Annotated in this window: 90 protein-coding genes and 2 pseudogenes (1 of these 92 running past the window's edge); 44 read left to right on the top strand and 48 right to left on the bottom strand. The window is 72.5% G+C overall.

The window, feature by feature from the left end:
• The 3 genes in view from pdhA to WA762_RS07675 are tightly spaced (at most 19 nt apart) and all read left to right on the top strand, a layout consistent with a single transcriptional unit that may run on beyond the window.
• Positions 1 to 438, top strand: partial view of a pyruvate dehydrogenase (acetyl-transferring) E1 component subunit alpha gene (gene pdhA / locus WA762_RS07685; protein ID WP_335934152.1) — the 3' portion only. It extends 777 nt beyond the left edge of the window; 438 of the gene's 1,215 nt are visible here — the last part of the coding sequence; its start codon lies beyond the left edge, outside the window; its stop codon occupies positions 436 to 438.
• A gap of 2 nt (positions 439 to 440) precedes the next feature.
• Positions 441 to 1,421: an alpha-ketoacid dehydrogenase subunit beta gene (locus WA762_RS07680; protein WP_335934016.1), complete on the top strand. Its 981-nt coding sequence runs from the start codon at positions 441 to 443 to the stop codon at positions 1,419 to 1,421.
• A 19-nt stretch (positions 1,422 to 1,440) separates the two neighbouring features.
• Positions 1,441 to 2,964, top strand: coding sequence for a dihydrolipoamide acetyltransferase family protein (locus WA762_RS07675; RefSeq protein ID WP_335934014.1), 1,524 nt, complete (start codon positions 1,441 to 1,443; stop codon positions 2,962 to 2,964).
• Positions 2,965 to 3,030: 66 nt separating this feature from the next.
• Here WA762_RS07675 and WA762_RS07670 read toward each other — a convergent pair whose 3' ends face one another.
• Positions 3,031 to 3,603: an ATP-binding protein gene (locus WA762_RS07670; protein WP_335934012.1), complete on the bottom strand. Its 573-nt coding sequence runs from the start codon at positions 3,601 to 3,603 to the stop codon at positions 3,031 to 3,033.
• A 232-nt stretch (positions 3,604 to 3,835) separates the two neighbouring features.
• Here WA762_RS07670 and WA762_RS07665 point away from each other — a divergent pair, with 232 nt between their 5' ends.
• From WA762_RS07665 to WA762_RS07625, 9 genes are all read left to right on the top strand, one after another.
• The gene (locus tag WA762_RS07665) at positions 3,836 to 4,720 is read left to right on the top strand and encodes a helix-turn-helix domain-containing protein (protein ID WP_335934010.1); all 885 of its coding nucleotides are present in this window, start codon (positions 3,836 to 3,838) and stop codon (positions 4,718 to 4,720) included.
• 5 nt (positions 4,721 to 4,725) lie between these two features.
• On the top strand, positions 4,726 to 4,911 hold the full coding sequence (locus WA762_RS07660) for a DUF397 domain-containing protein (protein WP_335934008.1): 186 nt from the start codon (positions 4,726 to 4,728) through the stop codon (positions 4,909 to 4,911).
• Between the two features lie 170 nt (positions 4,912 to 5,081).
• Positions 5,082 to 5,600 carry a GNAT family N-acetyltransferase gene (locus WA762_RS07655; RefSeq protein WP_335934151.1) on the top strand — a complete coding sequence of 173 codons (519 nt, stop codon included), beginning with the start codon at positions 5,082 to 5,084 and terminating at the stop codon, positions 5,598 to 5,600.
• Between the two features lie 131 nt (positions 5,601 to 5,731).
• Positions 5,732 to 6,820, top strand: a complete 1,089-nt coding sequence (locus tag WA762_RS07650; protein WP_335934007.1) for a hypothetical protein — start codon at positions 5,732 to 5,734, stop codon at positions 6,818 to 6,820.
• Between the two features lie 208 nt (positions 6,821 to 7,028).
• Positions 7,029 to 7,244, top strand: a complete 216-nt coding sequence (locus tag WA762_RS07645; protein WP_335934005.1) for a hypothetical protein — start codon at positions 7,029 to 7,031, stop codon at positions 7,242 to 7,244.
• Positions 7,225 to 7,779: a DUF6879 family protein gene (locus WA762_RS07640; protein WP_335934004.1), complete on the top strand. Its 555-nt coding sequence runs from the start codon at positions 7,225 to 7,227 to the stop codon at positions 7,777 to 7,779. Before WA762_RS07645 ends, WA762_RS07640 begins: the two co-directional genes overlap by 20 nt.
• Positions 7,748 to 8,620, top strand: coding sequence for a helix-turn-helix domain-containing protein (locus WA762_RS07635; protein ID WP_335934003.1), 873 nt, complete (start codon positions 7,748 to 7,750; stop codon positions 8,618 to 8,620). The genes WA762_RS07640 and WA762_RS07635 overlap by 32 nt, the downstream gene beginning before the upstream one ends.
• 251 nt (positions 8,621 to 8,871) lie before the next feature.
• Positions 8,872 to 9,096, top strand: coding sequence for a DUF397 domain-containing protein (locus tag WA762_RS07630; RefSeq protein WP_335934002.1), 225 nt, complete (start codon positions 8,872 to 8,874; stop codon positions 9,094 to 9,096).
• Positions 9,097 to 9,186: 90 nt separating this feature from the next.
• Positions 9,187 to 9,654, top strand: a complete 468-nt coding sequence (locus tag WA762_RS07625) for a hypothetical protein (protein ID WP_335934001.1) — start codon at positions 9,187 to 9,189, stop codon at positions 9,652 to 9,654.
• 159 nt (positions 9,655 to 9,813) lie between these two features.
• On the opposite strand, the gene WA762_RS07620 is transcribed toward WA762_RS07625, so the two are convergent.
• Positions 9,814 to 10,713, bottom strand: a complete 900-nt coding sequence (locus tag WA762_RS07620; protein WP_335934000.1) for a D-alanyl-D-alanine carboxypeptidase family protein — start codon at positions 10,711 to 10,713, stop codon at positions 9,814 to 9,816.
• Between the two features lie 368 nt (positions 10,714 to 11,081).
• Between WA762_RS07620 and WA762_RS07615 the strand changes: the two genes are divergently transcribed.
• Complete coding sequence (locus tag WA762_RS07615) at positions 11,082 to 11,852, top strand: GntR family transcriptional regulator (protein WP_335933999.1); 771 nt, start codon at positions 11,082 to 11,084, stop codon at positions 11,850 to 11,852.
• On the top strand, positions 11,849 to 13,159 hold the full coding sequence (locus WA762_RS07610; RefSeq protein WP_335933998.1) for an MFS transporter: 1,311 nt from the start codon (positions 11,849 to 11,851) through the stop codon (positions 13,157 to 13,159). The genes WA762_RS07615 and WA762_RS07610 overlap by 4 nt, the downstream gene beginning before the upstream one ends.
• Before the next feature lie 303 nt (positions 13,160 to 13,462).
• Here WA762_RS07610 and WA762_RS07605 read toward each other — a convergent pair whose 3' ends face one another.
• On the bottom strand, positions 13,463 to 14,287 hold the full coding sequence (locus WA762_RS07605; RefSeq protein ID WP_335933997.1) for a maleylpyruvate isomerase family mycothiol-dependent enzyme: 825 nt from the start codon (positions 14,285 to 14,287) through the stop codon (positions 13,463 to 13,465).
• 170 nt (positions 14,288 to 14,457) lie between these two features.
• Here WA762_RS07605 and WA762_RS07600 point away from each other — a divergent pair, with 170 nt between their 5' ends.
• Positions 14,458 to 15,258: a carbon-nitrogen family hydrolase gene (locus tag WA762_RS07600; protein WP_335933996.1), complete on the top strand. Its 801-nt coding sequence runs from the start codon at positions 14,458 to 14,460 to the stop codon at positions 15,256 to 15,258.
• A 73-nt stretch (positions 15,259 to 15,331) separates the two neighbouring features.
• Here WA762_RS07600 and WA762_RS07595 read toward each other — a convergent pair whose 3' ends face one another.
• Positions 15,332 to 15,844: an LURP-one-related/scramblase family protein gene (locus tag WA762_RS07595; RefSeq protein WP_335933994.1), complete on the bottom strand. Its 513-nt coding sequence runs from the start codon at positions 15,842 to 15,844 to the stop codon at positions 15,332 to 15,334.
• 100 nt (positions 15,845 to 15,944) lie between these two features.
• Between WA762_RS07595 and WA762_RS07590 the strand changes: the two genes are divergently transcribed.
• Entirely contained in the window at positions 15,945 to 17,783 is a 1,839-nt protein-coding gene (locus WA762_RS07590) for an NHL domain-containing thioredoxin family protein (protein WP_335933992.1), read from the top strand.
• 209 nt (positions 17,784 to 17,992) lie between these two features.
• Here the strand turns inward: WA762_RS07590 and WA762_RS07585 are convergent, their stop codons facing one another.
• The 5 genes from WA762_RS07585 to WA762_RS07565 form a co-directional block, all read right to left on the bottom strand.
• The gene (locus tag WA762_RS07585; protein WP_335933991.1) at positions 17,993 to 18,748 is read right to left on the bottom strand and encodes a DUF4232 domain-containing protein; all 756 of its coding nucleotides are present in this window, start codon (positions 18,746 to 18,748) and stop codon (positions 17,993 to 17,995) included.
• A gap of 158 nt (positions 18,749 to 18,906) precedes the next feature.
• Positions 18,907 to 21,816: an AfsR/SARP family transcriptional regulator gene (locus tag WA762_RS07580; protein ID WP_335933989.1), complete on the bottom strand. Its 2,910-nt coding sequence runs from the start codon at positions 21,814 to 21,816 to the stop codon at positions 18,907 to 18,909.
• A 333-nt stretch (positions 21,817 to 22,149) separates the two neighbouring features.
• Complete coding sequence (locus tag WA762_RS07575) at positions 22,150 to 23,448, bottom strand: M18 family aminopeptidase (protein WP_335933987.1); 1,299 nt, start codon at positions 23,446 to 23,448, stop codon at positions 22,150 to 22,152.
• A 78-nt stretch (positions 23,449 to 23,526) separates the two neighbouring features.
• Positions 23,527 to 24,150, bottom strand: a complete 624-nt coding sequence (locus WA762_RS07570) for a Uma2 family endonuclease (protein ID WP_335933985.1) — start codon at positions 24,148 to 24,150, stop codon at positions 23,527 to 23,529.
• A gap of 191 nt (positions 24,151 to 24,341) precedes the next feature.
• Positions 24,342 to 26,168, bottom strand: a complete 1,827-nt coding sequence (locus tag WA762_RS07565; RefSeq protein ID WP_335933983.1) for an acyl-CoA dehydrogenase — start codon at positions 26,166 to 26,168, stop codon at positions 24,342 to 24,344.
• A 175-nt stretch (positions 26,169 to 26,343) separates the two neighbouring features.
• On the opposite strand from WA762_RS07565, the gene WA762_RS07560 reads away from it, so the two are divergent.
• From WA762_RS07560 to WA762_RS07550, 3 genes are all read left to right on the top strand, one after another.
• Positions 26,344 to 26,784 carry an SseB family protein gene (locus WA762_RS07560; protein ID WP_335933982.1) on the top strand — a complete coding sequence of 147 codons (441 nt, stop codon included), beginning with the start codon at positions 26,344 to 26,346 and terminating at the stop codon, positions 26,782 to 26,784.
• Positions 26,785 to 26,990: 206 nt separating this feature from the next.
• Positions 26,991 to 27,947 (top strand): pirin family protein, encoded by a 957-nt coding sequence (locus WA762_RS07555; protein ID WP_335933981.1) that lies wholly within the window; start codon positions 26,991 to 26,993, stop codon positions 27,945 to 27,947.
• A gap of 64 nt (positions 27,948 to 28,011) precedes the next feature.
• A complete protein-coding gene (locus WA762_RS07550; RefSeq protein ID WP_335933980.1) occupies positions 28,012 to 29,250 on the top strand; it encodes an AI-2E family transporter in 1,239 nt (412 codons plus the stop codon).
• On the opposite strand, the gene WA762_RS07545 is transcribed toward WA762_RS07550, so the two are convergent.
• A complete protein-coding gene (locus WA762_RS07545) occupies positions 29,247 to 31,433 on the bottom strand; it encodes a SpoIIE family protein phosphatase (RefSeq protein ID WP_335933979.1) in 2,187 nt (728 codons plus the stop codon). The two genes, WA762_RS07550 and WA762_RS07545, sit on opposite strands and share 4 nt — an antisense overlap.
• 270 nt (positions 31,434 to 31,703) lie before the next feature.
• Between WA762_RS07545 and aspS the strand changes: the two genes are divergently transcribed.
• Together aspS and WA762_RS07535 are read left to right on the top strand one after the other, a co-directional pair.
• Entirely contained in the window at positions 31,704 to 33,485 is a 1,782-nt protein-coding gene (gene aspS, locus WA762_RS07540; protein WP_335933978.1) for an aspartate--tRNA ligase, read from the top strand.
• Between the two features lie 339 nt (positions 33,486 to 33,824).
• Entirely contained in the window at positions 33,825 to 34,487 is a 663-nt protein-coding gene (locus tag WA762_RS07535) for an HAD family hydrolase (RefSeq protein WP_335933977.1), read from the top strand.
• Here the strand turns inward: WA762_RS07535 and WA762_RS07530 are convergent.
• Positions 34,468 to 35,709, bottom strand: coding sequence for a helix-turn-helix domain-containing protein (locus WA762_RS07530; RefSeq protein WP_335934149.1), 1,242 nt, complete (start codon positions 35,707 to 35,709; stop codon positions 34,468 to 34,470). The two genes, WA762_RS07535 and WA762_RS07530, sit on opposite strands and share 20 nt — an antisense overlap.
• A gap of 293 nt (positions 35,710 to 36,002) precedes the next feature.
• Here WA762_RS07530 and WA762_RS07525 point away from each other — a divergent pair, with 293 nt between their 5' ends.
• From WA762_RS07525 to WA762_RS07500, 6 genes are all read left to right on the top strand, one after another.
• Positions 36,003 to 36,152: a hypothetical protein gene (locus tag WA762_RS07525; protein WP_335933976.1), complete on the top strand. Its 150-nt coding sequence runs from the start codon at positions 36,003 to 36,005 to the stop codon at positions 36,150 to 36,152.
• Positions 36,149 to 36,349: a hypothetical protein gene (locus WA762_RS07520; RefSeq protein WP_335933975.1), complete on the top strand. Its 201-nt coding sequence runs from the start codon at positions 36,149 to 36,151 to the stop codon at positions 36,347 to 36,349. Before WA762_RS07525 ends, WA762_RS07520 begins: the two co-directional genes overlap by 4 nt.
• A 336-nt stretch (positions 36,350 to 36,685) precedes the next feature.
• Positions 36,686 to 36,865, top strand: coding sequence for a hypothetical protein (locus WA762_RS07515; protein ID WP_335933974.1), 180 nt, complete (start codon positions 36,686 to 36,688; stop codon positions 36,863 to 36,865).
• 954 nt (positions 36,866 to 37,819) lie between these two features.
• Positions 37,820 to 38,461 carry an HAD family hydrolase gene (locus WA762_RS07510; protein WP_335933973.1) on the top strand — a complete coding sequence of 214 codons (642 nt, stop codon included), beginning with the start codon at positions 37,820 to 37,822 and terminating at the stop codon, positions 38,459 to 38,461.
• Between the two features lie 60 nt (positions 38,462 to 38,521).
• Entirely contained in the window at positions 38,522 to 39,706 is a 1,185-nt protein-coding gene (locus WA762_RS07505; RefSeq protein ID WP_335933971.1) for a helix-turn-helix domain-containing protein, read from the top strand.
• Positions 39,707 to 41,109: 1,403 nt separating this feature from the next.
• Positions 41,110 to 41,955, top strand: coding sequence for a L,D-transpeptidase family protein (locus WA762_RS07500; RefSeq protein ID WP_335933969.1), 846 nt, complete (start codon positions 41,110 to 41,112; stop codon positions 41,953 to 41,955).
• 602 nt (positions 41,956 to 42,557) lie between these two features.
• On the opposite strand, the gene WA762_RS07495 is transcribed toward WA762_RS07500, so the two are convergent.
• Positions 42,558 to 42,683: a hypothetical protein gene (locus tag WA762_RS07495; RefSeq protein ID WP_335933967.1), complete on the bottom strand. Its 126-nt coding sequence runs from the start codon at positions 42,681 to 42,683 to the stop codon at positions 42,558 to 42,560.
• 155 nt (positions 42,684 to 42,838) lie between these two features.
• Positions 42,839 to 43,447 carry a helix-turn-helix domain-containing protein gene (locus WA762_RS07490; protein ID WP_335933965.1) on the bottom strand — a complete coding sequence of 203 codons (609 nt, stop codon included), beginning with the start codon at positions 43,445 to 43,447 and terminating at the stop codon, positions 42,839 to 42,841.
• Between the two features lie 144 nt (positions 43,448 to 43,591).
• Here WA762_RS07490 and WA762_RS07485 point away from each other — a divergent pair, with 144 nt between their 5' ends.
• Positions 43,592 to 44,581 (top strand): alpha/beta fold hydrolase, encoded by a 990-nt coding sequence (locus WA762_RS07485; RefSeq protein WP_335933964.1) that lies wholly within the window; start codon positions 43,592 to 43,594, stop codon positions 44,579 to 44,581.
• Between the two features lie 341 nt (positions 44,582 to 44,922).
• Here the strand turns inward: WA762_RS07485 and metG are convergent, their stop codons facing one another.
• Entirely contained in the window at positions 44,923 to 46,527 is a 1,605-nt protein-coding gene (gene metG / locus WA762_RS07480) for a methionine--tRNA ligase (RefSeq protein ID WP_335933963.1), read from the bottom strand.
• A 263-nt stretch (positions 46,528 to 46,790) separates the two neighbouring features.
• Here metG and WA762_RS07475 point away from each other — a divergent pair, with 263 nt between their 5' ends.
• Together WA762_RS07475 and WA762_RS07470 are read left to right on the top strand one after the other, a co-directional pair.
• Positions 46,791 to 47,444 carry a response regulator transcription factor gene (locus WA762_RS07475; protein WP_335934147.1) on the top strand — a complete coding sequence of 218 codons (654 nt, stop codon included), beginning with the start codon at positions 46,791 to 46,793 and terminating at the stop codon, positions 47,442 to 47,444.
• Positions 47,445 to 47,947: 503 nt separating this feature from the next.
• A complete protein-coding gene (locus WA762_RS07470) occupies positions 47,948 to 49,141 on the top strand; it encodes a sensor histidine kinase (RefSeq protein WP_335933962.1) in 1,194 nt (397 codons plus the stop codon).
• Here WA762_RS07470 and WA762_RS07465 read toward each other — a convergent pair.
• Positions 49,075 to 50,931, bottom strand: coding sequence for a VWA domain-containing protein (locus WA762_RS07465; protein WP_335933960.1), 1,857 nt, complete (start codon positions 50,929 to 50,931; stop codon positions 49,075 to 49,077). The genes WA762_RS07470 and WA762_RS07465 overlap by 67 nt on opposite strands.
• A gap of 504 nt (positions 50,932 to 51,435) precedes the next feature.
• On the opposite strand from WA762_RS07465, the gene WA762_RS07460 reads away from it, so the two are divergent.
• A complete protein-coding gene (locus WA762_RS07460) occupies positions 51,436 to 51,837 on the top strand; it encodes an RNA-binding S4 domain-containing protein (protein ID WP_335933958.1) in 402 nt (133 codons plus the stop codon).
• A gap of 93 nt (positions 51,838 to 51,930) precedes the next feature.
• On the opposite strand, the gene WA762_RS07455 is transcribed toward WA762_RS07460, so the two are convergent.
• The 3 genes from WA762_RS07455 to WA762_RS07445 all read right to left on the bottom strand — a co-directional run bounded on the left by WA762_RS07455 (position 51,931) and on the right by WA762_RS07445 (position 56,568).
• Complete coding sequence (locus WA762_RS07455; protein WP_335934145.1) at positions 51,931 to 53,958, bottom strand: FUSC family protein; 2,028 nt, start codon at positions 53,956 to 53,958, stop codon at positions 51,931 to 51,933.
• A gap of 399 nt (positions 53,959 to 54,357) precedes the next feature.
• Positions 54,358 to 55,386: an NADP-dependent oxidoreductase gene (locus tag WA762_RS07450; protein WP_335933956.1), complete on the bottom strand. Its 1,029-nt coding sequence runs from the start codon at positions 55,384 to 55,386 to the stop codon at positions 54,358 to 54,360.
• 207 nt (positions 55,387 to 55,593) lie between these two features.
• The gene (locus WA762_RS07445) at positions 55,594 to 56,568 is read right to left on the bottom strand and encodes a hypothetical protein (protein WP_335933955.1); all 975 of its coding nucleotides are present in this window, start codon (positions 56,566 to 56,568) and stop codon (positions 55,594 to 55,596) included.
• Positions 56,569 to 56,688: 120 nt separating this feature from the next.
• Between WA762_RS07445 and WA762_RS07440 the strand changes: the two genes are divergently transcribed.
• The gene (locus WA762_RS07440) at positions 56,689 to 57,288 is read left to right on the top strand and encodes a hypothetical protein (protein ID WP_335933954.1); all 600 of its coding nucleotides are present in this window, start codon (positions 56,689 to 56,691) and stop codon (positions 57,286 to 57,288) included.
• A gap of 203 nt (positions 57,289 to 57,491) precedes the next feature.
• Here WA762_RS07440 and WA762_RS07435 read toward each other — a convergent pair whose 3' ends face one another.
• The 3 genes from WA762_RS07435 to WA762_RS07425 all read right to left on the bottom strand — a co-directional run bounded on the left by WA762_RS07435 (position 57,492) and on the right by WA762_RS07425 (position 60,235).
• Positions 57,492 to 57,914: a universal stress protein gene (locus tag WA762_RS07435; protein WP_335933953.1), complete on the bottom strand. Its 423-nt coding sequence runs from the start codon at positions 57,912 to 57,914 to the stop codon at positions 57,492 to 57,494.
• Positions 57,915 to 58,376: 462 nt separating this feature from the next.
• A complete protein-coding gene (locus tag WA762_RS07430) occupies positions 58,377 to 59,066 on the bottom strand; it encodes an FMN reductase (protein ID WP_443080541.1) in 690 nt (229 codons plus the stop codon).
• Positions 59,067 to 59,071: 5 nt separating this feature from the next.
• Positions 59,072 to 60,235 carry an LLM class flavin-dependent oxidoreductase gene (locus WA762_RS07425; RefSeq protein ID WP_335933951.1) on the bottom strand — a complete coding sequence of 388 codons (1,164 nt, stop codon included), beginning with the start codon at positions 60,233 to 60,235 and terminating at the stop codon, positions 59,072 to 59,074.
• A 162-nt stretch (positions 60,236 to 60,397) separates the two neighbouring features.
• Between WA762_RS07425 and WA762_RS07420 the strand changes: the two genes are divergently transcribed.
• Positions 60,398 to 60,544, top strand: a complete 147-nt coding sequence (locus WA762_RS07420) for a DUF6126 family protein (protein WP_335933950.1) — start codon at positions 60,398 to 60,400, stop codon at positions 60,542 to 60,544.
• A 78-nt stretch (positions 60,545 to 60,622) separates the two neighbouring features.
• Positions 60,623 to 61,765, top strand: a complete 1,143-nt coding sequence (locus tag WA762_RS07415) for a Fic family protein (RefSeq protein ID WP_335933949.1) — start codon at positions 60,623 to 60,625, stop codon at positions 61,763 to 61,765.
• 198 nt (positions 61,766 to 61,963) lie between these two features.
• Here WA762_RS07415 and wrbA read toward each other — a convergent pair whose 3' ends face one another.
• Complete coding sequence (gene wrbA / locus WA762_RS07410; RefSeq protein ID WP_335933947.1) at positions 61,964 to 62,581, bottom strand: NAD(P)H:quinone oxidoreductase; 618 nt, start codon at positions 62,579 to 62,581, stop codon at positions 61,964 to 61,966.
• A 458-nt stretch (positions 62,582 to 63,039) separates the two neighbouring features.
• Here wrbA and trpS point away from each other — a divergent pair, with 458 nt between their 5' ends.
• Entirely contained in the window at positions 63,040 to 64,146 is a 1,107-nt protein-coding gene (trpS, locus tag WA762_RS07405; RefSeq protein WP_335933945.1) for a tryptophan--tRNA ligase, read from the top strand.
• Positions 64,147 to 64,357: 211 nt separating this feature from the next.
• Here the strand turns inward: trpS and WA762_RS07400 are convergent, their stop codons facing one another.
• From WA762_RS07400 to WA762_RS07380, 5 genes are all read right to left on the bottom strand, one after another.
• Positions 64,358 to 65,002 (bottom strand): 3'-5' exonuclease, encoded by a 645-nt coding sequence (locus WA762_RS07400; RefSeq protein ID WP_335933943.1) that lies wholly within the window; start codon positions 65,000 to 65,002, stop codon positions 64,358 to 64,360.
• Positions 65,003 to 65,441: 439 nt separating this feature from the next.
• Complete coding sequence (locus WA762_RS07395; protein ID WP_335933941.1) at positions 65,442 to 67,469, bottom strand: NAD-binding protein; 2,028 nt, start codon at positions 67,467 to 67,469, stop codon at positions 65,442 to 65,444.
• 100 nt (positions 67,470 to 67,569) lie between these two features.
• On the bottom strand, positions 67,570 to 72,798 hold the full coding sequence (locus WA762_RS07390) for a DNA repair ATPase (protein WP_335933940.1): 5,229 nt from the start codon (positions 72,796 to 72,798) through the stop codon (positions 67,570 to 67,572).
• Between the two features lie 510 nt (positions 72,799 to 73,308).
• Positions 73,309 to 75,471 (bottom strand): flotillin family protein, encoded by a 2,163-nt coding sequence (locus WA762_RS07385; protein WP_335933939.1) that lies wholly within the window; start codon positions 75,469 to 75,471, stop codon positions 73,309 to 73,311.
• A 356-nt stretch (positions 75,472 to 75,827) separates the two neighbouring features.
• A complete protein-coding gene (locus tag WA762_RS07380; protein WP_335933938.1) occupies positions 75,828 to 76,529 on the bottom strand; it encodes a hypothetical protein in 702 nt (233 codons plus the stop codon).
• Between the two features lie 312 nt (positions 76,530 to 76,841).
• On the opposite strand from WA762_RS07380, the gene WA762_RS07375 reads away from it, so the two are divergent.
• Positions 76,842 to 77,912, top strand: coding sequence for a PucR family transcriptional regulator (locus WA762_RS07375; RefSeq protein WP_335933937.1), 1,071 nt, complete (start codon positions 76,842 to 76,844; stop codon positions 77,910 to 77,912).
• 257 nt (positions 77,913 to 78,169) lie between these two features.
• On the opposite strand, the gene WA762_RS07370 is transcribed toward WA762_RS07375, so the two are convergent.
• From WA762_RS07370 to WA762_RS07350, 5 genes are all read right to left on the bottom strand, one after another.
• On the bottom strand, positions 78,170 to 78,625 hold the full coding sequence (locus WA762_RS07370; RefSeq protein ID WP_335933936.1) for a tellurite resistance TerB family protein: 456 nt from the start codon (positions 78,623 to 78,625) through the stop codon (positions 78,170 to 78,172).
• Between the two features lie 153 nt (positions 78,626 to 78,778).
• Positions 78,779 to 80,095: a cation:proton antiporter gene (locus WA762_RS07365; protein WP_335933934.1), complete on the bottom strand. Its 1,317-nt coding sequence runs from the start codon at positions 80,093 to 80,095 to the stop codon at positions 78,779 to 78,781.
• A gap of 2 nt (positions 80,096 to 80,097) precedes the next feature.
• On the bottom strand, positions 80,098 to 80,568 hold the full coding sequence (locus WA762_RS07360) for a cation:proton antiporter regulatory subunit (RefSeq protein WP_073789085.1): 471 nt from the start codon (positions 80,566 to 80,568) through the stop codon (positions 80,098 to 80,100).
• A gap of 347 nt (positions 80,569 to 80,915) precedes the next feature.
• Positions 80,916 to 82,388 carry a flotillin family protein gene (locus WA762_RS07355; RefSeq protein WP_335933932.1) on the bottom strand — a complete coding sequence of 491 codons (1,473 nt, stop codon included), beginning with the start codon at positions 82,386 to 82,388 and terminating at the stop codon, positions 80,916 to 80,918.
• 118 nt (positions 82,389 to 82,506) lie between these two features.
• Entirely contained in the window at positions 82,507 to 83,016 is a 510-nt protein-coding gene (locus WA762_RS07350) for an NfeD family protein (protein WP_335933930.1), read from the bottom strand.
• Positions 83,017 to 83,459: 443 nt separating this feature from the next.
• On the opposite strand from WA762_RS07350, the gene WA762_RS07345 reads away from it, so the two are divergent.
• Positions 83,460 to 83,732, top strand: a complete 273-nt coding sequence (locus tag WA762_RS07345; RefSeq protein WP_335933928.1) for a DUF1876 domain-containing protein — start codon at positions 83,460 to 83,462, stop codon at positions 83,730 to 83,732.
• 228 nt (positions 83,733 to 83,960) lie between these two features.
• Here the strand turns inward: WA762_RS07345 and WA762_RS07340 are convergent, their stop codons facing one another.
• Both WA762_RS07340 and WA762_RS07335 read right to left on the bottom strand, forming a co-directional pair.
• A complete protein-coding gene (locus WA762_RS07340; RefSeq protein WP_335933927.1) occupies positions 83,961 to 84,818 on the bottom strand; it encodes a GNAT family N-acetyltransferase in 858 nt (285 codons plus the stop codon).
• 302 nt (positions 84,819 to 85,120) lie between these two features.
• Positions 85,121 to 85,885, bottom strand: a complete 765-nt coding sequence (locus WA762_RS07335; protein WP_335933925.1) for an SDR family oxidoreductase — start codon at positions 85,883 to 85,885, stop codon at positions 85,121 to 85,123.
• Between the two features lie 829 nt (positions 85,886 to 86,714).
• On the opposite strand from WA762_RS07335, the gene WA762_RS07330 reads away from it, so the two are divergent.
• Both WA762_RS07330 and WA762_RS07325 read left to right on the top strand, forming a co-directional pair.
• Complete coding sequence (locus tag WA762_RS07330; protein WP_335933923.1) at positions 86,715 to 87,590, top strand: polyprenol monophosphomannose synthase; 876 nt, start codon at positions 86,715 to 86,717, stop codon at positions 87,588 to 87,590.
• Positions 87,591 to 87,728: 138 nt separating this feature from the next.
• Positions 87,729 to 89,384 (top strand): alpha/beta hydrolase, encoded by a 1,656-nt coding sequence (locus WA762_RS07325; RefSeq protein WP_335933921.1) that lies wholly within the window; start codon positions 87,729 to 87,731, stop codon positions 89,382 to 89,384.
• Between the two features lie 190 nt (positions 89,385 to 89,574).
• On the opposite strand, the pseudogene WA762_RS07320 reads toward WA762_RS07325, so the two are convergent.
• Both WA762_RS07320 and WA762_RS07315 read right to left on the bottom strand, forming a co-directional pair.
• Positions 89,575 to 90,204: pseudogene (locus WA762_RS07320) on the bottom strand (phosphoribosyltransferase); the annotation flags it as partial.
• A 247-nt stretch (positions 90,205 to 90,451) separates the two neighbouring features.
• Entirely contained in the window at positions 90,452 to 91,249 is a 798-nt protein-coding gene (locus WA762_RS07315; RefSeq protein ID WP_335933919.1) for a VOC family protein, read from the bottom strand.
• Between the two features lie 334 nt (positions 91,250 to 91,583).
• On the opposite strand from WA762_RS07315, the pseudogene WA762_RS07310 reads away from it, so the two are divergent.
• Positions 91,584 to 92,316 (top strand): annotated as a pseudogene (locus tag WA762_RS07310) (ion transporter); the annotation flags it as partial.
• A 490-nt stretch (positions 92,317 to 92,806) separates the two neighbouring features.
• Here WA762_RS07310 and WA762_RS07305 read toward each other — a convergent pair.
• From WA762_RS07305 to WA762_RS07250, 11 genes are all read right to left on the bottom strand, one after another.
• On the bottom strand, positions 92,807 to 93,508 hold the full coding sequence (locus WA762_RS07305; protein WP_335933915.1) for a response regulator transcription factor: 702 nt from the start codon (positions 93,506 to 93,508) through the stop codon (positions 92,807 to 92,809).
• Entirely contained in the window at positions 93,505 to 95,031 is a 1,527-nt protein-coding gene (locus WA762_RS07300) for a sensor histidine kinase (RefSeq protein WP_335933914.1), read from the bottom strand. Before WA762_RS07300 ends, WA762_RS07305 begins: the two co-directional genes overlap by 4 nt.
• 340 nt (positions 95,032 to 95,371) lie before the next feature.
• Positions 95,372 to 97,627, bottom strand: coding sequence for an MMPL family transporter (locus WA762_RS07295; protein WP_335933912.1), 2,256 nt, complete (start codon positions 97,625 to 97,627; stop codon positions 95,372 to 95,374).
• A 547-nt stretch (positions 97,628 to 98,174) separates the two neighbouring features.
• Positions 98,175 to 98,996: an enoyl-CoA hydratase/isomerase family protein gene (locus WA762_RS07285; protein WP_335933911.1), complete on the bottom strand. Its 822-nt coding sequence runs from the start codon at positions 98,994 to 98,996 to the stop codon at positions 98,175 to 98,177.
• On the bottom strand, positions 98,993 to 100,123 hold the full coding sequence (locus WA762_RS07280) for a cytochrome P450 (protein ID WP_335934141.1): 1,131 nt from the start codon (positions 100,121 to 100,123) through the stop codon (positions 98,993 to 98,995). The genes WA762_RS07285 and WA762_RS07280 overlap by 4 nt, the downstream gene beginning before the upstream one ends.
• 604 nt (positions 100,124 to 100,727) lie before the next feature.
• Positions 100,728 to 102,128 carry a cytochrome P450 family protein gene (locus WA762_RS07275; RefSeq protein WP_335933910.1) on the bottom strand — a complete coding sequence of 467 codons (1,401 nt, stop codon included), beginning with the start codon at positions 102,126 to 102,128 and terminating at the stop codon, positions 100,728 to 100,730.
• A gap of 170 nt (positions 102,129 to 102,298) precedes the next feature.
• Positions 102,299 to 102,889, bottom strand: a complete 591-nt coding sequence (locus WA762_RS07270; RefSeq protein ID WP_335933909.1) for a GTP-binding protein — start codon at positions 102,887 to 102,889, stop codon at positions 102,299 to 102,301.
• The gene (locus tag WA762_RS07265; protein ID WP_335933907.1) at positions 102,864 to 103,238 is read right to left on the bottom strand and encodes a DUF742 domain-containing protein; all 375 of its coding nucleotides are present in this window, start codon (positions 103,236 to 103,238) and stop codon (positions 102,864 to 102,866) included. Before WA762_RS07265 ends, WA762_RS07270 begins: the two co-directional genes overlap by 26 nt.
• Entirely contained in the window at positions 103,235 to 103,639 is a 405-nt protein-coding gene (locus tag WA762_RS07260; RefSeq protein WP_335933905.1) for a roadblock/LC7 domain-containing protein, read from the bottom strand. Before WA762_RS07260 ends, WA762_RS07265 begins: the two co-directional genes overlap by 4 nt.
• Positions 103,636 to 104,865 (bottom strand): ATP-binding protein, encoded by a 1,230-nt coding sequence (locus tag WA762_RS07255; RefSeq protein ID WP_335933903.1) that lies wholly within the window; start codon positions 104,863 to 104,865, stop codon positions 103,636 to 103,638. Before WA762_RS07255 ends, WA762_RS07260 begins: the two co-directional genes overlap by 4 nt.
• A gap of 470 nt (positions 104,866 to 105,335) precedes the next feature.
• Positions 105,336 to 105,650 (bottom strand): SCO0607 family lipoprotein, encoded by a 315-nt coding sequence (locus WA762_RS07250; RefSeq protein ID WP_335933902.1) that lies wholly within the window; start codon positions 105,648 to 105,650, stop codon positions 105,336 to 105,338.
• A gap of 653 nt (positions 105,651 to 106,303) precedes the next feature.
• On the opposite strand from WA762_RS07250, the gene WA762_RS07245 reads away from it, so the two are divergent.
• The 4 genes from WA762_RS07245 (at position 106,304) to WA762_RS07230 (ending at position 110,822) form a co-directional block, all read left to right on the top strand.
• On the top strand, positions 106,304 to 106,963 hold the full coding sequence (locus WA762_RS07245; protein ID WP_335933901.1) for a DUF4232 domain-containing protein: 660 nt from the start codon (positions 106,304 to 106,306) through the stop codon (positions 106,961 to 106,963).
• Positions 106,964 to 107,216: 253 nt separating this feature from the next.
• Complete coding sequence (vph, locus tag WA762_RS07240) at positions 107,217 to 108,077, top strand: viomycin phosphotransferase (RefSeq protein ID WP_335933900.1); 861 nt, start codon at positions 107,217 to 107,219, stop codon at positions 108,075 to 108,077.
• A 255-nt stretch (positions 108,078 to 108,332) separates the two neighbouring features.
• Positions 108,333 to 108,467: a hypothetical protein gene (locus tag WA762_RS07235; RefSeq protein ID WP_335933899.1), complete on the top strand. Its 135-nt coding sequence runs from the start codon at positions 108,333 to 108,335 to the stop codon at positions 108,465 to 108,467.
• Positions 108,468 to 108,509: 42 nt separating this feature from the next.
• Positions 108,510 to 110,822, top strand: a complete 2,313-nt coding sequence (locus tag WA762_RS07230; protein ID WP_443080540.1) for an APC family permease — start codon at positions 108,510 to 108,512, stop codon at positions 110,820 to 110,822.
• Between the two features lie 45 nt (positions 110,823 to 110,867).
• Here the strand turns inward: WA762_RS07230 and WA762_RS07225 are convergent, their stop codons facing one another.
• The gene (locus WA762_RS07225) at positions 110,868 to 115,265 is read right to left on the bottom strand and encodes a cation-translocating P-type ATPase (protein ID WP_335934137.1); all 4,398 of its coding nucleotides are present in this window, start codon (positions 115,263 to 115,265) and stop codon (positions 110,868 to 110,870) included.
• Between the last annotated feature and the right edge of the window lie 78 nt (positions 115,266 to 115,343).

Below are 115,343 nucleotides of genomic sequence, written 5' to 3'. Positions count from 1 at the left end.
GTCCGCGTCGACGGCAACGACGTGCTCGCCTGCCTGGCCGTCACCAGGGCGGCGCTGGAGCGGGCCCGCCGGGGCGAGGGCCCCATGCTCATCGAGGCGTTCACCTACCGCATGGGCGCGCACACCACCTCCGACGACCCGACGAAGTACCGGGCGGACGAGGAGCGCGCCGCGTGGGAGGCCAAGGACCCGATCCTGCGGCTGCGCAGGTATCTGGAGCAGGAGGGCGCCGCCGACGAGGCGTTCTTCACCGAGCTGGAGGCCGAGAGCGAGGCCCTCGGCAAGCGCGTGCGCGAGGCGGTGCGGTCGATGCCCGATCCTGACCCGATGGCCATGTTCGACCACGTCTACGCCGACGGGAACCCGCTCGTCGACGAGGAGCGTGCGCAGTTCGCCGCGTACCAGGCGTCGTTCGCCGACGTCGAGGAGGGCAAGTAGCCATGGCCGTGGAAAAGATGTCGATCGCGAAGGCGCTCAACGAGTCGCTGCGCAAGGCCCTCGAAACCGACCCCAAGGTCCTCATCATGGGTGAGGACGTCGGCAAGCTGGGCGGCGTCTTCCGGATCACCGACGGGCTCCAGAAGGACTTCGGTGAGGAGCGGGTGATCGACACCCCGCTCGCGGAGTCCGGCATCGTCGGCACCGCGATCGGTCTGGCCCTGCGCGGCTACCGGCCGATCGTGGAGATCCAGTTCGACGGCTTCGTCTTCCCGGCGTACGACCAGATCGTCACTCAGCTCGCCAAGATGCACGCCCGCGCGCTCGGCAAGGTCAAGATGCCGGTCGTCGTACGGATCCCGTACGGCGGCGGCATCGGCGCGGTCGAGCACCACAGTGAGTCCCCCGAGGCCCTGTTCGCGCACGTGGCGGGCCTGAAGGTGGTCTCGCCATCGAATGCGAGCGACGCGTACTGGATGATGCAGCAGGCGGTCCAGAGCGACGACCCGGTCATCTTCTTCGAGCCGAAGCGCCGCTACTGGGACAAGGGCGAGGTCGCCACCGACGCCATCCCCGGCCCGCTGCACCGCGCCGCCGTGGCGCGCACCGGCTCCGACCTCACGCTCGTCGCGTACGGGCCGATGGTGAAGGTCTGCCTGGCGGCGGCCGAGGCGGCCGAGGAGGAGGGCCGGTCGATCGAGGTCCTGGACCTGCGGTCGATGTCCCCGATCGACTTCGACGCCATCCAGACCTCGGTCGAGAAGACCGGCCGGCTCGTCGTGGTCCACGAGGCGCCGGTGTTCTACGGCTCCGGGGCCGAGATCGCCGCTCGCATCACGGAGCGCTGCTTCTACCACCTGGAGGCGCCGGTGCTGAGGGTCGGCGGCTACCACGCCCCGTACCCGCCGGCGCGGCTGGAGGACGAATACCTGCCGGGTCTCGACCGTGTGCTCGACGCCGTCGACCGCTCGCTGGCGTACTGAGGACTGGGGCGTGACAACGATGACGACCGACACTTCCAACGCCGCTCGCGTCCGCGAGTTCAAGATGCCCGACGTGGGCGAGGGTCTGACCGAGGCGGAGATCCTCAAGTGGTACGTCCAGCCCGGTGACGCCGTCACGGACGGGCAGGTCGTGTGCGAGGTCGAGACGGCGAAGGCGGCCGTGGAGCTGCCGATCCCGTTCGACGGCGTGGTGCACGAGCTGCGCTTCCCCGAGGGCACGACCGTCGACGTCGGCGAGGTGATCATCGCGGTGGACGTGGCCCCCGGCGGTGGGGCCCCGGCCGCCGCCCCGGAGCCGGCCGTGGCCCAGGAGCCCCCGGCGGCCCCCGCGGAGCCCGCGGCCCCCGCGACCGGCTCGGGACGCCAGCCGGTCCTGGTCGGGTACGGCGTGGCCGAGACCTCCACCAAGCGGCGCGCCCGCAAGGGCGACGCGGCGGCGGCCCGCGCGGCCGCGTCGGCCGCCGCGGCGGCGGTGCAGGGCGAGCTGAACGGCCACGGCCACGGTCCCGGCAACGGCTCCGGCTCCGCTCCCGGTTCCGGTTCCGTGACCACGGCGGCCCGGGAGAACCGGCCGCTCGCCAAGCCGCCGGTGCGCAAGCTGGCGAAGGACCTGGGCATCGACCTGACGACCGTCGTGCCGACCGGCGCGGGCGGGATCATCACCCGCGAGGACGTGCACGCGGCGGCCGCGCTCGTGGCGGCGCAGGCCCAACCGGCTCCGGCCGCCGCGCCGACGCCCGCCGAGCCGGCCCGGACCCCGGCCCAGGCCCCGGCTCCCGTGCTCGCCGAGGAGCCGTCCGCCGGCTCCGCCGTCCCGGGCGCCCGGGAGACCCGCATCCCGGTCAAGGGCGTACGCAAGGCCATCGCCCAGGCGATGGTCGGCAGCGCCTTCACCGCGCCGCACGTCACGGAGTTCGTGACCGTCGACGTGACGCGCACGATGAAGCTGGTCGCGGAGCTCAAGGCGGACAAGGACCTCGCCGGGGTCCGGGTCAACCCGCTGCTCATCATCGCCAAGGCGCTGCTGGTGGCGATCCGCCGCAACCCGGACATCAACGCCGCGTGGGACGAGGCGAACCAGGAGATCGTGCGCAAGCACTACGTCAACCTGGGCATCGCCGCCGCCACCCCGCGCGGCCTGATCGTGCCGAACATCAAGGACGCGCACGACAAGACCCTTCCCGAACTCGCGTCGGAACTGAGCGAGTTGGTGGCCACGGCGCGCGAGGGCAAGACGTCCCCGGCCGCCATGGCGGGCGGCACCGTGACGATCACCAACGTCGGCGTCTTCGGCGTCGACACGGGCACGCCGATCCTCAACCCCGGCGAGTCCGCGATCCTCGCGGTCGGCGCGATCAAGCTTCAGCCATGGGTCCACAAGGGGAAGGTGAAGCCCCGTCAGGTCACCACGCTGGCCCTGTCGTTCGACCACCGCCTGGTCGACGGCGAGCTGGGCTCCAAGGTCCTGGCGGACGTCGCCGCGATCCTGGAGCAGCCGAAGCGCCTGATCACCTGGGGCTGACGCCCTCCGGCCGCCTCGTCGAACCGCCGTCCGCCGTACGACGCCGGTTCGACGACACGGCCCGGCTCACTCACCGCCGGTGGGCCCGCGCGTTCCGACGCGCGGGCCCACCGGCGTCTCCACGCCCTTCGCCGGTACGGACCGGGCGGCCAGGGCGAGTTCGGCGAAGACGGTCTTGCCGACGGTACGGGGCTCGATGCCCCAGTCGTCCGCGATCCGGGAGACGATCACCAGCCCGCGCCCGGTCTCCGCGTCGGCGTCCCCGCGCACCCCGGGCAGCCGCTCGCCGCACGCGTCGCTGACCTCGATCCGCAGGGCCGCGGCCGTGAGGACCAGCCGGACCCGGAACAGCCGGTCGGGCAGGGTGCCGTGCAACAGCGCGTTGGTGGCCAACTCGCTGACCAGCAGGGCCGCGTCGCCGGCCAGTGCCGGATGCCCCCACTCCGCGACGAGCCGCGCGGCCCGCCGACGGCAGAAGGCGACGTTGTGGGCGTACGGCGTGTAGTCGAGCCGGTCCTCACGGAGCACGGGGCCGGGCGACGCGGGGGCGGACGACGCGGGGGCGGGGGATGCGGGGACGGACGACGCGGAGCCGGGGGATACGGGGGAGGGCGTCGGAACCTCTTGGGCTGCGGTCATGGGCGCGAGCTCCTCGGGTGGGGGCGGTGGCGATGCCGTGTCCGCGCGAAACGGGCAGGACGGTGCACTTCCGCCAAGGGGTACGCCGCTGGGTGAGCGGCTGGGCACTGAACGTAGCCACATGTGTGTCCCGCACTCAAGCTGTTCGGGGAATATCTTCCCCGAACGAGCGAACGCGCCTGCCTGTGCAGTGATTGCTGGCACACTGAGAGTGATCTACGGAAGGGCCGGCATGCAGAAGTCCGGTAGTGGTGCGCGCGGCAACCGAGCTTCGACCGTGCTCGGACGACGTCTCGGCGGCGAGCTGCAACGGCTGCGCCTGGCAGCGGGAATGACGCAGCACCAGGCAGCTCAGTACCTGAGCGCGACCGCGACCAAGGTCGTCAAGATGGAGAGCGGCTGGGTGCCGATGCGCGACCCGGACATTCGGGCGCTGTGCCAGCTGTACAGGGTCGACGACACCGTGAAGCTCGGCCGATTGCTGGCCCTCGCGGCTGCGGACCGGGGGCGACGCAAGGCCAGCGGTTGGTGGAATCAGTACCCGCAGCTTCAGTCCATGGTGGAGTATGTGGCGCTTGAGGACATCGCCACTGGCGTGCGTACCTGGCAACTCTCCATCGTGCCCGGCCTGCTTCAGACAGCCGACTACGCCCGTGCGCTCGCCGTGGGCAATGGCTCCTGGGACGATCCCGACGAGATCGAGCCCTTTGTGGAGTCCAGGATGGTCCGCCAGGCGCGCCTGACCGGGCGACGGCCACTGGAACTGTGGGCGGTGATGAGCGAAGGCGCGCTACGTCAGCTGGTTGGCGGCAGAGACGTCATGCGGGAGCAACTCGGGCATTTGCTGGACGTGTCCCGGCAGCCGAACGTGAAACTTCAGGTGGTGCCCAGCCTCGCAGGTGCCCACCCCGGTATGACCAGTGCCTTCACCATCGTCTCGTTTGCTGAGCCCGGCGCTCTCGATGTCGTGCACATGGACACCACCTCGACGACGCTCTGGCTGGAGAGCGATACTGATGCGGACCGTCACGGCAGATTGTTCGACCGCATCTCGCGGTTGGGGCTCGCGCAGCGCAACACGGTCGGACTGATCGAACGAATCCTCAAGGAGCTGTAGTCCGGGTGTCCGCATTCGAGTTCGTGAAGTCCACCTATAGCGGCGGCAACGCTGGACAAGAGTGCGTAGAGGTCGCCCGTAACGTCCCCGGCGTGGTCGCCGTCCGCGACTCCAAGGACCCCGCCGGCCCGGTCGTGCTCGTCGCGTCCGCCGCGTGGGACGCCTTTCGGGCGGGGCTCGTTCGGGCGTAGCGGAGCGCCGCGCGCGGTGCCAGGTTCTGCCCGGCAGGAGTCGGCGGCCTTCTCGTGACGGGCGGCGATCCCGCGCCACCGCTTTGAGCGGTCGGAGCGTCGTTGGCTGGTCGTGACGCCAGGGCCTGTGTTTGCATGCCGGAGTGAACACCAGGAGCATCGGGGCGGCCGTGGAGAGGCCGGGTCCCCGCGTCCGGCCGAGGACCGTTGGCGATGTCGAGAAATGCGTAAGGGTTCTCGCGGAAGTCCACCGATGTGATGGTTACCCGGTGAACTGGCCTGACCGGCCCGACGCATGGCTGTCGCAGGCTTCTCTGCTGGAGGCCTGGGTCGCTGAACTCGACGGCCGTCTCGTCGGCCATGTCGGTCTGTCCCGCAGCGGCGAAGGGGATCTGGCCCCCGGCGTGTGGGGCGAGCGGAGCGGGACGAGTGAGGACCTGACCGCGGTGGTCAGCCGGCTGTTCGTCGCCCCGTGGGCCAGGGGGCATGGGATCGGTGCGCTTCTGATCGGCCGGGCCGTGGAGGAAGCACGACGCCGCGGTCTGCAGCCCGTGCTCGACGTCGTGGCGTCCGATACCGCCGCCGCAGCCCTGTACGAGCGGTTGGGCTGGGAACTGATGGCCACGGTCGATCAACGGTGGAGCGCGTCTCAGGTGGTGACCGTCCACTGCTACGCGGCGACGCCGTGACCCGGCCGGGAGTTGACGCGAGGTGAAACCGAACGTGTCGAACGTGGTACGTTCTGTCACCCCGAACTCAATATGTGACCCCGGCAGCGCGCCAACGCTCCGGGGTCCGGCACAAGGAGAAAGCCCTCCTCATGCAGATTCATCGTAGCCGCCATGCGTGCGGTTTCACTGTTCTTCCCAACGCGCTGTTGCAGGACCGGCGGTTGTCGTACACCGCCCGTGGTCTGCTGGCCGACCTGCTGTCCCGCCCGGACGGATGGTCGGAGGACGGCCGGCGGATGGCCGACACCAGCCCGCAGGGCCGTATCGCGGTCGCGAAGGCGCTGCGGGAGCTGACCGCCTTCGGGTACTACCGGGTCCACAAGGTTCGCCGCCCGGACGGGACGTTCGTCAGCGAGGTCCACGTCTACGACACCCCGCAGGCCGCCCCGGGTCCGGGCGCGAAGTGCCAGGTCGTACCGGGTGCCGGTTGTCCGGGTCCCGGTGGGCCGACCGCCGGTGACCCGGGTGCCAACCCCGTAAAGGACCGAAGGGAAACACCCTCCCTCCCCGCCGGGCGCCGACGTGCGAGCGCGGTCGGCACGGCTGACGCCGCCACCTGTACGGACCGTACGGGCGAGGCCGCGAAGCCGCCAACGGGGTCGGAGACGTCACAGGCGTCCGGGGCGCCAAGGGCGCCCGGGCTTCCGGCGGCGTCGGAGACACCCGCGGGGCGGGACCTCGGCGGCGCCGTTCCGTCGGCGGACGGTGCCCAAGGAGCGGCGGCGGCCGTGCTGTTACGGGCGGTCGGCGCGGAACCGCGGCTGCGACTGGGCGTGGTCGAGGCGTTGGCGCTCGCGCCGCTGGTGTCCGCCTGGCTGGAGCGCGGCTACGGCGAACGCGATCTCGCCGGGGCCCTGTTGGGCGGGCTGCCCGCCCGTATCCACTCCGTCTCGGCGTTGCTGGGCGACCGCCTGACCCGCAAGCTGCCCCCGGCCCTCGAACCACCGCGTTCCGGGCGGTCCGGCCCGGCCGTGGCCCACTGGGCGGAGTGCGGCGAATGCGGCCGCCCGACCCCGCACGAGGGCGTCTGCCGCGCCTGCGCGGTCCCGGCCGACGCCCCCCGGCCCGACGACGGCACCGCCTTCCGCACCCGTACGGCGGCCAGAGGCCGCGCCCTGGTCCGCGCCGCGCTGCGAACGGCGGGCCGCGCGGAGCTGCCCGCCGCCGACGCGGCCTGAACGCGAGCGTCGTGCACGTGCGGGCCGAGCCGGGGCACTGCTTCTCGGGGACGCCGAGGAGGAGGCTCCTGCCGACGCTGCTCCGAGCACATGCGCCCGTGACCCGATTCCACCGTTCTATGCGACTACGTGACTGAGCGGCGGGCCGCCCTTGTGACAGGGGTACAACGGTCCGTAGCTTGCTCACCACAGACCGGAGGGAGTTTCGGTGGACGGACTGCGGATCATCGCCGGCGGACCATGCCGAAGCGGCGACGACAAGTGCGGGAACGGCGACTGCCCGACCGTGTACACGACACGGGAACCCGGCATGCTGGCCGTCCAGGGCTACGACGTTGCCTACCCGACGCCGGAGGGTGAATCGGTCGTGCTCATCTCGGAAGACATCCTGAAGGAGGCCGCCCGTGTCCGAGGATGGCTCTGACTCCGTACGACTGAATGATCCCGTGTACCTGGACGGGGAGGAGTGGCAGGCGTACTTCCGCGACTTCAGGCGTTCCGCGTTCCGGCTCGAAGTTCATCAGACGTACACGATGCCCGCTGAGACGGAGACGGTCGGTGCCTTCCTGGCCGGGGAGCCGATGCCGGAGGGGTTCAACGTGCCGTGGCACCGGACCATCCGGGAACACGCGGCAGCGGGGCGGTCGATGACCCGCGCCAAGATCGTGTGTCGGCCGCTGACACCGTACAGCCGCTATCTCTTCGAGTGGTGCATCCCCGGAAACGTCGAGGCCGGGGAGGACTACCGGATCGTGGACCTGACCGACCGGCCGAATCCCGGACTGCCTGAACAGGACTTCTGGCTGTTCGACGAGGAGACGGTCGTTCATCTCAACTACCGCTCCGACGGGACCCAGATCAATCGGGAGCTGATCAAGGACCCGGAAATCGGTAAATATCTCGCGTGGCGGGATCTCGCGCTAGAAAGTGCCTTGCCGTTCCGTGCCTATCGAACCTGAAAAGCAAGCGCGGGGCCGTAAAGAATTGGCGGAGGCCCTTCGGGGTCTCCGCCGAGCTGCCGGCCTCAGCGGTGAACGCCTGGCGCTTCGCTGCAACATGAGTCAGACGAAGATCAGTCGTATCGAAACCGGGAGGGCGCTGCCCATCGTTATTGATGTCGAACGTATCCTCGGCGCGCTGGCCGTGCCCGAAGAGCTTGCCGTCGAGCTTGTCGGCCTGGCGCGAAGGGCCAATGTCGACTACGCCTCCTGGCGGTCCTACGCGCGCGTGGGTCTCTACCGCAAGCAATCCGAATTGAGGGCACTCGAGACTTCGTCGCGGGTGATGCGGCATTTCTTGCCGGCTGTGCCCACGGGGCTGCTGCACGTGCGCGAGTACGCCGTCGAAACGCTGTCGCCCACGGTGACCGGCGATCCGAGCCGTGATGTCGCCCGAGCCGTCCAGGCCCGGATGGACCGTCAGGCCGTCTTGGACGACACGTCGCGTTCGTTCTGGTTCCTGATGACCGAGCAGGCCGTCGGGTGGCGGCGTGCCAGCACCGGGGCCATGGCTGCGCAGTGCGCGCATATGGCCGAGGTCAACAGGAAACCGAACGTGGAGATCGGGATAATCCGAAGCGACGTACAGGTTCCCGGCACGCCCATGAACATTTTTGTTATCTATGACGATCGTCTTGTGACGGTCGAGCTCTTCTCCGGGGAGGTCGTTTTGCGTGACCCCAGGGATATAAGCCAGCACCTCAATTTGTTCGATCTCTTCTGGTCTCACGCTCTGACCGGTGACGACGCTTCCGGCTATTTGGAAGAGGTCGCAGACGGATTTATGCGTCAACGTGACTAGCTCTCCACAAGTATCCATCGCGGGCGCGAGAATAAAGCTGTGGAGAACGAACGGAAAACCTCGGAACTGAAACCAGGGCCCGCGAAGTGGTTTGCCTGAGCGGCTTTCCACGCGTTCGCGCGGTGCCGGCGCCGCACCGAGCGCGGTGTGCTCCGGGCTGTTGAACTACGTCTTTCCTCCCATGAACTCCCGTCCGGCAGGGCGGCGGCGGTCAGCCATGGCCGCGATCAGTTGAGCAGGAAGGTGCAGTGATGGAGAACGGAACCGGCCTGTACGCGCTTGACATCAGCGGAGCCTCGTTCGTGAAGGCGTGCGGCGGGCCCTGTACCGAAGGGTGCGTGACCCTGGCCCGGATCGACGACGACTCCTGGGCCCTGGGAGACAGCAAGCGGCCGGACGCGCAGCCGCTGAGGTTCACCACGGCGGAACTGGACGCGGCCGGCATCGACCCGGCGCGGTTCGGCCTGTCCGCCTGACCGATCCCCTCCTCGGCCGGTCCCGGCCCACTCCTGCGACGGACCGGGACCGGCCGGCCCTTTTGCGAAGAGACCGAACAGGAACGGCTGGTGCACATTCACGGCTACATGTGGTCGGGCCCGAAGAACCGATTCGACCAAGAGGCGCTTCGCCGGCCTCCTTACCCGGAACCGCCACCGGCCGGGAGCAAGCCGGAACTGATCCAGCGCTATCGGGAAGTGGCAGCCGAGTTCCCGGTGTCCGATCTGCCGCCGCTGGAGACGGCGTACTGGCTTGTGAAGCCCCGTTCGCTGGTTCGCGGGACATGGAACGAGGCGGAGAAGGCGGCGGCCTGGCTGGGGGAACGGCTGGCCGAGTGTGCGGCCCGGTTCGCTTCCGAGAGGGACCGGGACATCACCCGCCAGGCCGTGCTGGTCGACTCGGCGGCTGAGCAGCTGGAGGCGGGGGCCGACGTGTCGCTCGGCTTCTATCTCGAACGTCCGTCGTATCTGCATCTGGCACTGGTGGCGTGCTCCCCGAACCGCGCGATGCCCGAACTGGATTGCCCCGTGCGGTAGAGAACTCGGCCGCCTACTCCCGCCACCCGCCGGACTGTCCCCGGCTCAGGCACCGCATACGCCACACCGCGCAGGCGCGCGTGGCCGGGGCCGTACGGCGGGAGGGGCCCCGCGTGGTGCGGGGCCCCTCCTCGTGCGTAGGCGTGGTGCCGGACCGGGCTACTTCTTGAAGCCGTAGTCCATGATCTTCTTCATGTCCGCGGTGCGGGTGGTCGCGCTCGTGGAGGACAGCACCGTGCCGATGATCGTCTTGCCGTTGCGGGTCGCGGCGAAGACCAGGCAGTACTTGGCCGTCGGGCCGGAGCCGGTCTTCACGCCGATCGCGCCGCTGTAGCTGCTGAGCATCGCGTTGGTGTTGGACCACGACATGTAGCGGTAGCCACCGGTCTTCGTGGTGACCTTCTGCTTCGTCGACTTGGTCTTCACGACCGTGCGGAACGTGGAGTTCTTCATCGCGCTGGAGGCGAGCTTCGTCAGGTCGCGCGGCGTCGAGTAGTTCGAGCCGTTGCCTATGCCGTCGAACGAGTCGAAGCGGGTGTTCTTCATGCCGAGCGCCTTGGCCGTGGAGTTCATCTTGCCGACGAACGACTTCACGCGGGCCGCACGGGTGGAACCGGAGCCGAACTTGTCGGCCAGCGCGTACGCGGCGTCGCAGCCGGACGGCAGCATCAGGCCGTACAACAGCTGGCGGACCGTGACCTTGTCGCCCACGATCAGACGGGCCGACGAGGCGTTCTTGGAGACGATGTAGTCGCTGTACGCCTTCTCGATCGTGACCTTGGCGTCCAGGTTGAGGTTCTTCTGGTCCAGGACGACCTTGGCGGTCATGATCTTGGTGGTGGAACCGGTGGAGCGGCGGGTGTCCGCGGCCTTGCCGTAGAGGGCCTTCCCGTTCCCGTTGTTCATCACGAAACCGCCCTTGGCGGTGATCGTGGGAGTGGGCGGCGCGGCGGCCTGGGCCGCGGAGGCGAACACGGTGCCCGCGATGACGGCACCCGCCGTGAGGCCCACGGTGGCGACGGCAGAAACGCGGTGTATGCCCTTAATGCCGATTTTCAACTTGAGTGCTCCCAAATGCCCCTGAAATGCGGCCACATGAAGGTGCCGCTCGGTGATGTGACTCCTGAGGGGCGGGAAAGGATGCGCTGATTTCCGGGATTCCCGGGTTCCTGGGGCAATTTCGGGGTCAAGGGAGTTTCAGGGGAGGGTCAAGGGGGTCGTCCGGGCGTCTGCGCGGAGATCGCGTGGAGTGTGCCGGCGTGGGTGTGGGGCCGATCCGGGCGGTATGCGCGGGGCGTCCGGAGCGTGCGTGGGGGTCGTGCGGGCGGCGCTCGGGGGTCGCTCGGGCGGCGTGCGGAGGGCGTGCGGGAGTGTCCGTGGATTGAATGATTTTCGTGATGTACGCATGTTGTATCTATCATGTGTGCATGCCTTCCCCTCTCCCTGTCGTGAAGATCTCTGCCGAGCCCGCAACCGAGTCCACCGTGAAGACCGCTGTGAAGGCGTCCGCGAAGCCGCCGGGGGAGGCGAGGAGGGCCGGGGAGGCGAAGTCGCCCGCCGTCAAGCAGCCGCCCGCCGCCGAGCGGGTCTACGCCCACGTCAAGGAAGCGGTCCTGGAGCGCCGGTACGAGGGCGGCACGCTGCTCACCGAAGGGCACCTGGCCGAGGCAGTCGGGGTCTCGCGCACCCCGGTGCGGGAGGCGCTGCTGCGGCTGGAGGTCGAGGGGCTGATCAAGCTGTACCCGAAGAAGGGCGCCCTCGTGCTCGCCGTCTCCGCGCAGGAGATCGCGGACGTGGTGGAGACCCGGCTGCTGGTCGAGGAGTTCGCGGCCCGCAAGGCCGTGCCGGCCTCGGCGCGGCTGATCGGGCGGCTCGAAGAACTGCTCGAAGAGCAGCGGCAGTTGGCCCGCGACGGGGACCTCGCCGCGGTGTCCGTCAAGGACCGCTGCTTCCACGCGGAGATCGTGCGCAACGCGGGCAACGACATCCTCTCCCGCCTCTACGACCAGCTGCGCGACCGGCAGTTGAGAATGGGGGTCGCCGTGATGGAGGCGCATCCGGACCGGATCGCGGCGAACATCACCGAGCACGGCGAGCTGCTGGACGCCATCAGGTCCGGTGACGCGGACGGCGCGGCGCAGGTCGTGCGACGCCACGTGGGCCGGGTCAAGGTGCTGGTCAGGGGTGAGGACCGGTGAGCTCAGCCGCCGCTCCCACCCTGTCCCTGCCCGGCGATCCACCCGGCGGCCGGCGTGCCGTGTGGGTCTGGGGCATCGGCGTCGCCGTCTACTTCGTCGCCATCATCTTCCGCACCAGCCTGGGCGTGGCCGGGCTCGACGCCGCCGACCGCTTCCACGTCAACGCGTCCGCGCTCTCCACGTTCTCCATCCTCCAGCTGCTCGTCTACGCGGGCATGCAGATACCCGTCGGCCTGATGATCGACCGGCTCGGCACCAAGAAGGTCCTCGCCCTCGGAGCCGTCCTGTTCACGCTGGGGCAGCTGGGCTTCGCGCTCTCGCCCTCGTACGGCATGGCGCTGGTGTCCAGGGCGCTGCTCGGCTGCGGCGACGCGATGACGTTCATCAGCGTGCTGCGGCTGGGCACCCGCTGGTTCCCGGCGCGGCGCGGCCCGTTGATCGGGCAGATCGCCGCGCTGTTCGGGATGGCGGGCAACCTCGTCTCGACGCTCTTCATCGCCAGGGCCCTGCACGGACTGGGCTGGACCACCACCTTCGTCGGCAGCGCCGGGGCCGGGGTCGTCGTCCTGGTCCTCCTGCTGCTGTTCCTGAAGGACCACCCCGAGGGCCACGAGCCGCCGCCCGCGACGCGCGCGGGCGCCGCCTTCGTGCGCGAGCAGATCGCCGCCGCCTGGCGGGAGCCCGGCACCCGGCTGGGCATGTGGGTCCACTTCACCACGCAGTTCCCGGCCATGGTGTTCCTGCTGCTGTGGGGGCTGCCGTTCCTGGTGGAGGCGCAGGGGCTGAGCCGGTCCGCCGCCGGCGAGCTGCTCACCCTGGTGGTGCTGTCCAACATGGTGTTCGGGCTGGTCTACGGGCAGATCGTCGCCCGGCACCACGCGGCCCGCGCTCCGCTGGCGCTGGGCACGGTCGCGGTGACCGCCCTGCTCTGGGCGTCGACGATCTTCTACCCCGCCGCGCACGCGCCGACCTGGCTGCTGATCGTCCTCTGCGTGGTGCTCGGCGCCTGCGGTCCCGCGTCGATGATCGGCTTCGACTTCGCCCGCCCCGCCAACCCGCCGGAGCGGCAGGGCACCGCCTCGGGCATCGTCAACATGGGCGGCTTCATCGCGTCGATGACCACCCTGTTCGCCGTCGGTGTGCTGCTGGACGCCACGGGCGACAACTACCGGATCGCGTTCGCCTCGGTCTTCGTGCTGGAGGCGCTCGGCGTGGTCCAGATCCTGCGGCTGCACTCCCGGGCCACGCACCGCGAGCGGGAGAACCATGTGATCAGCCGCGTGGAGGCCGTGCACGTGCCCGTGTGACGGCTCGGTCGCGCCGGTCGGCGGCGCGCCCGTCCTCGTACGACGGGCGCCGCCGACCGCGAGGGCGCGGCGGACCGGTGCGTGCCGGGGAGGGGCGGAGGGTGCCGCAGCGGCACCAGCCCCATGACGGCGCATCAGGGCGTCGGGACGCACGGCGTCACGACATCACGGCGTCACGGAGTCACGACATCACGGAGTCATGCCGTCACGGCGTCGCGGAGTCATGCCGTCACGGCGTCGCGTTCTCGCGCTTCGTACCGGCGACGGCGTCGTGACGTCACCGTGCCGTGGTGCCGCGACCGCTCACGGCGTCACGGCGAAGTTGCGCAGGATCGCGTCCGCCAGGTCCTCGTCGCCCTCGATCTTGATGCGGTCCGCGACCGCGCCCGCCCGCACCCGGCCGCAGGCGAGCCGGGAGTACGTCTCCCAGTCCATCGCCAGCGTCACGACCGGCCCCAGCGACGGCGAACCGTCCACCGTGCCGCGGCCCTCCGCGTCGACTCTGACCGTGCGCAGGAACTCCACCGGCCCGTGCACATCGATCACCATCGCGGAATTCCGGGGCGCCCCCGCCTTCTCGGCGACCACCTTCGGCAGTTCGTCGAGCAACGCGTCCCGGACGATGGTGGCCCCGGGGGAGTCCAGGTTGCCGGGCCGGCCCAGCGCCACCCGCAGATCCTGCTCATGCACCCAGACGTCGAACGCCCGCATCCGCAGGGCCACTTCGAGGGTCTGCTCGGCGCCGAGCGGGGCCCGGACCATGGTCTGCGGGTCACGGTTCTCGTTGCGCAGCTGACGGGCGCGCCGGATGATCGTGTACTCCAGCTCGGCGAGCATCTCCGGCGAGGTGTGGTGGCGCCGCACGTCGACCTGCATCTCCATGTAACGGGCCAGGTCGTTCTGCATGTGGTAGAGGTCGCGCGGCAGCGAGTGGATCGGGCGCGGATCGCCGAGCTGCTCGCACTCCACGCCGATGATGTGGGAGACGATGTCGCGCACGGACCAGGCAGGACATGGCGTACGGCCGTTCCACTCCCCTTCGACGAGCGGCTTCACCAGCTCGGCTATCGACTCGATGGAATGGGTCCAGGCGTCGGCGTAGTTCTGGAGGCTGGGATGGACGGTCACGGGACCCCTCGTGCGGTTCTGCGGTGCATGGGCTGGAGTGCTGGGCGCGGGCGACGGACTGCGTGGGAGGTTCGATCGCTAAGTTACGCTGCGAGCAGGCACCCCGGCAGTGCTTTCGTGTGACGATCGTAGGCCCGTGTTGAGGGCTCGAATGCCAGGACGGTGGTAGTGTGCGCGCCTCGCTCATCCAGATCGCAGTAGATCCGGACGAATCCGTCGATTCCCGCAGGCGGCGGGCGGCTTCGCTGGTCGCGGCCCAGCGCGGCGCGGATCTGGTGGTCCTCCCGGAGCTGTGGACGGTGGGGGCCTTCGCGTACCCCGCCTTCGCCCAGGAGGCCGAACCGCTCCAGGGACCGACCCACGCGATCATGGCGAAGGCCGCCGTCGACGCCGGGGCCTGGCTGCACGCGGGCTCCTTCGTCGAGCGCTCGCCCGACGGCACGCTCTACAACACCGCGCTGGTCTTCACGCCCGAGGGCGAACGGGCCGCCGTGTACCGCAAGATCCACCGCTTCGGCTTCGACCAGGGCGAGGCGGTCATGATGGGCGCGGGCGAGGAACTCGTCACGGTGCCCCTGCCGCAGACCACGCTGGGCCTCGCCACCTGTTACGACCTGCGCTTCCCGGAGCTGTTCCGGGGCCTGGTGGACGCGGGCGCCGAGACCCTGGTCGTCGCGGCGGGCTGGCCCGAGCGGCGCCGCGCGCACTGGACGCTGCTGTCCCGGGCCCGCGCCGTCGAGAACCAGGCCTACGTCCTCGCCGTCGCCACGGCCGGCACCCACGGCGGGGTCCAGCAGGCCGGGCACAGCATCGTCGTCGACCCCTGGGGCGAGACCCTCGCGGAGGCGGGCGCGGACGAGGAGGTGCTGAGCGTGGAGCTCGACCCCGGGAAGGTGGCGGTGACCCGCGAGCAGTTCCCCGCGCTCAAGGACCGCCGCCTGGGGCTGACCCCGCCCGTCGTCGGCGCGTAACCGCTGCCGCGCGGGGAGCCGGGCGCGCCCGGCGGGCGGCGCGCGGGGCGTGTTTCACGTGAAACCGCCCGGATCAGCCGATGTGCTCCTTCTTCCGCTCCTTCTCCTCCTTCTCCGCCAGCAGGATGACGCAGACCGACACGGCGATGAGCAGCGCCGTGTCCGCGTCCTCCCGCACGATGTCGATGCCGTAGGTGTCCCGGACGGTCAGCCACCGGCGCGAGATCTGTGCCAGCAGCTCCCCGTCGTAGTCGATGGCGAACTCCCGGTCCAGGATCTTGCCGCTGACGTCCAGCTCGGTGCCGTCGACCAGCGTGACCCGGTAGTGGTTGCGCAGCAGCGACAGCCGCTTGCGCTTGACCCGGGCGAGCTGTTCGCCGTCGCGCTCGATGAGCATCGTGTCGCGCAGGCTGAGCAGCTTCCGCCGGATCTCGACCAGGATGCGCCCCTGCGCGTCCTTCAGTTCGAAGGTGTCCCGCAGCCGCAGGGCCTTCCCGTCGACGAGGAAGACCTTGCGGCCGTCCGCGTCCTCGATCCAGTAGTCGTCACCGATGGCGAAGAGGCGTTCCCGTACCTGGAATCTCATGGAGGACAGGTTCCCGCACGACCACCGGGAATGCGTGGACCCTCCGGCGGTCGCGGGCCCTCCGGAATGCGTGCGGGCCCGGGTGAGGTTGACTGTCCACATGGCAACACGTGCGCGCGTCAGGGCCCCCGAGCTGATCGGCAAGGGCGGCTGGCTCAACACCGGGGACCGGCAGTACACCCTCACCGACCTGCGGGGACGCATCGTCGTCCTGGATTTCTGGACCTTCTGCTGTGTGAACTGTCTGCATGTCCTCGATGAGCTGCGCGAGCTGGAGGAGAAGCACCGCGACACCGTCGTGATCATCGGCGTCCACTCGCCGAAGTTCGTCCATGAGGCCGAGCACCAGGCGGTCGTCGACGCCGTCGAGCGGTACGAGGTCCAGCACCCGGTGCTCGACGATCCGGAGCTGGCGACCTGGAAGCAGTACGCCGTGCGGGCCTGGCCCACGTTGGTGGTCATCGACCCCGAGGGCTATGTCGTCGCCCAGCACGCGGGCGAGGGCCATGCGCACGCCATCGAGAAGCTGGTCGAGGAGCTGGAGGCCGAGCACGAGGCGAAGGGCACCCTGCGCCGGGGCGATGGGCCCTATGTCCCGCCGGAGCCGGTCGCCACGCATCTGCGGTTCCCCGGCAAGATCCTGGCCCTGGCCGACGGCGGCTACCTGGTGTCCGACACCACCCGGCACCGGCTGGTCGAGATCGAAGGCGACGGGGAGACGGTCCGTCGGCACATCGGGACGGGGGAGCGGGGATTCGTCGACGGCGGCCCCGGCGAGGCGCGGTTCTCCGAACCCCAGGGGTTCGCCGCGCTGCCGGACGGGCGGATCGCGGTCGCGGACACCGTGAACCACGCGATCCGGGCCCTCGACCCGGCCACCGGGGAGGTCACGACCCTCGCCGGCACCGGCCGCCAGTGGTGGCAGGGGGCGGCGACGAGCGGCCCGGCCCGCGAGGTCGACCTCTCCTCGCCGTGGGACGTCGCCTGGTTCGCGGACCGGCTGTGGATCGCCATGGCGGGCGTGCACCAGCTGTGGACGTACGACCCGGCGACGGACACCGTCCGGGTCGCGGCGGGCACCACCAACGAGGGGCTGGTCGACGGTCCGGCCGAGGAGGCGTGGTTCGCCCAGCCGTCCGGGCTCGCCGTCTCGGCCGACGGGGAGCGGCTGTGGGTCGCGGACTCGGAGACGTCCGCGCTGCGGTACGTCGAACGCGACGGCGACGGCGACGGCACCGGCTTCGCCGTGCGCACGGCGGTCGGCACTGGTCTCTTCGACTTCGGGCACCGCGACGGCGCGGCCGGGCAGGCGCTGTTCCAGCACCCGCTGGGCGTGACCGCGCTGCCCGACGGCTCGGTCGCCGTCTGCGACACGTACAACCACGCGCTGCGACGCTACGACCCCGCGAGCGACGAGGTCAGCACCCTGGCCACGGACCTGCGCGAGCCCAGCGACGCCGTGCCGGCCGACGGCGATCTCGTCGTCGTCGAGTCCGCGCGGCACCGGCTGACCCGGCTGCGGCTGCCCGAGGAGGCGCTGCGGGTGGCCGACCGGGCGCACCGCACCCAGCGCGCGGCGACCGAGATCGCCCCGGGCAGGCTCCGGCTCGACGTGGTCTTCCAGGCGCCGACCGGGCAGAAGCTGGACACCCGGTACGGTCCGTCGACCCGGCTGCTGGTCTCGTCGACCCCGCCCGAGCTGCTGGCGGAGGGCGCCGGCGCCGGCACCGACCTGTTCCGCGAGCTGGTGCTGGCCGACGGCGTCACCGAGGGCGTCCTGCATGTGTCCGCGATGGCGGCGTCCTGCGACGACGACCCGGCGAACGAGTATCCGGCGTGCCATGTCCACCAGCAGGACTGGGGCGTGCCCGTCCGCGTGACCGCGGAGGGAACGTCCAGGCTGCCGCTGGTACTGGCGGGGATGGACGACCAGACCTGACGGGCGCGCGGATCCCCGGACGGGGATCCCGCCACGCGCAGCCCCGACGCGGAGCCCTCGACGGGGAGCACCGGACGCGGACCCTCGGACGGGGCCTTGGACGCGGAGGGTCTCCGCGTCCCGCGGGGCTCGTCGTACGGCCTGGCTCCTGGCTCGGCGGGGCGGGAGGCGCCCGCCCGGCGGGGTAAAGAGGTGCCCGCCCGGCGGGGTCAGGAGGTGCCCGCCTGCTTCATGGAGCTCACCGCTTCGGCGACCGTGCCGCGGTACAGGCCCAGCTTCGGGTCGCGCACCTTGACATCGGGGCCGAGGTCGAAGTTCTGCGTCTCCGCGTTGGGCATGTGGTCGCCGTCGGCGAGCACGTTCATCTCGTTGATCCAGGTCAGGCCGTTCCCGCCGCTCGGGTTGAGGTCGATGACCGCGATGGCGGCCGTCTTGGGCTTGACCGGGTACGCGGGCGCGCCGCCCAGGCCGCCGGGAACGGCCGGCCTGATGTCGGCGCTGTGGTCCGAGGCATTCGCGGCGCCCAGGCTGACCTGCGGGAAGTAGCTCAGGCCGCAGGAGTTCGCGCCGGTGTTGTTGACCTCGATCACCTGCTGGGTGGCGGAGCCCTCGCGGGGGTACACGCGCACCGACAGGTCCCCGCTCTTGCACGGGTGCTTGTAGGCGTAGCTGTCGCTGGTGTCGCCGCCCGCCTTGGCGCCGCCGGTGGACGCGCCGCCCTTGGAGGTGCTCGTCTTCGTGGCTCCGGCGTTCTGCGCGGCCCCGCCGGTCTTGCCGGTGCTGGTGGTCGTCGTGTCGGTGGCGGCCTGGGTGGCGTCCGTCGAGGCGGCCGCCACGGCGTCGTTCGCCGGGCCGGCGGACTTCGTGCCGGTGTCGTCGCTGCCGCCGCAGGCGGTCAGGGCCAGGGCGAGCACGGCGGTGGAGGCGGCGGCGAGGACGGCGGAGCGGCTGCGGAAGGTACTCATGGATGATCCCCCGAGTGTGCGGGGAGGCGGACGCCCGGACCTGTGGCGACGCCCCCGGTTCTGCTGACGTCCATGAGTCTGGGGGCGGCCGCTCATGTCTCGCTGTCGTCCCACTGACGTGCCGCTGGCGTCCGCGTCCCCGGGTGCTGTCGTCGTTCTCAGGTGGTGTCGTCGGCGAGCCGCCTGACCGCCTGTTCGTAGCGGGCGCGGTACTCCGGGCGGGCCGTGACCCGCAGCAGCGCTTCGAGGGCCCGGACCGCGCCGTCGTCGTACCCGGCCTCCTCCGCCTCCCCGGCGGCCCGGTCGAGCAGCCGGATTCCGTCGTCCTCGTCGCCCAGCGCCAGCCGGGCCTCGCCGCTGACGGTCAGCAGCAGCACCCGGCGGGCCGCCTCCTCGTGCTCCGGGCCGAGGTCGAGCGCCGCGCGGGCCGACGCGAGGGCGTCCCGCGGCCGGTTCGCGGCGAGCTGCATCCGGGCGAGGTGCTGGAGGGCGAGCATCTCCGTGTGCGGGTCGGCCTCCTCGCGGGCCAGTCCGACGGCGTCGGCGCAGCCCTCCAGGGCCACGTCGAGCGCGCCCTGCTCGGCCTGGACCACCGCCAGGTTGATCAGCGCCGTCGCCTCGCCGAGCCGGTCGCCGGCCTCCCGGGCGAGCCCGGGCGACCGCTCCAGCAGGGCGACCGCCTCGGTGGTCCGGCCCTCCTCGGTCAGCACCCAGCCCAGCAGATTGAGCACCCGCGACTCGGCGTACGGGTCCTTCCCGGCGCGGGCCGAGTCCAGGGCCAGTTCCAGCAGCGGCGACCAGTTGTCCCGCACCCGCCACACCACCTGCGGCCACTGGAGCAGGATGATGCGCCAGGCCCGGTCGTGGAGCCCGGCCGCCCGGGCCGCGACGGTGGCCAGGGCCAGGTCCTCGCGTTCGGCGGCCAGCCAGCGCATGGCCGCCGCCCGGTCGGTGAAGTCGCGGACGGCCGCCGGGGCGCGGAAGCCGTCCGGCAGCACGAAGCAGGGTTCGCCGCCGGGTTCGGCGGTGTCGGCGGCGGCCAGCGCGGTGGCGATGTAGTGGTCGAGGACGCCGCGCAGCGCCTCCTCCCCGGACGCGGGGTCCAGCCCGCGGGCGTAGAGGCGTATCAGATCGTGCAGCACCCAGCGGCCGGGGGCCGTCTCGGTCACGAGGTGGGCGGTGGCGAGCCGCTCCAGCGCCGCCCCGGCGGCGACCGGGTCCGTGCCGGCGAGCGCGGCCGCCGTGTACGGGTCGAAGTGGCTGCCCGGGTGGTGGCCGAGCCGGGTGAACTGATGGACGGCGTCCGGCGGCAGCTGCTGCACGGTCAGCCGCAGCGCGGCCGGCACCCCGGTGTCGTCCACGTCGAGGTATCGCAACCGGCTGCGCTCGTCGGCCAGTTCGTCGGCCAGCCCGGCCAGCGTCCACCGCGGCCGGCCGGCCAGCCGGGCCGCGGTCACCCGCAGCGCGAGCGGGAGGCCGCCGCAGAGTTCGGCGAGCCGACGGGCGGCCACCGGTTCGGCGTGGACGCGTTCCTCGCCGAGCACCCCGGCCAGCAGGGCGGTGCCGTCCCGTGGTTCGAGGACGTCGACGGGCACGGGCCGGGCCGCGTCCGAGGCGATGAGGCCCTCCAGCCGGTTCCGGCTGGTGACCAGCGTGACGCAGTCGGCGCCGCCCGGCAGCAGCGGCCTGACGGCGGCGGAGTCGCGGGCGTTGTCGAGGACGACGAGCAGTCGGCGCCGGTCGGTCAGCGACCGGAACAGCGCGGCGGCGGCGGGCACCGACTCCGGGACGCGGCGCGGGGCCACGCCCAGCGCCAGCAGGAACTCGCGCAGCACCTCCATGGGCGCGGGCTCCCCCGTGTCGCTGAACCCGCGCAGATCGGCGAAGAGCCGTCCGTCCGGGAAGGCGGCGGCGTTGCGGTGCGCCCAGTGGAGGGCCAGCGCGGTCTTGCCCACCCCGGCCGGTCCGGTGACCAGGCAGACCGGCGCCTCGCCCGCCGCGGCCCGGCCGAGCGCGGCGAGCTCATCGGCCCGCCCCTGGAAGCCGCGGGGCGCGCGAGGCAGCAGATCGGCGGGGTGCGGCGCGTCGGCCGAGGGGGCGGCGACGGACACGAGCGGGGCCGCGGAGGCGACGGGGGCGGCGAGCGGGGCGGCGGTGGCGGGGAGGGGCCTGCCCTCCGTACCGGTGCCGGAACCAGCCCCGGCCCCCGCCCCGGTCCTCCCGGCCGCGCGGGCACCGCCCGTCGGCGGTTCCGATCCGTTCCGGGAGCCGTCGCCGGGAGCCGGCGCGGCGGCGCCGCCGGGCGCGTCGCCCGCGGGCTGCGGGGCGGGGCCGCCGCGCAGGATCAGCGCGTAGGCGTCGGCGAGTTCGTGCCCGGGGTCGATGCCCAGCTCCTCGGCGAGCAGCCGCCTGGTGCGGTGGAACCAGTCCAGCGCCTCCGACTGGCGGCCCGCCCGGTAGAGCGCGGTCATCAGCGCGGCGGCCAGCGACTCCCGCATCGGATGCGCGACCGCCTCCGCGCGCAGCACCGCCGCGGCGCGGTGGTGCTCGCCCAGTGCCGCGTAGGCGCGTGCCAGCTGCTCGACCGTCGCCAGCCGCGATTCCTCCAGCGAGTGCGCGGCGGCCTGGAGCGGCGGACTGGCGAACGCCCCGGTGAGCGCCGGCCCCTGCCACAGGGACAGGGCCTCCTTGAGCATCAGCACCGAGTCCGCCGGGTCGCGCTGCTCCCGTGCCAGCGTCAGGAGATCCTCGAACCGCTGCGCGTCCAACAGGGTCTCCGGCAGCCGCAGCAGATACGCGTCGCCGAGCGTGACCAGCTCCACCCCGTACGCCCCGGCGTCCGTCCCGATCAGGAGGGCGCGGAGCCGGGACACATGCCCCTGGATGACGCCGCGGGCGTGCGCCGGCGGTGTGTCGTCCCACAGCGAGTCCGTCAGCCGGGCGATGGAGACGGGGGTGTTGGCGGACAGCAGCAGCGCGGCGAGCAGACTGCGGCGCTTCGCGGGTCCGAGCGGCAGCGGTCCGGTGTGCGTCTCGACGGAGACGGTCCCGAGCAGCCGGAACTCCACGGGCGGCTCCCCTTCCGGGCAGGATGCGCCCCGGAGTGGGGGCATTGGCGATGTCCCAGAATATCGAGGGGTCCGGGGTGCCGGGAGCGGCGATTCCCGGCCGGCCGCGAGGCGGTCGGAGCCCATCGGCTGGACCGCCTCCGGACCGCTCCCCGGACCGCCTCCGGGTCGGCCCCGGACCGCTCCCCGGGCAGGCCCCGGACCGCTCCCCGGGCAGGCCCCGGACCGCTCCCCGGGCAGGCCCCGGACCGCTCCCCGGGCAGGCCCCGGACCGCTCCCCGGGCAGGCCCCGGACCGCCTCCGGGTGGCTCCCGGGCGACCGCCGGTCTTTGCTCAGCCCGCCAGGAACGCCGACAGCGCGTTGGCCAGCAGGTACGGGTCGTCCGCGCCGCACAGCTCGCGGGCGCTGTGCATCGACAGGATCGCGACGCCGATGTCCACGGTCTGGATGCCGTGCCGGGCGGCGGTGATCGGCCCGATGGTGGTGCCGCACGGCATCGAGTTGTTGGAGACGAACGTCTGCCACGGCACGTCCGCCTTCCGGCACGCCTCCGCGAACACGGCCCGGCCGCTGCCGTCGGTCGCGTACCGCATGTTGACGTTCACCTTGAGGATCGGGCCGCCGTTGACCACCGGGTGGTGGGTCGGGTCGTGGCGCTCGGCGTAGTTCGGGTGGACGGCGTGCCCGGTGTCGGAGGAGAGGCAGACCGTCCCGGCGAACGCCCGGGCGCGGTCCTCGTACGCGCCGCCGCGGGCGAACACCGAGCGCTCCAGGACCGTCCCCAGCAGCGGCCCCTCGGCGCCGGTGTCGGACTGGGAGCCGTTCTCCTCGTGGTCGAAGGCCGCCATCACCGGGATGTACGGGAGCTCGGCGTCCGGCTGCCCGGCGACGGCGGCGAGCGCGGCGGTCGCCGCGTGCACCGAGAGCAGGTTGTCCATCCGCGGGCCGGCCAGCAGCTCGCGGTCCCGGCCCAGGTAGGCGGGCGGCTCGACGGGGTGCACCATCAGGTCCCAGCCGGTGACGTCCTCGGCGTCGGCCCCGGCCTCCTCGGCGACGAACCGGATCAGCTCGCCCTCCTCGACGTCCCCGAGCCCCCAGACCGGCTGCATGTGCGTCTGCCGGTCGAGCTTCAGCCCGTCGGGGTTGACCGAGCGGTCCAGGTGCACGGCCAGCTGCGGCACGCGCAGCAGCGGCCGGTCGACGTTCACCAGCCGGTGGGTGCCGTCGCGCAGCGAGATCCGGCCGGCGAGCCCGAGGTCGCGGTCGAGCCAGGTGTTGAGGAGCGTCCCGCCGTAGATCTCCACGGCGACCTGGCGCCAGCCATGCGCCCCGGTGTCGGGCAGCGGCTTCACCCGCAGGTTCGGGGAGTCGGTGTGCGCCCCGACGATCCGGAACGGAGTGTGCGCCGCGGCGCCCTCCGGCACGTACCAGGCGACGATCGCGCCGCCGCGCAGCACGTACTTCCCCCCGGGGGCGCTGTCCCAGGCCGCGGTCTCCTCGACCTGCCGGAACCCGGCCTCCTCCAGCCGCGCGGCCGCGGTGGCCACCGCGTGGTACGGGGAGGGGGAGGCCATCAGGAAGGCCATCAGGTCGTCGGTGTGGCCGCGGTCGAAGCGGAGGGAGGAACTCATGTTCCTCACTTTAACGAGGCCGCACCGGAGGGCTTCCGCCGCGCCGGGCGGTCGGCGCGCGCCCTCCCGTCGTACGCTCTACAGCTCGTCGATGGCGGTCAGGTCGATGTCGATGTCGTACGGGGTGGAGAGCTTCAGCCGGTCGTGGTGGACGCCGGTGGAGACGTACCGCTTGCCGACGGGGTCCAGCTGATACGTCCAGACCACGGGCCGGTCGTCCTCGGCCATCTCGACGAGCCAGAAGTTCGGGATGCCCGCCCCCGCGTACTTGTGGGGCTTGGTGTCGCGGTCGCGGGCCTCGGAATCGGGCGAGACGACCTCGACGGCGAGCAGGACGTCGGCGGCCTGGTAACGGGTCTGACGCTGGTCCCCGTCCGCCTCGGCCGTCACCACGACGAGGTCGGGTTCCGGGACGTTGCGCTTGCCGAGTACGACGGCCATCTCGCGGCGAACACGCAGGTCCGTGGGAACGTGACCGCGCAGCCCCTGCTCCAGCAGATACATCGCCAGCGTGTGGAACTTCCGTTGCGGACTCACGAAGACCAGGCTCCCGTCGATCAGCTCTGTGTGCGGCGGGAGGCCGTGAAGCGTGAACAGGTCGTCCGCGGTGTAGCCGTCCTCGGGCGGGACCGGCCATGGGGAATCGTCGCGCCGCGATCGCGACGCGTCGGGCAGTGCCTCGGCGGTCATGGTTCCTCCCATGAACGGGATTCTCGGCCGTGCCCTCAGCGTACCCAGCCCATACGACGGCACCGCCACCCGAAAGCGCGTACGGGTGGCGGTGCCGGTTGACGGTCTCGGCAGGACTCCTCGGAACGTCCCCCTGGGAGAACGCCCGATGAGACGGCAACGCCCGATGAGACGGGAACGCCCGATGAGACGGGAACGCCCGACTAGAACGCGGCCTCGTCCAGCTCCATCAGCGAGTCGTCGACGGACTCCGCGACGGCCCGCTCGGTGGCGACGCCGGGCAGGACGTTCGCGGCGAAGAACTTCGCGGCGGCGATCTTGCCCTGGTAGAAGGCGACGTCCTTCGCGGACGCGGTCGGCAGCTTCTCGGCGGCGACGACCGCGCCCTTGAGCAGCAGGTAGCCGACGACGACATCGCCGGAGGCCATCAGCAGGCGGGTGGTGTTGAGGCCCACCTTGTAGATGTTCTTGACGTCCTCGCCGGTCGCGGTGAGGTCTGTGATCATCGTGCCGACGATCGCCTCCAGGTCCACGGCCGCCTTGGCGAGCGAGTTCAGCGCGCCGGACAGCTCCTCGACGCCCTGGGCGTCGGTGAGGAACTTCTTGATCTCCTCGGAGAGGGTGTTCAGCGAGGCGCCCTGGTCGCGGACGATCTTCCGGAAGAAGAAGTCCTGGCCCTGGATCGCCGTCGTGCCCTCGTACAGCGTGTCGATCTTGGAGTCACGGATGTACTGCTCGATCGGGTACTCCTGGAGGTACCCGGAGCCGCCGAACGTCTGGAGCGACTGCGCCAGCTGCTCGTACGACTTCTCGGAGCCGTAGCCCTTCACGATCGGGAGCAGCAGGTCGTTCAGGCCGTGCAGCGCCTTGGCGTCCTCGCCCGCGGCCTCCTTCTCCTGGATCGCGTCCTGGACGGAGGCGGTGTAGAGGACGAGGGAGCGCATGCCCTCCGCGTACGCCTTCTGGGTCATCAGCGAGCGGCGCACGTCGGGGTGGTGCGTGATGGTGACCTTGGGCGCGGTCTTGTCCGTGAATTGCGAGAGGTCGCTGCCCTGGACGCGCTCCTTGGCGTACTCCAGCGCGTTCAGGTAGCCCGTCGACAGGGTGGCGATGGCCTTCGTGCCGACCATCATGCGGGCGAACTCGATGATGCGGAACATCTGGCGGATGCCGTCGTGCTTGTCGCCGATCAGCCAGCCCTTGGCGGGGTGCCGGTCGCCGAACGTCATCTCGCAGGTGTTGGACGCCTTGAGGCCCATCTTGTGCTCGACGTTCGTCGCGTAGACGCCGTTGCGCTCGCCCAGCTCGCCGGTCTCCCAGTCGAAGTGGAACTTCGGGACGAGGAAGAGCGAGAGGCCCTTGGTGCCGGGGCCGGCGCCCTCGGGGCGGGCCAGCACGTAGTGGAGGATGTTCTCGGACATGTCGTGCTCGCCCGAGGTGATGAAGCGCTTCACGCCCTCGATGTGCCAGGAGCCGTCCTCCTGCTCGACGGCCTTGGTGCGGCCCGCGCCGACGTCCGAACCGGCGTCCGGCTCGGTCAGCACCATCGTCGAGCCCCACTGCTTCTCGACGGCGATCCGGGCGATCTCCTTCTGCGCCTCGTTGCCCTCCTCGAAGAGGACGCCGGCGAACGCCGGGCCCGAGGAGTACATCCAGACGGCCGGGTTCGAGCCCAGCAGCAGCTCCGCGTACGACCAGACCAGGGAGCGCGGCGCGGTGGTGCCGCCGATCTCCTCGGGCAGCCCCAGGCGCCAGTACTCGGAGTCCATGAACGCCTGGTACGACTTCTTGAAGGTGTCCGGGACCGGCGCGGTGTTGGTCTCCGGGTCGAAGACCGGCGGGTTGCGGTCGGCGTCCGCGAAGGATTCGGCCAGCTCGTTCTCCGCGAGTCGGGTGATCTCGTCGAGGATGCTCTTCGCCGTCTCGACGTCCATCTCGGCGAACGGGCCGGCGCCGTACGTCTTGTCGCGCCCGAGCACCTCGAAGAGGTTGAACTCGATGTCGCGGAGATTCGACTTGTAGTGCCCCATGGAAGGCTCCGTAATCACTAGCAGTGGCACGCTAACGCCCCCGGACGCGGGGGTGCGGGCCGGGCGGGCGACGAGCTGGCGGTGCGCATATCAGCGGACCTCTCCGATGATGCTACCCGTCAGTAATAAGACGCAACCCCTCAAGCGTGCGATGTGTCCGATTACTCTTTGCGGCATGTACGGCTACGAGCAGAATCCGGGCGCACAGCAGCAGATGGGCGGCGGCTACGGCGAGCAGCCGCTGTATCCCGAGCCCTCTCCGCCGTCCCTCCGGGACGCGGTGCGCGCCTTCACGACCGGTTCGCTCTCCGCCGAGGACTTCCAGCAGATCTTCGCGACGTCGAAGGTCTACTGCCCGCGCGGCGACAACCCGGGCTTCCTCGCGCTGCACAACACGCAGCAGCCGGTGATCCCGATGTTCACCACGCTGAAGGAGCTGCGGCGGTACGCGGGCAAGGAGTCCAAGTACTTCGTGATCACCGGCGCCGAGGTGATCGACCTGCTGCCGACCGGCTACGGCTTCGTCCTCGACATGGAGGGCGACCACCGCATGGTCTTCGACGCCAAGGCGGTGGAGCAGATGGTCGACTACGCGATGCGCCGCATGTACGGCTGAGGTCGGAGTGCACGGCTGAGGTCGGATGCGCGCTTCCGCGCTTCCGCGAGGAGCCCGTGCCGCGTTCGGACGCCCCCGGTGATCAACCGGTGGCGGTCGGGCGGGGCACGGGCTCCTCGCCGTTTGCGGGCCCGGGAATGCGGGGCGCCTTGCGAGATGTTCACCGTTCAACTAAATTGGAGGCAGACAAACCGGAGGTGGCTTCCATGCCCGCAGTGACCGTCGAAAACCCGCTGACCCTGCCCAAGGTCGCCGCGTCCGGTGACGCCGTGGCCCGTCCCGTGCTCGCCGTCACGACGGCGCCGAGCGGGTACGAGGGCGAAGGCTTCCCGGTTCGCCGCGCGTTCGCCGGGATCAACTACAAGTACCTCGACCCGTTCATCATGATGGACCAGATGGGCGAGGTGGAGTACGCGGCCGGGGAGCCGAAGGGCACCCCCTGGCACCCGCACCGGGGCTTCGAGACCGTCACGTACCTGATCGACGGCAGCTTCGTGCACCAGGACTCCAACGGCGGCGGCGGCACCATCCAGAGCGGCGACACCCAGTGGATGACCGCCGGTTCCGGCCTCCTGCACATCGAGGCGCCGCCGGAGTCCCTCGTGATGTCGGGCGGCCTCTTCCACGGCCTCCAGCTGTGGGTGAACCTGCCGAAGTCGCACAAGATGATGGACCCGCGCTACCAGGACATCCGCGGCGGCCAGGTCCAGCTCCTCGCCTCCCCGGACGGCGGCGCGCTGCTCCGCGTCATCGCCGGCGAGCTCGACGGGCACCAGGGCCCCGGCATCACCCACACCCCGATCACCATGATCCACGCCACCGTCCGCCCCGGCGCCGAGGTGACCCTCCCGTGGCGCGAGGACTTCAACGGACTCGCGTATGTGCTGGCGGGGCGCGGCAGCGCCGGCGCGGAGCGTCGCCCCGTCCACATGGGGCAGACCGCGGTCTTCGGCTCCGGCTCCTCGCTGACCGTCCGCGCGGACGAGAAGCAGGACGGCAACGCCCCGGACCTGGAGGTCGTGCTGCTCGGCGGCCGTCCGATCCGTGAGCCGATGGCGCACTACGGGCCGTTCGTGATGAACAGCCAGGCCGAACTGCGGCAGGCCTTCGAGGACTTCCAGGCCGGCCGGCTCGGCACGGTGCCCGCCGTCCACGGCATGTGACGTCCCGTCACCCGTATGGTCGCGCACGCGCGACACGGACGCCGCGCCGTGATCGGGTGGGAGGGTGCAGTCCCCAAAGCCCCTCCTGCCCGACGGCGCGCGGCGCACCGCCGCCTGGTGCGGCGTCCTGCTCCTTGTCGCCGGGGTCGCGGCGATCGCCGTCTGGCTGTGCGTCGCCTTCAAGACGGCGGTCACGCCCGTGCTGCTGGCCCTGCTCGGCACGGCCCTGCTCGGCCCGGTCCACCGGTGGCTCTCGACGCGCGGGGTCAACCGCTCGCTGGCCGCCGGACTCACCTGTGCCCTGCTCGTCGCGGTGGTCGGCGGCGCCGGGTACATCGTCGTCACCGCGCTCGTCGACAGCGGCGAGCAGATCGTCCGCTCGCTCAAGCGCGCCGGGCAGTGGGCCGTCGACCACCTCGGGATCAGCGAGACCACCAATGTGGACCATCTCGCCGCCAACGCCCAGAAGATCGTCGAGAAGTTCGGCGCGAGCGCCGCGGGCGGGCTCCTCTCCGGGATCAGCCTGATCGGCTCGCTGATCGCCACCGGCATCCTCGCCCTGCTGCTGACCTTCTTCTTCCTCCGCGACTCCGACCGGGCCGCGGGCCTCGCCCACTCGGCCGCCCCGCGCGGTACGGGGGAACTGGTCGAGGCCATGGGCCGACGGGCCTTCGAGGCCGTCGAGGGCTTCATGCGCGGCACCACGTTCATCGCGCTGATCGACGCGATCTGCATCACCGCCGGCCTGCTGATCCTGCGCGTCCCCGGCGCGGTGGGGCTGGGCGCGCTGGTCTTCGTCGGCGCGTACATCCCCTATCTGGGCGCGTTCATCTCCGGCACGGTCGCGATCCTGGTGGCGGTCGCCGACCGGGGGTTCGTGATCGGGCTGTGGGCGCTGGGGGTGGTGCTCGCCGTGCAGGTGCTGGAGGGGCACGTGCTGCAACCGGTGATCCAGAGCCGTACGGTCCAGATGCACCCGGCCACGATCATGATCGCGCTCACCGCGGGCGCCGGCGTGGCGGGCCTGCTGGGCATGCTGCTCGCGGTGCCGCTGTGCGCGGCGGCCTTCGGCGTCATCGGCGAACTGCGAAGGGGGCGTCCGGGGGAGCCGGGGGGTGCGGGGACTTCGGGGACACCGGGGACGCCAGGGGGCGCGGGGTCGGGTGGGGGCGGTGGGTCTGCTGGGGCTGGTGGGGCCAACGGGCCTGGTGGGTCCGGCGGCGCAGGCGGGGCTGCCAGGCCTGGTGGGTCCGGTGAGTCCGGCAGGTCCGGTGGGTTCAGCGGGTCCGGTGGGTCTGGTTAGGCCTGGTCGGATGGCTGGGGCTGGTGGGCCGTCCGGGGGCCGAGGTCCCGCGGGCGATCCGGACCGGTCGCCGTATCCGCGTCCGTATCGGCGCCCGAGCCCGGCCCCGATTCGTACAGCTCGAACCAGATCGCCTTTCCCACGCCCTGCGGGTCCACCCCCCACGCGTCCGCGAGCATCTCCATCAGCACCAGCCCCCGACCGCTGGAGGCCAGCTCGCCGGGGCGCCGCCGGTGCGGGAGTTCGTCGCTGCCGTCGGCGACCTCGACCCGGAGCAGGCGTCTGCCGGGCTCTCCCGTCGCCCGGACGACCAGCAGCGCGTCCCCGTCGGTGTGGACGAGGACGTTGGTCGCCATCTCGGAGGTCATCAGCACCGCCGCGTCGACCTGTTCCGGGTCCGCCCAGTCGTACAGCAGGTCCCGCAGCTGCTGCCGGGCCACCGAGATCTGCTCCGGTTCGGCCTGTGCGATCTGCAGGGTGGCCCGCCGCACCGCGGGCTCGCGCGGGATTCCCCCGTCGCGCCGGAGCAGCAGTACGGCGATGTCGTCCTCCCGGCGGTCCGCCAGCGGACCCGTCGTGTAGTGCGACGTCGGCCCGTGCACGGCCTGCACCAGGGCGTCGGCGAGCTTCTCCAGGTCGGCCGTCTGGTGTTCCAGCACCGGCCGCAGCCGCAGCCAGCCGGTCGCCATGTCGTGGCCGCCGGTCTCGATCAGCCCGTCCGTGCAGAGCATGATCGTCTCGCCGGCCTCCAGGGTGAGCCGGGTCGTCGGGTAGTCGGCGTCCGACTCGACGCCGAGCGGCAGCCCGCCCTCGGTCTGGCGGATCATCGCGCTCCCGTCGGCCGCCACCACCACGGGGTCGGGATGGCCGGCCCGGGCGATGTCGAGGGTTCCGCTCTCCGGGTCGGCCTCCGCGTACAGGCAGGTCGCGAAGCGCGGACCGGTCTCCTCGCCGTCCTCGTAGGCGTCGGTGAGCCCGGAGAGGAACCGGGACGCGCGGGCGAGCACCGCGTCCGGCCGGTGGCCCTCGGCGGCGTACGCGCGCAGGGCGATCCGCAGCTGCCCCATCAGCCCCGCGGCGCGCACGTCGTGGCCCTGGACGTCACCGATGACCAGGGCGATACGGCCGTTGGGCAGCGGGATCATGTCGTACCAGTCGCCGCCGACCTGGAGCCCGCCGCCGGTCGGCACATAGCGGGCGGCGACCGTCATCCCCGGGATCTCCGGCCCCAGGGACGGCATCATCGAACGCTGGAGGCCCAGCGACAGCTCCCGCTCGGTCTCCGCCACCCCGGCACGGGCCAGCGCCTGGGCGAGCATCCGCGCCACCGTCGTCAGCACCGACCGTTCCTCCGGGGAGAACGCCACCGGGTGGCGGAACGCCGCCAGCCAGGCGCCCATCGTCCGCCCCGCCACCGTCAGCGGCAGAAAGGCCCACGACCGGCGTCCGAAGACGTCGGCGAGCGGCCAGGTGTCCGGGAAGCGGCGGCGGTACTCCTCGGGGGACGGCAGATAGATCGCCCGCCCCGTCCGTATGACCTCGGCGGCCGGATAGTCCGCCTCCAGCGGCATGCCGATGAAGGGGCGCTCGTCGCCCGGCTTGTGCCCGTGGTGCCCGGTGATCGTCAGCCGGTCGCCCGCGATGCCGAAGACCGCCAGTCCGTCCGGCGAGAACCCCGGCATGGACAGGGAGGCGGCGACCCGCAACACCTCCTCGGTGGACCGGGCCTCGGCCAGCGCGCGGCCCGCGTCCAGCAGGAACGCCTCCCGGGAACGGCGCCAGTCCCCGGTGATGGGCGTATGGGCCCCGGCGGCGCCGGGCTGCGGCTCGACGACCTCCTGGAGGGTGCCGACCAGGACAAAAGAGGTGCCGTCCGGATTCTCGGACGGCAGTGGCTTGGAACGGCTGCGCACCGTGCGCAGCACCCGGCCCTGTGGATCCATGATCCGCAACCGGGCCTCGGCGAGGGTGCCCTCGGCCAGGGCGAGGTTCACCACCCCGTAGATCTCGTTCCAGTCGACCGGGTGGAAGTGGGAGCGCACCGCCGACTCGCGGAGGACGCCGGGCACGGCGGGCAGCCCGAGCAGCCGGGCCGCCTCCGCGTCGAGCGTCACGGTCCGGGCTGTGTCGTCCCAGCGCCACAGACCGGTCGCGGTCGCGGCCAGGACATCCTCGGTGCGCATTGTCCCACTTTAAGAAGATCTGCTCCGTGGACGCCACCGTGGACGGCCGCCGAGGGCTGTTCCGAGCGTCACTCCGCGGGGCGGGCGGGGCGCGGCGGGCCGGGCGCGGTCATCCGTTCGCGGTCGTCGGCCCCGTTCACGGCCCGCCGGGCGGCGTTCCGCCGCCCCCGCGTCGATCTTGAAATGTCAATGTCAATGATTCGACGCGGGCCGGGCGGTAGCCTTGGGTGGTTGAATCCACCCCGAACCGCGAAGACTGGATGAACGACGATGCATCGGTACAGGTCCCACACCTGCGGCGAGCTCCGCGCCTCTGACGTCGGCACCGACGTCCGGCTGAGCGGCTGGCTGCACAATCGCCGAGACCTGGGCGGCATCCTCTTCATCGATCTGCGCGACCACTACGGTCTGGTACAGCTCGTCGCCCGCCCCGGCACCCCCGCCAACGAGGCGCTGGCCAAGCTCACCAAGGAGACCGTCGTACGCGTCGACGGCAAGGTCTCCGCCCGCGGCGCCGAGAACGTCAACCCGGAGCTCCCGACCGGCGAGGTCGAGATCGAGGTCACCGAGGTCGAGGTGCTGGGCGCGGCCGGCCCGCTGCCGTTCACGATCAACACCGAGGACGGCGTCAACGAGGAGCGCCGCCTGGAGTACCGCTTCCTCGACCTGCGCCGCGAGCGGATGCACCGCAACATCATGCTGCGCTCGGCCGTCATCGCCGCGATCCGCGCCAAGATGGTGGCCCTCGGCTTCAACGAGATGGCGACCCCGATCCTCACCGCGACCTCCCCCGAGGGCGCGCGCGACTTCGTCGTCCCGTCCCGTCTGAACCCGGGCAAGTTCTACGCCCTGCCGCAGGCCCCGCAGCAGTTCAAGCAGCTGCTGATGATCTCCGGCTTCGACCGCTACTTCCAGATCGCGCCGTGCTTCCGCGACGAGGACGCCCGCGCCGACCGCTCGCCCGGCGAGTTCTACCAGCTCGACGTCGAGATGTCGTTCGTCGAGCAGGAGGACGTCTTCCAGCCGATCGAGAAGCTGATGACCGAGCTCTTCGAGGAGTTCGGCAACGGCCGCCACGTCACCTCGCCGTTCCCGCGCATCCCGTTCCGCGAGTCGATGCTGAAGTACGGCAACGACAAGCCGGACCTGCGCGCCAAGCTGGAACTGGTCGACATCTCCGACGTCTTCGCCGACTCGGAGTTCAAGGCGTTCGCCGGCAAGCACGTCCGTGCCCTGCCGGTCCCGGACACCGCGGGCCAGTCCCGGAAGTTCTTCGACGGCCTCGGCGACTACGCCGTCCAGCACGGCGCCAAGGGCCTGGCCTGGGTCCGCGTCGGCGAGGACGGCGCCCTCACCGGCCCGATCGCCAAGTTCCTCACCGAGAACGACGTCAAGACGCTCACCGAGCGTCTGTCCCTCGTCCCCGGCCACGCCGTCTTCTTCGGCGCGGGCGAGTTCGACGAGGTCTCCAAGATCATGTCCGTCGTCCGCGTCGAGGCCGCCAAGCGCGCCGGCCAGTTCGAGGAGGACGTCTTCCGGTTCTGCTGGATCGTCGACTTCCCGATGTACGAGAAGGACGAGGACACCGGCAAGATCGACTTCTCCCACAACCCCTTCTCGATGCCCCAGGGCGGCCTGAAGGACCTGGAGGAGAAGGACCCGCTCGACATCCTCGCCTGGCAGTACGACATCGTCTGCAACGGCATCGAGCTGTCCTCCGGCGCCATCCGGAACCACGAGCCCGAGGTCATGCTCAAGGCGTTCGAGATCGCCGGCTACGACCGCGAGACCGTCGAGCACGAGTTCGCGGGCATGCTCCGCGCCTTCCGCCTCGGCGCCCCGCCGCACGGCGGCATCGCCCCGGGCGTCGACCGCATCGTGATGCTCCTCGCGGACGAGCCGAACATCCGCGAGACCATCGCCTTCCCGCTCAACGGCAACGCCCAGGACCTGATGATGGGCGCCCCGACCGAGCTGGACGAGTCCCGCCTGCGCGAGCTGAACATCCAGCTCCGCAAGCCGGTCGCGGCGAAGGAGAAGGACAAGGACTGAGCAGGACCTGATGGGGGAGGGGAGGGACGCGGCCGCCGGGCCGTTTCCCTCCCCTCCCCTCCCCTTTTCTTTCTGCTTACGGAGATCGTCGATCCTCGCTTGTTTCGCCTTCGACGACGAGGACACCACGCTCGGTGTCTACGTCACCGAGGACCCGGCCGAGGTCCTTGTTTCACGCGTTGATCGCCTCCCGCACCGGGGCCCGGGCTTTCCCGGTCGACGTCGCCAACGCGTCCGCCGACCGCGCGGCCCGCATCGCGCGATCCGTCCCGAACAGTCGATCTCGTACGGAAAAGTGCCCACAGCCAGGGAGAGCGACGTCGGCATAGGATGCGGCGCATGATTCGCGCAGTCGTGTTCGACGTCGGTGAGTGCCTGGTCGACGAAACCCGCGAGTATGGGGCCTGGGCCGACTGGCTCGGTGTGCCGCGCCACACCTTCGTCTCGATGTTCGGTGCCGTCATCGCCCAGGGCCGGGACTACCGGGAGACGTTCCAGGAATTCCGTCCCGGCTTCGATCTCTACGAGGAGCGCGAGAAGCGCGCGCAGGCCGGGCAGCCCGAGACCTTCGACGAGAGCGATCTGTACCCGGACGTCCGCCCCGCCCTGGCCCGACTCCGGGCCGACGGACTGTGGCTCGGCATCGCGGGCAATCAGACGACCCGGGCGGGCCGCATCCTGCGGGAGCTGTTCACCGCAGACGTCGACCTGATCGGAACCTCGGACGACTGGGGGGCCAGCAAGCCGGATCCGTCCTTCTTCCACCGCGTGTCCGAGGTCGTTCCGTTCAGCAACGACCAGATCCTCTACGTCGGCGATCGCGTCGACAACGACCTGCGTCCGGCCAACGCCGCGGGCATGGAAACCGCTCTGGTCCACCGCGGCCCGTGGGCGACCATCCAATGGCGCACCGAGGACGCGGAGAAGCTCCCGACCTTCCGGATCGAGAGCCTCCTGGAACTGCCCGGCGTCATCGGTCAGTTCAACGCGCGAGCGCACTGACCGTCGTCGACCATCCGTACAGTCGCTCGTCCAAGTCCCTTACACACTGGTTGTCCTGGTGCGGTGCCAGGGCCCGGCGCACTTCACGGACCCGGTCCATGCCCATTGCGTACCAGGTGACCTCAAGCTGATCGAGCGCCTGGCACGCGTACGCGCACGCCGCTTCCGGGTTTCCTGCGGCCGCCTCTACTGCCGCGAGATCGCCGTAGATCACCGAGCGCTGCTTGTCCTCGGTACGGGGCAGGCCGTCGAGCGCGCCGAGGAGAGTGGTGCGCGCCTGTGGCAAGTGTCTCGCCTTCAGTTGGGTGTTCCCCTTGAACGCGGCAAGCCGGACCGGTGTGAACCAATCGAGCCAGACCGGACTCGCATGCTCGTTGCCTGCGGCCAGGATGTCTTCGGCGTGACCGATCAGATGCAGGGCGGTCCGGGTGTTGCCGCACCTGGTCTCGCACTCGGCCTCCACTGCGTCAAGCCACGCCAACAGATCGGCGGAGGCGGGGCCGCGACGGGCGTAGGTCCTGGCGGCCACCATCCGCTCCACCATCGTGTCCCGCTCACCCACCCACGCCGGGATGAAAGCGGAGTGCGCAAGGATCGCGCTGCCGAGCAGCGGATCGTCTGCCTGGCCGGCTGCCTGGAGCGCGAGCAGGAGCGTTTTCCCGGCCTGGTCCGGGTCACGGAGGTCGAAGAACTCAATCCGCCCGGCCAGGAGATAGGACTCGCTCAGTGCGGCGGCGATCGCACGGCGAGTCTGACCGGACGTCTCAGTGAGGAGCGTGCATCCCAGGGAGGCATGAGCAACGGCAGCCGGGTGGAGGGTGGCCGGGGCGACGGACCAGTACAGACGACGATGCGATCGGGTCACAGCTTCGAAGTCAGCCGCGACCGAGGCGGGCTGCAGGGCCGCTACGGCCTGTGCAGGCACTGCGGCCAGCCCGACCGCGGCGACGGACGCGCCCACCAGGGACCGTCGTACCCGATCGGGGCGGCCTCGGCCTGCTGGAGGAGTGAACCCTAGTGACTCCATGTCCTGGCCGAGCAGTTCGGTGAGAACCTGCTGGAGGTCCGGGTGCGGCCAGGGAGGAGTCTCGGACTCCCATCGCCGGACCTGGCGAACACCGACCCCCAGGGCAGTGGCCAGTTCTTGTTGAGAGCGGTATCCAGCAGCGTGGCGGGCTGCCTTGAGGCGTACGTTTCCTGCAGACACGGCGACCTCCTGAATGTTGGCCAGACCAGTGTCACAGTAGGCCCTTTCGCTTTCTTTTCATCACCCGCACGACGGAAAGAAAGCCCTCTTTGATGGCGCTCGAAGACCTGTGAAAGTCCTCGAATTGCTTATCGGTGAGGGCCAATGTTGAGGGCACTGTTCCAGCAAGCGTTCACGAGGAGAGCCGCGTCCGTGACCAAAACGAACATCCATGCAGGCATCTCGTACAAGGTGATGCGCCGGCCCGGCGGAGCCGCGCCGGCGGCCTGCGGTCGGGTACGGGCGACGGCGTCGCGGCAGGGTCCGGGATGTCGATGACGATCAAGGTGTACGAGGTGGACCGGTACGGCCGGACGCGTGTCGTCCGGCCGAAGGCTGAAGTCGTTCCGGCCGAGTCGGTGGAGCTGTCGACCGAGTTCCCGGCCTGCCGGTGCGACCGGTGCAAGGAGGCGGAGTGACTGCGCAACCCCGTCCACAACCCGTCCCGGTGATCGCGGACTCCGAAACCTCCTGGTGCCACTGGCACAGGGGCCCGTCCGGGACGGCGGCCCTGATCGAGATCGTCGAGCAGGGCTCGGGCCCCGGAGCCGCCCTGTACGCGTGCGCCCCGTGCCGCGAGCAGCGCCGCCTGGTCCCGTACGGCGAGCAGTCGTGACCGCGCCGAAGCCCGCCAGGGGTGGGCTCGCGCCCGCGTGCCGGATCGGGGAGCACGGGGAGTGCCCGGGGCCGGGCGTCACACGGCGGGCGGGGGCCCCGGAGTGGGAGGCGCCGATCGAGATCCGGCGGTGCGCCTGCCCCTGCCACCGCACCGAATGACTCAGCCTCCGACGAATCGACAGAACGGGAGGACCTATGCAGTGTCCCCGTTGCGGAAGGCAGATGAGCCAGAACGTCGGCGGCTGGTGGACGTGCTGGAGCTGCGGCAACACCATGCCCGGCCACGGGTGCGCGTACGGGGAGCCCGGTGAACTGCCCTCGATGTTCCGGGAACTTGAGCCCGGCACGAGGCGACGCATACCAGTGCACGCGGTGCTCGTACGAGATCAGCGCTGACGCCTGGCACGTCCATCAGGTCCTGATGGCCCGGCTCGACGCCGACGAGGCGGGGTTCTTCGACCAGTTGAGGCGGCGCACGGCGCGTCTGCGGGCGCTGGAACCGGCATGGCGCTGAGCCGCCCCAGTTGATTGCCGTGGCTCCCCTCGCTTGCGTCCTCTTGGGCCCCGCACGCGCGGGGACCACATCGCGACGGCCGGGGCGGCAGTAGTCATCGACGGACCACCCCCGCACGCGCGGGGACCACGGTACCGGCTGAAGGGCAAGCTCAGCGGGGACCGGACCACCCCCGCACGCGCGGGGACCACACTTCCTGACCTGCGGGTTTATCTGAGGGAAGAGCTGTTTTACTTACTTCTTCGGATCGCGACATTGGGGGCATATCGCCCACTCTCGTGTGGTGCGGAGACTGTGCCTTAGGCCGGTGGCCGCTGCGTGTCGGTGACGAAGTTACGGGAAGGCAAGGTTACTTGGCGGGGGTTCGCTCGTATGGCGCGGCGGATGGTGGAGGAGGGGGTGGCGGCGGACCGGTGCGCCGGGCGGAGGGGAAGGACTCGGAAGCGGGGTGCGTACCGCCGTACAGCCCTGGTGCGGATTCGCTTTCTCGTGACTCGGCGATAGCTGGGGTCGACAGGGGCGACCTGCGTCTGACCAAGGCCGCGGGCATGGAACCGCTCTGATCTACTGCGGCCCGTGGACGACCAGCCAGTGGCGTGCCGGGCGCGCGGAGAAGTTCCCGGGTTTCTGGATCGAGAGCCGCCCGGAACTGTCCGGCTTTGTCGGGAAGTTCAACGCGCAAGCGCACTGACCGCCGTCGCCCATCCATACACGCCGGTCGTCCAAGTCCCGCACACGCTGGTCGTGCTGGTGCTAGTTCGGGGCCAGGGCCCGGCGCACTTCGCGAACGCGGTCCATGCCGATTGCGTACCGGGTGACCTCAACCTGAAAGAGTGCCTGCGGACGCCGGAATCCCGCGTGACGCGGATCTGCCGGGCCGGCCACACGCCGTGGGGTCCCGCCGGAATGGTTTCCCAGGCCGGGCATCGGGCGGAACCTCGTAGGCTCGCCGGGGTGAAGACAATCGTGTTCGACATCGGTGAAACCCTCGTGCACGACGACCGCTACTGGGCGTCCTGGGCCGACTGGCTCTCGGTGCCCAGGCATACCCTGTCCGCCCTCGTCGGCGCGATCACCGCCCAGGGCCTCGACAACGCGGAAGCCCTCCGTCTCCTGCGCCCCGGCATCGACATCCCCGCCGAGTACGCGGCACGCGAGGCCGCAGGGCGCGGCGAACACCTCGACGAGAGCGACCTGTACGAGGACGTGCGTCCTGCGTTCGCCGCACTGCGGGAACTCGGCGTTCAGGTCGTCGTCGCGGGCAACCAGACGATTCGCGCCGGGGAGTTGCTCCGCGACCTGGATCTGCCGGCCGACTTCATCGCCACCTCCGGGGAGTGGGGCTGCGCCAAGCCGTCGGCGGACTTCTTCGCACGCGTCCTCGACGTCTCGCGCGCCGAGGCCCGGGACACCGTCTACGTCGGTGACCACCCCATGAACGACGTCTTCCCCGCTCACGCGGCGGGGCTTCGTACGGCACATCTTCGCCGCGGCCCCTGGGGGCACCTGTGGGCGGACGACGCTCAGGTACGGGCAACCGCGGACTGGGTGATCGATTCGCTCATGGACCTGCCTGCGATCGCCGACGGCTGGTGAGAGAGCAAGAAGTGCCCCGAAGTCGTAAACCGAGGGTGACGGTGCGGGTACGTTCGGGTCATGAACGCCGACTCCCCGCGCGAGATCGGTGAGCGGATCGCCGCGCATCGCCGCACACGTCGCCTCACCCAGACCGGACTCGCCGCCGCCTCCCACGTCTCCTACGCCACCGTCCGGTCCATCGAGCGGGGCGCACGACGACCGGGCGACGGGGTGCTCGAAGCGATCGCGGCGGCCCTTGAAGTGGACGCCACGCGACTGCGCACGGGATACGTCGGCACCGAGCGCCGTGTTCACCGAGCCCTGCCGGAGCTGTCGTCGCTGATCGCCGGCTACGACATTCCGCAGGGCTCTCCGGTCCGCGCCCCGGGCGAGCTGGCGGATGCGATCAGTACAGCGGTGAGCTGGAGGCTGGGCGCTCAGTACGGCCGGATCGCGGCATGTGTTCCCGGCCTTTTGGGTGACGCCATTCGGTACGCCCACACCGCACGTGGCCCCGAGCAGCGGAACGCCGCCCGGCTGCTGGCCATCGCCGCTCGGACGGCGGACGCGATCGCCTTCAAGTACGGCGAGCGCGACTTATCCGCCCGGTTGATCGACTTGATGCGCTGGGCCGCCGACCGTTCGCAGGATCCGCTGGTCCAGGCCGCCACGGCCTACGTACGGACCGAGGTCTTCTTTGCGGCTCGGGCCCACGTGGTCGGCCTCGCCGCACTGGAGCAGGCGATCCAGGCCGCCCCCGCGCCGACGTCCCGTTCGGAAGCCGCCGCCCGCGGCACCCTCCACATGCGGGCTGCCGTGATCGCCGGCCGCGACGGGAACGAGGACCGCGCCGGCACCCACTTGAAGCACGCGCGGCAACTCGGTGACCGAGTAGCGGTCGAGGGAATCTACTCGGGTACGGCGTTCGGCCCGGACTCGGTCCGGATCCACGAGGTCTCTGTCGCCGTCAGCCTCGGCCGCGACCACGTCGACCGCGCCCTGCGTGTAGCCGCGGAATGGAAGCCGCCCGCCGGTCTGTCGGCCGAGCGTCGTAGCGGCTTCTACATCGAGTTGGCCCGCGCGCAGGAATGGGCTGGACTTCCGGCGGATGCGTTCGAGAGTCTCAAGGCGGCGCGTGCGGCGGCTCCGCAGCATACCCGCGAGCACCCATGGGCACGTGAAGTCATCGGCAGCCTGCGACGGTTCCACCGCTCCGACGCGGAATCCCTCTCGCGCTTCGCCCACTGGATCGGCGTCGTCTGAAGGACTGCTACACGCCGTAGCAGTTGTGCCGTGCCTCGGACCCCAGGCTTTACCTGTCCGCATCACACAGGTATGAGGAGGGGTCATGAGTACACCTGTACTTGTGCCAGGGCGAGTGAGCATCGCTCGCCTTCATGGCGAAGCCCGCCGGCACTGCGGTGCCGTGACTCGGCGGCCGGTGCTCGCCGGGGAGGCCGTCCTGTCGGGTCCCGGGCGGATCTGGCCGATCGTCTCGTGCGGGTGCACGGATCGGCGGTCGGCATGTCGATGACGATCAAGGTGTACGAGGTGGACCGGTACGGGCGGACACGCGTTGTCCGGCCGAAGGCCGAGGTGATTCCGGCCGATTCGGTGGAAGTGACGGCGGAGTTCCCGGCGTGCCGGTGTGACCGGTGCAAGGGGGCGGAGTGACCGCGCAATCTCGGCCGGGACCGATCTCGGTGGCCGAAGACTCCGGATCAGGATGGTGTCACTGGCACAGGGGCCCCTCCGGGGCGTCGGTGCTGATCGAGATTGTCGAGCAGGGCTCGGGCCCCGGGGCCGCCCTGTACGCGTGCGACCGGTGCCGCGAGCAGCGCGGCCTGGTCCTGTACGACGAGCAGCCGTGATCGGGCCGAAGCCCGCCCGAGAGGGGATCGCGCCCGCGTGCCGGATCGGAAAGCGCGGGGAGTGTCCGGGACCGGGTGTCACGCGGCGGGCGGGGGCTCCGGAGTGGGATCTTTTCCTCGTGCATCGCACCCGCCTGGGGACCACCCCCGCACGCGCGGGGACCACACGGGCCGAGGAAGTCTTCAATGCTGACGCGGGGGACCACCCCCGCACGCGCGGGGACCACGTCAGGCCCTCGGCCTGCATCCACCCGCGGGCCGGACCACCCCCGCACGCGCGGGGACCACACTTCCTGACCTGCGGGTTTATCTGGGGGAAGAGCTGTTTTTACTTACTTCTTCAGATCGCGACATGGGGGGCATATCGCTCACTCTCGTGTAGTCCGGAGGCTGTTCCCCGGGCCGGTGGCCGCTGTGCGTCGGTGACGAAGTTACGGGAAGGCAAGGTTACTTGGCGGGGGTTCGCTCGTATGGCGCGGCGGATGGTGGAGGAGGGGGTGGCGGCGGACCGGTGTGCCGGGTGGGGGAGGGGTGGGGGCCCGGGAGCGGGGGTGCGTACCGCCGTATGGCCCTGGTGCGGATTCGCGGACTCGTGACTCGGCGTTAACTGGGGTCGAGAGGGGCGAGCGTGACGGCGAGTCGTTATGCCGTCTCCGCGTGCCCTCCGAACGATCCGAATGCTCCCGATGCTCCGAGCGCTCCAGGCGACCCGAGCGCTCCCGACGACCCGAGCGCCCTGAAGGCTCCAATGCCCCGAGCGCCCCGCAGCCGACCCCATCGCTGAGGAGAGAGTCCGTGTCCGTGTCCCGTACGTCGGCCGCCCGGCGTCGTCCCCCGTATGCCGTCCGGGCCAGCAGCTGTGTCGTCGCGGTCCTGCTGCTGGCCGCCTGCGGCGATTCGGCCGCCACAGGCACCGGTCCCGGCACCGGCACCGCATCCCGCGCCACGCCGGGGCCGACCTCGGCCAGGTCCTCCGCCGCACCGCAGGCGGACGGGCCGCCCGGGCGGGCCGCCGCGCCGGCGCCGCGGGCCCCGGGCGTTCAGCCGGCCCTGATCCCCGGGCTGGGGCTGCGGACCAGGGGGAGGATTCCGGCCGAGACCCGGCAGGCGCTCGTGGTCACCGGCGATGCCTACGACTCCAACCTGTCCACCGCCGTCCTCTACACCCGCGACGACCCAGCCCGCGGCTGGCGGGCGGTCACCTCCCGCTGGGCGGCCCACAACGGGCTGAACGGCTGGGCCGACAAGCACGCGGAGGGCGACCTCCGCACCCCGACCGGGGTCTACGGGCTGACGGCGGCGGGCGGCCTGTTCGAGCCGCCGGAGACGGTGTTCCCGTACGAACAGGACCCCGCCTACACGGTGAGCGGTGAGGGGTTCGACGGGGAACCACTCGAAGGTTCCTTCGATTACGTCGTCGCGATCGACTACAACCGGACCCCTGGCGTCTCGCCCCTGGACCAGGCGCGCCCGCTCGGTCAGGAACGCGGCGGCGGCATCTGGCTCCACGTGGACCACGGTGGCCCGACGCAGGGCTGTGTCTCGCTGTCCGTGGAGCACATGAAGGAACTGCTGAGGCTGCTGGACCCGCGGAAGAACCCGGTGGTGGTGATGGGGGACGCCGAGTGGCTGGAGCGGTGAATCACGCCCCGGCCGGGGCGGGTGTCCGTACGCTGGGCGCAGTCCGGTTTCCCGCAGGAGGCCGTGACGACCGTGGTTGAGGCGACCGTGGTCGAGGAGAGTGTGCTGACCCAGGAGGTCTTCGAGGACCTCGCCCGTCATGGCGTACGCGCCGAAGAAGCGCTGCAGCCGGAGTTCGCGAACGGGAAACCGCGGGTCAAGGCCGTGCCCGACGGGGATCACGGGCGGATCGTCGAGTGGCTGACGTGCCTGAGCAGGCAGGCTCACCCGGCGCGCCGGCTGTACGCCGAGCAGGGACCGCGATCGGGACGTACCGCAGGGGCAACGCGCGTCCGGACGGCTCACTCGCCCGCAGTGGTGCTTTCGTCGGTCAGGGGGAGTGGGCCGGTCCGGACGGCGTGCTCGTGGTCGTCGAGGTGACGTCCTACGACGAGGACACCGACCGCAGGGACCTGGTCGAGCAGCCGCGCGCGTACGCCGAGACCGGGATTTCCCGTCCATCTGCTGATCCGGGCGTGGGCAGCCGCGGTACAGGAAATCCCGGCGAGATTGATCACGTGCCGGGCAGGCCGGGCCCCGTATGGCTGGTCAGCACGACAAGCTCAGCGGAAGTCGTCGGCGCGGTCGACGGCCCACTGGGCATAGGCGTGTGCCGGAGCGCCGGTGATCTTTTCGGCGATGGCGGAGGTCACGGCCACGACGCCGTCGGCGGCGGCCCACTGACTCACGATCGCCTCGGCCGCGACCGGACGCATTGTTCTGGCGACTTCCGCGCGAGCCTGCTCATCGGAGATGTGTTCGATCCGGATATGACGGCCGATGGCCTCGCCGATGTGAAGCCGCAGCCACCGTCGCGGGGGCCCGGACGCCGTGTTCCTCCGTACTACCGGGCCCAGCGGTCGGGGGCTGGGGTGCGCGATCGCAGGCGCTCCCCCTGCGGCCCGAACATGATCAGGTATTCGGCCGGTCCGCCGGGTCCGGCGTTCGCGACTCCGTGGGCGGTGCGGGTGTCGAACTCGGCCACGTCCCCGGCGCCCAGCACGAGGTCCTGCTCGCCGAGCGCCAGCCACAGCCGCCCGTACAGGACGCACAACCATTCGTACCCGTCGTGGGAGACCTGCCGCGGCCGCGCCGGCGGCGCGTCGATGGCGGGCAGGACGTGCTTGTGGGCGTGCAGGCCCCCGACGTACCGGGTCAGCGGCAGCACCGCCTTGTCGTTGCCGGAACGCTGCGGCACCGGGGTGCGCGGTCCGGCCGCCGCGGCGGGCGCGGTGCCGGCCAGCTCGTCCAGGGAGACGTCGTACGCCTTCGCGAGCCGCAGCAGCACCTCCAGGGTCGGCTTGCGCCGGCCGGTCTCGATCCGCGACAGCGTGCTCAGCGAGACGCCGGTCGCGCGGCTGACGCCGGTGAGTGTGGCGCCGTGCTGCTCGCGCGCGGTCCGCAGCCGGGGGCCCATGGCCGCCAGCGTGTCGGCTATGCCGTCGTCCGTCACCGTCGCCCGCTCCCTCCGGCCGTGCCGCCTCCACCGCCCTGTTCCTGCCAGTTTGCCAGGATGGCAAGGGTGCTCGCGTCGCGCGGCCGCCGCGCCGCATGATCGGTGGGTAACCGCGGCCGCCCGTGAACCGAGGAGAAGCGAATGCACCAGCCCGCGCCGTCCGCCGACCTGCGCCACCGCACCATCGAGGCACCCGCCGGGCGCCTGCACCTGGTCGAGCAGGGCACCGGACCGCTGGTCCTGCTCGTCCACGGCTTCCCCGAGTCCTGGTACTCCTGGCGCCGCCAACTCCCGGCCCTCGCGGCGGCGGGGTACCGGGCCGTGGCGCTCGATGTACGCGGCTACGGCCGCTCCTCCAAGCCGGCCGCGACGGACGCCTACCGGATGCTCGACCTGGTGGAGGACAATGTCGCCCTGGTGCGCGCCCTGGGCGAGGAGAGGGCGGTGGTCGTCGGGCACGACTGGGGCTCCAACATCGCGACGGCCTCCGCCCTGCTCCACCCCGAGGTCTTCCGCGCCGTCGGACTGCTGAGCGTCCCCTACGCGCCGCCCGGCGGCCCCCGCCCCACCGACGTCTTCGCGCAGATGGGCGGCGACCAGGAGTTCTACGTCTCGTACTTCCAGGAGCCCGGCCGGGCCGAGGCAGAGATGGAGCCCGACCTCCGGGGCTGGCTCGCGGGCTTCTACGCGGCCATGTCCGCCGACACCATGCCCGCCCAGGGCGAGCCCGACCCGCACTTTGTGGCCCGCACCGGCGGCCGGCTGCGCGACCGCTTCCCCGCCGGCAAGCTGCCCGCCTGGCTGACCGAGGACGACCTCGACGTGTACGCCGGGGAGTTCGAGCGCACCGGCATGACCGGGGCCCTCAACCGCTACCGCAACATGGACCGCGACTGGGAGGACCTCGCCCAGTACGGCGGAGCCCCGATCAAGCAGCCGTCCCTGTTCATCGGCGGCGCCCTGGACGCTTCCACGACCTGGATGGCGGACGCGATCGACGCCTATCCGGCCACCCTCCCCGGCCTGGTCTCCTCCCACATCCTGGACGGCTGCGGGCACTGGATCCAGCAGGAGCGTCCCGAGGAGGTCAACCGCCTGCTGACCGCCTGGCTCGCCTCCCTCCAGGGCTGAATCGACGGGTGGGCCGGCCGGCAGCAGCACCCGGTTCTTCCGCAGCCACGTCACCGCGTGGCTGAACAGCGCCACCGGCCCCTCGGCGTGCGTCCACGCCCGCCCGTACAGGAAGCTGCGGAACTCCCGCGTCACTTCCGGTCGGTGAAGTCCCGGTACTCGAACCGCCTCAGGACCTCATCCGCGTGCTCGTACACCGTCGAGCGCCGCTCGGCCCACCGCTTCACGCACGAGGCATCCGCCGGCACGACCGGACCGTAGCCGGCGTGAGGGCCGGGACAGCCTGCGTCGAGCGAGCAGGTGTCCCGGCCCTCACACGGTCGTGCGGGAGAGGGGCGGCGTTACGCCGGGCGCTCCTCCAGGCGGGGGAAGAGCACCGCGCCCTTGGTGACCGTCGAGCCCGCCGGGAGGCGGCCCCAGTCGGCCGTGTCCTGGATGCGCTGGTCGGCCAGTGCGCCCAGGGACGCCTCGGCGCCCAGCGAGTCCCACAGCTTCTGCGAGGTCTCCGGCATCACGGCGTTCAGCAGGACCGCGACGCCGCGCAGCGACTCGGCGGCCGTGTACAGGATGGTCGCGAGACGGGCCCGGCCCTCGGGGCTGGCGTCCTTGGCGACCTTCCAGGGCTCCTGCTCCGTGATGTAGCCGTTGACCTGCTTCACGAAGTCGAAGATCGCCAGGATGCCGGCCTGGAAGTCCAGTTCCTCGCCGATCTTCTGGTCGGCCGTGGCGACGGCCTTCGCCAGCCCCTCCTGGACGGCCTTCTCGGCGTCGCCCGCGGCGGTGGCCTCCGGGAGCGCCCCGTCGAAGTACTTGCCGACCATGGCGGCGACGCGCGAGGCGAGGTTGCCGTAGTCGTTGGCGAGCTCGGAGGTGTAGCGGGCGGAGAAGTCCTCCCAGGAGAACGAGCCGTCGCTGCCGAACGCGATGGCGCGCAGGAAGTACCAGCGGTACGCGTCCACGCCGAAGTGCGAGGTCAGGTCCTGGGGCTTGATGCCGGTCAGGTTGGACTTCGACATCTTCTCGCCGCCGACCATCAGCCAGCCGTTGGCCGCGATCTTGCCGGGGAGCGGCAGGCCCTGCGCCATCAGCATCGCGGGCCAGATCACCGCGTGGAAGCGGAGGATGTCCTTGCCGACCAGGTGCACGTCGGCCGGGAACGTCCCGTCGAACTTCTCCTGGTTGGCGCCGTAGCCGACCGCCGTGGCGTAGTTCAGCAGCGCGTCGACCCACACGTAGATGACGTGCTTCTCGTCCCACGGGACCGGGACGCCCCAGTCGAAGGTGGACCGCGAGATGGAGAGGTCCTGGAGACCCTGCCGGACGAAGTTCACGACCTCGTTGCGGGCGGACTCGGGCTGCACGAAGCCGGGGTTGTTCGCGTAGAACTCCAGCAGCTTCGGGCCGTAGGCGCTGAGCTTGAAGAAGTAGTTCTCCTCCTTGAGGATCTCCACCGGCTTCTTGTGGATCGGGCACAGCTTGACGCCGTCCTCGTCCTCGATCAGGTCGCCGGGGAGCTTGTACTCCTCGCAGCCCACGCAGTACGGGCCCTCGTAGCCGCCCTTGTAAATCTCGCCCTTGTCGTACAGGTCCTGCACGAACTCCTGCACCCGGTCGGTGTGCCGCTTCTCCGTCGTCCGGATGAAGTCGTCGTTCGCGATGTTCAGGTGCTGCCAGAGGGGCTTCCACGCCTCCTCGACCAGCTTGTCGCACCACTCCTGCGGGGTGACGTCGTTCGCCTCGGCAGTGCGCATGATCTTCTGACCGTGCTCGTCCGTGCCGGTGAGGTACCACACCTTCTCGCCGCGCTGGCGGTGCCAGCGGGTGAGCACGTCGCCTGCGACGGTCGTGTAGGCGTGGCCCAGGTGAGGAGCGTCGTTGACGTAGTAGATGGGGGTCGAGACGTAGTACGCCGTCGCCCCCTGCTTCTCGGATCCAGTGGCCGCCATGGGCAAAATCCTAACGGCCCGCGGAAGATCGACTCACACCGATTACGGCTGGTCGCGGTCCGGCCGGGCCCGGTGACGGGGGCGGACACCGGACCGGCGCGTAGCCGGTGGCGGGGCGTGCGGGGCCGGGGCGCGGACGGCGGTGGGGGCGTGCGGGGGCGGCGCGGAGGGTGTGCGGAGACCTCTGCGAAACATGCCTTCCCCTAACAAAGACGCATCCTGGGAGGGAGTGGACACGCATGCACGAGGCAGAGGACATCACGATGCGGGTACTGGTCGCCGAGGACGAGGAGATCTTGGCGGAGCTGGTCGCCACCGGGCTGCGGCGGGCCGGGTTCGCCGTCGACACCGTGTACAGCGGTGATGCCGCCCTCGCCTACCTGGGGCTGCACGACTACGACGTCGTCGTCCTCGACCGCGATCTGCCACGGGTGCACGGCGACGACGTGGCCCGCAAGCTGGTCGCCAGCGGCTCCCGGACCAGGATCCTGATGCTCACCGCCGCCGGGTCCATGGAGGACCGGGTCGCCGGGCTCGATCTCGGGGCCGACGACTACCTGGGCAAGCCGTTCGAGTTCCCCGAGCTGGTGTCGCGGGTGCGCGCGCTGCGGCGGCGCAGCGCCCGCCCCGTGCCGCCGCAGCTGGAACGGCACGGGATCCGGCTCGACACCGTGCGGCGCACCGCCTTCCGGGAGGGCCGGGAACTCGACCTCTCGCCGAAGGAGTTCTCGGTGCTCCAGCTGCTGCTGGAGGCCGACGGGGCGACCGTGAGCGCGGAGGAGCTGCTGGAACGCGCCTGGGACGCCAACGCCGACCCGTTCACCGGCGCGGTCCGGGTCTGTATGAGCAAGCTGCGGGGGAAGCTCGGGGAACCGGCCGTGATCCGCACGGTCCAGGGCGTGGGGTACGCCCTGTGAGGAGCCGCCCTCCGCGTGTTCCGCGTGACGGCGCGCGCGTCCCCCGCGACGGAGGGCGCGTACCGCGTGACGCGGCGCGTGTGCCGCGAGCGCCCCGTCTTCCGCGCGCCGAGCGCGCGCCGCGTGAGCCGCATGGCCCGGACGGGCCGCATGAGCCGTGCGAGCCGCATGACCCGCGCGGGCCGTATGAGCCGTGCGCATCGCATGAGCCGTGCGAGCCGCATGGGCTGTGCGAGTCGCATGAGCCGTGCGAGCCGCATGGGCTGTGCGAGTCGCATGAGCCGTGTGCGCCCTGCGCCTCGGGTCGGCCGGACGCGTCTCGTACGGCGCGTGCGCCGCGTGCCTGGCGTGCGTGGCGGTCGGCGCGCACCTCGCGTGCGCCTCGCAAGCCCCGTGCGTCGCGCGCCTCGCGCATAGCGGGCGCGCCGTGCGCGCCGGGTGCGCGGCGCGTTCCGCGTCCTTCGCGTCTGCCACGCCTGTCCCGGCTGCCGTGCGTGGCGTGGATGCGGCATTCCACGATCCGCACCCGGATCGCGCTGGTGTACGGCGGGGTCTTCCTGGTGCTGGGCACGGCGCTGCTCGCCACCGTCAACCTGGCCTCGCGCGCGGGCACGGACTCCCAGGCCCGGGACATCGCCCGCACGGCCGCCGTCGTCCAGCCCGGTTACGCGGTCAACGGCCCCCTCGTCAGCCGGCGCACGCTCGGACCGCCCACCGTCTACGACCTCACCGACCACGTCAGCGACGCCGCCGGCCATCAACTGCTCATCTGGTCCGTCGCCTCGCTGCTGGTCATGACGGCGTGCGCGGTGGGAGTGGGGTGGTGGACCGCGGGGCGGGTCCTGCGCCCCGTCCACGCCATGACCGCGAAGGCGCGCCGGCTCTCCGAGCACACCCTCCACGAGCGCATGGCGGCCCATGGCCCCGACGACGAGCTGAAGGAACTCGGCGACACGCTCGACGCGTTGCTGGCCCGGTTGGAGAAGGCGTTCGACAGCCAGCGGCGGTTCATCGCCAACGCCTCGCACGAGCTGCGGACCCCGCTCGCCACCCAGCGGGCCGCGATCCAGGTCGGCCTGGACAACCCGTCGGCGGAGGATCTCGTACGGACCCGGCAGACGCTGTTGGACAACAACCGGCGCAGCGAGCGGCTGATCGAGGGCCTGCTGGTGCTGGCGCGCAGCGAGCGCGGGCTCGCGGCGGGCGAGCGGGAGGAGGTGGACTTCGCGCGGGTGGTGGTGGAGGAGGCGGCCCGGCACCCGGGGGTGAAGGCCGACGCCGGCGCGTGCGCGGTGCGGGGGAACCGGATGCTGCTCGCCCAGCTGGTGGGGAACCTGCTGGCCAACGCCGTCGCGTACAACGTGCCGGACGGGTCGGTGGAGGTGTCGGCGTTGACCGCCGGTGACAGCGTGCTGCTGGAGGTGCGCAACACCGGGCCGGTGGTGGAGGCGGAGGACATCCCGGGGCTGTTCGAACCGTTCCGGCGCGGTGAGGGCCGGGACCGGATGGGGCGGGGGTCGGGGCTGGGCCTGTCGATCGTGCGCTCCATCGCGGTCGCGCACGGCGGTACGGTCACGGCGGTGCCGGGGCCCGGGGGCGGGCTCGCCGTGACCGTACGCCTGCCGGCCGATCAGCCCTCGGTGGCCGCCTCGCGGGCCGAGATCCAGGCGGGCAGGGCGGCGAGGACCTCGCGGTAGAACGTCTTGTCCGGGACCTCGCGGGGGGCGGGGCCGGCGTGGAAGAAGCCGACGTTCGGGGCGTCCAGCTTCCGCAGGAAGTCGAAGCCCTTCGCGTCCTCGTCGCCGAACGCGACGAACTGGAAGAACAGCGGAAGCCGCGCCGCGTCGGCGAGCGCCTGCTTGGCGGCCTGCTTGGCGTCGGGCGGGCCGTCCGTCTGGAAGATCACCAGGGCGGGGCCGGTCGCGCCCGACTTCTCGTAGTGGGTGACGACCTCTTCGACGGCGCGGTGGTAGTGGGTGCGGCCGAGGCGGCCCAGGCCCGCGTTGAGCTCGTCGATCCGGCCCTCGTGGCCGGCCAGGTCGACCGTGCCGGTGCCGTCGATGTCGGTCGAGAAGAAGACGACGGGGACGGTGGCGGTCTCGTCCAGGTGCGCGGCGAGCGCCACGGTGCGGTCGCCCAGGTGCTGGGCGCTGCCGTCCTTGTAGAACGGCCGCATGGAGCCGGAGCGGTCGAGGACCAGGTAGACGGTGGCGCGCAGCCCGGTCAGCCCGTGCGCCTTCAGCCCGGCCTGGGCTGCCTTGTACGCGTCGACGAGGCCGGGGGCGCGGGTCTTGACCCGGGCGAGGGAGAGCGCCGGCTTGGGGGCAGGGGTGTTGGCGGTGGTGTTGGCGCTGGTGGTCGCGGAGGCGGGGGCGGGGGTGCTGGTGGTGGGAGCCGTCTCCGGTTCCGCGGGGGTCGGCTCGGGTTCCGGGGCCGGCTCGGGGGTCTCGGCCGCGGTGGTGGCGGTGGTCGCGGTTGCGGGTGTGGCTGTGGCGGGCTCGGGGGTTGAGGCGTCGGTCGGGTCCGGGGCCGTCTGCGGTTCGGGGGTCGTCTCCGGTCGCGGGGCCGGCTCGGGCTGCGATTCGGTGCGGGAGACAGGTTCCGGTTCCGGGTCCGGTTCGGCGGCGGAGACGGGTTCCGCTTCGGGAGCCGGGGCCTGCGCGGGGGCCGGTTCCGGGGCGGATTCCGAAGTGGATTCCGGGGCGGAATCCGGGGTGGGCGACGCGGTCTCGGGGGCCAGGGTGGTCGCGCCCTGCGCGGCGGCGGGCTGCTCGGTCTCTGCGGCGGCCTCGGCCTGCGTGGCCTGCTCGGACTGCGTGGCCTGCTTGGTCTCTGCGGCGGCTTCGGTCTGCTCGGCCTGTTCTGCCTGCTTCGCCTGTTCGGTCTCCTCTACGGCCTTCGGCTCGGGGAGTTCCGTCTCCGCGGTCTGCGGGTCCGCCTCGGTCTTCGGTTCGTCCGACGTGGGCTCCGCGGTCTGCGGCTCGGCCGCTTCGGCCACGGCCTCCGCCTTCGGTTCCGGCTCCGGCTCTGTCTGGCGTTCCGGCCTCGGTTCCGCTTCCGTCTTCGGCGCGGCCTCCGACTCGACCTGCGACTCGACCTGCGACTCGGCCTTCGGCTCCGGCTTCGGGGCCGATCCCTGTGACGGGACGGTGGGGATGGACGGCCTGTCGAAGGCGGCCGCCACCAGGTCCGAGGCCAGTCCGCTGCTGTCGCTGTCGCTGTCGCTGTCGTCGTTGCCGTTGCTGTTGTCGCTGGCGTCGGCGGCGGCGGACGGGGGAGAGGCGGGGGCGGGGATCGAAGCCTTGGGGGCCGGGTCGGTTCCGGCCGCCGGGGCCTTCTCCGCGGTCGGCTCGTCCGCCGGAGCCGCGACCTGCTCCGACTCCGCGGGCGCGGTGCGCTCGGTCTGGGAAGGGACCGTGGCCGTCGGTGCGTCCTGCTCCGCGCGGTCACGGCCGAACACCTTGCGCAGCAAGCTCCGAATGCCCATGGGCGAGGCCTTTCGCGTGAGTTGGGTGCGATGAATGTCCGACCTGTGGGAATTGATCCCTGGCCAGGGCGGATACGTAAGGTTAGCGGCCGGAACGGGCCCTTCGTCGGCACGGCCCGCCCGTGTGAAATGCGGTCCCGCGCTGGGTCCGCGGCCGGTCCCTGGCCGAATCCTCGCAGTATCCCCGGCACGTTCTGTGCGCATGGCGCGCGGGCCGGATGTACGTCGTTCACGTTTCTTCACGCGCGCGGGAATTGACGTCACGGCGTGAACCGGAGTGAACCGGAGTGAAGGGGAGAGGTCATCTGACGGATCGTCAAAAAGGTCGCCGTCTGTTATTCATCCACCCGCAATTGCCCGAGAAGGGAACGTCACCGGAAAACCATCTCGTCGAACGCTCTGCGCGACGCCCTTCGCATGGGTCCCGGTGTTCCGGCGACGCGGCCCGCCCGGGCCTCTTCGTCCGGCCTGCCCCGGCGGCCGGGCCGGACTACAGTCGGACGCATGGTTTCCGGTGAGTCGCCGCAGGCGGAGGGCAGCGTCCGGGTCGACGTCTGGATCTGGTCGGTCCGGTTGACGAAGACGCGTTCGCAGGCCGCTGCCGCCTGTCGCGCGGGTCATGTGAAGGTCGGCGGCGAGCGTGCCAAGCCCGCCCAGGCGGTGCGCGTCGGTGACGAGGTACGGCTCCGGCACGCGGGCCGGGACCGGATCGTGGTCGTGTCGAAGGTCGTGAAGAAGCGGGTCGGCGCGCCGGTGGCGGCCGAGTGTTTCGTCGACAACAGCCCGCCTCCGCCGCCGCGCGAGGTGGCGATCCAGGTTCCGGTACGGGATCGGGGCGCGGGGCGGCCGACGAAGCGGGACCGGCGGGAGATGGAACGACTGCGCGGTGACGGCCCCGCGCGGTGACGGGACTCACGAGGCGACGACCTCACGAGGCGACGACCTCATGAGGTGACGGCGGCCTCGCACGGCGACCGGCGGGCTCGCGCGGTGACCGCCTCACGGCTGAGGCGATGCGATCGCCCGGGCCGCCGCCACCTCCCGGCGCAGCGGGGCCAGTACCCCCTTCTCGTCGCCCGGCAGTTCGGCACGCACCTCGACCAGGACCTCGCTCGCCCGGATGCCGTCGGCCAGCTCCAGCAACTGCCGACGGATCTCCGCCACTTCCTCCGGCGACGGCTCCGGCGCGCCGTGATCGACCCGTACGCGGGCCGCCGTCGTGGCGTCCACGATGCGTTCGACCGCGACCACCAGCGGCCACCAGGCCGCGGCCCGGGCCCCGACGGGCGGCGGTTCCGTCAGCGCCCGCTGGAACTCGGACCGGACGACCGACAGGTCGCGGTAGATGCGGCGCCGGGCCCGCACCCGCTCGGCCCGGTCGCCCGAGCCCGCGCCCCCGTCCCCGCCCGGCCCGCCGTTCCCGTCCCCGCTCGGCCCGGCGTCCTCCCCGTGCGTGCCTGACCCGTACGCGCCCGCCCCGTACGCGCCGTTCCCGTCCCCGCCTGGCCCGTACGTGCCCCGTTCGAACGCGCACCCCACGTACTCCGCGATGTCCGCGACGGCGTCCGCGAGCCGGTGGCCGACCCGGACGTGCCAGCTCTCCGGCCACAGCAGATACCCCGCGACCAGCACGATGGCGCAGCCGATCAGGCTGTCCAGGAAGCGCGGCCAGACCAGATGGAACCCCTGGTGGTTCAGCAGGTCGGACAGGAGCAGGATGACCGGAGTGATGGCCGCGGTCTGGAAGGCGTACCCCTTGGCGGTGAACGCCGGGATCAGGGCCGCGAGCAGCACCATCACCGGCACGTCCCACCAGCCGATCGGCACCGCGGCGAGCACCGGCGCGGCGATCACGAGGCCCGCCGCGGTGCCCACCGAACGCAGCACGGCCCGCGAGAACACCGAACCGAAGTCCGGCTTGAGGACGAACGTGACGGTCAGCGCCACCCAATAGGAACGCGGTACCGGGATCAGCGAGGTGAGCGCCTGCGCCAGGCCGATGCAGAGCGCCAGCCGCAGTCCGTACCGCCACGAGGCCCCGGAGAACAGCACGGCGCGCGTCGTCCGCCGCACGCGCACCCCGAGCGCGGCGGGCCGCCCGAGCCGGTCGTCGACGTTGTACGGGTCCGGGTCGGCCTTGTGCACGACGGTCGCGGCGTGCCGCAGCGCGCCGTCCACGGCCCGGGCCGCGGTCGAGTCCGGGGCGGGCAGGTCCAGGCGGGGGTCGCCGGTGCGGCTCTCCTCGACGGCGGCGGCCAGCTCGCGTACCGCCGCGGGGACCGCCTCGGGCAGCGGGCGCCCGCGCACATGGACCGCGGGCGCGGCCTCGACGAGCGGGATGACGACGTTGAGCTGGGCGAGCAGCCGCACCGCAGCGTTGCTGCGGCCGTGGTAGCGGGCCCGGCGGGCCAGGATCAGGTCGTACGAGGTGTTGAGGGACTGGGTGACGGCCTGCCGTCGTTGCTCGTACGCGTCCGTCCCGGCGGCGGCGAGCAGATCGGCCACCGCGAGATACGTCCCGGCGACCGCGACCCGTTCCGGCAGCTTCCCCCGCAGCGGCCAGGCCAGCAGGGTCATCGCGAGGACGAACAGACCGCCGACCGTGAGCAGCAGCGGGGCCACCCACCAGGGCCGGGGCATCGGGAGCCCGGCGCCGACCACCGCGTTGAGCAGGAGGAGCAGCCCGGACACGGAGGCGACCGCACCGATCGTCGACATCATCCCGGAGACCAGGCCGACCACCGTCAGCACGGCGACCGCGGCCCAGCCGTTCCCGTACACCAGCGTGCCCAGCATCACGCCGAGCGCGCCGAAGAGCTGCGGCACGGCGATGTTGAGGACGCGCATGCGGTACGCGTCGGCGGTGTCCCCGATGACGCCGGAGAGCGCGCCCATGGAGACGAGCGCGCCGTACGCGGGCCGGTCGAGCGCGAAGCCGACGGCGAGCGGGGCGGCCAGGGCGATGGCCGCGCGGACGGCCGCGGCCCAGGGCACGGGGGCGGACGGCTGGGGGCGGAGTCCGCTCAGCAGCCAGGGAGGCGGGGCCGCGCGTCCGCGTCCGCTTCCGGTGTCGGTCTCGGTGTCGTTCACAGTCGTGGTCCCGGCGTCGGTGCCGGTGCCGGTGTCGGCGTCGGAGCCGGACTCCGTCCGGGTCAAGGCGTCCCCCTGGGGCGTGCGTGTCGTGCGTTCGGTTCTGATGGCCCTCGGCGTCGCCGGCCGGTCGGACCGTCGCGGCGGAGCGGGCCTTGCCCGCCTCGCTCGGTGTGCGGCGGGCGGACGGACGTTCCCAGTCTGATCGTGCCGGATGCCGCCCGCACACGACCGTGCCCCTCCCGGCCGTCGTCAGGGCGTCCCGTCACCAGGGCACCCGTCACCAGGGCACCTTCGTCATCAGGACGCTCACGTCATTGAGGGCATCCCCGTCATTCAGAGCACGATGACGGTCTTGCCGCGTGCGCCGCCCGTCCGGTTCCGGTCGAGCGCCTGCGGGGCCTTCTCCAGCGGGAACTCGACGTCGATGGGGACCCGCAGCACGCCTTCGGCGGCGCCCGCCGCCAGTACGTCGAGCAGGACCGGGGTGGGTTCGAGCCGGAAGTCGACGCCGGTCACGCCAGTGGGCAGCGCGGCCTTCGCGGCGACGCCGCGCGTGGTGAGGGCGATGCCGCCGGCGCGCACCGGCGCGGCATGGGCGGCGAAGCCCTCCGACGTGCTGGAGGCCAGATCGACGAGCGCGTCGACGCCGTCCGGGCACACCTCCCGTACCGCCGCCGCCAGAGGGCGGTCCTGGGTGTCGATGGTGACGGCGGCGCCCAGCGACGCCATCCGCGCGTGCTCGGCGCCGCGCACCGCCGCGATCACGCGGATGTCCCGGGCTGCCGCGAGCTGGGCGAGACAGCTGCCGACGCCGCCCGCCGCCCCGACGACCAGCAGGCTCTCGTGGCCGCGGAGCGCCACGGCCTCCAGGATCTGCGCGGCGGCCATCCCGGCGGACGGCAGCGCCGCCGCGACCTTGAGGGACAGGCCGGGCGGGACGAGCGTGACGGCGGAGTCCTGCGGCACGGTCAGGTAGTCGCAGTAGGCGCCGGTGGTGGTGTTGCCCTTGGTGGCGGTGGCGGTGGCGGTGGCGGTGGCGGTGGCGGTGGCGGTGGCGGTGGCGGTGGCCGCGTGGGGGGCCGCGGCGGGGCCGGGGAGGCGGCCGAAGACCTGGTCGCCGACCCGGAAACGGTTCGGGCCGGGGCCGATCTTCTCCACCCGCCCGGCGAAGTCCACGCCGACCACCAGGGGGAAGACATGGGCCGCGGGCGCGTCGGGGAGGCCCCGCACGGTCTGCCAGTCACAGGGGTTGAGGGCGGCGTACTCGACCCTGACCCGGATCTCGCCGGTCCCCGGTTCCGGCTTGGGTATCTCGACCAGTTCGGGTTCGGCCCGCAACGCGCTGACGGCTATGGCTCGCATCTGGATGACCTCTCCGTCGTCTCCGGTTCCGTCGTCCTCGATTCCGTCATTCCCGATGATTCCGTCATTCCCGATTCCGCCGCCCCCGTCCGGCAGGCGTCGTCCCTCGTTCGGTGGTCGGCGTCCCCCGTCCGGCAGTCCTGGCACCACTGTTCCTCGGGCCGCCCATCGCCGCATGTCGAGCCGCCACCGCCCCGGCAGGGCCCGTCACGGCGTGGGGCGTTCGCGAGCGGCACGGCGTCGGGCCAGCTCCGCGCACAGGGCCACCGCCAGTCCCGCAGCCAGCACGGCCCACGCCGTGGTGCGCAGCGAGTCCGTGAGCGCGTCGTACACCGCCGCCGCGCCGCCGGTCTCGTCGGCCGGCACCTCGGCCAGCACCCGGTTCCGGGCGATCGCGACCACCGCGCGCAGCACCAGCGCCCCCAGCGCGAAACCGCATCCGACCACCGTCGTGGCCGTGAGCGTCGCCGCCGCGCCGCGCCCGCTCCCCGGGCGTCCGCTCCCCGGCCCGGCGCGTCCGCTCCCCGGCCCGGCGCGTCCGCTCCCCGGCCCGGCGCGTCCGCTTTCCGGCCCGGCGCGCGTTCTCGCCGCGAGCCCGGCGCCGGCCACGGTCAGGGCGGCGAACACCACCGTGGCCACGGCGGGCCGGATGCTTCCGGCGCGCAGCAGGCGGAAGGTGTGGCGCAACTGGTCGGCCCGGTCGGCGGAGATGAGCGTGATGTCGGTGTGCTGGACCGGGATCCGGTCGGCGAACGGCACCCCGTTCGCCTCCAGGTTCCTTTTGACCTGCGCGGTCACGGGCGCCAGGTCGATGACGACGGCCTCGCCGGTCTCGCCGTTCAGGGCGGCGGTGACGGCCTGGTGGGCGGTGCGGTTGGCGGCGGTCCAGGCGGCCCGGAAGGCGTCGGTGGTGGTGAAGGACAGCACCGCCTGGTGCAGGAAGTCCCGCAGAGTGCCCTGGAGCGGTCCGGCGTCGACCTGCTCCATCGTCGCGTCGGTGATCCGGTCGGCGACCGTGTCGCGTATCTCCCGGTCGGAGGCGAGCGGGGCGACGGCGGCGACGTACCGGTCCGTGTCGTCGATCTCCAGGGCCACCCAGGCGCACAACGCGCTCAGCGGGACCAGCACGGCGAGCACCGCCGGCACCACCGCCGACAGCGCCATCGAGAGATACGTCCGCACTCCTCCAGGAAATCGCGTGCGGCGGCGCCGTGCCCAGGGCCGTGGGCCATCCGAGTTGCCGGGCCGGGCGGCGGGGTGTGCGCTGGAGGGAAACGGGGCGACGGAAGGGAGCACTCCGCCATGGCCACTCACGCAGCGATGCCGGCCCGCGGACGGACGCGGCGCCGGGCAGGGGCCCGCCGGCCCAGCACGCTCGCCTGGGCCATACCCGCCGTGCTGGGCGCGGCGTACGGCCTGTACGCGTCGTTCATCCTCCGCAACCACGGCGCGAGCGGCGGCCGACAGTTCTGGTACGGCCTGATCACCGCCGTGGTGCTCGGGGCGCTCTGCTACGTGCTGGGCCGCACCCAGCACGCCATGCTGCCCCTGGTCCGGGCGGTGGCCTACGGGGCGCTGACCGCCGCGGCGATCGGGCTGCTGGTGGGGCTCACCGGGTCGAGCGTGCTGCGGTCCTCGGCGCTGGGACTCTCGGTCGGCCTCGGCATGTTCGTCACGGCGTTCTACCTCTTCTACACGCACGAGCAGATCCACCCGCGCGGGCGGGACTCCGCCTCCGCGAGGGAGACGAACCACCTCCCGCTGGAGCGGGGCCGCCCGGACGAGCGGGGTTACGCGGGCGAGCGAGGATACGCGGGCGAGCGGGGCTACCCGGATGAGCTGGGTCACCCGGATGAGCAGGGGCATTCGGGCGGGAGCACTTTCCCGCGCGGGAGGCCATGACGTGTACGGGAGGCCATGAACCGCACGGGAGGCCCCGCCCCCGCGCCTCCCGGCACGCCGACGGGCCCGCACGAACACGTGCGGGCCCGTCGGCGTCCGGATCCTGCCCGTCAGCGTCCGGGTCCGGATGCCGCCCGTCGGGGTCCTGATCCTGCCGCCCCGTCGGCATCCGGATCCGCGACCGGTGGCCCGGCTCCGGTGCGTCAGTCGCGTACGACCGTCACCGGGCACGGGGCGTGCTGCGTGACGTGCAGGCTGACCGAGCCGAGCAGGGTCGCCTTGAAACCGCTGTAGCCGCGCGCCCCCACGACCAGCAGATTCGCGCCCTTGGCCCGTTCCAGGAGGGACTGGGCCGGGTTGCCGATCACCACGACCTTGGAGATCTTGGCCGCGCCCTCGGCGCCCAGGGCCTCCTCCAGCGCCTCGGTGAGCGACACGGTCGCCAGGGCCTGCGGGTCGAAGTCCTCCGGCATGCCCGGCATCATGGACGCCCAACTGGTCGCCGGGTACTCCCAGCTGTTGACGGCCTCCACGGTGTCACCGGTCAGCTCGGCCTGGCGTACGGCCCAGTGCAGCGCCTTGATCGACGACTCGGAGCCGTCAACGCCCACCACGATCCTGCCCATCTCTGCCTCCAGCTCGGTTCGGCTCAGTGCGCAGAGGCGGCATGCGGAGAAACCGCGTACGCCGGGCACGGGTCGAAGCCCCGTATGCCTGGTATGGGCTGCTTCGCATGACGCATCTTTCGCGCCAATCTAATCAAACAGGACAGATGTGCAGGTGGCGCGGGCCTGTCGGTCCCTCCGGTCCGGCCGTTCGGCCCGAACCGTCCGGACCGAGGGGGCCGAACGTCCCGGGCCGGTCGTCCCGGCCGGCCTTTCCGCCCCGGCCGGTCTGCCCGGCCTTTCCGCCCCGACCGGCTGCACGGCCAGTCCGCCCCGGCCGGTCTGCCCGACCGGTCCGCCCCGGCCCGTCAGCTCGATCCGTCTGCCCGGCCGGTCCGCCCGGCCCGTCAGTTCGATCCGTCTGCCCGGCCGCCGGCCCCCCGGCCCGTCTTCCTGGGCGACCGGCCCGGCCCGGCCGGCGGATCAGTCCAGCCGCAGGTCGGCGAGCTGCTGCTCGAACGGCACGACCTCGTCGTCGAGTCCGCGCGTCCTCGGGGCCCCGGAGGCCGCCCGGCCGCCTGTGATCAGGGCCGCGAGCTCGCCGCCCGCCCGCCGGATTCGGGAGGGCAGGCCCTCGGTGTACTCGTCGGCGGACGAGCCCCAGTCCTCCGACGCCGCGTACACGGAGGTCGGGGCGACGGTGGCCCGCAGATAGGCGAAGAGCGGACGCATCGCGTGCTCCAGGACCAGGGAGTGGCGGGCGGTGCCGCCCGTCGCCCCGATCACGACCGGCTTGCCGGTGAGCGCGGTGTTGTCGATCAGGTCGAAGAACGACTTGAACAGACCGCTGTACGAGGCGGTGAAGACGGGCGACACGGCGATCAGGCCGTCGGCCTCCGCCACCTCCTTGATCGCCTTCTCCAGGGCGGCCGGCGGGAAGCCGGTCACCAGGTGGTTGGCGATGTCGACGGCCAGATCGCGCAGTTCGATCACCCGGACCTCGACGGAGCGGTCCTGCTCGGTCAGCAGGCGTTCGCGGGCGGCGCCGGCCAGCCGTTCGGCCAGCAGCCGGGTCGAGGAGGGGCTGCTCAGCCCCGCCGACACCGCGACGATCCGCAGCGGCTCGGTGAGGGGCAGGGAGGACGCGCTGGGCGCGGCGGGCGTGGTGGACACGGTGATCAGACCCCCTTCGCGGCGGTGACGGCGGCGGCGGTGGCGCCGATGGTGTCGGTGTCGGTGTCGGTGTCGGTGTCGGTGCCGGCCGCGACGCCGCGGGCGGCGGCGACGGCCGGGTGCAGGGGCGCGGCGTCGGGGACCCCGGCCGGGCGCAGGGCGGCGAACTCCTTGCGCAGCACCGGGACGACCTCCTCGCCGAGGATGTCGAGCTGCTCCAGGACCGTCTTCAGCGGCAGTCCCGCGTGGTCCATCAGGAACAGCTGGCGCTGGTAGTCGCCGACGGCGTCCCGGAACGTCAGGGTTCGCTCGATGACCTGCTGCGGGGAGCCGACGGTCAGCGGGGTCTCCCGGGTGAAGTCCTCCAGGGACGGCCCGTGCCCGTAGACCGGCGCGTTGTCGAAGTACGGGCGGAACTCCCGTACAGCGTCCTGCGAGTTCTTCCGCATGAACACCTGGCCGCCGAGGCCGACGATGGCCTGCTCGGGGCTGCCGTGGCCGTAGTGCGCGTACCGCCGGCGGTAGAGGCTCACCATCTTCTTGGTGTGCTCCATGGGCCAGAAGATGTTGTTGTGGAAGAAGCCGTCGCCGTAGTAGGCGGCCTGCTCGGCGATCTCCGGGGAGCGGATCGAGCCGTGCCAGACGAACGGCGGGACGCCGTCCAGCGGGCGCGGGGTCGCGGTGAACGACTGCAGCGGCGTACGGAACTTGCCCTCCCAGTCGACGACGTCCTCGCGCCACAGCTTGTGCAGCAGGGCGTAGTTCTCGATGGCGAGCGGGATGCCCTGGCGGATGTCCTTGCCGAACCAGGGGTAGACCGGGCCGGTGTTGCCGCGCCCCATCATCAGGTCGACGCGGCCGTCCGCGAGGTGCTGGAGCGTCGCGTAGTCCTCGGCGATCTTCACCGGGTCGTTGGTGGTGATCAGCGTGGTGGACGTGGACAGGATGAGGCGGTCGGTGCGGGCGGCGATGAAGCCGAGCGTGGTCGTCGGCGAGGACGGGACGAACGGCGGGTTGTGGTGCTCGCCGGTCGCGAACACGTCCAGGCCGACCTCCTCCGCCTTCTGCGCGATGGCGAGGGTCGCCTTGATCCGCTCGTTCTCGGTCGGTGTCCTGCCGGTCGTGGGGTCCGTGGTGACGTCCCCGACGGTGAAGATCCCGAACTCCATGGCCCGCCTCCAGGTTGTTGAACGTTGAACTATATGAACACACCCTACAACGGGGCGGCCCTCCTGGCTATTCCGCACCCCGGAGAGGTCCCGGGGGCGGCGCGTACCCTGGACGGAATGGGCGGGTCGCACGCGGCCCGCCTCCCGGACGGAGGCGGAGCAGTGGGTGAGAGCAGCCGGAGCGGTGACAGCGAGCGCTGGAAAGAGCGCGGCGTCGCGCTGCGCGTCTTCGTGTACGTCTTCGCCACGCATCTCTTCGCCGGCTTCGTCTGGATCCTCTTCTATGTGGGCGAGCACGCCAAGAAGTGACCGGCGACCGCCATGGCTGCGGTTGTGCCGTGGTGGTCGGCTTCAGGTGGAATGATAGAAGCTTGGTATCATTGCGTCATGCTGTATGCGATGCCCCGCCTGGAATCAACCGACCTCCGGATCCTGGAGCAGGTCGATCGGATGCGCGGGGACCTGCGGTACGCCGTGCAGCAGGTCCCGATGAAATGGACGCTCGACCTGCGCAGGGCGCTGACGGCCAGCGCCATCGCGGCGTCCAACACCATCGAGGGCTACCGTGTCGCCGCCGAGGACGTCGCCGACCTGCTGGACGGTGAGAGGGATGCCATCGAGGCCAGTGACGAGAACAAGGCGGAGACGCTGGCCTACCAGCAGGCCATGACCTACGTCCAGTCCCTCCATGATGTCGACGACTTCCGGTACAGCAAGGAACTTCTCAACGCTCTCCACTGGATGCTCCAGGGCCATCACCATCCGCGCAAGATCGCCGGCCGGTGGCGCAGGACCGCTATCCGCATCACGGCCCCGGGGGATGAACTCGCCACCGACTACGAGGGGCCGGACCAGGATCTGCTACCCGGTCTCATGGGTGAGCTGGTGGACTGGCTCAACGGCGGTGACCTCGGCAGTCATGTCCTGATCCGTGCCGCGATGGCGCATCTGAATCTGGTGAAGATCCACCCCTGGTCCGACGGCAACGGACGCATGTCCCGGTCGCTGCAGACGCTTGTGATCGCCCGGGGCGGAGTTCTCGCGCCCGAGTTCTCGTCGATCGAGGAATGGCTGGGCATGCCGGGCAACACCTGGGACTACTACAAGGTCCTGCGTGAGGTCGGCGGCCCCGTGTGGTCGCCGGAGCGGGACACCCTGCCCTGGATCAGGTTCAACCTGCTCGCTTATCACCAGCAGGCCCAGCGGGTACGGCATCGAGTCGACCGGTCCAACGACTGCTGGCGGCAGCTCCTGGAGGCGGCCGACGCGCACGGGATCACCGAGCGGCAGGTGACGGCTCTCCATGAGGTGGCGATGGCGGGGCGGGTGCGCCGGTCCCGTTACGAGAAGGCCGAGGGGATCAACACGCAGCAGGCGACTCGCGACATGCAGGCGCTGACCAAGGCCCAGTTGCTCACCGCCGTGGGCCGGACGAAGGGCCGCCACTACGTCGCGGGTCCCCGTTTTCCCGAGCGGGTGCTGGCCACCGCCCGGCGGCATCACGTCATCAGCAACCCGTACAACGCGTAGACCTCGGTCGCGGCGCCGTGGCACGGCGCCTGCGGCGAGACGCGCGGCACCGGTCCCGACGCCGCTCCGCATGCGTGATGTCTCTGATGTCGCCTTCCGCAGGGGGCTTTGCTCTGCCGCGCACGCGCGGACGCGCCCGCCGCCGTGGATACGGGCGACGGGCGTGTCGGTGGTGGATGCGCCGGATTGCGCGCGGGCTCAGGCGTCGAGGCCGGCCTTGAGCGCGGAAGCGATCTTGACGACGCGCTCGGCCTGGTGGCGGGCGGCGTTGCGGGTCTGGTCGGCGATCGGGTTGTTGCCCTGGGCGTCGACGTGCGAGGTGCCGTACGGGTTGCCGTCGACGAACTTCACCGGGTCGGTGTAGCCGGGGGAGACGATCAGGCCGCCGAAGTGGTGGATGGAGTTGTACAGGGCGAGCAGCGTCGACTCCTGGCCGCCGTGGGTGGTGGCCGTCGTGACGAAGCCGCTGTACACCTTGTCGGCCAGCGCGCCCCGGGCCCACAGGCCGCCCAGGGTGTCCAGGAACTGCTTGAGCTGCGAGGAGACATTGCCGAAGCGGGTCGGGGTGCCGAAGATCACGGCGTCCGCCCACTCCACGTCGTCCGGCGTGGCGACGGGGATGCCCGCGCTGGCGGCGGCGTGCGCGGCCCATGCCTCGTTGGAAGCGATGGCCGCCTCCGGAGCCAGCTCGGCGGCCTTGAGCAGGCGTACCTCGGCGCCGGCCTTGGCGCCCGCCTCCGCGATCTCCTTGGCGATCTCGGCGCTGAAGCCGGTGGACGAGTAGTAGATGACGGCAAGCTTCACTGCGGTAGACATGGGCGTATCTCCGTTCAGTTCAGTACGTACGGAACAAGTCGGGCGAATGCCCGCACCTGCGCGATTCATCATTCAACCATTTGGTTCATGATTCAACAAACGTCCTGGTCGGCGCGGAGGCCAGCTCCGTCCGGCGGGTCTGAGCGCCCCGCGCGCCCGGACCGCCGTGGCCGCGCCGCGGGCCGTACCGCCGGCCGCGCCGCGGGCCGTACCGCCGGCCGCGCCGCGGGCCGTACCGCCGGGCCTGTCGGCGCGTTACCATCTGCCCATGACCTCCGTGCCGTGCCGTAACTGGTGGCGCTCCTCCTAGGAGCGGCCGCCTCACACGCACGGAACCAGGGCCGTTCACATCGGACGGCCCTTCTCTCTGCCTCGTACGGGCGCGGAAGCCGGTGAATCCGGCGGGCCGTCCTCCACCCCCGGCCGGTACCGGCCGTATCCACGAGGAGAGAACCCGCATGAACGCAGCCACCGCGACCGCCGACACGACCCCCGACGACGGCGGGGCCGCTGCCGCCGGAGTCGTCGCCGACGCCCCCGCTCTGCGACGCTCCGCGGAGCTGGAGGAGCTGATCCGGCAGGCCCCCGAGCGGTTCCGGGTGATGACCGGGGACCGGCCCACCGGTCCGCTGCACCTGGGGCACTACTTCGGGACCCTCCACAACCGGGTCCGGCTCCAGGAGCTCGGGGTGGACGTCTTCGTGATCATCGCGGACTACCAGGTGCTCACCGACCGGGACGTCGCCGACCGGCTCGCCGAGCACATGGAGGCGATGGTCCTGGACTATCTGGCCATCGGCGTCGACCCCGAGCGTTCGACGATCTTCAACCACAGCGCCGTGCCCGCGCTCAACCAGCTGATGCTGCCCTTCCTCAGCCTGGTCTCCGTGGCCGAGCTGAACCGCAACCCCACGGTCAAGGACGAGATCGCGCACTCCCGGCAGTCGACGGTGAGCGGGCTGATGTTCACATATCCGGTGCACCAGGCCGCCGACATCCTGTTCTGCAAGGGCGACCTGGTGCCGGTCGGGCGGGACCAGCTGCCGCATCTCGAAGTGACCCGGACCGTCGCCCGCCGCTTCAACGAGCGGTACGGGCAGGTCTTCCCGGAGCCGGACGCGCTGCTCTCCGCCGCACCGCTGCTGCTGGGCACCGACGGCACCAAGATGAGCAAGAGCCGGGGCAACTCCATCGCGCTGGGCGCCACCGCCGACGAGACGGCGCGGCTGGTCAAGGGTGCGAAGACGGACGGCGAACGGCACATCACGTACGAGCCGGAGGCCCGGCCCGGGGTGTCCTCGCTCGTCCTGCTGGCCGCCCTGTGCCTGGGCCGCGACCCGCACGACGTGGCGGCGGAGATCGGCGGCGGGGGCGCCGCCGCGCTGAAGCGGACGGTGACCGAGGCGGTCAACGACCGGATGGCGCCGATCCGGGCCCGCCGGGCCGAGTACGCCCGGGACATGGGCTATGTGCGGTCCGTGCTGCGGGCCGGGAACGCGCGCGCCAACGAGATCGCCGGGGCCACGCTGGACGAGGTGCGGGGCGCGATGGGCGGGGTGCTGTAGCGGCGGCCCGATGCACTGATGTCCTGGTGCCTTGGCGCTGCCCAGGTGCCTTGGTGCTGCCCTGGTGCTCAGGTGCCCAGGTGTCTTGGTGCTGCCCTGGTGCTCAGGTGCCCTGATGTCTTGGTGTTGCGATGCCCTGCTGCCGCGATGCCCCGGCGTTCCGGCCGCGCGGCGGCGGGGCATCGCGGCGGCCGGGTGCGCCGGGCGGGCCTCAGCCGGGTACGTGGCCCGGGGCGCCCGGCCAGGCGTCGCCCGGGTCCTCGGGCCAGGCGCCCCGGGCCGCCGTGTCCAGGATCAGGGCCGCGATGTTCCAGGCGTCGTCGGCGCCGCTGTGATGACGGCCCTCCAGCGGAAGGCCGGCGATCCGCAGGGCCTGGGCCATGCCGGGGCGCTTGCGCAGGCCGTGGGCGGCGGTGAAGGGGATCTTGGCGTTGGTGTGGCGGTGGCCGAACGGGTAGCGGACGCCGGTGGCCCGGCACTGGCGGGTGAACTGGTTGCGGTCGTAATCGCCCCAGCTCGCCCAGGGGCGGATCCCCGCCGCGTGCTCCGACGCCAGCAGACGGCACGCCTCGGCGAAGGAGACGCCGGTGTCCACCTCGGCCGGGGTCAGTCCGGTGAGCTCGGTGCAGAACGCGCTGACGGCCGACCGGGCCGGGCGGACCAGGATCCGGTGCCGGGCGACCCTGCCCCGGGCTCTCGATCCCGTTCGAGCAGGGGAGACCCCATCGGCCGCGCGCAGATCGACGACGGTCAGCCCGATCTCGATGATCTCGCTGACCGCGCCGGGCGGCGGCTGCCCGTCCCAGCACGTCGCCTCGATGTCGACCACGTTCAGGAGGTCCGGTTCCGCGCGCATGGGGGCAGGCTAACAAGGCGTGTTCCGAGCGCCGGGCTCAAGAGCACCCCGACGATCAACGGGCCCTGCCTCGTCAGTGGTACAGGTCCGCGAGGGTGTACTGAGACAGCCTCCCGGCGCCCATGACGCGATATCCGCGGCCGCCGTTGTCGAGCGTCGAGGTCACGCCGTGGAGTGAGGCTTCCGGATGCTGCGGCAGCGGGTTCGGCATCCGGCTGCCCGCCATCCGACGTCGCCTGCCGCAGGGGGATTCGAATCAGCGGACAATCCACTCTCCTCACCGACCGACAGGGTGCATCTCGCGTGCCTGCTCCGCAGGTTGGCCATCGCATGCTCTCAAAGAGCGCAGGCGCCCGCACCGAGTGCCGATCTCGGGCGGCGGTGCGCGCCGGGCAGGCGCTACCGTGCTACGGCGCCACCGCGCCACCGCGCCACCGCGCTACGGCCGTGGCGTCGACGGACGGCGGCGGCGCAGCAGTTCGGCCAGGCCGCGGCGGGTCGCGGCGATCACCACGCGGTCCTCCGGCCGCAGTACGTACCCGGGGTGCAGGTCCCACACCAGCCCCGACGGGCCGGCCGGGCCGCCGGGGACGGGGGAGGTCAGGTCCGGGCGGCGGTCCCCGGGCGGGGTGGCGTCCAGGGCCAGCACCCGCCACGCGCCCGCCTGGAACGCCTGCTCCACCGTGCGGCCCTCCAACTGCGCATGCCCCGCCACCTCGACCGCCGCGAACAGCATCACCTTGCGCTCCACCGGTATGGCGCCCAGGATCTGACGACCCATCATGGCGACCGCGAAGGACGGGGCGGCGAGATGGGAGACGGACCGGGAACGCGTCACGGCCTGGGGGTGGGCGGTGCGCAGGGTGCGGTAGACGGCGGTCGCGAACTCGTCGTCGAACAGGCGCAGCGCCACCCGCAGGTCCGGCTTCACCGAGCGGGCGTAGAGGGCCGCCTCCAGATTGGTGGTGTCGACGCTGGTCAGGGCGAGCAGTGCGCGGGAGCGGTCGATCTTCGCCGCCTCCAGCACACCTTCCTGGGTGACGTCCCCGATCACCACCGGCACATGCAGCCGCCGGGCCACCGGGATGCCGCGCGCGTCCGGGTCGTCCTCCACGCACACCACCGGGATGCCCAGCTCGCGCAGCCTGACCAGCACCCGCGTGCCGATCTTGCCCAGGCCCAGCAGCACCACATGGCCCGACAGGCCCCGGGGCGGGCGGCGCAGCGAGGACGCCGCGCGCAGCGAGCCGAACGCCTCCAGGACGGCCGCCACGAGCAGCGGCAGGAGCATCAGCCCGGCGACGCCGGAGAGGAGTTGGATGATCTGGCGGGCCCTCGGGTCCTCGGTCGCGGGGTCGCCCATGGCGAACAGGTCCAGCAGTGTCAGATACGCGGCGTGCAGCGGGGTGTCGTCGGTGGTGAGCGTCAGCGCGACGGCCAGGGCGATCACGGACAGGCCGACGCCCAGCGCGGACCAGCGCAGCCGCCGCGAGAAGATGTGGCTGAGCGGTGCGGCCCTGCCGCCCATCCGGGGCGGCGGGGAGGCCGGGTCGGCCCGGCTCACCGCCTCCAGGACGACCGTGCCCCGGCCGGTCGCGGCGGCCACCTGCCGGGCGTCCGGGAGGAGTTGGGGTCCCTCGTCGCCGCTGCTGTCGGAGCCCTCCGCGCCCGCCGGGTCATGGGTGGTGGAGGAGAGCAGGGCGAGCGTGCACAGGCCCGGGTCGGCGGCCCGGCCGTCCTCGGGCGGGGTGCGCTCGGCGGCGCGCAGCAGCAGGCCCTCCGCCTGGATCACCTTGCTGGAGCCGGTGAGCGCGGTGGCGGCGAGGGCGGGCGCGGCGGTGTCGGCGTCGGACAGCACCGTGGTCGAGGCGTCCAGCGCGGCCGGGTCGAGGCCGGGGGCGGCGACGGCGGCCGCCTGGTCCAGCAGCGTCTCCAGATGCTGGCCCAGTTTGCGGTTGTAGAGCCGGATCACCAGCCGCAGCCGGGGGTTGAGGCGGCGGGCGGTCAGCGCGGCGCGGATGTTGCGTTCGTCGTCCTCGTAGACCAGAGCCAGTGCGGCGGCCGATTCGACGCCGGCCTCCTCGAACGCCTCGTAGGAGGGCTCGGCCGCTTCCATGATGCGGACGGCCTCGACCCCGGCGTTGGTGTCGGAGCCGTCCAGGGTGATCACGCCGGAGCCGTCGCTGTCCGCGGACGGGCCGCCGTTGCCGAGACCGCCCGGATTGCGGTTCATCGCCGCCGACATCCGGCCGAACAGCGTGGCGGCCCGCCCCCGCCCGGTCAGCGGCAGATCGGCGTGGCTCGCGTCGCGCCCCGGCGGGAGGAGCAGGCTGACCCGCTCCCCGTACACGTACCGCAGCTCCACCGCGAGCCGGCGGGCGAGCGCGTCGTCGCCGCAGACGACCATGTGGCCGCCGGAGGTGGTCCGTCGGGTCTGATGGGGAAGTGTCGGCACGTGCCCCAGCATGCCCTGCTCACCTCCGTTGTCTCGACCGGTTCGGCGCGTTCGGCGATCTCATGCGTGCGGGGGTGTCCGGTCGGGGCTCACCGGTCCTCGGGTCGTGTGCTCACCGGTCCTCGGGCCGTGCGGGGCGGGGCGCCGGGCGGGGCGCGGCGTGCCGGGCCGTCGGGTTGGCGAGGGCGTGGCGCGGGTCGGCGGCCCGGACGATCGCGGACTCCACCGCCGCGATCCGGTCCGCGAGCAGCCCCAGGGCGGCGACGGCCCGCCCCAGGGGGTCGTCGTCCGGGGCGCCCAGGGCCCGCGCGCGGACGTAGGAGGCGGTGATGTCGGCCCAGCGCGCGGCCTGTTCGGCGGTGAGCCGGCCGCGCAGCTCGGCGAGCTTCAGCAGGTTGGCCTCGGCGCCGGTGGTCAGCGTCTGCGCCTCCCCGGCGTAGTGGTCGTCGACGACGGCCGACAGTTCGGCCTCGTTCATCACCGGCACGATCCGCTCGGCGATCTTGTTCATGTTGCGGTACGAGCCCTGGAGCCGGAACGGCGGTTCGGTGCGGGACTCGTCGGTCTGCGCGGCGGAGGCGATGTACGCGGCGTTCACCGCCAGCACCGTGTCCCGGGCGGTCAGCAGATGGCGCAGCACCGCCGTGATCCGCTCCACCTCGGCGGGCGCGCAGGGGTGTTCGAGCCGGTCCGGGCGGGCCGTCCCGTCCCCGGACGCGAGCCGCACGAACAGCGCCAGGTCCTCGCGGGAGCGCCCGGCGAGCGGGGCCAGCACCGGGTTGGCGGTCAGCGCGTTCTCCACGAAGCTCAGCGCGAAGACGTCCTCGCGCCCGGTCAGCACCTCGCCGAGGTTCCACACGTCGGCCCGGTTGGCGAGCATGTCGGGGATCTGGAACCGGGCCCCCGACTCGGTGTACGGGTTGCCCGCCATGCACACCGCGAACCGCTTGCCCCGCAGGTCGTAGGTGCGCGGTTCGCCGTCCCGCACGCCCTCGACGCGGCGGGTGGCGTCGCAGAGCGGGATGAACTTCTGGAGCAGCTCGGGCGAGGTGTGCTGGATGTCGTCCAGGTACAGCAGGGTGTTGTTGCCCGCCTCCAGCGCGAAGTTGATCTTCTCGACCTCCTGGCGGGCGGTCGCGGTGGGCGCCTGGGCCGGGTCGAGGGAGGTCACGTCGTGGCCCAGGTTCGGGCCGCTGACCTTGACGAGGACCAGGCCGAGCCGGTCGGCCACGTACTCCATGAGCGTCGTCTTGCCGTAGCCGGGCGGCGACACCAGGAGGAGCAGGCCCTGCGAGTCGGTGCGCCGGCCGGCGTCCGCGGTGCCGAGCTGCTTGGCGAGGCTGCCGCCGATCAGCGGGAGGTAGACCTCGTCGAGGAGCCGGTTGCGGACGAACGCCGGCATGACGCGCGGCCGGTGGTCGTCCAGCCGCAGCCGGGCGCGTTCGGCGGCCACCAGGCTGCCGCGCAGACGCTGGTAGGCGCGGAAGCCGGGGACGTCGACGGCGCGGAACTCGGCGGTGCGGGCGAGCAGTTCGTCCAGCCGTACGGTCATCCGGCCCCGCTCGACGCGGGGATGGGCGCCGAGCAGGCCGTCCACGGTGGCGGTGAGCGGCGCCGCGAGGTCGTACCGGTCGAGGACCGGCGGCGGGCACAGCTCCACGGCGACCGCCTCCGCCAGGTCCCCCGGCTCGATCACGGTGCCGCTCGCCGCCGCGTACGAGGTGAGCCAGCCCTCGACCAGCTGGCGGCGGGCCGGCAGGTCGTCGTGGAGCGCGGCCAGGTCCTCGTCGTACGCCGAGGAGCCGGTGGCGTGGCGGAACTTGTCCAGGAAGGCGCGGACGGCGGCGCCGGTGACGAAACCGGCGGGGCCGCCGGTCAGCTCCTCGAAGAGATACGCGGCGACGGCACGGGGATCGGGGGCCTCGGGGGCCGGGCCGTCGCCCCCGGCGGGGCGGCCGGCCTCCCCGCCGGTCCCGGAATCCTCGCCCCGGCCGGCGTCCCGTGCGGAACGGGAATCGCCCCGGCCGGCGTCCCGTGCGGGGCGGGACTGGTCGCGGATGACGCCCGCCCACTCCTCCTGGAGCGCGGCCACGGCGGGCGCGAGCCCGAACGTCTCGCGGGCGCGGGCCAGCGAGACCGCCCGCCGGGTCCAGGAGGCGCGCCGGGCCTCGTCCGTCCCGTACGCCCAGAACAGCTGGGCCGCCGCCCGCACCTCGGGCGGGAAGCGCAACAGCCCCGCCGCGGGGAGGAGTTCGAGCAGGGCGGCGAGGATTGCGGTCGCGTCCTCGTCGTGCACCCCGCGCTGATGCCCCTCGTCGTACGCGTCCGCCGCCGACTTCCTTACCAGCGAGGCGAGTTCGGCGCGGTCCAGCGCGGCGAGGGCGTCCGCGCCGTGCTCGTCGAGGAGTCGGGCGGCCAGGTGCTCGGCGCGGTACACGCGCGGCGACTCGGAGGGCAGCGTCCGGTCCCAGTACGGGCGGGTCGCCGCGAACCCCGGGTCGGTGACCGGGGCCCGGTAGTCGGTGCCGGTCAGCGCGAACGCCAGCCCGTCCCCGTGCGGGACCAGCGTCAGGTCGAACGGCTGGGTGTTCACCGCGAACCGGTGCCGGCCCAGCCGGATCGCCGTCCCGCCGTCCGCGTACAGCTCGCCGCGGTCGCGCAGCGCCCGGCCCGCCTCCTGCCGGGCCGCCAGCAGGCGTCCCTCCAGCTCCTCGGCGCGCACCGGGTCGCCGAGGTCCCGCAGCTCGTCCGCGGTGCGGCGGATCTTCGCGACCATCGGGTCGGACGCGAAGTAGGTGTGCACCGCGTCCGGGTCGGGCAGCGCCGACACCCGCCGCGACACCGTCTCCAGGACCCGGGCCGCCGACTGGGCCAGCCGCTCCGCCCGGCGCGCCCGGGCGTCCTGCAGCGCCTGCTTGCGGGCCGAGAACGCCTCGTACACCTCCGAGCGGCGCTCGGCCAGCTGGGCGAGGAAGTCGTCGAACTCCGCGAACCGGGATTCCAGGTTCTCCAGCTGGAGCAGCAGCCTGGAGAGCTGGTCGTCGCAGGCGTCCGGGGTGCCGGCGGCGGCCAGGGCGCCGGTGACGGCCTGCCCCAGCAGCGCGAACTCGGCAGCGAACTCCGCGCGGCCCTCCTGGTCAAGGAGCTCCCGGCGGCGCGCGTCGAGGGTGGCGCGGGCCCGGTTGACCCCGCCGAGGACCTCCGCGATCCGCTCCAGGATGGAGGTGCGGACCGTGGCGTCGCCGATCTCCAGGCCCGCGACGACGTCCGTGACGGTGCCGAGCCCGTCCGTCATCGCCGTCAGCCGGTCGCCGAGCGCGGCGGCGTCCGCGACGGTGGCCAGCGCGGACGCCTCGGCGGTCAGCCGGTCGACGTCGGCGTGGTAGTCGTCGAAGGCGTCGTCCCGGCCCAGGAACGCGACGGCGCGCCGGCCGGCCGCCTCGATGTCGTCGGCGGTGGCGGCGGTCAGCTCCGCGATCCGCCCGGCGTCCGCGTACCGCATCTCCGACAGCGTCGCCAAGTGGCCGTGCGCCTGCCGCAGTTCGGTCAGCCGGCCGACCCACTCGGCGGCCGACTCCGGCGCCTCGCCGCGCACCCGGCGGACGAGCGCGGTGAGCCGGTCGGCGGTCTCGGCCAGGGCGTCGGCGGCCTGCCGGGTCAGCTCCCGTACCGTCTCGAACTCCCCGACGACCTGCTGCGCGGTCTCCCGCAGCTCCGCCAACGGGGCGGCGAGGTCGCCGAGTTCGGGGTCGGACAGCCAGTGGTAGCGGTCGCCCGCGCGGGTGCAGTCCGCGACCAGGCGCGCGTACACGGCGGTGGTGGGGGTGGTCTCGGCGGCGCTGTGCGCGAGCGCCAGCAGGTCGGAGACGCCGCGCACCAGGTCGGCGTTGCCGATCCGGGCCAGCGGGCCCGTCCCGGCGGGGCGGGAGGCGGCGTACGTCTCGGAGACGAACGGGGTCCGCCAGACCTGCACCGGGTGCACCCGGGCCGGTTCGTCACCGCCGTCCGCCTTCAGCAGCACCAGGGTGCCGTCGTCGAGCAGGGCGTGGCCGCGCCCCTGGAGCGGGGTGGCGACCTCCTGCCGGATCAGGTTGTACGGCAGGAGCAGGGCGCGCCCGTCGACGGGGGAGCGGAAGACGTGGAGCACGTCCTCGCCGTTGGGCGAGCGGACCGCGCCCTCGAACACCGGCTCGGCGAGCGGCTCGGCGATGTCGAAGGTCCTCGCGCCGCCGGTGGTGAGGTAGTAGCCGCCGGGGAAGATGATCCCCTGGTCCTCCGGGAGCCGGTGGCAGGCGGGCCCGATGCCGTCCAGGCGCGTCACGGCGCCCAGCAGCGTGTTGAAGACCAGGTACCGCCACTCCTCCTCCTTGTACGGGCGGACCCGGAGCAGGACCAGCGAGCCGACGGCGGCGTGCTCGACGTCGGCGTCCGCGAGGGACTGGAGGGGCTCGGTGACCGGCTCCTGGTAGATGCCCTCGGGGGTGTCGGTGTCGTCGACGGTCTTGACGGTGAGGGAGCCGCCCAGGGTGTCGACGAAGAGGACGGCCCCGTTCCCGCCGCCGTCCCCGCCGATCGCGATGTGCGGGTGCCGGCCCGGGACGTGGGACTCGCGGCCGGCCGCGGTCCAGGTGAAGTCGTGGGACGGCGGGAAGACGTGGTCGCGGTCGCCGCGCGCGTCCAGGAACGCGCCGGGCGCGCCGTCCGGGCCGATCGCCCAGCGCAGCACCCGGACGCCGTCGGCGTTCTCGCCGGTGCGGAAGACGGCGAGCAGCCTGCCGTCCACCCGGCGCAGCCGCAGCAGCCGGGCGTCGCGGTAGTAGCGGTGCAGGGCGGTGAACTCGCGGACGAAGTCCGCGTCGCCGAGCAGCCCGCCCCCGTGCGGCTCGTCGGCCCCGTCCGGCTCCGGCTCCGCGAACTCCGGGCCGTGCAGGGCCAGTACGTCCTCGACCCCGGCCGGGTCCGGGGCCCCGGGGCCGCGCTCGAAGCCGAACAGCAGCCGCCCGCCGACGGCCACCAGATCGCGGGCGACGGACGCGTGCCGGGTGCGGACCCGCTCGGTGCCGGTGAGCCGGAGCTCGGTCGACCCGAACTCCTCGGTGCGGCGCGCGTTGAGCGCCTCGGCGCGGCGGGCGAGTTCGGCGGCCCGGTCGTGGAGCCGGCGGCGCAGCACGTCGTACGTGCCGGAGTCGTACGCGTCGCCGTCGGGCGCGTCCTCGCCGCGGGCCGGACCGCCGGGGCGCGCGCCGCTGTCGGGCGTGCCGGTGTCGTGGGTCGTCCCGACGTACGTCTCCGCGTCCGCGGGGCCGCCGGCGGGCGGTGCGGTCGTGGTGTCGGTGTCCATGCGTACGGCTCCCTACGAGATGTGTGCTGCGGGGCGGGACGGCGACGGGGCTGCCCGGTGGTGCGGTGGTGCGGGGCTGCGGGGCGGGCCGGCCCGTCCGGCCGTGCGGGACCCGGGTGGTGCGGGCTCCCGGTGGTCCGGCGCCTCCCGGTGGTGCGGTGCCCTCCTGGAGACGCGAGTCCTCCCGGAGGAGCCGCGCCCCCGGGAGCGCGGGGCCTTCCGGTGGTGCGTGGGCCCGGTTCGGCGGTGTGCGGGCCCGTCCGGTGACGGGGGACGGTGAGTGACGTCACCGGACGGGCCCCGGGATGCCCGGGGCGGGGCCCTGCCGCCGCGGCCCCGGGCGGGTCCTGGGCCGTGTCGTCGAGCGCGCCGCCGCCGGGCGACGCCCGGCACGCGGTCCGGCCCCCGGCCGGACGACGGCGATGTGACGGCCCGGCCTCGGCCTCGCGCCCGGTCCGGGCCGGTCCGGTGCGCGCGGCACCCGGTCCCGGCCCGGCCCGGACGGGAGGGTCAGCCGACCGGCGACCCGTTCTGCGCGGCGGGCACGCCCGCCCCGGCGGCCGGAGCCGTCGCCCCGCCGTCCGCCGCGCCGCCGACCGCCGCGCCCGTCAGCGCCGAGACCGGCAGGTCGGCCAGGCCCGACTCCCGGGCGGCGGTCAGCAGCCGGCCCACCTGCTCCGGCGCGATCCCGGCGCCCGGGGCCCGCATCAGCCGGGTCAGCAGCGCCGACACCGTCAGGTTCCGCACATCGGCCGTGGACACCGAGCCCAGCATCCGGGTCAGGTCGTCCGTGAACGACGAGCTGCCGTCCAGCCACGGTCCGGCCAGGGCCTTCGCGGTGTCCGAGCTCTCGACGAACCCGTCCAGGCTCCTGCCCATCGAGACGGCCGAGACCAGCCGGTCGAAGAAGACCGACTCCCCGCCGACGATGTCGATGTCGGCGTTCTCCAGGCCAGTGGCCAGCACCGTCGCCTGCGCCTCCGCGACCTGCCGCTGCACGTCCAGCCCGGCCAGCCGGATCTCCTTCTCGGCGGCCAGCCGCAGCCGGTACTCCTCGTGTCCGCGGGAGGCGTCGTCCAGCGCCGCCATCGCCGCAGCCTTCTCGGTGAGCCCGGCCGCCTCGGCCTTCAGCTTCTCGCCGATCATCGCCGCGTCGGCCGTCGCCTGGGCCTGCGTGCCCTCCGCCTCGGCGAGGGCCTTGAGCCTGGCCCCCTCCGCCTCGGCCCTGAGCCGCGCGGACGTGGCCTCGGCCTCCGCGAGACCGGTCTTCTCGATGACCTCGGCCGCCGCGTCCCGCACCTGGACCTCCGCGAGCCCGGGCGCGGCGGACTCCGCCTGGACGCCTTCGGCCAGCCGCAGCTTGGCCTGCGCGTCCAGGTCCGCGGTCTTCAGCCGGGCCTCGGCGAGGGTCAGCTGCTCGGCGGCCCGGTGGGCGGCCGCCGCCTCGGCCGCCTCGGCGGCCTTGATGTCCTTGACCAGGTTCTCCTGCGCCTCGGCCTCGGCGGCGATGATGACCGCCCGGCGGGTGCGCTCCGACTCCTCGACGGCCCGCAGTGTCTTGATCGACTCCTCCTGCTCCGCGACGGTCCGGTCCACGGCGATCCGCTCCCGGATCACGTCCGCGACCTCGCGGCGCTCGGCCTCGACCTCCTTCGTCGCGGCGATCCGGTCGAGCTCCGTCTGCCGCTCGCGCGCGATGACCTCCAGCAGCCGGTCCTTCTCGATGCGCTCGTTCTCCACGGCGATGACCCGCTCGCGGTTCTTCTGCGCGACGGCGACCTCCCGGGCCTGGTTCTCGCGCTGGATGCCGAGCTGCTCCTCGGTGCGGATGAACGCGCCCTGGGCGTTCAGCCGTTCCTCCTCCTGCACCTTGGCGGTCGCCGACTCCTCGCGCGCCCGCAGCGTCTCGACCTCGCGGCGCTGCTTGATCTCCGCCTCGGCCTGCCGGCGTTCCAGCTCCAGGATGGTCTCTCGGGCGTCGACGTTCTGCCGGGTGATCTCCTTCTCCTCGGTGCGCTGGAACTCGTTGGTGCGCACGTGCTCGATCGCCGTCAGCTCGGTGATCTTGCGGATGCCCTGCGCGTCGAGGATGTTGGCGCCGTCGAGCTGCGCCATCGGCGTCTGCTCCAGGAAGTCGATCGCGGCGTCGTCGAGGTGGTAGCCGTTCAGATCGGTGCCGATGACCCGGATGATCCGGTCCCGGAACTCCTCGCGCTTGGTGTACAGGTCGACGAAGTCCAGCTGCTTGCCGACCGTCTTGAGCGCCTCGGCGAACTTCGCGCCGAAGAACTCCTGGATCGCCGCCTTGTCGCTGGCCCGTTCCGTGCCGATGGACTGGGCGACCTTGATGACGTCCTCGACGGTCTTGTTGACCCGCACGAAGAAGTTGATGTGGATGTCGGCGCGGATGTTGTCCTTGCAGATCAGGCCCTCGCGCCCGGTGCGGCGGATCTCGATGGTCTTCACCGAGATGTCCATGTACTCGGCCTTGTGCAGCACCGGCAGGACGACGGCCCCGGTGAAGGTCACATCGACCTTCTTGGTCTTGGAGATGATCAGCGCCTTGCCCTGCTCCACCTTGCGGAAGAGCCTGCTGATGACGAGCAGCAGGGCGACGGCGATGAGCAGGACGACGGCGACGAGCACGCCGAAGCCCAGGGTGATGGCATCCATGGCAGTCCTTGACGGCTGGTGCGGAAGGCGGAGATGTGGTGATGGAGGGGCCGGGCGGCTCGTCCGGCCGAAGGGGCGGTCCCGGCGGTGGATCCGGGCGGTCCGGGCGGGCTCCGGGACCGGGGCTGTCCGGGCGGGTCCCCGTGGGTCCCCGGCGGTCCGGGCGCGGCACATTCCGGCACGGCCGTGTCCGGTACGACCAGGTCCGTTGCGACTGTGCCCGCTGCGACCGTCTCCGGTACGACCCTGTCCGGTACGACCGGATCAGGCGCGGCCGGGTCGGGCGGCGGACCGGCCGGGTGCGTCCCGTCCGGTGCGGCGGTTTCCGGTGCGCCCCGTTCCCGGGCGGCGCCCGGTCAGCCGGAGTGGCGGGGGACGCTCCGCGCCCCGGACCGTAAGGCCGCGCGCCGGGCGTCACGGCGTACCGGTGGACCCGGCGGCGCCGGTGGGCCCGGGTCCAGCGCCCTGTCGTACGGCGAGACCCAGAAGAACTCGCCCTCGTCGTCGTACGCGTACAGCAGCCCCGCGCTGCCCGCGACGAGCAGCGGCGCGTCCGGCGGGCGCAACAGCCTGACCTGGACGATCGCCGTGGAACCGTCGTCCGACACGACCTCGGCCTGGCCGAAGTCGGAACTCACCGAGCCGGTGCGGATCGTGCAGACCCGGCCGATGAAGTCCTGCCGCGACGGCGGCGGCAGCTCCGGGAGGCGGCGGCGCAGCAGCCGTACCAGTGTCCGGGTGGCGGTCCAGGCGATCAGCAGCGCCCCCGCGAGCACCGCGCAGGCGAGCACCGCCCGGAGCGTGCCGGTGGCGCCGCCGCGATGCAGCAGGACGGTACCGGTCAGGCTGGTGAACCAGCCGATGACGACCAACGCCGACACCGAGACGGTGACCGGCACCCCGCCGATCCCGGCCAGACCGGTGTCGAGGTCCCCGTCGAAGGAATGGTGGTCGGCGGCTCCGGCCAGCACCAGCAGCCAGAAGAAGACGACCACGACCAGTGCCGCACCGAACAGAACCGCCGGGAAGGCGGTCGCCGCGCTCAGGAATTCCTCCATCGGTCCACCCCTGTCTGTTCTCGCGGGAGTTCGGTGAGTTCGGTGAGGGCGCCGGGCGGCCCCGGTGCCGCGGCCCGCGCAGAGCGGTGCCGCGACAGCCGGGTCTTCCCCCGTGGATCCCCCGTTTTCCCCCGGTTTTCCCCCGGTTTTCCCCCGTTGTGCTGAACCGATCGTGTCATCCGGGCCGGTGGAAAAGCACTGCCGGGATCCGGCAATCTTTATGCGTTGTTGATGCCGGGCACCGGCAGCGTCCGGAGCGGCGCGGGACGGGCGCCGGGATCGCTGTCGGAGCATGGAGCAAGAGGAGTACGCGTGGCCGCGCCGGAGATTCCCGACGAATACCTGGGTGACTACGCCCGCATCCTGGCCGAGGTCGCCGAGACCGGCCGCCGGCTGACCCGCGACGAGCTGGACACCCGCCGGGAGATGGGTCGCCGGGCCGCCGAGGACGGCTTCCAGATACGCGCCCTGGTCGGCCTCCACCTGGCGGCGACCCGCGCCGAATGGCCGTGCGGCCCCTCGGCCGACGCCACGACGACCGAGTCCGTGCTGGCCGCCGTCGAGCACGCGGTGGACGCCTTCGCCGACGGGTTCGAGCGGTCCCAGCGGCTCGCCGTGCGGCGCGAGGAGGCGGCGCGCCGGGAGTTCATCGACGACCTGCTGTACGGGCGCAGCGACCTGGGCCGGCTCGCGGAGCGGGCCACCCGGTTCGGGCTGCGGCTCTCCCGGGCCCACGCGGTCGCGGTGGCCACCGGCCCGGAGGCGTACACGGAGACCGATTCCGTGCCGCGCACGGTCGAGGCGGCGATGCTCGCCCGGTTCGGCGGCCGGAAGATCCTGATCACGACGAAGGACGGGCGGCTGGTCTGCGTCGCCCCGGCCGGTCAGCCCGACGTGCTGCGGTACTTCGCCAAGCAGTCGCACGCGGCGACGGACGGCGGGCGGGTCGCGGTGGGCCGCCCGCATCCCGGCCCCGGGGGCGTGGTCCATTCCTACGACGAGGCGCTCGACGCGCTCGACCTCGCGGAGCGGATGGATCTGGACGACCCGGTGCTGTACGCGTCCGATCTGCTGGTCTATCCGGTGCTGACCCGGGACCGGCAGGCCATGGCCGATCTGGTGCGCAGTCAGCTCGGCCCGCTCCAGCGGGCGCGCGGCGGGGCCGAGCCCCTGCTCAACACGCTCATCGCCTATTTCGACGCGGGCTGTGTGGCCGCCGAGACGGCCCGCCGGCTGTCGCTGAGCGTGCGGGCGCTGACCTACCGGCTGGAGCGGATACACCAGCTGACGGGGGCCGATCCGGCCGACCCGATGCATCGCTACACCCTGCAGACGGCGGTGATCGGCGCGCGGCTGCTGGACTGGCCGGCCAAGGAGCTGTGACGGCGGGCGCGGGTGGGGGCGTGGGTGGCGGGAAGAGGGTGGCCGGGGGTGCGCATCGGGGGAGTTGGACACCCCCGGCCTGCCGGACGCGGACCGGTGGTCAGCCGGTCCGCGGTCGCTCCGGCGGTATGCGGGCGGACCGGGAAAGCGGCCCGCCGGCGAAAGGGCCCGGGAAGAGCCGGGAAGCGGCCCGCCGGGCGTAGGGACCGGGAGGAGCCGGGGAGCCGCCGGGCCCGCCGGAACCGGTCCTCCGGGGCCTACAGGTCGAACTCGTGCGGCGGGAGGTCGAGCGCGAAGCACGCCTCCCGGACGACGGCCCGCTCCTTCTCGTCGAAGTGGCCGTCGGCGCCGCCGATGACGATGCCGATCTGGATGACCGCACGCGCCTCGGCCGGCTTCTTCTTCGCCTTGCCGATCTCCTGGAGCACGCTGACCTTGCCGAAGTCGAAGTCGGCGGTGAGCTTGTTCACGTAGTCGTTGAAGCGGCGCTGGAGGTCGTCCACCGGGAAGTTCTGGAGGACGTCGTTGGAGGCGATCAGTGAGGCGACACGCTGGCGCTCGGACGGGTCGACGGAACCGTCGGCGGCGGCGACGAGGGCGCACATCGCCATGCTCGCGTCGCGGAAGGCCCCGCTCTTCAGCTCGTTCTTCTTAGCTTCCAGCTGCGACTGCATCGACGAAGCGGATTCCTTGATCCGATCCCACAGTGCCATGTCGTCTCCATACGGTTGCGTTGCGTTGTGTTGCCGGAACCAGAGCCAAACTCTACAGACGTGTAGAAGTTAGCAGGAGAGAGCTCTCCGCGGTCCCTGAACAGCTATGGGGTACAACGAACGGCCGCCCGGAGAAGTGCCCCTGAGAAGCGCTCACGAGAAATGCTCACGAGAGGTGCTCGCGGCGGCCGTGCTCGCGGTGTCGGCCGTGCTCGCGGCGGGCCCGTCACCGGTGGCTTCGGCGCCGGCGGGCGCGGCGGCGGGTGTGGCGTCCGTGGCGATCGCGGCGCCTGCGGTGTCCGTGGCGCGGGAGCGGCCGCGGCGGCTGAGGACCTTGGCCGCGATCGGCTGGGTCCAGCGCGCGGTGAGCGGACCGGCGATCACGAGGATGAGGACGTACGCGGTGGCGATGGGCCCGATCCGGGGTTCGGTCGCCACGGCCAGTCCGGCGATGACGATGGAGAACTCGCCGCGGGCGACGAGCGTTCCGCCGGCCCGCCAGCGGCCCTTGGAGCCGATTCCCGCCCGGCGGGCCGCGTACCAGCCGGTGGCGATCTTGGTGAAGATGGTGACCACGGCGAGCAGCGCGGCCGGGAGCAGCACCGGCGGAATCGCGGCCGGGTCGGTGGAGAGGCCGAAGAACACGAAGAAGACGGCGGCGAACAGGTCCCGCAGCGGGGTGAGCAGCTTGCGCGCGCCCTCGGCGACCTCGCCGGAGAGCGCGATTCCGACCAGGAACGCGCCGACGGCCGCCGACACCTGCAATTCCTGGGCCACCCCGGCCACCAGGACCGTCAGCCCGAGCACGACCAGCAGCAGCATCTCGGGGTTGTCCGAGGACACGGCCCGGCTGATCAGCCGTCCGTGACGCAGGGCCAGGTAGAGCACGAACCCGACGGTGCCGAGCGCGATGAGCAGGGCGATGCTGCCCCCGGCGAGACCGACGCCGGCGAGCATCGCGGTCAGCAGCGGCAGGTACACGGCCATCGACAGGTCCTCGATGACCAGCACGCCGAGGATGACGGGCGTCTCACGGTTGCCGAGCCGTCCCAGGTCGGTGAGCACTTTGGCGATCACCCCGGACGACGAGATCCAGGTGACCCCGGCGAGCGCGACGGCCCCCACCGGGCCCCAGCCCAGCATCAGGCCGGCCACCGCCCCCGGGGTCGCGTTGAGGACGAAGTCCACGGCCCCGGAGGGGTATTGGGTCTTGAGACTGGTCACCAGCTCCGAGGCGCTGTACTCCAGGCCCAGCAGCAGGAGCAGCAGGATGACGCCGATCTCCGCGCCGACGGCGGTGAACTCCTCGCTGGCGTCGAGGGGCAGCAGCCCCCCGTGCCCGAACGCGAGCCCCGCCAGCAGATAGAGGGGGATCGGCGAGAGTCCTATTCGCCCGGCGAACCGCCCGATGATGCCCAGCCCCAGAATGACGGAGCCGAGCTCCACCAGCAATGCGGTCGTGTCGTGCACTGTCAGCCCTCCGCAATGATCTCGGAGAGCGCGTCGACGCCCTCCCTTGTTCCGACGACGACGAGCGTGTCCCCGATGGCCAGCCGGAAGTCCGGCCCGGGCGACGGATGCGCACTGTGCGTCCGCAGCACCGCGACGATCGAGGCCCCCGTACGGGTGCGGGCCCGGGTGTCCCCGAGCAGCCGCCCGCCGTAGGGGGAACGCGTTCCGAGCGGGATGTGCTCGGTGACCAGGTCGATGCCCTCGGTGCGCACCGCGTCGATGGGCGCCGCGTCGATGAGGTGCGCGAGACCGGTGGCCTCCTGCGGTGTCAGCGGTACCGAGAGGCGGCACGAATCAGGATCGTCCTGGTCGTAGAAGCCGATGAACCGGCGCCCGTCGTGGTGCACGACGACGGAGATGTGCTGACCCGACTCGGTCGTGTAGTCGTACTGGACGCCGACACCGGGCAGCGTGGTGCGGTGGGTTCCCATGGCTTCCTCCTGGGGATGTATCGATTTGTCGCCACACTTGGTGATCTCTTTAGTCGCGCATTACCTTATCCGGAGGGTTCTGCCGCCTCCGACGCGTCGGTGCGCGGCCCGGGCGGTGCGCGACGCGGCCGGCCGGCCGCGGTGGTCGCGGGGTGCGGTGGTCATGGGATGCGGCGATTGCGGGGCGCGGCCCCTGACATGTGTGTGCCCCGGCATGCGCGTGCGCTGACGTGTGTGCGCTGACATGTGTGTGCCCGGACACGCGTGTGCCCGACACGTGCGCGCCCCGACACGCGTGTGCCCGGCCGGGGGGATGCCGGCCGGGCACAGACGCGTGGTGGGACCGGTCAGTCGGTGATCTCTATCTTCCCGTCGGCGGGGGCGGCCGGGGCCCCGTCCGCCGGCCGGCCGGACGCGTCGGCCGAGCCGGTCGTGGTCGAAGCGACGTTCTTCGTACCGCCGTTGAGGTTCTTCAGCAGCGCGGCCAGGTCGACTCCCGTGGTGGAGCTGAGGAGTTCCATGCCCTGGGCGACGTTGTCGGTGACCGTGCGGGACAGCCGGCTCGCGCCGTCCGTGGAGATCACGGTCATCTTGTCGACGGCGCTCAGCGGCTCGGACGCCTTGGCGACGACCTGCGGCAGCACCTCGACCAGCATCTGGAGCACGGCCGCGTCGCCGTACCGGGCGAAGGCGTCGGCCTTCTTCTGCATGGCCTCGGCCTCAGCGGCGCCCCTGGCGGCGATGGCGGCGGCCTCCGCCTCACCCTCGATGCGCACGGCGTCGGCCAGGGCCGAGCGGTGCAGCTTCTCGCCCTGACCGGTCAGCCGGGCGCGTTCGGCGTCCGCCTCGGCCTCCTTGACCTGGGCGATCCGGCGGGCCTCGGCCTCCTGCTCCGCCTGGTAGCGGGCGGCGTCGGCGGGCTTGCGGACCTTGGTGTCGAGCTCGCGGTCGGTCAGCGCGGCCTGGCGCTCGGCGACCTTCTCCTGCTCCGTGAGGACTTCCTGCTGGCGGGCCGCCTCGGCGAGCGGGCCCGCCGCGTTGGCCTTGGCCGCGGCGGCTTCCGTCTCGGCCTTGATCTCCGCCTGCTTCAGGTAGAACGTCCGCTCGGCGACGGCGATCTCCTCGGCGGCCTTCAGCCGGGCCTGCTCCGAGGCGCGCTTGGCGTTCGCCTCGGCGATGTCCGCCTCCTGCTTGGCGCGGGCGGCCTCGGGGCGGCCGAGGTCTTCGAGGTAGGAGCCCTCGGTGGTGATGTCCTGGATCTGGAAGGCGTCCAGGATCAGGCCCTGACCGGAGAGGCTGGCCTCGGCCTCCTCCGCGACCTGGCCGGCGAACGCGGCGCGGTCCCGGATGATGTCCTCGACCGACATCCGGCCGACGATGGCGCGCAGCGCGCCGGAGAGCACCTCCTGGGTGAAGCCGACGATGCCGTCCTGCTGCTGGAGGAAGCGCTGGGCCGCCGCCCGGATGGCCTCCTCGCTGCCGCCGACCTTGACGATCGCGACGCCGTCCAGGTTGGACTTCACCCCGCGCAGGGTGACGGCCCCGCGCACGGCCACCGGAATGTGCCGGCTGGAGAGGTCCAGGGTGAACCTCTGCTGGACGAACGGGACGACGAAGACGCCACCGCCGACGACGACCTTCTGGCCGCTGTTGTCGATGCTGGTACGGCCCGTCACCGGGTCGGTCGACTTCTTGCCCCGGCGCCCGGTGATGATGAACGCCTCGCTGGGCCCCGCGACCTTGTAGCGGGTGATCACGACGAGTGCGAGCAGCACCAGGAGGACGACGACTCCGACGACTGCGGTCACGACTGGGCTCATAGGGTTGACCCCCTGCCTCCCTGCCCTCCCCGGGAGGACGGCGGTTTCGTTGCGGGTGTTGTTGCGTGGCGTCCCGGCGCGGGTGTTGTCACACGGCGTTCCGGCCCGGCCGGGGCGCTCAGTGTTCGACGGGACGGACCGAGACCGAGGTGGTGGAGAGCGTGGCCTCCACCCAGACCTCCGTGCCGCGTTCGACCGGTACCGGGCTCTTGGCGGACAGCTTCACCGGCTGGCCCCCCAGGCGCAGCAGGACCTCGCCGTAACCGTCGGCCGGGATGGCCGTGACCACCGAGCCCGACGTGCCGACCAGATCGTCCCCGCGCGGAGTGTCGCTGGTCTGGTCGCGCATCAGCGCCCGGCTGAACTTCCAGGTGAGCCATGCCGCGACGAGCCCGGCCAGCACCCCGCCCACGGCCGCGACGACCGTGCCGCCGCCGGTGGTGCCGAGCACGATCGCACCACCGAAACCGAACATCGAGACGAACCCCGCGATGACGGGGAGAGACAGCAGACCGTCGAAGAGACCGTCCAGCACACCGCCGAAGAGACCTTCGAGAACGCCGTCGAAGATCAGCGACAGGGCGAGCAGGACGATTCCCGCGATGCCGAGACCGAGAAACAAGGTCACACGATCACCTTCCTCGATCCTCGAAATCCCCCGAACATGTTTCCCCCGAACATCTCCGTCGAACTGGCTGGATGATCCCATACGGGACCGCCGGCGCACACTGCCGGAACCCGGCAGACTTCGGGGGGTCCTCCATGCCGGATCATTGCCGGGCGGCGCGACCGGAAGATCGCGCGGTGCGCCGGGGACGGTGCCGCGCGGCCGCCTCCGGGGTCCCCAGGTTCGTCCACAGCCTGTGGACGAACATGCGGACGAGTGGGAGCGGCGGTTCGGGGATGGACGGGCGGCGGCTGGCGGCATACGGGCGGCGGGCAGGCGGCTGGCAGGACTCACGGGCCGGGCTCACGGGCCGGGGTGCGCGCAGGCGTCCTGCCCGTTCACGGGGGGTGCGCCGTGGTGCAGGGACGGCGGAACGGGCGCACGCTGGTACTGAGGTGATCGAGATGATGCATACAGCCGTCGGGTGGCATGTGGATCTGGAATTCGAGGAGGACCACCACCGCACCCGCGCAGCCGCCTTGGTGAGACTGCCGGACGGGACCGAGGTACGGGCCCATGGATATGCGAGCCGTCACCCTTCCGACAAGGAACAGCCGAGGGTCGGCGAAGAGATCGCGGGAGCCAGAGCGCTCAACGAACTGGCGATGAAGATGCTGACGAAGGCGCACGACGAGATCGACGAGGCATCCGGCCGGACCTCGCACCCGCTGACCTGAGCCGGCAGACCTGAGCCGCCTGGCCCGAGTCGGCGGAACCGAGTCCGCCGACTCGGTTCCGATCCGGGCGGCCTCGGCGTGTGCAGGGGTGGCCTGTGCCGGGCGGCGCGGCGGTCCGCCCCGGTCGGCCGGTTCCGGTCTGCCTGGACCGGCGGGTCCGAGCGGGGTCCGAGCCGGGGCGGGCCGGAGGCCCTGGGCCGGAGGTCCGGGTGCGGGCCGCCGGCCGGGTCAGCCCAGTTCCAGGCTGGTGATGCCGTAGAGGCCGGTGTGGTCGATCTCCGGGGCCGGGCCGGTGTACATCCGGGCGCTCTCGAAGGACGGGGCGAGACCCAGTCGTTCCGCGAGCCGGACGGCCGCCGGATTGACGTCCGGCACGTCGACCGCGATCGGTGCGTCCGGAACGGTGGCCGCCAGCGCGCCGACCAGGGCGCCGGCCACCTCCGGCGACTCCGCGTACACGGGGCCGATCCGGTACGACGTGCGGCAGGGGCGCAGCACGGCGAGGCCCCGCAGCTCCCCGTCGCGGACGGCGGCGAGCGGGGTGTGGGCCGGCCCGGCGATCCACGACGCGAGGAAGCTGTCGCGCGCGGCGGGGAAGAACCGGCGGTCGTAGGCGGCCAGCCGGTCGAAGGGGATGCCGCGCGCGTCGACGAGGGCGGTGCCGGCCGGTACGTCCGGGATGCCTGGGCCATCGGCCGGCCGGCCCTCGTAACGCATGTTCGTCCAGACCGAACGGAATCCGGACTTGCGGTAGTTGGCCTGCTGGGCGACCACGCCGTCCAGGCCGACGTTGCGCCCCGCCAGCCGGGCCATGCCGGCCTGCCAGGTGCGCAGCCCGTAGCCCCGGCCACGCAGTTCGGGGCGGGTGAGATAGAAGCCGAGGAACGCGAAGTCCGGGCCGTAGCGGACCACGGAGACACAGGAGATCGGTTCGCCGTCGAGCCGGCCGATCAGGAAGCCGCGCGGATCGGCGGCGAAGAACGCGTGACGGTCGGCCAGTCCCGGGTTCCAGCTCTCCTCGTGGGCCCAATCGGCCAGCATCGCGAGGTCGTCGGCGCTTGCGGTGGTGATCTCGAAGTTCGGCACGGGGCACCTGTACCCCGGGCGCGATCGGTTCAACGGTGCTTTTTCCGTCATCACCCGATCTGTCATGGTCATCCGGCACCGGCCGTTCCTGGTCGTTCGGCACCGGTCGTTCCGGGCAGGCTGTTCCTGGTCGTTTGGTACCGGTCGTTCCGGGCAGGCCGTTCCGGGCAGGCCGTTCCTGGTCGTTTGGTACCGGTCGTTCCGTGCAGGCCGTTCCGGGCTGTTCGGCGCCGGCCGGTCGACGTGGGGGCGGCGGACGGCCGGCGGCCTCCGGTGCTCGGCGGCCCGCCCGCGATCCGCCCTCAGCGTCCGCCCGAGACCCGCAGTACCGCCCCGGTCACGTACGAGGCGTCGGCCGACAGCAGCCAGGCGATGGCGGACGCGATCTCCGGCGCCCCGCCCGGCCGGCCGAGCGGGATCGACGTGGCGGCGGCGTGCGCGCGGCCGGGGTCGCCCGCCTCGGCGTGCATCTCGGTGTCGATCATTCCGGGAGCGACGGAGTTGACCCGGATGCCGTCCGGCCCCAGTTCCTTGGACAGCCCGACCGTCACGGCGTCGACCGCCGCCTTGGTGGCGGCGTAGTGGACGAAGTCCCCGGGGCTGCCGAGGGTGGCGGCGGCCGATGAGACGTTGACGATCGCGCCCGCCCGGCCGCCGGCCATGTCCTTCGCGGCCCGGCGGCAGCACAGCAGGACGCCGAGGAGGTTCACGTCCAGCACCCGGCGCAGGGTCTCGGCGGAGGTTTCGACGAGCCGTCCCAACGGGCCCGTCACCCCGGCGTTGTTGACCAGCCCGGTGACCGGGCCGAGTTGCGTGGACGCGATGTCGAAGAGCTGCTCCACGTCGGCCTCCACGGCCGTGTCCACCCGCACCGTGAGGCAGCGTGCCCCGGCGGCCCGGACCTCGGTGGCGGTCCGCTCGGCGGCCTCGGCGTCGTGCACGTAGCCCAGGACGAGGTCATGGCCCTCGGACGCCAGCCGGACACAGGTCGCGGCGCCGATGCCACGGCTGCCTCCCGTGACGATGGTGACGGGGCGGGACGGCGGAGCGGTGTCGTCGACGGTCACGGGGGAACCTCTCGCTCTCGGGGGGGGGCCGGTCGCGGCGGGGCCGCGCGGGGCCGGGCGGCGGGGCGGGGGGACACAGGGCCGGGCGGTGGGGCGGGCACCCGGTCGCGCCGCGTTCCCGTAACCGGATTCTACGGAGCCGGGACCCGACCGAGGGCGGCCGAACGCCGCCGCCCGGGTTGGGCCCGCCCGCCGTTGGAGTGGAGTCGGGCGCGGCCGTCGGCGTGGTACGCGTCGGCGGCGCGCGAGGGCGGCTAGCGTCGGCGGCTGACGGACCGCTGTCGGTGTGCCACGGGTTGAATCGCCCGATGCCGGTGTCGGCTCCTCCTCGACGGCGTTCCCCTGTCATCGCCTCGCATCGCGGTGGCAGGGGACGCCGGCACTGTTCTCCCACTCCGCCCCCCTCCGGGTCCCTCCATTCACCCTGCGGGGCACCTCCACCCGGTACGAATGCCGGGGCGCTTTCCCCGGTGGGCGAGGAATCGCGGATGTTAGGCTCGCGCGGTCCCGCGCGGGCAATTCCGGAGACCGCCCGACATACGACCGGAGGGAATTCGGGCGACGCCTGGGGAGAAAACGGGGAGAGCCCGTGGAGAAAGGGGCGGCGAAATATGCCCTGGGCGGGTCACGGGGCCCGCCGGAAACGTCTCATGTGATCACGCGGTCACAGAACGCGGATTCGCGGTCGCGGGAACGGCGGCCGCAGGTGCGCGGAAACGGGAGAACACGGCGCCGCGTGCGCGGCGCCGACGGCGCGGAAGACACGGAACCGAAGACACGGAACCGAAGACAGAACTACGGAAACACCGGGGAACGAGGAGACGAGGAGATGGGGCACGAGGAGAGGCCCGGGGCGGAGAACGCACCGGAGAACCCGCCCGAGAAGGCGTCGGAGAAGCCGCAGGAGGAGGGGGCGCCGGTGGATCCGACGGCGGACACGGCGGACGCGGCGGACGCGGTGGGGGAGTCGCGGGAGGACGTGCCGAAGATCGTGGTCGTGGTGCCCACCTACAACGAGCGGGCGAACCTGCCCGTCCTCGTCGATCTCCTGACCGGCCTGGGCCTGCCCGGGCTGCGCGTCCTCGTGGTGGACGACAACTCGCCGGACGGCACGGGAGCGGTCGCGGACGAGTTGGCGTCCCGTACCGCCGGTGTGGTCGGGGTGCTGCACCGCAAGGAGAAGGACGGACTGGGCCGCGCCTATGTGGCGGGGATGACGCGCGCGCTCGACGAGGGGGCGGACGTGGTGGTCCAGATGGACGCCGATCTGTCCCATCCCGTCTCACGGCTTCCCGTCATGATCGAGGCGCTGTTCGCCCAGGACGCCGCCGTGGTGATCGGGTCCCGCTATGTGGCCGGTGGTTCGCTCGCCACCGAGTGGCCCTGGCACCGCAAGGCGCTCTCCGCCTGGGCGAATTTCTACGTCAACGCCATCCTGCGGCTGCGGGTCAAGGACGCCACCGCGGGTTACAAGGCATGGCGCGCGTCGACGCTGAAGACCATCGACGTGTCCTCGGTGCGCAGCAACGGCTATTCCTTCCAGGTGGAGATGAACTACCGCACGGTCCGCCGCCATTTGCGGATCGTCGAGGTTCCGATCCGGTTCGAGGAACGGGTCGAGGGCGAATCGAAACTCGGCCTCGGGGTGCAGATCGAGTCGGCCCTCGCACCATGGAAGCTGCTCTTCGGCAGGTACGGACGCTGAATCCGGCCGCGGCGGCCGGGGGAAAGCCCCACCCGCCTTCTCCGGGCTGCCGGATGGGCCGGCCGGACCGGTCCCGGCAAGGCTTGCCCCATGACGAATCACCGCGAGCCGAATCACCGCGAGACGAACTGTGATGAGATGAATCACCGCGAGACGAACTGTCGTGAGACGAATCATCACGAGACGAACTGCCGTGACGCGAACCGCCGCGAGACGGACGACCGCGAGACGACCCATCGCGAGGCGGATCAAGGCGTCACGGCGTACGGAGCGACGCGCGCTCGCCGTCGCCGCCGACGCAGCCTCGCCTTAACCGCCCTGTCCGCCACCGTCGCCGCCACCGCCCTGACCGGGGCCGCGACCCCGCCCGCGCGCGCCGGCAGCGCCTCGCCCGCCCTCCGCTGGCGGCCCTGCGCCGAGGACGGCGGCCCCGCCGCGCAGGAGTGCGCCGAGCTTCCCGTGCCGCTCGACTACCGGGCGCCGGACGGCCCGCGGATCGGTCTCGCGGTGACCCGGGTGCGCAGCGACCGGCCGTCGGCCCGGCGCGGGACGCTGCTGCTGATCGCCGGCGGCCCCGGCTCGTCCGGGGTGCGGTGGGTGACGCAGAAGGCGGAGCGACTGCTGCGGGAGACGGGGGGCCGGTACGACATCGTGGGCCTCGACCCGCGCGGCGTCGGCGGCAGTCCCGCGGCAAGCTGTCAACTTCGCCCGGAGGACCGGGAGATGGTCAACATGAGGTCCTGGCCCGCCGCCGACGGCTCGATCGGCGCGAACGCGGCGCGGTCGCGGCGGATCGCCGAGGCGTGCGCCCGTAACGGCGGAGCGCTGCTGCGAAGCCTCACGACGGCCAACGAGGCGCGGGACATCGAACTCTTCCGGCAGGCGCTGGGCGAGGAGAAACTGTCCGCCTGGGGCGTCTCGTACGGAACCTACGTGGGAGCCGTGTACGCCCAGAAGTACCCGCACCGCACGGACCGTTGGGTGCTGGACAGCAGTGCCGACCCCGATCCCTCCCGGGTCGAGCGGGGCTGGCTGGCGAACATGGCGGTGGGCGCGGAGGACAGGTTCCCCGACTTCGCGCGGTGGGCTGCGGACCCGGCCAGGGAGGCGGAGGGGCTGCGTCTGGCCGAACGGGCCGAGGACGTACGCCCGTTGGTGCTCTCGCTGGCCGAGCGGCTGGACCGGGACCCGAAGGAGTCCACCACGCCGGGCGTTCCGCTGACCGGCAACCGGCTGCGGCAGGTGCTCCAGAGCGCCCTGTACCGCGACGCGGCCTTTCCCCGACTGGCCGCGCTCCTCCGGGCGGCCGGGGACGAGGACGCGAAGCCGGAGCTGCCCGAGGAGATCGCGCAGCCGCTGCCGGACCGGGACGCGGCCGTCACGATCGCCGTGATCTGCAACGACGTCCGCTGGCCGGGGCAGCTCCCGGAATACCGGCGCGCCGTCGCCGCGGACCGCGCCCGGCACCCGCTGACCGCCGGTATGCCGGCGAACGTCACACCGTGCGCCTTCTGGAAGGAAGCGGCGGGCGCGCCCGTGGAACCGCCGACCCGGATCACGGACCGGGGCCCGTCCAACATCCTGATGATCCAGAACGTGCGCGACCCGTCGACCCCGTACTCCGGCGCGCTGAAGATGCGCGAGGCACTCGGCGACCGGGCCCGCATGGTCGCGGTGGACCACGGAGGGCACGGCGTCTACCTGGGCAACGGCAACGCCTGCGGCGACATCGCGGTCACCGCGTTCCTGACGACGGGGGCACGGCCCGAGCGGGACGCGTACTGCCCGGACTGACCGGGGGACGCGGGGCGCGTGCCGCCCGGGCCGATCGAGGGGGCGCGTGCCGCCCCGGGACGGCGGCCCGGACCGACCGACGGACGTGTGCGGCCCGGGGCCGGGCGGCCCGGTGCGGGCCCAGTCGCTGCCCCCGGTACGTGTGTCCGGTCCCGGCTCAGTCGCTGCCCGGGGTCGGGTGCCCGGCCTCGGCGGCCCGGGCCAGCAGGGCCATGACCTCCTCGTCGGAGGTCTGCGAGAAGTCCTGGTACCACTCCCCGACGGCGCTGAACAGGGGCGGCGAGGACAGGCACACCACCTCGTCCGCGCACGCCCGCAGCCGGGCCAGCGCGTCCGGCGGCGCCACCGGAAAGGCCGCCACCAGGCGGGCCGGGTCCTGCGCCCGGACCACCCGGCAGGCCGCCTCGGCCGTGGCGCCGGTCGCGACCCCGTCGTCCACGACGATCACGGTCCGGCCCTCGACCGGCACCCGTGACCTGCCCGCCCGGTACGCCTGTGCCCGGCGTGCCAGCTCCGCCGACTCGACCCGCTCGACCGCCGCGAGATCCTGCTTGCCCACCCACAGGGAGTCGACGACGTTTTCGTTGAGGACCCGCACCCCGCCCTCGCCGATCGCGCCGAACGCCACCTCCTCGTGGTGCGGCACGCCGAGTTTGCGCACCACGATCACATCGAGACGTCCGCCGAGCGTCTGCGCCACCTCGAACGCCACCGGGACCCCGCCGCGCGGCAGACCCAGTACGACGGGGTTCTCCCGTTCCAGAGGACGGAGCGCCTCGGCCAGCCGCTGCCCCGCGTCCGCGCGGTCGACGAACAGCACGGTCTCTCACCCCCAACCAGGGGAAACGCGGACCCGGTCAGGGCGGCCGGGCCCGAACGGGGGAGGGGGCCGGACCCCTGCCGCGCCGCTGCGGAGTCGACGCCGCCGCGGGCGCTTGCGTCGCCGCAGGCGCTCGTGCGACGTTCAGGGGGCGCGCCAGCCCGTCGGGCGCGGGCGCGTACGCCGGTGCGCACACCCGCTCCCCCTTCGAAACAACCCCATGCGCGCCGCCCCCGCAACTCGGGCGTCAGGCGACCGGGGACATCCTGGGCGGCTCGCCCTCGGTCGTGTTCACGTCGATCACGGAGAACGCCGCGCCCTGCGGGTCCGTCAGCGCGGCGAACCGGCCGAACGGCATGCTCATCGGCCCGAACCGCAGGACCGCGCCGCGTTCGGTCGCCTTCGCCACGGCCGCGTCGCAGTCCGCGACGGTGAAGTACACGTTCAGATACGGCGGCACCTCGGGCGGGAACTCGTCGCCCATCCGCATCCGCCCCATCACCGTGCGGTCGGCGACGTTGTACAGCCTGAAGTCGACGTGCTCGTCCTCCATCTTCAGCACGGTGTACGGGAAGACGGCGGGGAAGAAGGCATCGGACTTCGCGGGCTCCCGGGTGAAGACCTCGGCCCAGCAGAACGCGCCGGGCACTCCCTCCGCCTCGAAGCCCTCGTGCGTGCCCGCCTGCCAGACGCCGAAGGTGACGCCCGACGGGTCCCGGGCCAGCAGCATCGTGCCGAACTCACCGACCCGCATCGGTTCCATCAGCGGCTCGCCGCCGTGCTCGTGGATCTTCGCAGCGGTGGCCGCGGCGTCCGGCGTGGCCAGATACAGGCACCAGGAGGCCGGTCCCTGCTGGCCGGGCATCGGGGGCACGATGGCGGCGACCGCCTTGCCGCCCACGTACGCCTGGGTGTAGTTGCCGTACTCCTCCACGGGACCGCCGAACGTCCAGCCCAGCACGTCCCCGTAGAAGATCTTGGCCGCCTCCGGGTCGGGGAACATCGCGTCGGCCCAGCAGGGTGTGCCCTCCGGTCGTACAGCCATGGCTCCGGCTCCTTCGCGTTCGGCGGGGCCGTCCCGCGCCCGCAGTCTCACGCTAGCCACCGGGCCCCGGGCCCGCGCGTCGAAGACACCCGGCGCCGGGCGGCGCCGCGCGCGGAGGCGGCGTCGGGCGGTGCGGGACGGCGCCGGGGCGTGCCGACGGTTTCGGGCCGTGCCGGACGGGGGGTACGGGGGCGGTCACGGCCTCGCGTTCCGTCCGCGTCCGACCGGTCTAAGATCCACTTCTGTCGGTCAGCGATCCACTTCTGTCGGGCAGCGGGTAACCGGCCCGCGGGGGCAAGTCCTTCTGCGAGGAAGCGAGGAGACGAGTCACACCATGTCCGAAGAGGTCGCCGCCGCGCCCTTACGGCACGCGATCGCCGCGCGCGCCCGCCGGGCCGTGGAGTCCCCGGCCTTCACCGGCACCGTGTTCTGTCTCATCGTGACCAACGCGGCCCTGCTGGGCGTCGAGACGTACAGCGGTGTCGTGCGGGAGTGGCACGGCGCGCTCAAGGCGACGGAGTACGCCTTCCTCGCCGCGTTCACCGTCGAGATCCTGCTGCGGGCCGCCGCCCACGCCGACCGTCCCCGGGACTTCCTCCGCGATCCCTGGAACGTGTTCGACGTGCTCGTCGTCGCCCTGGCCTTTCTGCCGTTCGCCCGCGAGAACGCCACCGTGCTGCGCCTGTTGCGGCTGTCCCGGGTGCTGCGGGCCGCCCGGTTCCTGCCCCAACTGCGCATCGTCATCGTGGCGGTGGGCAAGAGCCTGCCCGGAACGCTGAGCTTCCTGCTCGTCGGCACGCTCCTGCTCTACGTCTACGCCATGGTCGGCTGGGTGTTCTTCGCCCGGGAAAATCCGGAGCAGTTCGGTTCGCTCGGACGCGCGGCGCTCAGTCTCTTCCTCCTCATCACCCTCGACGGACTGGGGGACGCGGTCCGGGCCGGGCTGGAGATCTCCCGCTGGGCGATCGTCTACTTCGCGTCGTTCGTCCTCCTCGGCTCGTTCCTGCTCGTCAACCTCCTCATCGGGGTCGTCATCAACTCGCTCGACGAGGCACGTGAGTTGGAGATGGCGCGGGAGGGCGAGGCGAGCACCCCGCCCGGCTCCCTGTCCGGAGCTCCGCCCGGCTCCCCGTCCGGAGCTCCGCCCCAGGCGCGGACGGAGACGGCGCCCGCTCTCGAAGCCGTCGGCACGGGTGGGGTCCTCGACGCGGCCGGGGTCGTCGCGGTCGCCGGGGCCGCGCGGGGGACGACGGCGGCGGCCGCGGCCGAGACGGAGTCGTTGCGGGCCCAGATCGCCGCGGTCCGGCGGGCCCTGGACGCCATCGAGGCGAACCTCGCCCGCACCGTGCGGCATCCCTGCGGCTGCCGGGCCACGGACGAGGCGGAACTCGTGGGAGTCGCGGAACCCGGCCCCTGGGCCGGACGCCACGACCACCCGTGATCAGGGCGGGCGAGTCGGCGGCCACGTCGCCGGCCGAGGCCCGTGCGACCCCGTTGCGCCGGCGGGCCGGCTCCACCCCGCCGCCGCCCCGGGCCTTCGCGGCCCCGCGCCCGGGATCAGGGACCCGTGTTCCGGAGGGGGCCGTCCGGTCGTGGCGGGTCCACCCGGACCAGGCCCGACTGGTAGGCCATGGCGACGAGTTGGGCCCGGTGCCGGGCCCCGAGCTTGGTCATCGCCCGTCCGATGTGGGTGCGCACGGTCAGCGGGCTGACATACATCCGCTCGGCGATCTCGTCGTTCGACAGGCCCTCGGCGGCCTGCGCCATCACCTCGCGTTCGCGTGCGGTCAGGACGTCCAGGACGTCGGGCGCGGCGACCCCGCCCTCGGGCAGGGCCAGATAGCGGCTGACCAGGGCCCTGGTCGCGGTGGGCGACAGCAGGGTCTTCCCGGCGGCCACCGCGCGGATGGCCGCCAGGAGTTCCTCGGGGACGACGTCCTTGCCGAGGAACCCGCTCGCGCCGGCGCGCAGCGCCCAGGTCACGTACTCGTCGATCTCGAACGTGGTGAGGATCAGGACGCGGGTCTCCCGCAGCGTCTCGTCGCCGCGGATCAGCTCCGTCGCCGCCACCCCGTCCAGCCCCGGCATGCGGATGTCCATCACGACGACGTCCGGCCGCGCGGCGCGGGCCTGTTCCACCGCCTCCCGGCCGTCCGCCGCGACGCCGACGACCTCCATGTCGTCGTTCGCCTCGATCAGCAGCCGAAACGTTCCGGCCAGCAGGGCCTGGTCATCGGCCAGCAGTACCCGGATGGTCACCGTGCCGCCCTCTCGTCCCGTCGTCGTGTCGGAGAGGGCCGGGCCGCGCCACGGTCGCCGTCCTCACCGCTGTCCCCGGTCGCCGGCTCCGAGCCCGTCCCCGTCACCGTGCCCGTCCCTGTCGCCGCCCCCGCGATCCCCGTCCCCGTCCCTGTCTCCGTTCCTGCGCCCATGCCCGTGTCCGTCCCCATGCCCGTGTCCGTGCCCGTTCCCGCGTCCGTTGTCGTGCCCGTGTCCGTGCCCGTTCCCGCGTCCGTTGTCGTGCCCGCTCCCGTGCCCCCTCCCGTGCCCGTGACGGCGTCGGCGGCGGTGTCGGCGTCCGTCTCCAGGGGGAGTTCCGTGGTCACCTCGAAACCGCCGACCTCCCGATGGCCCGCGGAGAGCCGGCCGCCGACGGACAGGGCCCGTTCCCGCATGCCGATGAGGCCGTACCCGGGCGTGCCGGACGCCCGGGGCTCGTGCCCGTCGTCGGTGACGGTGAGCGTGAGCAGCCGGCGCGAGTAGCCGAGCCGGACCGAGGCCGTCGCGGAGCCCGCGTGCTTGGTGACGTTGGTCAGCGCCTCCTGCACGATCCTGTACGCGGTGAGGTCCGCGCCCGGCGACAGCGGCCGTCTCGTGCCCTCCACCGTCACCTGGACGACCAGCCCGGTCTGCTCGAACGAGGCGATCAGCTCCGGGAGCTGGGCGAGCCCGGGGGAGGGCTCCAGAGGCGTCTCCGGGTCGCCCTCGCTGCGCAGCAGGCCCACGGTCGCCTTGAGCTCCCGCAGCGCGGAGGAAGTGGTTCCGGCGAGCTGGTCCATCATCTTCTGCGCCTGCTCCGGGCGGCTGCGCAGCAGATACGAGGCGGTGGACGCCTGCGCGTGGGCGAGGGCGATGTGGTGCGCGACGATGTCGTGGAGTTCCCGGGCGATCCGGGTCCGCTCCTCGCTCACCCGTCGGCGCGCCTCCTCCTCGCGGGTGTGCTCGGCGAGTTCGGCCCGCGCCTCCACGGCGGCCACGTAGTCGCGGCGGCTGCGCACCGACTCGCCGACCGCGCCCGCCAGGAAGACGCAGGAGAGCACGCCGATCCGGTCGGGCCGCAGCAGCGCCGCGTCGCCCCACCCGATGGAGACGACGACGAGAGCGGTCACGGACCCGAGCGTGTACACCGAGGTCGTGCGGAGATCCGTCCGCAGGGCCAGCAGATACAGGGCCACCAGGACGGCCCCGGCGACGCTCGGCGAGGGGTCGAAGCCGATGCGGTCGCCCATCATGGCCAGCACGCCCGCGCACACCGTCGTCACCGCGACCACGGTTCGCGGGTACGCACGCTGCCCCAGCAGCAGGATGACGGAGGGCACCGCGGCGGCCAGGCAGAACACGAGCGACGGGGCCCGGACGATCCGGGCCTCGCTCACGGTGCTGGAGAAGATCGCGAGGATCCACAGGAGCACCGCGACCGCCAGGTCGAGGGCCCGGGGATGGCGCCGGAACCATTGCCGCCACTCGGTGAACATGTGCTCGCTTTCCTTCTCGGTCACCATCCATGGTCTCCGACCGCGCATCTTTCGCGCGGCGCACGGCGTGCGAGGCCCCCGGCCCGTGCGCGGGCACCGCCCACGCGCCGCGCACGCCGGGCCGTACGCCCACCCCACGCCCCCACGCCCCCACGCGTCACGCGCCACGCGCGCCCGCGCGGAGTCCGGCAGGCGCGCGCCCGGCCCGTGCCGGCTCGTGCCGGCTCGTGCCCGGCACGCCCCCCGGCTCATGCCGGGCGGGGGGCGTGCTCCCGGGGGCGCGCGCCCCGGCCCGGGTCTCACACCCGTACGGGTCTCACACCTGCCCGGGTCTCACACCTGCCCGGGTCTCACACCCGCCCGGGTCTCACACCCGTACGGACCCGGTCTCGTGCGCGGGATGCGCGTCCGGTGCCGGCCCCGTCCCGGAACCGGCCTCCGCGGGCGCGGGGCCGCCGCGGCCCAGCCGCTCGCCCTCCACGTCCACCCGGGGCACGACCTTCTCCAGCCACCGGGGCAGTCGCCACGCCCGGTCGCCGAGCAGGGCGAGCACGGCCGGGACGATCGCCATGCGGACGACGAACGCGTCGAAGAAGACGGCCGCCGCGAGGCCCAGGCCCATCATCTTGATCATGGACTCGTCCATCCCGATGAACCCGGCGAACACCGCGATCATGATGACCGCCGCGGCGACCACGACCCGGGCGCTGTGCCGGAACCCGGTGACGATCGCCTCGCCCGGCCGTTCCCCGTGGACGTACGCCTCCCGCATCCGGGTCACCAGGAAGACCTCGTAGTCCATGGCCAGGCCGAAGACCACACCGATCAGGAAGATCGGCGTGATGCTCATCACGGGCCCGGTCTGCTCGACGCCGATCAGCCCGGCGAACCGGCCCCACTGGAAGACCGCGACGATCACGCCCAGGGCCGCCGTCACCGACAGCAGGAAGCCGAGCGCCGCCTTGAGCGGCACCAGCAGGGAGCGGAAGACGATCATCAGGAGCAGGAAGGCCAGGCCGACGACGAGCGCGAGGTACGGGATCAGGGCGTCGCTGAGCTTCTGCGACACGTCGATGTTCACCGCGGTGGTGCCGGTGACGAGCATCTTCGCGCCGGTGTCGGCCGTCAGGCCGTGCGCCTTCTCGCGGATGGTGTGCACGAGGTCCGTGGTGGCCGAGGAGCTCGGGGCGGTGGCGGGCACGGCGGTGAGCACCGCGGTGTCACCGGCCTGGTTGAAGGCGGGGGGCGTCACGGCCACGACGCCCTTGGTGGCGGAGAGCTTCTCGGCCGCGTACGTCGCCGCGGCCTTCGGGTCGGCGGACCCCTTGGCGTCGACGACGACCGTGAGCGGCCCGTTGAACCCGGGGCCGAAGCCCTCGGCCAGCGCGTCGTAGGCCCGGCGCTTGGTGCTGGAAGTGGGCTGGGACTCGTCGCCGGGCATGCCGAGCCGGAGGTCGAGCGCCGGTACGGAGATCAGGCCGAGGCCGAGGACCCCGAGCACGAGGATCGCGACGGGCCGGCGGATCACCAGACGGGCCCAGCGGGTGCCCATGTTGGGCCCGGTGGGCTCCCCGGAGGAGGTCCGGGCGCGACGCCCGTTCCCGGACGCGCCCCTGGCCGCGCGCGGCAGGACGGCCCGGTGGAAGAAGCCGAGCAGCGCGGGCAGCAGGGTCAGCGCGACCAGGACGGCGACCACGACGGTGCCGGCGGCGGCCATGCCCATGGTGGTGAGGACGGGGATGTTCACCACGGAGAGGCCGGCCAGGGCGATGACGACGGTGAGACCGGCGAAGACCACGGCGGAGCCCGCCGTTCCCGCGGCCCGGGCCACGGCCTCCTCGGCGTCATGGCCGTCCGCCCGTTCCGACCGGTAGCGGGAGACGATGAACAGGGCGTAGTCGATGCCGACCGCGAGCCCCAGCATCAGGGCGAGCGTGGTGGTCGTGCTGGACATGCCGACCGCGATGATCGAGGCCACGCCCACGCCCACGCCGACGATCGCGGTGAGCAGCGGGAGGCCCGCGGCTGCCAGCGATCCGAAGGTGATGAGCAGGACCACCGCGGCGGCGGCGATGCCGGCCAGCTCGGTGCTGCCGCCGGCCTCGCCGCCCGCCTGGAGCGCCGAGCCGCCGAGTTCGACGGCCAGCCCGGCCTTGCGCCCGTCCGCCGCGGCGTCCTCCAGGGCCTCGCCCGCGGCGTCCGTGAGGTCGACGGGGCGCACCTTGTACGAGACGGTCGAGTAGGCGGTGCGGCCGTCCTTGCTCACGGCCCCGGGCACCTCGAACGGGTTGAGGACGCCCTTGACCTGCGGGCCGCCCGCGACGTCCGCGACGACCCGCTCCACGGCCGCCCGGTTCGCGCCCGCGGTCACCTTCTGGCCCTCGGGGGCGACGAAGACGATCCGGGCGTCGGCGCTGTCGGCGTTCTGCCCGGGGAAGCGCTCGTCCAGCAGGTCGAACGCCCGCTGCGACTCCGTGCCGGGCATCGAGAACCCGTCATCGGGGGCGGTCGGTGCCTTGACCGCGGCGATCGCGAGGGCGGCCAGGACCACCGCCCACAACAGGGCGACGAGCCGGCGCCTCCGGAAGGAAAAGCGGCCTAGCCGGTAGAGGAAGGTAGCCAAGAGGAGGCGCTCCAGTCTGGATCGGGCGACGGATCGGCGGCACGGATGCCGTGCCCCGTCCCCGCTCCGCCGCGCCGGGGCACGGCACGGCGGAGCGGGGACGGACGAATTACCTCGATCCTTCGTGAACGGGGACGTCATCGTCGTCGTCCGCCTGCACGCAGTCGTGCGTACTGTCGACGCAGTACGCACGGCGTCCGCCCTCCCCCTCGCACACGACGGCCGGACCCCGTCACCTCATCCCCCGGTCTCGCCGCGAACGGGCGGCGATGCCCGGCAACCACGGACGCGACGACCCGCCCTCCGGGCCGACCCGGTCGCGCAGCCGCCAGGCCTCGGCGAAGACGGGCGTGCCGATGCGCCGGCGCACGGACGCTCACCCGTGTCGGCCCGGCGCACGGCGGCTGACCCGTGTCGGCTCACTGCACGGCGGCTCGCTGCGCGGCGGCCCGGCGTGCGCGGGTTCACGGCGTGCCGGCCCGGCGCGCGGTGAGGCGCGGGCTCGGCGGCGGAGCGGTCCCGCCTCCCGCGGCGGAGCGGTGCCGGATCAGCGCGCCGGGACCGGGTCCGCCGTGTTTCCTCCGGTGTCCCGCGGCCGGCGGGTCGCGGCGGCGACCGTGGCCATGAGCTCGGAGTCCAGGAGCGCGGGATCGGCCATCCGGTTCGCGGCCATGTAGGAGTTGAGCAGCGCCTTCGTCACCCGTACCGCGGCCTCCGGGCGGCGTCCGATCGGCCTGGCCCACGCGGCGACGGCCGCGTCGAGCTCCTCCTCGGGCACGACGCGCTGGAGGACGGAGAGCTGGTACGCCTCCGCCGCGTCGATGGGGCGTCCGGTCAGGACGATCTCCCGGGTGCGGGCGGCCCCCACCTCGTGGATCAGCCGCGGCAGCATGCCGCCCCAGGCGGTGGGCAGACCGAGCGCCAGCTCGGGCAACCGGAAACTGGCGTTCTCGGCGCCGACCCGCAGATCGCAGGCGAGGGCCAGAGCCATCCCCGCGCCGATCGCCTTGCCCTGCACCCGGGCGATGGTGACGAGCCGACCGGTCGACAGCAGCTCGCAGACCCGGCGGGCCTTGTCGCCCGCGATCCGGATGCCCCGCCCGGTGGGGTCCTCGTCGAGCCAGTCCGCGAACTCGTTGCGGTCCCCGCCGAGGGAGAAGTGCTCCCCGGCCCCGCTGAGCACCACCACCCGGACCTCCGGATCCGGTGCGGTCAGGACCGCCAGCAGATCGTCCAGCATCGCCTCGTTGACGGCGTTCCCGGCGGCGGGGCAGTTCAGTTCCACGTACAGGACCGCGCCCTCGCGCACGGTGCGCACCGTGCGCTGACGGCGGTACGAGGACAGGCGGTCGGTGAGCGAGAGCCTCATGCCGCCACGCCCAGCGAGGTCACGCGCCGGAAGACCAGACGGGAGGCGTAGGTGGGCGGGGACACGGTCCGCAGAGTGGGGAAACGTTTCAGTAGCTGGGTGAGGAGCGTGCGCGCCTCCAGCCGGGCCAGCGCCGCGCCCAGGCAGTAGTGCACCCCGCCGCCGAAGGTGAGGTGGGCGCCGCGGCGCTCGACGTCGAAGGCGTCCGGGTTCTCGGTGCGCCGGGGGTCGTGGTTGGCGGCCCCGTACAGCACGTGGACCATGCTGTCCTTGGCGATCGGGACGCCCGCGAGGACGGTGTCCTCGGCGGCGACCCGGGTGTTGATCTGGATGGGCGGGTCGTAGCGCAGGACCTCGTCGACGGCCGCGTCGATGTGCCCGGGGTGCTCCCTGAGCCACTCCCACCGGCCGGGCTCCCCCAGCAGCAGCGCCACCATGGCCGACAGCAGCGTCGCGGTGGTCTCCAGCGAGGCGATGGTGACGAACATGGTGAGACGGTAGAGGATCTCGTCGGCCGCCTCGCGGTCGGGTTCCCGCGCGTCCCAGTGGTGGATCCAGCCGGTCAGGATGTCCTGGCCGGGGTTCGCGCGGCGCTGCCTGAGCAACTCGGTGAAGTATGTGCGCAGATGGCCGGTCGCCTCGGCGGAGACGGCCAGCTCGCTCCTGGTCGGGAGCAGTTCCTGGGCGTGCACCTGGTTGTGGGTGATCTCCAGGATGTGGGGATGGTCGGCGGCCGGGATGTCCAGCCAGGAGCCGATGGTGCTGATCGGCAGCTGCTCGCTGACCGTGCTGACGAAGTCGGCCTCGCCCCAGCGGAGTTTCCCGGCCAGCTCGTCCAGGAGGCGGGTGACGTGCTCCTCGACGACCGGGGTCAGCCGCTCGATGGTCGCGCGGTCGAAGAGATTGCCGAGGCTGCGGCGCTGGCAGGTGTGCTCGGGCGCGTTGAGGCGGGAGAGCGTCCCGGTCATCTCCCGGGTGGCGACCGCGCCCCAGCGCTCGGGGTCCGCCTGGCGCTCCTGCCACGCGAAGTCCGGCGCCAGCCAGTCACGGCCGCGGAGCACCTCGCTGCAGGTGTCGTAACCGGTGACGAAGTAGGCGTCCCAGGGCGCGCGCACGACATCCCCCATGGCCCTCACCTCGGCCAGCAGACCGTAGGGATCGGCCTGGCCCTCCGGCGATTTGAGGCGCCGTATGAGGGAGATCAGGGCACGACGGTCGTCGGCCGGCCTTTCGGTGCCACTTGCAGCGCTCACGCAGAGTTCCTTGATCGGGGCTCATGGTTACGGCCAGAACCTACCCCTCCGTATATCACCGCGAAGCGTGGATCTCTGTTGTACCTATCACAGAGAAATGCCTTGGTGACCCCTTGTCATATACCGAGCCCTCGTCAAGTCCCTTTCTTATACGTGGCGTTATGGGGGCAAGCCGCTTCATGTCGGTCGCCGGAATCGGGCCGTCCGGGGGCGGGCCGCCGCTCGCGGGAAGGTGCGGCCGCCGGGCCGCGAGGAGGCCCGGCGGTGTGGAGGACATGGCCGAACTGTGCCCATGCGGTCACGGAGTGTGCGCGCCGTGGTGGACTCGTGCGGTGCCTGCGATGCCCGCGGCATGCGCCTTGTCCGTACGGCGGGTGCCGCGCGGGCCGTAACGGCGTGCGCGCCGGCCGTGGCACGCCCGCGCCGGCCGTACGGCGGGCGTGCCCGTCCACGGAGCGGCGACGGCGTGCCCGCTCGGTCACACCCGGAAGACGTCCAGGAACGAACTCCACCAGCCCTTGCTCCGCTTGTGCGGCTCCGGGGAGTCGTGGCGCGGTGCGGAGGCCTCTTCGAGCGGGGCGATCCGGGGCGAGACGGCCGAAGCCGCCGTGCCACTCGGCACATTGGCGACCCGGCGCGGCGCGCTCGGGCTGAACCGGACCGGCAGCGACACCATCGCGCGGTGGAACGGGCCCGGCCGCCACTCGACGGCGGAAGCCGGGATGGCGAGGGCCAGGTCCGGCACGCTGTTGAGGACCCGCTCGATCGCGGTCAGGGCGATGAGCTGGGCCGGGGACTTCGCCGGGCAGACGTGCGGGCCGGCGCCCCAGGCCAGGTGGGCGCCCTTGCTCAGGGTCTGGCGGGCGCCGGTGAGCGCCGGGTCGCTGTTCGCGGCGGCGAAGCTGATCAGCACGGGCGTGTCCGCCTTCAGCGTCACACCGCCCAGGTCGATGTCCTGGACGGGGAAGTGCGTCGCGTAGTTGGCGATCGGCGGGTTGTTCCACAGGACGTCGTCGATGGCGTCCTCGACCAGCATCCCGGTGCCGCGCCGCTGCCCGTCCCCGGAGCCCTCGGCCAGCAGGAGGAGCAGCGCGTTGGCGATGAGGTTGCGCTCCGGCTCGATGCCCGCGCCCATCAGCATGACGAGCTGGTCCTTGAGCTCCTCGTCCCGCAGGCCCGCCGGGTGCTGGATCAGCCACGAGGTGATGTCCTCGCCGGGCTGCCGGCGCTTGAGCGCGACCAGCTCCATCAGGCACTCGGTCAGCTCGGCGTTGGCCCGGAGCACGTCCTCGCCGTCGAAGATGGCGGACATGCTGCGGGTCAGCCGGTCACCGATGTCGCCCGGGCAGCCGAACAGCTGGTTGAACAGCAGCAGCGGCAGCAGCTTGGCGTAGTCGGCCAGCAGGTCGGCGGAGCCGCGTTCGACGAACTGGTCGATCAGGTAGTCGGCGATCCGCTCGACGTCCCGGCTGAGCCGGGTGGTGTTGAGCCGGCTCAGGCTCTCGGTGACCGCCTTGCGCAGCCGCAGGTGCTCGGTGCCGTCCGTGAACAGGCAGTTGGGCCGGTACGCCATCATCGGCAGCACCGGGCTGTCGAGCGCGATGCGCCCTTCCCGGAGCGCCGCCCACCGCCGCGAGTCGCGGGCGAAGTACGAGGGGTTCTGCAGCACCCGGAGCGCGGCCTCGTGCTGCACGACCAGGGTGGCGTCCACACCGGGGGCCAGCTCGATCGGCGCGGCGGGGCCGTGCGCCCGGAACGCGTCGTACACGCGCTGCGGATCGGCGGCGAACTCCGGCCCGTAGAGCGACGTCTGCCGCTCGCCGTGCATCGGGCACCCGCTGGGGGCGTTGTACGGGGTGGCTCCCGGCGACGAGTCCATGTGTGATTCCTCGATGTGAACGCGGGCCCGTGGGCCCGGACGAAGGACGGAGAAGGAGGCTCGGCCGCCCGTGCGGAGGACGGCGGACGGAACGGGCCGGCCCGCCCGGGCACGGGGCGCCGGACGGCCGGACCGGGCGGCCCGGCGGGGGGACGCCGGGCCGCCCGGTGTCAGGCCACGCGCGCGAGAAGGTGCTGGACCAGGGTGATCAGGGCCTGCGCGGACGACTTCTCGTCCCGGGCGTCGCAGTACACGACCGGGGTGTCCGGCAGCAGGTCGAGAGCCTCGCGCAGCTCCGCCTCGCCGTGCCGGGAGTCCGGGTCGAAGCTGTTCACCGCGACCGCGTACTCCAGCCCGTACGTCTCGACCAGGTCGATGACCGGGAAGGTGTCGGCCAGCCGCGCCGGGTCGACGAGGAGCAGCGCGCCGAGCGAGCCGCGCGCCATGTCCTCCCACAGCTCGACGAAGCGCTGCTGGCCCGGCGTGCCGAACAGGTACAGCACCAGTTCTTCGCTGAGGGTCAGACGCCCGAAGTCCAGCGCGACCGTCGTGGTGGTCTTGTCGGGCGCGCCGCGCAGGTCGTCGACGTGCTCGCTGGCCTGCGTCATCCGCTCCTCGGTGCGCAGCGGCGTGATCTCGGAGAGGGTGCCGATGAGCGTGGTCTTGCCCACGGCGAAGTGTCCGACGACGAGGATCTTCGCCGCCCGCCGGACCGCGTCCGAGACGTAGATGTTCTCAGCCGAACCGGACGTGGAGTCCATGCAACACCTCTTCGAGGATCTTCCTGTCAACGAGCTGAGCGGGCGGCGGTGCCTTGCGGCGCATCAGGTGGCCCTGTTCCGCTAAATCGTTCAGCAGCAGACGCGCCACTCCGACGGGCAGGCCGAGACGGCCCGCGACCTCGGCCACCGACAGATAGCCGCCCGAGCACAGCTCCCAGATGGCCCGGACCTCGGGGCTGGGGTTCGGCGGCGGCTGCCGGTCGGGGGCGATGGTGACGAGCGTGACGAGGGAGAGACCCTGCGCGTCGGGCAGTCCGCGTCCTCCGGTGATGACGTAGGAACGGACGAACCCGCTGTTGACCGACTGCTCCTCGCCCGGCGCCGTCATATGTCGCTTCCGGCGTTCAGGCGGGGAGGCGTCGTCATCGCCTTCCCCAGCGCGGTGACCTGCTGCTGCATGCGGAACGACATGGCCTCCATGTCCACGTCCGCCGCGGCCGCCGCCGCCAGGTAGGCGCCGGTGCCGGCGGCGATCAGGAAGATCCAGCCGTGCTCGTACTCCAGGAGGGTCTGGCGCCACCGGCCCGGGGTCTGGGCCCCGATGAACGGCGCGACGGCCCGGCTGAGCGACTGCATGGAGCTCATCGCCGCCGCCACGGTCTCCGCGTCGTCCCGGCCGATCTCGTCGGAGTTGGCCAGCAGCAGACCATCGGCGGAGACGAGGATCGCGTGCCGTGCGCCGGGTACCTGGAGCACATCGTTGAGCACCCAGGAAAGATCGGGGTTCACTGGATCTCGGGTCCTTCCATCGTCGTCATGTCACGTCCGGACCGGGTTCCGCGCTGGAACGCGCCCAGGCGGGAAGCCGTTTCCTCGTTGCTGCGCACCGGCGTCGGCTCGACCGACGGCACCACCGACACCGGGCTCTTGCGACGACGCTTGGGCAGGCCGCCGGCGGTGGTGAAGGCGGCCGGGGGCTGCGGGGCGGGGGCCGGGTGAGCGGCCGGGGGGAACAGCGGGGTCGGGGCCGGCGGCGCGGCCGCCTGACGGCGCGGCAGCGTCGAGACGCCGGGGTCGTGGACGGCCGGGGCCTCCTCGGCCGGCGCGGGCGCGTCGGCGGTGAGCAACTCGTCGGGCAGCAGGACCACCGCGCGCACACCTCCATAGGGGGACACGGAGTCCACCGAGACCTTGAAGCCGTAGCGGGCGGCCAGCACCCCGGAGACGGCGAAGCCGAACTGCGGGGGAATGCCCAGGCTGGAGACGCTGATCGCGGCCTGGGGGGCGAGCAGGGCCGCCGCGCGGTCCTTCTCCTCCTGCCCCATGCCGAGGCCGGCGTCGTCGACGATGAGGCAGACGCCCTTCGGCACGGCCTGGATGTTGATCTCGACCGGGGTGCCGGGGGCGGAGTAGTTGGTGGCGTTGGCCAGCAGCTCGGCGAGGACCACGGCCACCGGTTCGACGGCCTTGCTGACGACCGAGAAGTTCACCTGGCCGTTGACCCGGACCCGGTCGAAGTGCCGGATGCGCCCCTGGGCGCTGCGGGCCACGTCGAAGACGGAGGCGGACGTCTCGCGCCGACCGAGCCAGCCGCCGCAGAGCACGGCGATGCCCTGCGCCCGGCGCCCGAACTGGCTGTTGGCGTGGTCGATGGCCATCAGGTCGGCGAGCATGCCTGGGTCGTCGCCGTACTTCTTCTGGGCGTTCTCGATGACGACCTGCTGCTCGTCCGCGAGGCCCTGAAGGGTACGAACGGCCGCCTTGAGGACCGCCTTGGTCTCCTCCTCGGCGTCCTTGCGGACCTCGGAGAGCTCGGAGGTCTGACGGTGCAACAGGCCGGTGTGCGCGGCGTGGAGCTCGTCCCGCTGCCGTTGCAGCGCTTCACGCTCACCGCGGAGTTGGGAGTTCTGTCTGCGAAGCCCGATATTGGTCTTTCGAGCCCGCAGAACGGCGCCTACGGCGACCAGTGCTACGACAACCAGCGCCCAGAAGAGCGGGCCCTGTACAAATGTCATGAGACTCACTTCAAGTGCCATGGCTGTGGAAACGGCTTGACGCTCCCTCATGGGACTTGACGCCGGGCCGGTCGAGCCGCGGTTGGGTCACACGGGGAAGGTCCCTCCGAACGCGGGGCCGAGGAATTCATTCCTCCCGGAATGCCCCCACATGCCATCAGCCCACTGGAAGTAAGATGATCTTAGCATCGGGCTCTCGGGTAAATGTCAAGGTGGACAGGCCAGTTGCACGCTTGGCGTGGAATGTTCACATAAGGCGTCGGAACCGCCGCTCTGCCCCGCTCTGTTCGCCCTCTGGCTGTTCGTCCCTTGCCTGCCGTTCCTGCTCCTGCGGCCATGCGGCCATGCGGCCATGCGGCCATGCGGTCTCGCGGCCTTGCGGTCCTGCGGCCTTGTGGTCCTGCGGCCTCCGGGCCTTGTGGTCCCGCGGTGCTTCGGTCTCGTCGCCTCGGCCCGCGCTCGTGGGCGTGTCAGTCCGACTCGGAGACCGTGGCGATCTCCCCGTTCTTGTCGATCGTGTGCGTCCGCCAGTAGACGTCCCACTCGTCGTCGACGTGCTCCGGGACCTTCCCCTCCGGGTAGCGCACATACCCCTTCGGCGGCTGCTCGTCCTTCGGCACGCAGGCGCTGCCGGTGGCCCCGACCGTCATGACGGGGTATTCGCCGCCGCGGCACACGCTGTCCTTGAGCGAGCAGCCGGTGGTCAGCGCCCAGGTGGCGAGCGCGGCCAGGGCGAGGCCCGCGACGGACGCGGGGCGGCGGCGCGGCCGGAGGGTCTGGCGCATGGGGCGTGTCGGGTTCATCGGGCGCATGGGCGGTCTCCTGGGAGGTGGGGCGAGGCGAACGATCACCAAGAGCCTGTCCGACGTTCGAAGGCTCGATCGTGAGTGCGCGTACTCAGCCGGGGCCCGTACGGAGACGTGAGGCATGCGGGCGCGCATCCGCGCGCGTATACGCGTGCGCATGCGTGGGACGCTACGTGTATCCGCGCATGTGTGTGGGGTGTGTGTACGACGGTGCACCCTTTCACGAAATCCGGTGAAATTAATTGCCGATGATTTCGCATGCCGCGAATGCCGAACGAGGAAGGATTTGGGCCGAACGAGGAAGGATTAAGGCATTTCGCCGACTCCGCCCGGCCGCCCGGTGGACGCGCCCGCCTGGGCCCGACCGGGTCCGCCCGTGCCCGCCGCCGCCCCCTGTACCCGCCCGCGCCCGGCCCCTTTTCCTGCCGGTGTCCGGCCCGTCGCGACGGGCTCCGGCGGTCGCCGGAACGGCCTGGCTCCGCGAGGGAGTCGTTCCAGGTCAAGGCGGCGCGCCGAAGAATTCTGGTGACAGAACGCGAACATTCCTTGGATCGTTCCGTTACTGGACCGTCGGTATAACTATTTCCGTCGCGGAAAGCAGAGCGACCGTCTATCCGGCAGAGGGAATTGAAATGTTCGGCAAGCGTGCCCGTAGGACTGTCGTCGTCGCCATCGGCCTGACCGCGGCGCTCTCGCTCACCGCGTGCAACGACGAGGACCGTGAAGGCGCCGCGGACTCGGCAGCCTCCTCGCCGGCCGCCACGGCGGGCCAGGGCTCCGGCGCCTCGGGCTCGACAGGATCCGGTTCCAGTTCCTCCAGCGCTTCCGGCTCCTCCAGTTCTTCCGGTTCCGCCGCCGAGCAGGGCAAGGGCGGCGCCAAGTCGGACATCTGCCGGACCGACCACCTAGAGGTCGAGGCAGTCGACAACACCACCGACAAGAAGGAAGGGGTGGTGACCGTCAGCTTCAAGAACACCGGAAACGACTGCGTCGTGAACGGCTACGCCGGGGCCGACCTCAAGACGGCCGACGGCTCCTCGATCTCCCTGAGCCGCAACGGCGACGCCACTGGCCGAGACGTCATCAAGTCGGGCGAGCTCGCGGCCTTCAACATCTACTTCCCCGTCAACAACTCCGGCGGTTCCGGTGTCCGCCCGACCGAGATCGTGGTCACGCCGCCGAACGAGACCAAGTCGTTCACCGTGTCCTGGCCGGCCGGCAGCCTGCCCGCGACCGACAACCCCGACGAAGGCACCAAGCTGGAGATCAGCCCGGTGCGCAAGGTCGGCTGACCTCATACCGTTCGTCGTCGCCGACGGGACGCGCGCAGCCCGTCCTGCCCCGCCCGCCGGCGTACCCGACGACCAGAGCCCGGGCCACGGCCCGGGCTTTCGCGGTGGAGGGGCGGGGCGAGGACGGTTAGGTTCTGTCTTCAAACTGCCGCCTGCCGTACGACGCCTGGCACTTCCCCGAGCTCTCGGCTTCGATCGAGCAGGGGAGCCCCCATTGCTCGCGGCGTTGTCGAAGGATCCAGAGGTTGCCCTTGTGAACATCCAAGAAACGCATCGTGCTCTGCTGAGCCGCCTGCTGCCTGATGACAAACCAGACGACCTTGCCGTACGTCAGGGGCAATTCCACAACGTGGTCATGGGCTCGGACCGCGTCGTGTGTCTGCCCCGCACCCGGGCAGCGGCCGCCCGCCTGCCCGAACGGGCGGTCGTACTGAGTGCGCTTGCCGGGCTCGACCTTGGCTTCCGCGCACCTGAGCCGCTGCTCCAGGGCGGATGCCACGGCGCCGACGTGCCGTTTCTGGTACTGAGCCGCATTCCCGGAGAACCACTGGAGGCCGACGCGCTCGACGACGCCCGGGTAGCCGGCACCGTGGCGGCGCAGTACGCCACGCTGCTGGCCGGTCTGGCCCGTGCCGGCGCCGACGAGACGGTACGAGCGGTTCTGCCTCAGGCGTCACCAGATCGGTGGCGGCGGTTCGCGGAGGGCGTGCGCGCCGAGTTGTTCCCGCTCATGTCCGACAGCGGTCGCCTACGGGCCGGGCGGGAACTCGCAGCGCTCGGCGGCCTTCCCCATCTCACCCAAGCAGTGGTGCACGGTGACCTCGGCGCCGAGAACGTGCTGTGGGAGTGGAAGCAGGGCCTGCCCCACCTCTCCGGAGTACTCGACTGGGACGACGTCACACTCAGCGACCCGGCCGAGGACCTCGCAGCCATCAACGCCGGCTACGGCCGCGACCTGTTGGAGCGGGTGCTCGCCCTGGGCGGCCGGCCAAACGACGGACTCACCACCCGCATCGCCGCGATCCGCGGCACATTCGCCCTGCAGCAAGCCCTCTACGCCATCCGTGACGGCGATGAAGGAGAACTGGCGGATGGTCTGGCCGACTACCGCTGAGGCACACCAGCACACCCACTTCATCGAGCATGTCGTGTCAACGGAACCCGGCGAACGTCCCCGGTCACAGCACTGGTCACGCGGCCTCGGCCGGGTGGCGGACCTCGCGGCGGCCCCCGGGCCGGGGGCCGGGACGGCGTACGTGCCGAGGGCGCTCATGAGCAGGCGGAGTTCGTAGGGCGGCGAGGCGCGGGCATTCGGCGAGCGGCGAACCGCGGGGAGCGGCCGATCCGATCAACGCCGCGGGCGTCGGCCATGTCCGCTGGTCTTTCCTTCCGCATCGCCGACGACGCCATGGCGCGCGTCCGCCCGCGCTACTCCACCCGGCCCCGTGACGAGCGGGCCGTGCGGCGGGCGGCGGGCGGCGCTGTTCCGCGGCCGCCGCCGTGAGGGTGCGGGCCCGGGAGGAGCCGGTGGGAGACACTGCGTGATGTGAAGCATGCGCAGAGTGATTCCGGTGGGAGAGCAGGGGCAGGCGCGCTGAGTCCTTCGGCCGGTCTGCCCGGGCTCGACGGGGAGCAGCTGCGGCTGCTGCGCCGGGTGGGGCGCGCATGGGGACGGGTGGCACCTCCCGGGGCATGGCACCGGGCCCTGCCCGTGGACTCCGACCTCGGCACGTTCCCCGCCCCCTCGGAGATCCGCCCGGCCGGGTGGGGGCGGCTGGTCAGCGTCACGCCGCTCGGCGGCCGGCCGCCGGTCTCCGGGACGGTCGCGGGGGAGCTGCCCCCCGGCCGGGCGGGGCGGTTCGGCTACCGGGTGCGGCGGGTGCTCCTCGGGGCCGCCCTGAAGAGCACGGCGATCGCCCAGGAACGGATGCGCAGACTGGTGGCGCTGCCCGTCCTGTCGGCCGACGCGCTCTCCTCGGTCGCCTATGGGCCCGAGGCCATGCTCGCCGTCCTCGTGCTCGGCGGCGCCGCGGGACTGGCCTGGTCCGTGCCGATCGCGGCGACGATCGCCTTCCTGATGCTGGCGGTGGGGGTGTCGTACCGTCAGACGATCCGCGCGTACCCGCACGGCGGCGGCTCGTACATCGTCGCGGGCGACAATCTGGGCCGCGTCCCCGGGCTCATCGCCGCCGCCGGCCTGATGACCGATTACGTCCTCACGGTCGCCGTGTCGATCGCCTCCGGGGTCGCGGCGATCACCTCGGCGGTCCCCTCGCTCGCCGCCGAGGCCGTCCCGATCGGCGTCGGGGTGATCGCCCTGCTGCTCGCCGGGAACCTGCGGGGCGTCCGGCAGGCCGGGGCGCTGTTCGCCGCGCCGACCTACGCCTTCGTCGTCGCCGTGCTCGCGCTCGTCGCCGTGGGCGTCCTCGACGCCGCCGGCCGCGGCTTCCACCCCCTCGCGGCCCCGCACCCGAACGCCGCGGAGGGCGTCGGCGTCCTGCTGGTGATGCGCGCCTTCGCCTCCGGGGCCACGGCGATGACCGGCATCGAGGCGATCTCCAACGCGGTGCCGGCGTTCAGGCCCGTGGAGTGGCGCAACGCCCGCACCACGCTCACCTGGATGGTCGGTCTGCTCATCGTGCTGTTCGCCGGCACGATCGCCATGGTCCAGCTCGACGGCGTGGTGCCCAGCTCCCGGGAGACGGTCCTCTCCCAGCTGGCCCGCCGCAGCTTCGGCGGCGGACCGCTGTACGTCTTCACCCAGGTCGCGACGGCCGCCGTCCTGCTGCTGGCGGCGAACACCGCGTACAACGACTTCCCCCGCGTGCTGTTCCTGCTCGCCCGCGACCGGTACGCCCCGCGGATGTTCCTGCGCCTGGGCGACCGCCTCGCCTTCAGCAACGGGATCATCGCGCTGTCGGTCGCGGCGGTGCTGGTCTACGTGGCCTTCGGCGGCATGACCGCGTCACTGATCCCGTTGTACGCCGTCGGCGTCTTCCTCGCCTTCACGCTGTCCCAGGCCGGGATGGTCGTCCACTGGTGGCGGCTGCGCGACCGCCACTGGCGCAAGAGCCTGTTCTTCAACGCCGTCGGCGCCCTGCTGTCGGCCGTCGTCTTCCTCACCGCCGGCCTCACCAAGTTCACCGAGGGCGCCTGGGTCGCCGTGCTCGCCGTCGGGCTGTTCCTCCTGGCGGCGACCGGCGTCCGTCGCCACTACGAGACCGTCGAGGAGGCGCTCCGTCTGCATCCGCACGCCATCGAGCTGCCCGTGCCCGCTCCCGCCGTCCCGGCACCCCCCGCCGCCGTCCCGGCACCCCCCGCCGCCGTCCCGGCACCCCCCGCCCCCGCCGTCCCGGCGCCCCCCGCTCCCGCCGCGCCGCGGCCCCCGGCGAAGGCCCCGCGGTCGCCCGGGGCACCGGCCGGGGCCGGACCGGAGGAGGCCGAGGAGACGCCCCAGGAGATCGTCCATCTGTCGGTTGTCCCCCTCGCGACCATGGACCTGGCCGGTCTGCGCGCGCTGGCCTACGCCGCCTCGCTCCACCAGCCCGTGCTCGCGCTCCACATCAGCCCCGAGGAGGACGAGGCCGAACGCTTCCGCCGGTACTGGACCCTGTGGGGCGACCACCTCCCGCTGGAGATCGTGGTCTCCCCGTACCGGGCGATCGTCGCACCGCTGGTCCACTACATCGAGGCCCTGCACGCACAGCGCCCGGACCTCACCCTGACGGTCATCCTGCCGGAGGTCGTCGCGACGCGGTGGCGGCACCGGCTGCTGCACAGCAGGATCGCCCCGCGGCTGCGGCGCGCGCTGCGCCCGCTGCCGAAGATCGTCATCACCACCGTGCCCTTCCACGTGTAGCGGCCAGACCCAGACCCGGGCCCGGTTGCGGCCCGCCGACGGCTCTCAGTGCACGAACCGCACCACGGGACGCACCCGCGAGGCGAGGTCCGACAGCAGCCGGTCGGCCCGCGGCAGCACGCGGGGCCCCAGGGCGGCCGCGCCGATGGCGACGGCCACGCCGGTCCAGGCCACCGGCCCCAGCGGGGTGCACCCGAAGAAGTGGCTGACCCCCGGCGTCTGGACGAGGACGACGAGCACGGCGGCCGTGCCCAGGACGGTGACCAGCACCAGCGGGCTGTGGCGGCGTCCCACGACGGTCTGGGTGAGCTGGGCGCCGACCACCCCGCACAGGGCCATCGTGCTGGTGCGCCGGACCGAGCCCGGGGTGAGCCCGCCGAGCAGCCAGGCGACGGTCGCGCCGACCCCCGTGATCAGGCCGCGGTGACGGATCTGGCGGTTCAGCGGCGGGCCGAGGACGGCGAGGCCCACCGGGGCGCCGACGACCGCGCCGGACTCGTCGACGGGCTCCGGGTCGTGCGGGGTGACCGCGACCGCCATCGCCGGGAACATGTCGGTGAGCAGGTTGACCAGCAGCAGCTGACGCGTCGACAGCGGCGACGTGCCGGACAGCAGGGTGCCCAGCACGGAGAAGCCGACCTCGCCGGCGTTCCCGCCGAGCAGGATGCTGATCGCGTCGGCCACGCTGCGCCACAGGGCGCGGCCCTCGCCCACGGCGTCGATGAGCACCGACAGCTCGTCGTTGGTGATCACGAGGTCCGCGGCGTTGCGCGCGGCGGCCGACCCGCGCGCCGCGATGCCGACCCCGACGTCGGCGGCGCGGATGGCGGCGGCGTCGTTGGCGCCGTCCCCGACCATGCCCACGACCCGCCCCGCCTCCCGGAGCGCCTCGACCACCTGTAGCTTCTGCTCGGGCGCGACGCGCGCCACGACGCCGCAGTCCCGCAGCAGCCGCGCCCGCCCCGCCCGGTCGAGCGCGGCCAGTTCGTCGCCGGTGACGACCGTGACGTCCGACGGCCAGCCCAGGGCCAGCGCCACCGAACGGGCGGTCTCGGGGTGGTCGCCGGTCAGCATGACGGGCCGTACGCCGACCTCGCGGAGACCGGACACCAGCGGGGCGGAGCTGGCACGGGGACGGTCGGCGAGTGCCACGAACCCGACGAGCTCCAGCGGTTCGAGCGGCTTGTCCAGCGCCTCGTCCGCGTCCTGTCCCGCGAGGCGGCGCCGGGCCACGGCCAGCAGCCGCAGGCCCCGCGCGGCGAGGGCGCGCGCCCGGTCGACGGTCGCCGGGTCCGCGTCGGGACAGCTGGGCAGCATGACCTCGGGGGCTCCCTTGACGACCAGGGTGTCCCCCTCGCCCGGGTCCCTTCCGACGGCGGCCGCGTAACCCCGGCTGGCCTCGAAGGGCTGTGCCCGCAGGACGGTCCACCCGGTCTCGCGCGGGGCGGCCGCCAGGACGGCCTCGTCGGTGGCGTGGGCGTGGACGCCCGGCTGGTCGGCGGCGCGGGGGCAGGCCCGGGCGGCGACCCGGAGGAGCTGTTCCGCCTCGGGGGCGGACGCCGGGTGCTCGGCGCCGTCCGCGGTGACCAGGCGGACGACCCGCAGACGGTTCTCGGTGAGGGTCCCGGTCTTGTCGAAGCACATGGTGTCCACGCGCCCCAGGGCCTCCAGGCTGCGCGGTGTGCGGACCAGGACGCCCAGCCCGCTGAGCCGCCGGGCCGCCGCCATCTGCGCCACCGTCGCCACCAGCGGCATGCCCTCCGGAACGGCGGCGACCGCGACCGCCAGCCCGCCCTGGAGCGCGGTGCGCACCGGCCGGCCGCGCAGCAGCGACAGCCCCGCCACCGCGGCCCCGCCGGCGAGGGTGAGGGGCAGGGCCCGGCGGGTCAGCTGGTGCAGCCGCGCCTGGACCCCCGCCGACGCCGGGACCCGGGCGGCGAGCGACGCCGCGCGGCCGGCCTCGGTGCGGTCGCCGGTGCCCACCACCACGGCACGGGCCCGCCCGGCCACCACCGTGGTGCCCTCGAACGCCATGGAACTGCGGTCCGCGACGGACGCCTCCGGCACGGGCGCCACCTGTTTGCGGGCGGGCAGCGACTCGCCGGTCAGCGAGGACTCGTCGACCTCGAAGCCGCTGACCTCCAGCAGCCGCGCGTCGGCCGGCACGACGTCATTGGTCCGCAGCTCGATCACATCGCCGGGCCTCAGCCGCCCGGCCTCGACGACGGTCGGCTCGTCCGCCGACAGGTCGGACAGGCGCCGGGCCGTGCGCCGCTGACCGGTGACCAGCCCGGCCAGCGCCCGCTCCGCGCGCAGCCGCTGCACCCCGCCGACCAGGGCGTTCCCCGTGACGGCCCCGACCACGAGGAACGCGTCCACCGCGGACCCCAGCAGCGCGGACGCGGTGGCGCCGATCAGCAGGACCGGGGTGAACGGGTCGTCCAGCTCGGCCCAGGTGGCGCCCGCCAGCCGCGCGCCGACCCGGACCGGCGCGACCGCCGGGTGGGCGGCCGCGGTGCTCAGGGCGTGGCCCGCCCGGCCCCGTACCACCTCCCACGCGGTGGGCGCGGCCCGCGGCGCCCTCGCCAGCCGGGCCAGGACCTCCTCCGGATGCAGGGCGTGCCACGGCACCCGCGGCCCCGGGTGCGGGGGCTCGCCGGAGGCGGCGCCCAGCGCGCCGAACCAGCCGGTCACCAGCGCCGCCGCGGCGGCGATGCTGACCGGGCTGATCCGCAGTTCGAGGGGGAAGGGGACCGGCTGCGTCCGGGCCCCGCGGGTGAGCACCAGGAGCTCGGAGAGCGCGGCGCCCGCCTCCGCGAGGAACTTCCCCCGGCGGCCGGCCGCCCGCGCCGCCGGCACGGCGGACAGCAGCCGCCACGCACCCTCCAGACCGCGCAGGGGCAGCACGTCCGCGCCCCAGACCACGGCGCCGCGCTCGTCGGCGACGGCCACGGCGATGTCGCTGCCGAGCAGCCCTTCGAGCACGTCCCGGGCCTCGTCGGCCCGCGCCCGGCCGTCCGCCGCCGGGCCGGCCGGCACGCGCGCCACCGTGAGGACGGTCCGCCCGGCGTTCCGCAGACCGGCCACCACCTCGGCCAACGGAAGTCCGGGCGGGGTGAGTTGATCGGCCAGGGCCTTGAACTCGCCGAGCGAGTGGTCGTCCGGTACGACGACGTGCAGACCGGCCCGGCGCGCTGCGTCCAGCACGGCCTCGGCCATCGGATCGAGCTCCCGGCCGATCAGGACGGTGCCGACGTCCACGCCGCGCACCGACGCGATCATCAGGCCCGTGTCCGACGGTCCCGTGCCCGACATCGCCTCGTCGGGCACCGGCCGCAGGCCGAGCCCGGGCCTTCTCCTTCCCCCGGGCGCCGCCCCGTTTCCGGGCACGCCCACGACCGCGGTGGCCTCCCGCCACAGCCGGCGGTGATCCCAGCCGGCCCTGGCGGGATGGACCTCCAGCACGGTGCGCCGGGTGCTGCGCAGCGCCCCGGGATGCAGGACGACGGTGTCCACGAGCTCCAGCCGGCGCAGCCGTTCCGGGGTGCGGACCAGCACCTCCTCGCGGGCCAGGGCGCTGCCGAGCGCCGCCGTGAACGCTGCCGGGCCGAAGCGCGCCGCCTTGGGCGACCCGGCGAGCACGGTCTCCGCCGCCCCGTCGAGGCTGCGGGTGAACAGCAGCGCGGTGGCCGCGCCGCCCAGCATCCCGTTGATCGCGGCGTCGGCGTACTCCTCGCCGGGGCACGGGCGCAGCGGCGGACGTGCCGTCTCGTCCCCGGCCAGTGTCGGCCGGCCCGGCACGCACAGCGTGTCGTGCACCGCGTCGAACGTCGCGAGCTGGGCCACGGACTCCGTCAACTGGGCGATCCGCAGGGCCGCGTCCAGCAGCAGCGGACTCGGCGACTGCCCGATCCCGCAGGCGGCCGCGTGGGCCGCGGCCAGCACCAGGTCGGCCGGGTCCGGGCCCAGCGCGCGGCTCAGCACCGTCCGCACCCGGGAGTCCTCCCGCAGCACGACGGCCGCGGCCACCACGATCTCCGGCGCGGTCCGCAGCCGGACCGCCCGCGCCGCCAGGGCCGTGGCGATGCCCGCCGCGTCGCACGCCACGGCCACGGCGTTGGCGCGCACACCGCCGGCCGCGCCCGGGTGCGTGTGCTCCAGCGGCTCCTCGTCGACGCGCACCAGCCCGTGCCGGGCGGCGATGCCGGACACCCGGTCCACCACCTGCTCGCCGACCGCGGCCTCGGTGGTCTGCACGACCAGCCGCTCCAGGCCGCCGTCCCAGTAGGCGACCAGCACGTCGGGGTGCTCGGCCAGCTCGACGGCCACCTTCTCGCAGGCGGCCTCGAACCGCTCCAGGGTCCGCCCCCGCACATCCGGCGGCCACCGCAGTGCCAGGTGCATACGGGTCCCGGCCCGCCAGTGACCGGTCCCGGGAGTCATCGCGTTGCGGGCGACCCGGCCGACCCGCACCGCGGTCGGGGGCACCCCCCCCGCCGGGGGGGCGACGCCCCGGCCGCC

The sequence above is a fragment of the Streptomyces tyrfis genome (assembly GCF_037034285.1).
Classification (GTDB): domain Bacteria; phylum Actinomycetota; class Actinomycetes; order Streptomycetales; family Streptomycetaceae; genus Streptomyces.
Note: the sequence above shows the minus strand (reverse complement) of the source record. Positions and strands in the feature narration are given on the sequence as shown.

Coding starts and splice junctions, on each gene's coding strand:
- WA762_RS07680 (WP_335934016.1), top strand. CDS start 441: ATGGCCGTGGAAAAGATGTCGATCGCGAAGGCGCTCAACGAGTCGCTG.
- WA762_RS07675 (WP_335934014.1), top strand. CDS start 1,441: ATGACGACCGACACTTCCAACGCCGCTCGCGTCCGCGAGTTCAAGATG.
- WA762_RS07670 (WP_335934012.1), bottom strand. CDS start 3,603: ATGACCGCAGCCCAAGAGGTTCCGACGCCCTCCCCCGTATCCCCCGGC.
- WA762_RS07665 (WP_335934010.1), top strand. CDS start 3,836: ATGCAGAAGTCCGGTAGTGGTGCGCGCGGCAACCGAGCTTCGACCGTG.
- WA762_RS07650 (WP_335934007.1), top strand. CDS start 5,732: ATGCAGATTCATCGTAGCCGCCATGCGTGCGGTTTCACTGTTCTTCCC.
- WA762_RS07630 (WP_335934002.1), top strand. CDS start 8,872: ATGGAGAACGGAACCGGCCTGTACGCGCTTGACATCAGCGGAGCCTCG.
- WA762_RS07615 (WP_335933999.1), top strand. CDS start 11,082: ATGCCTTCCCCTCTCCCTGTCGTGAAGATCTCTGCCGAGCCCGCAACC.
- WA762_RS07595 (WP_335933994.1), bottom strand. CDS start 15,844: ATGAGATTCCAGGTACGGGAACGCCTCTTCGCCATCGGTGACGACTAC.
- WA762_RS07590 (WP_335933992.1), top strand. CDS start 15,945: ATGGCAACACGTGCGCGCGTCAGGGCCCCCGAGCTGATCGGCAAGGGC.
- WA762_RS07585 (WP_335933991.1), bottom strand. CDS start 18,748: ATGAGTACCTTCCGCAGCCGCTCCGCCGTCCTCGCCGCCGCCTCCACC.
- WA762_RS07575 (WP_335933987.1), bottom strand. CDS start 23,448: ATGAGTTCCTCCCTCCGCTTCGACCGCGGCCACACCGACGACCTGATG.
- WA762_RS07570 (WP_335933985.1), bottom strand. CDS start 24,150: ATGGGAGGAACCATGACCGCCGAGGCACTGCCCGACGCGTCGCGATCG.
- WA762_RS07565 (WP_335933983.1), bottom strand. CDS start 26,168: ATGGGGCACTACAAGTCGAATCTCCGCGACATCGAGTTCAACCTCTTC.
- WA762_RS07560 (WP_335933982.1), top strand. CDS start 26,344: ATGTACGGCTACGAGCAGAATCCGGGCGCACAGCAGCAGATGGGCGGC.
- WA762_RS07555 (WP_335933981.1), top strand. CDS start 26,991: ATGCCCGCAGTGACCGTCGAAAACCCGCTGACCCTGCCCAAGGTCGCC.
- WA762_RS07545 (WP_335933979.1), bottom strand. CDS start 31,433: ATGCGCACCGAGGATGTCCTGGCCGCGACCGCGACCGGTCTGTGGCGC.
- aspS (WP_335933978.1), top strand. CDS start 31,704: ATGCATCGGTACAGGTCCCACACCTGCGGCGAGCTCCGCGCCTCTGAC.
- WA762_RS07535 (WP_335933977.1), top strand. CDS start 33,825: ATGATTCGCGCAGTCGTGTTCGACGTCGGTGAGTGCCTGGTCGACGAA.
- WA762_RS07525 (WP_335933976.1), top strand. CDS start 36,003: ATGTCGATGACGATCAAGGTGTACGAGGTGGACCGGTACGGCCGGACG.
- WA762_RS07505 (WP_335933971.1), top strand. CDS start 38,522: ATGAACGCCGACTCCCCGCGCGAGATCGGTGAGCGGATCGCCGCGCAT.
- WA762_RS07485 (WP_335933964.1), top strand. CDS start 43,592: ATGCACCAGCCCGCGCCGTCCGCCGACCTGCGCCACCGCACCATCGAG.
- metG (WP_335933963.1), bottom strand. CDS start 46,527: ATGGCGGCCACTGGATCCGAGAAGCAGGGGGCGACGGCGTACTACGTC.
- WA762_RS07475 (WP_335934147.1), top strand. CDS start 46,791: ATGCGGGTACTGGTCGCCGAGGACGAGGAGATCTTGGCGGAGCTGGTC.
- WA762_RS07470 (WP_335933962.1), top strand. CDS start 47,948: ATGCGGCATTCCACGATCCGCACCCGGATCGCGCTGGTGTACGGCGGG.
- WA762_RS07465 (WP_335933960.1), bottom strand. CDS start 50,931: ATGGGCATTCGGAGCTTGCTGCGCAAGGTGTTCGGCCGTGACCGCGCG.
- WA762_RS07460 (WP_335933958.1), top strand. CDS start 51,436: ATGGTTTCCGGTGAGTCGCCGCAGGCGGAGGGCAGCGTCCGGGTCGAC.
- WA762_RS07450 (WP_335933956.1), bottom strand. CDS start 55,386: ATGCGAGCCATAGCCGTCAGCGCGTTGCGGGCCGAACCCGAACTGGTC.
- WA762_RS07440 (WP_335933954.1), top strand. CDS start 56,689: ATGGCCACTCACGCAGCGATGCCGGCCCGCGGACGGACGCGGCGCCGG.
- WA762_RS07435 (WP_335933953.1), bottom strand. CDS start 57,914: ATGGGCAGGATCGTGGTGGGCGTTGACGGCTCCGAGTCGTCGATCAAG.
- WA762_RS07425 (WP_335933951.1), bottom strand. CDS start 60,235: ATGGAGTTCGGGATCTTCACCGTCGGGGACGTCACCACGGACCCCACG.
- WA762_RS07415 (WP_335933949.1), top strand. CDS start 60,623: ATGCTGTATGCGATGCCCCGCCTGGAATCAACCGACCTCCGGATCCTG.
- wrbA (WP_335933947.1), bottom strand. CDS start 62,581: ATGTCTACCGCAGTGAAGCTTGCCGTCATCTACTACTCGTCCACCGGC.
- trpS (WP_335933945.1), top strand. CDS start 63,040: ATGAACGCAGCCACCGCGACCGCCGACACGACCCCCGACGACGGCGGG.
- WA762_RS07400 (WP_335933943.1), bottom strand. CDS start 65,002: ATGCGCGCGGAACCGGACCTCCTGAACGTGGTCGACATCGAGGCGACG.
- WA762_RS07395 (WP_335933941.1), bottom strand. CDS start 67,469: ATGCTGGGGCACGTGCCGACACTTCCCCATCAGACCCGACGGACCACC.
- WA762_RS07390 (WP_335933940.1), bottom strand. CDS start 72,798: ATGGACACCGACACCACGACCGCACCGCCCGCCGGCGGCCCCGCGGAC.
- WA762_RS07385 (WP_335933939.1), bottom strand. CDS start 75,471: ATGGATGCCATCACCCTGGGCTTCGGCGTGCTCGTCGCCGTCGTCCTG.
- WA762_RS07380 (WP_335933938.1), bottom strand. CDS start 76,529: ATGGAGGAATTCCTGAGCGCGGCGACCGCCTTCCCGGCGGTTCTGTTC.
- WA762_RS07370 (WP_335933936.1), bottom strand. CDS start 78,625: ATGGCACTGTGGGATCGGATCAAGGAATCCGCTTCGTCGATGCAGTCG.
- WA762_RS07360 (WP_073789085.1), bottom strand. CDS start 80,568: ATGGGAACCCACCGCACCACGCTGCCCGGTGTCGGCGTCCAGTACGAC.
- WA762_RS07355 (WP_335933932.1), bottom strand. CDS start 82,388: ATGAGCCCAGTCGTGACCGCAGTCGTCGGAGTCGTCGTCCTCCTGGTG.
- WA762_RS07345 (WP_335933928.1), top strand. CDS start 83,460: ATGATGCATACAGCCGTCGGGTGGCATGTGGATCTGGAATTCGAGGAG.
- WA762_RS07330 (WP_335933923.1), top strand. CDS start 86,715: ATGGGGCACGAGGAGAGGCCCGGGGCGGAGAACGCACCGGAGAACCCG.
- WA762_RS07325 (WP_335933921.1), top strand. CDS start 87,729: ATGAATCACCGCGAGACGAACTGTCGTGAGACGAATCATCACGAGACG.
- WA762_RS07315 (WP_335933919.1), bottom strand. CDS start 91,249: ATGGCTGTACGACCGGAGGGCACACCCTGCTGGGCCGACGCGATGTTC.
- WA762_RS07300 (WP_335933914.1), bottom strand. CDS start 95,031: ATGGTGACCGAGAAGGAAAGCGAGCACATGTTCACCGAGTGGCGGCAA.
- WA762_RS07285 (WP_335933911.1), bottom strand. CDS start 98,996: ATGAGGCTCTCGCTCACCGACCGCCTGTCCTCGTACCGCCGTCAGCGC.
- WA762_RS07280 (WP_335934141.1), bottom strand. CDS start 100,123: ATGGGGGATGTCGTGCGCGCGCCCTGGGACGCCTACTTCGTCACCGGT.
- WA762_RS07275 (WP_335933910.1), bottom strand. CDS start 102,128: ATGGACTCGTCGCCGGGAGCCACCCCGTACAACGCCCCCAGCGGGTGC.
- WA762_RS07270 (WP_335933909.1), bottom strand. CDS start 102,889: ATGGACTCCACGTCCGGTTCGGCTGAGAACATCTACGTCTCGGACGCG.
- WA762_RS07265 (WP_335933907.1), bottom strand. CDS start 103,238: ATGACGGCGCCGGGCGAGGAGCAGTCGGTCAACAGCGGGTTCGTCCGT.
- WA762_RS07255 (WP_335933903.1), bottom strand. CDS start 104,865: ATGACATTTGTACAGGGCCCGCTCTTCTGGGCGCTGGTTGTCGTAGCA.
- WA762_RS07250 (WP_335933902.1), bottom strand. CDS start 105,650: ATGCGCCAGACCCTCCGGCCGCGCCGCCGCCCCGCGTCCGTCGCGGGC.
- WA762_RS07245 (WP_335933901.1), top strand. CDS start 106,304: ATGTTCGGCAAGCGTGCCCGTAGGACTGTCGTCGTCGCCATCGGCCTG.
- WA762_RS07235 (WP_335933899.1), top strand. CDS start 108,333: ATGTCCGCTGGTCTTTCCTTCCGCATCGCCGACGACGCCATGGCGCGC.
- WA762_RS07225 (WP_335934137.1), bottom strand. CDS start 115,265: ATGACTCCCGGGACCGGTCACTGGCGGGCCGGGACCCGTATGCACCTG.